Genomic DNA, 112,807 nt, shown 5'->3' with positions numbered 1-112,807 from the left:
CCGCGCCCGAGCTCGAGTTCGAGGTCGACCGGGTGGCGGGTTCATGGCGCTGGTGGAACGACGGTCTGCACCTCGCCCGCCGGCTCCAGGGCGAGCTGGGCTCCGAGGTCGAGGTCATCTATTTCCACGAGGAGCCCCCGCGCCGCTGACGCGCGTTGTGCTCTAACGCGGCGTCGAGCCAGAACCGCAGGCCGTCGTCGGTGGCCACCGCCTCGTCGTCGACGGCGATCCATCCCTCGCCCATCGACCGCCCGGCGCCCATCTCGGCCCGGCGGGCTCCGTCCACCTGCACGAGGTCGGCGTCCCGGTCACCGGAGACGCGCACGAGGAGCGCCCCTCCCCCGCTCGAGACGCAGACCACCATCTTGTCGGCGACCATGAACGCGAGGCCGCCGAACATCTTCACCTCGCGGACGTCCGTCTCGCCCGCCAGGGCACCGCGGACGCGGTCCGCGAGCTGCGCGTCGTACGCCATGTCGTCCTCCTCCGTCGTCAGCCGAGGACTCAGGCGATCCGGTCCCGCAGCGCCGCGACGCCGTCGCCGCCGAGGTGGTCGAGCGCCGCCGTACGACCGGTGATCGCCAGCAGCAGCGCCTCCGCGCTTCCCCGCACGACGGGGCCGTCACCGTGCGCCCAGTCGAGATCGTCCGCCTCGAACCGCAGCCCGTCGGCAGCACCCTTGGGCACGAAGCTGCCGTGCTGGGTGACGGTCAGGAACTCTAGCGTCGCGGTCAGCCGCTCCCCCGGTACGTCGCGCGCCAGCCCGAGCGGCCAGCGGATGTCGAGGCCGTGCACGATCAGGTCGGTGAGTGGTGCCTCCGGTCCCAGCCCGGGCGGAGTGAAGCGGGACTCGGCCCGGTCGCGCAGCACCCCCGCGAGCTCGGCCAGCGGCCGGCGGGCCTGCTCGCGGGCCAACCGCACGTTCGCCCGGTCGAAGCTCCCGCGGGCGGCCACCATGGCGACCGCGAACTTCGGGATGCTGACCTCGAGCGGGACGACCAGGTGGGCGGCCACCTCGTGCACGCTCCACTGCTCGCACAGGCTCGGGGTGCGCTGCTGCTCGTCCGTCAGGCCCGTCAGCAGGGCGGCGAGGGCCCGCCGCTCGTCGGCGATCGCCGCGAAGGTGTCCACGCGGACATCGTGGCGGCTGGGCCCGGCGCCGTCCACGTGTCGCGGTCCGGCGCGCCGTACCTCTCCGCTTGACGATCGACCCCGGCGGGCGGAAGCGTTGCCCCCGGTCGGTTGAGCGGCAGCCGGGGGTGACGGGGGTACGTGATGGTGCGCAGGACGTGGACGGCAGCGGCTCTGGTGGCGGCGGTCGCGGGACTCGGCTGGGCCCCCTCCGCCAGCGGCGCGGCCGCGGCCCCCACGATCGCGTTCGCGGACGCCCGCGGCGACGTGACCCTCGACCCGTACGCCAGCTCCGGCCCGTCGTTCACTCCGCGCATCGACCCGGCCGCCGTGGACCTGCACCGGGTCACGGTGACCTCGACGTCGCAGACCATCTTCGTGCGCATCGACCTGAAGAAGTTCTACGGCGCGGCGAAGGTCGCGAACCGCCAGCAGGGCGCCCAGTCCGTCGTCGTGGACCTGTACGACGGCACGTCCGCGTTCCTCACCGGCACCGCCATCTGGGAGGTCGGCGCCCGCCCGCAGGTCACCGCCACCATCTCCGAGCGCGACGGCGTCTGCCGGACCCCGGCCACCGCCACCACGTCGACCACCGACGGCTGGATCCTGCTGCGCCTGCCCGCCGCCTGCGTGCGCCCGGGCGCCACGCTGCGCGGCGTCGAGGTGCAGGCCTCGCAGGTGCTGGAGCAGCGCAACGGCGCCGGCACGGTCACCTCGCGGCGCGTGTACGGCGACGCGGCCACCTCGCCGGGACTCTGAGGGCGGGCGCGGGTCGGGGCCGATGCTCCGCCGCGACAGCCCGCCTGGATTGTCGACATGTACCTAGACCCGTGGGCATCCGATCGGGCGCAACCCGAAGACGAGGCTGGACGGGGCGCTCGGTAGTCCCTGACGTTTCCCGCGCGACACGCCGGGCGGGACGTCGAAAACGTCAGGGACTACCGCAGACCCCCAGCCCCACGCCGGCGCGGAACGGCCGACTGACCGCTCCCCCTCAGTCGATCGCGCTCGCCGCGAACTGCGACCGGTAGAGCGCGGCGTACGCGCCGTCGGCCTCGAGCAGCTCGCGGTGCGTCCCCTGCTCGACGATGCTCCCGGCTTCCATCACGAGGATGACGTCGGCGTCGCGGATGGTGGAGAGCCGGTGGGCGATGACGAACGACGTGCGGTCCTGGCGCAGCGCGCCCATCGCCTTCTGCAGCAGCAGCTCGGTGCGGGTGTCGACCGAGCTGGTGGCCTCGTCGAGGATCAGCAGCGCCGGGTCGGCGAGGAACGCGCGGGCGATGGTGAGCAGCTGCCGCTCACCGGCGGACAGGTTCTCCCCGTTCTCGGTGACGACCGTGTCGTAGCCGTCGGGCAGCGAGCCGACGAACCGGTCGACGTACGTCGCGCGCGCGGCCTCGAGGATGTCGTCCTCGCTGGCGCCCGGGCGGCCGTAGGCGATGTTGTCGCGGATGGTGCCCTCGAAGAGCCAGGTGTCCTGCAGCACCATGCCGGTCTGGGCGCGCAGGTCGTGGCGCGACAGCTCCGTGACGTCGACCCCGTCGAGGGTGATGCGCCCGGCGTCGAGCTCGTAGAAGCGCAGCACGAGGTTGACCAGCGTCGTCTTGCCGGCGCCGGTGGGGCCGACGATGGCGACGGTCTGGCCGGGGCGCGCGACGAGGGAGAGGTCCTCGATGAGCGGGCGGTCGGCGCTGTAGGAGAACGAGACGTGCTCGAACGCGACCTCCCCGTGCCCGCGGGGCGCCTTGGCCGCGGCGGCGGCCTGGGCGGCGACGACGGTGGCGTCCATCTCCTCGTCGGCGTCGAGCAGCTCGAAGACCCGCTCGGCCGACGCGACGCCCGACTGCAGCAGGTTCGTCATCGACGCGACGGTGGTCAGCGGCTGGTTGAACTGCCGCGAGTACTGGATGAACGCCTGCACGTCCCCGATCGTGATCGCGCCGGCGGTCACGCGGAACGCGCCGACGACGGCCACCACGACGTACGAGATGTTGCCGATCAGCATCATCACCGGCATGAGCAGCCCGGAGACGAACTGGGCGCGGTACGACGCGTCGTAGAGCGCGTCGTTCTGCTCGGCGAAGGTCTCCTCGGCCGCGGTCCGGCGGCCCATGACGGTGACGAGCGCGTGCCCCGAGATGGACTCCTCGACGTGGGCGTTGAGCGAGCCGGTGCGGCGCCACTGGGTGACGAACTGCGGCTGGCTGCGCTTCATCACCGCGCCGGTCAGCAGCAGCGAGACGGGCACCGCGACCAGCGCCACGACCGCGAGCAGCGGCGAGATCCACAGCATCATCACGAGGATCCCGACGACGGTGAGCAGCGAGGTGAGCAGCTGGCTCATCGTCTGCTGCAGGGTCTGGCCGACGTTGTCGATGTCGTTGGTGACGCGGCTCAGCAGCTCGCCGCGCGGCGCCTTGTCGAAGGTCGCGAGCGGCATGGCGTGGATCTTGCGCTCGACGTCGGCGCGCAGCTCGCGGATGGTCGACTGCACGACGTCGTTGAGCAGCCACCCCTGCAGCCACGCGAGCGCGGCAGCTGCGACGTACACGGCGAGCACGACGAGCAGCGCCCGCCCGACGGCCCCGAAGTCGACGCCCTGGCCGGGCACGAGGCCGCTCATCCCGGAGACGAGGTCGGCGAGGTCGCCCTGTCCGCTGGCGCGCAGCACCGTCTCGGCCTGCTCCGCGGTCTGGCCGCCGGGCAGCTGCCGGCCGATGTAGCCGGCGAACACGAGGTCGGTGGCGCGCCCGAGCAGCCACGGCCCGAGCGACATGAGGGTGACGCTGCCGATGGCCAGCAGGATCACGAGGGTGGCCTTGGCGCGCTGGGGGCGCATGCGGCGCAGCAGCCGGCGGGCCGACGGCACGAACGCCATGGCCTTCTCGCCCGCGCCCATGGCGCCGGCGGGCCCGGGCCCGCGCTGGGGTACGGCGATGCGCTCGGTCGCGCGCAGCCCGCCGTCCTGCTTCTCGTCGGTCGCACTCATGCCGCCTCCTCCGCGCTCAGCTGGGACGCGACGATCTCGGCGTACGTCGGGCAGTCGTCGACGAGCGTCTCGTGGGTGCCGGCGCCGACGAGGTGCCCGTCCTCGAGCACGAGGATGAGGTCGGCGTCGCGGATGGTGGAGATGCGCTGGGCGACCACGAGCACGCACGCGTCGGTGGTCCACGGCTGCAGCGCGGCGCGCAGCCGGGCGTCGGTGGCGAGGTCGAGCGCGGAGAACGAGTCGTCGAAGAGGTAGATCTCGGGGCGGCGCACGAGGGCCCGTGCGATGGCGAGGCGCTGGCGCTGACCGCCGGAGAAGTTGGTGCCGCCCTGGGCGACGACCGAGTCGAGCCCGTCGGGGAGCGCGGCGACGAAGTCGCGGGCCTGGGCGACCTCGAGGGCCTCCCACAGCTCGTCGTCGCTGGCGTCGGCCTTGCCGTGGCGCAGGTTGCTGGCGATGGTGCCGCTGAAGAGGAACGCGCGCTGGGGCACGAGGCCGATGCGCGACCACAGCAGCTCGGGGTCGACCTGGCGCACGTCGACGCCGCCGACGAGCACGCGACCCTCGGTGGCGTCCATGAGGCGGGGCACGAGGTCGACGAGGGTCGACTTGCCGGAGCCGGTGGAGCCGATGACGGCGACGGTCTGGCCGGGGCCGGCGGAGAACGAGACGTCGGTGAGGACGGGCTTCTCGGCGCCGGGGTGGGTGAAGCCGGCGTGCTCGAAGCGCAGCGTCGCGGATTCGGGCAGGCGTGTGACGGGCTGCTCGGGCGGGTGGACGCTGGAGGAGGTGTCGAGCACCTCGCTGATGCGGTCGGCGCAGACCGCGGCGCGCGGGATCTGCATGAGCATGAAGGTGCCCATCATCACCGACATGACGATCTGCATGAGGTAGGCGATGAATGCGGTCAGCTGGCCCACGCCCAGCTCGCCGGAGTCGACGCGGTGGCCGCCGAACCAGATGACGGCGACGCTCGCGACGTTGACGACGAGCATGACGAGCGGGAACAGGGTGGCCAGCCAGCGGCCGGCGCGGATCGAGACCTCGGTCAGCTGGGCGTTGGCGTCGTCGAACCGGTCGGTCTCCTCGCGCTCGCGCACGAAGGCGCGCACGACGCGGATGCCGGTGATCTGCTCGCGCAGCACGCGGTTGACGGTGTCGATGCGGCCCTGCTGGGCGCGGAAGCTCGGCACCATGCCGCGCACGACGATCGCGACGACCACGAAGAGGGTGGGCACGACGACCGCGAAGATCCACGACAACCCGACGTCGGTGTAGAGCGCCATGGCGATGCCGCCGAACATCATGATGGGCACCGACACCGCGATGCTGCAGGTCATCAGGGTGAGCATCTGCACCTGCTGCACGTCGTTCGTCACCCGCGTGATGAGCGACGGCGCCCCGAACTGCCCGACCTCGCGCCCGGAGAAGCCGGTGATGCGCCCGAACAGCTCCGCCCGCATGTCCCGCCCGACCGCCATCGCGGTGCGCGCCGAGAACCAGACCGCCGTCACCTGGCAGGCGATCTGACCGAGACAGATGAGCAGCATGAGCGCGCCGATGCGCAGCACGTGGCCCGTGTCGCCTCGGGTGACGCCCTCGTCGATGATCGAGGCGTTGAGGTTGGGCAGGAAGAGCATCGCCCCCGTCGACCCCAGCTGCAGCAGCCCGATGGCGAGCAGCTGACGGCGGTAGGGACGCAGGTGGTCACGCAGCAGGCGGAACAGCAAGTGGGCCTCGGTTCGAGCGGTGGGGTACGGCGGCAGTCGCGGTGGCGGCGCGTCTGCGGCGGGGCGCGAGGCCCGTCAGGCGGCGCGTCGCGCGCCGGTCGCCCACGATATCGGGGGTGGCCTCGCCGGGGCTTCCGACTTTCGGCGGGGTTCGGGCGTGCCTCGGGTACGGCGTGTGGGTGCGGCGCGCGACCCGCGTTCGCGGGACGCGGGCGGGCGCGGGGCCTACGGTGGCGCGCGTGGCGTACACGAGGTGGCGGACGAGCCGCGTCATCGCCTGGCCGGGGATGTTCCTGGTGCTGGCGCTGTTCCTGACCCCGGCGCTGGACCACCTGTCGTATCCGCTGCGGACCGCCATCGGTCTCGCCGCGCTCGGCGTGAGCGCGGCCGTGCTCGAGCGGGTGATCTACCGGGTGTGGACCGCGGTCGACGAGGCCGCCGAGCGGCGCGCGGGTGCCGCGTCGTCGTGACCGCTGTGGAAGACGAGCGACCCACGGTCGACATGCGCCACCTGGTCGCGGGCCTCTTCTCCGCCGTGCCCGCCCTGGTGACCGCCACCTTGTAGCTCGCCCCGAAGGTCGACCACCTGCACTGGACCCGGGAGCAGCCGCTGGTGTTCGGCTACATCATCGTGGTCGCGCTGACTCTCTACGTCCTCGTCTCGGCCGTCTGGAACGGAGTGGCCAGGGTCGTCACCCGGACCCGTCCTGCGAGTAACCGCGGCCGCGACCTGCGCTGACGCCGCTCTCCGTCACCGGCGCCGCGTGCGGGGTCAGTCGATGGCGAGGTCGCGCGACTCGCACTCGTCGGCGACGTCGTCGAGCGCGGTCGGCAGCTCCTCGATGTTCCGCGTCTGCAGGTGGCGCCACGCCAGGTCGGCCGCCTCGGCCAGCGAGCGGTAGCGCCGCCCGTCGGTCGCCGCCGCGTTGGCCAGGGAGGCGATCGCGGAGATCTCCCACGTCGTGGGGTCCTCCATCGGCGCGTCGTCGTCGAACGGGTCTTCCCGGTCGATGTCCGCCAGCAGGCTGCACGCCATGGCCGCGTTGCGCTCGTCGCGGTCGCCGCCGTACCCGTCCCCTGCCACCAGCAGCCCGATCGCGATGCCCGCACCGACGCCCACCAGGGCGGCGACGAGCGCGAGCACGGGCCAGGCGAGGCGGTGACGGGCAGGGCTGTGGGGAGGCTGCTGGCTCACGGGGCCCACGCTCCCCCGGTACGACGGCACGAAACGCCCTGCCCGCCCGCCGGCGGCCAGCGGTTCCTACTGTTCACGACGCGCTTTATAGTTCAGCGGTGGATGTAACGACGTCGATCGACGTGCTCGCCCGGTTCGGCCACGCGCTCAGCGACCCGACGCGGGTGCAGGTGCTGCTCGCGCTGGCGGAGGGGCCGGGCTACCCGAGCGAGCTGGCCGGCTCCATCGGCGTATCGCGGCAGGCGATGTCGAACCACCTCGCGTGCCTGCGCGGCTGCGGCCTCGTGGTCGTGGCCCCCGAGGGCCGGCGCAGCCGCTACGAGCTGGCCGACGCCCGCATCGCCCACGCGCTCGCCGACCTGCTCGGCGTCGTGCTCGTCACCGACCCGGCGTGCTGCGGCCCGGACGGCACGGCGACCCCCACCCCCGCCGCACCCGCTGCCGACGCGTCCGGCGCCACCGCGGGAGCGGCTCGATGAGCGTGGAGGCGGTGGCCCTCGGCCCGAGCCCCGCGCGCCGGGACGTGCTGGTGCGGCGCATCCGGCTCTTCGTCGCGCTGACGATCGGCTACAACCTCGTCGAGGCGGCCGTCGCGCTGTCGGCCGGGGCGGCGGCGTCGTCGTCGGCGCTCATCGGGTTCGGGCTCGACTCGCTCGTCGAGGTTGCCTCGGCGGCGACCGTGGCGTGGCAGTTCGCGGGCCGCGACCACGAGGCGCGGGAGCGGGTGGCGCTGCGGGTGATCGGTACGTCGTTCCTGCTGCTCGCCGCGTTCGTCTCGCTCGACGCCGTGCGCGCGCTGCTCGGCGGCCACGAGGCGGAGCACTCGAGCGTCGGCATCGCCATCGCGGCCCTGAGCCTGGGGATCATGCCGCTGCTGTCGTGGGCCCAGCGGCGGGCAGGGCGCGAGCTCGGGTCCCGCTCGGCGGTGGCGGACTCCCACCAGACGCTGCTGTGCACCTACCTCTCGGCGGTGCTGCTTGCCGGACTGCTGCTCAACAGCCTGTGGGGCATCAGCTGGGCCGACCCCGTCGCCGCGCTCGTCATCGCCGCCGTCGCGGTGAAGGAGGGCGTCGGGGCGCTGCGCGGGGACGCGTGCTGCGCGCCGTCGGTGCCGCGGGACCTCGGCGTCGACGGGTCGGACGAGGCGGAGGCGTGCGGCTGCTGCGCCTCCTGTTGAGGTACGGCGGTCAGCCGAGCGCGGCGGCGATCTCGTCGTAGGCGCGGCGGCCGTAGGCCACGAGCCGGGCCTCACGCACCTGCGTCGGGGTGGTGCGCAGCGTCTCGATCGCGCAGGCGATGGCGTCCTCGCGCGGCCACCCGTAGATGCCGGCACTGACGAGCGGGAAGGCGACCGTGCCCGCCCCGAGCTCGTCGGCCACCTCGAGCGCGCGGCGGTAGCAGGACTCCAGCAGCCCGCGGTCGCGCTCCCCTGCGGAGTAGTTCGGACCCACGACGTGGATCACCCACTGCGCTGGCATAGCGCCGGCGGTCGTCCAGCCGGCGTCACCCGTGGCGAGGCCGTCGGGGAACCGGCGCACGCAGTCGGCCGGCACCTCCGGTCCGCCCGCGGCATGGATCGCGCCGTCGACGCCGCCCCCGCCCCGCATCCGCCGGTTCGCGGCGTTGACGACCGCGTCGACTCGCTGCTGCGTGATGTCACCCTCGACGACCGTCACGTCGGCGTACCCGTCCACGGGACCTCCCTCAGTACGACGGTTCCTTGCCGCGACACTACGTCCGAGCGCCGTACCTCGGGACACCGGACACCACGGCGGACGGTGCGCCATACCGCCCAGATGAACCCTGTGCTGGTGTTCTCAGAGGGTCGAATCGCCCGCAGGTCGAGCTACAACCTGAGCCAATGGCCTTTGGTTCGGGACGCATCTCGCACCGCAGCGCATCTTGTCCTGCTCAACGACCGGCAACAACGCTGCACGCATCGGTCAGCTTCGGGTTGCCAGCGCCCTGGCGCGTCCGCCCTCTGCAAGCCGCCTAGATCTGATTATCTTGACCGGGACTGTCGGTACCTCGGTTCCGATTGACTGGGGGAGCAACCGGAAGGACACATGGAGTACAAGCGCCTGCGCCCGTCGCAGACCCTGCTGGACCCGCAGAACCCGCGCCTACCTGACGGTACTTCGAACGACAGAGAGGCCATCAATCGCCTGTTGACGGAGGGCTACACCCAGCTGCTCGCCCTCGCACGCGACCTATGCCACCGCGGCGAGGCGAACCCTACCGAGCTGCCTATCGCCTGGAAAGACGGCAGTAAGTACGTCGTGTTCGAAGGGAATCGACGGTTTGCGGCCCTGAAACTTCTCGCTGATCCGATGCTGGCTGACAACCCAGAGCACCAAGCGACATTCAAGCGACTCAAGGACTCTGGCAAGAAGCCGCCGACCACCATCTACTGCGCGATAACCACGAGTCGAGAGGAAGCCGATCCGTGGCTAACGTTGCGTCACACCGGAGCCAACGACGGCGTGGGCGTGCGTACGTGGAGTGCTCAGCAGACAGCCCTCCACCGCAAGCGGATGAAAGCACCCGTCGACAGCGGCACCGTGCGATCCATCGCAATTGCTGACGAACTGACCGAGGCGTACCAGGGGGACACCGAACTGATAGCCCTGATTAACACGGTACGCGCCAATAAACTGACGAATATCGGCCGCATGTTCACTGGCGTGACCCTCAGCCGGATGCAGTTTCTGATGAAGCAGGCTACGGACGGCGATCCGCAGACGCTCACTGCTCGGCACACCGCGAACCAGTTACACGACTACTTCGTCTGGGCTTTCAAATACCTTGTCGACAACTCGGTTGACGCGTTCAAGAACGACACGCTGCGTGGCGACCTGCTGAACAACGAGGCCGCGACTTTCCTGCCGAGCGCAGCCGACTCGCTTCCAAACCACGTCAGGCTGGCGGATCACCCATACTCACCTCAGATCCACGCGCCGGATGACGACGACTCGACGGACGAAGACTCGGCCGACGGCGCCAATTCGTCTGGCGACGACGCCGGCGCCACCGGCGACAACGGGGATGCTGTCGGCGGCGACAACGGGAAGGATTCGGACGATCACGACACGTCTGGCCCGGGCAGCGGCAGCAAGCGCGACAAGAAGCCCGAACGCTGCCTGTACTCCAAGGTCAATCTGCCGAGCTTGTCGCCCAACATACAGCGGCTGCTGCGAGAGGTGAAGACACTCCCAATCGATGAAAACTACGCGACCGCGTGTGTTCAGGCGCGAGTGATCCTGGAACTGGCGGTCTCTGACCCCAAGGTTCTTGCGTGGTCGGGCAAGAGGGAGAACGACAAACTCGCCCAGAAAATTCGCGGGTGCATCGTCAAATTGGACCCCACCATTGATACCCCTCAGAGAGTCCGTCAGGACCTTGTTCAAGCATTGATGGAGGTCAACGGCATCGGCGTTACCTATATGCACCAATTCATGCACAATCCATCGGCGCGAGCCGATCCTCATCTAGCGCGACGGTTCAGCGAGGCGTTTACACCGCTGCTCAACAGTATCAACGAGGCCTTGAGGTGAGCGGCCCCTCGTATCTTTCACCGCTTCGTTATCCCGGAGGGAAGGCCCGTCTTGCTCCCTATCTGGCGCGCGTGCTCGCGACCCAGTCTGCGGTCATCGACACGTACTGCGAGCCGTACGCGGGCGGTGCCGGCGCGGGCTTGCAACTGCTGTCAGACGGACACGTCTCTAAGGTCATCATCAACGACCTCAACCCCGGAATCGCCGCGTTCTGGCGCTCGGTGTTCTTTGACACTGAGAGACTGGCCGGGCTCGTGTCCGAGTGCGCCGTCAACATCGCTAATTGGCACGAGCAGCGGACTGTCTACCTCACGCCGGATGCTCGGGACGATCTCACGCTCGGCTTCGCTACGTTCTTCCTTAACCGCACGAACCGCTCCGGGATTCTCAGCGCTCGACCTATTGGCGGTCTCGACCAGACTGGGAATTGGTTGATCGATGCGCGTTTCAACAAGGCCGACCTCGTGCGCAGGATTTGCAATCTCAAACAATATGCATCTCAGGTCGACGTGCGAGAACAGCGCGCGGTCGAACTGGTCCGCACACTCAATAGGCGCACTAGGCCAGTGCTTCTCTACGTGGACCCGCCCTACGTGGTGCCGGGCGAGGAGCTGTACATGACCGACCACTCGTGGGGCGAGCATGAGCAATTGAAACAGGTGCTGACCAAGTCTCCTCACCCGTGGATCCTGACCTACGACGCAGACGAAAGAACGCGTGCGCTCTACGGGAACTTCCGCTGCTTGCGGTTCGGCATCTCTCACACAGCCCAAGTTCAGAAGGTAGGTCGCGAGTACATGTTCTTCAGTCGCCGCCTCCGAGTGCCGGATCTGCACGTCATGCGCGACGAGGGCGTATGGGTGAACAAGCCCGCTAACTAGACACTGCCAAGAGATCCCACCATGGGATACAGGTCGCGACACCAGTAACGATGGTGTGAACTGGCGTGGAGGCGGCGGGCCAACCATCTGCGCCGGGGGAGGGGCGCTTCAGCTTTCCAACGCCAGTCTAGGGACCGAGTCGACTCGCCACCGTGTGAGAGTCTTGGGCTATGGAGTACTGGCCCAACCCGGCCCACAAGCGGGAAACGACAGAAGCCGGACCGCCTCAGTGGCGGCCGACGAAGGCCCTTTGTCCTCAAGACATGACTGTGCAGGAGCGTGACGAACTTCTGGAAACTGCAGTGCCGCTACACGACGGTCCGTCCTCCCGCCGCTTCAACGTTCGCCGGTTGCCCGATGGAAGCCTTCAGATGTTCGATGCGAAGTGCCACGACCCTTCGGGTCCCGCCTTCCATGCTCATCCCGCGAGTTTCGTTCCCGCCAGAGTGCTTCGAGTCTTTCGCGACAGCGGACTCATCACTGATCCCGAGTACAAGCGACTGGTCAAGGAGTTCGGGCAACCGTGATCGGCAACTCGCAGACTTTTGGGATCCGCCTCCTGCCGGTTCAGCCTTCGTGGGATACGAGGTATGCACCAGAACGAGCCGGCTGGGCAGGGATGGAGATCTGGGTCAACGGAAACAACCTGTGTCGCCATGTCGTTAGCGGCGAGTCTGTGATCCGTGACCAGGTCTTCGTTCCACTCGCTCCGGTAGTGGATTGGCTGGTCAATTCTGCGACCCGGATCGCGTTCGAGGAACGCACGGGTCCCTACCCAGGGTCCGGAAAGTGGCACCTTGACAAAGTCCGCTGGGCGGACACCTCGCCGGAGCTGGGGCTGTCGGAGGACCAGTGGCTCGACGAGCGTGATGCTTGGTGGCAGGCGCATTTCTTGAGAGCCGGATCCGACGGTTCGCTGCTCCCCGACTTGGCAGTCGGGCGTGACGACGAGATGATGGTCCTGCAATGGGATGACGGGTCGCATTCAGTCGCTCGCTTCCCACTGCGCTTCATTACTCCTTCCGGCGCGGCGCGATTGCCGTGGAACACCGGTTTTGAGGTGCTGTCGGAGTTCGCCCGGCAAGTTGCTGCGTCCGTCTCGCACGTTGACGAATTGGGCTACGACTGGGTGTCGTCAAAAGACCCGATTACCGCTGGACCGAGAGATGACGCGTGGGCTCTCGAGATGTTCGTCGGCCAGTCACTCAGCAGACTCCGGAATTTGATGGACACCGATGGAGACGCCGCGGTGTACAACGCTCTGGGACTCGATCCCGGCTGGCACGACCCAGCCGAGAGCGTGTTATGCCAGGTCTTGCGAGACCTCACGCCGACTATCTCCGCCGATCTGCTTTCCTCCGTCTTGGATTTGGGGAAGGACCCGCGCGCTGGCGATACAAGCGTCTGGCGCGACCTGCGTGCTCGGGTCCACGAGGCTGTAAGGCCGGCCAAGAGCGGCATCGAAGCCGGCTACCTAGCCGCCACCGAGGTACGACGGCACTTCAGTAGCGATGCCCTCCCGGTTGGAGATTTACAGACCGCCCTCCTTGATCCCCTGAACATTTCGGTGCAGGACGCCGGGGTGCCCGGGCGTGGAAACGACATGGCGGTCGCTGCAAGCGAGACCAGTCCGCCCGTCATCCAACTCTTCAAAACGCCAAAGAACCAATCGTCTTGGGGACGCCGGTTTGAGCAGGCTCGCGCACTCGGACACGTGCTGTGCGACCCGGTTCGCCACGATCGAATTGGTGCGGGGTCAGGAGACTTCGCGCAGGGCATCCGTCGACGGCGGTCGGGCGCGTTCGCTGCGGAACTCCTTCTGCCGACTTCAGGTATCCGAGCGGTGCTGGGTGACGCGCCCGTCGAGCATGCGTTTCCAGAAATCTTGACCACGTACGGTGTTGGAGCGCGTACGGCGGCCTACCAGATGTGGAACCACGGCTTCCTCGCAAGTGAGGAACGTCGAGATGACCTCATCGACGCGTACGCGCGGTCCGACGCCTTTCGTTGACCTATCCAACGTTAGACACTGCGTTTAGCGACTCGTCCATTCTAAGAACTAAACACACCGCGCCCATCCGGACGCTGAAAGACCGACCTGATTTTCGCGGGCCAGGCCCGCTTGTCACTCTTGTTTCCGCAGTCATCACCAGCACGTCGAGCAACGTAGGCACCTTTCCGAATGCCCTAGTTCCCGTCCACGCCGCTAGGAGCGCGTTGCGACTCCCTGCCGGTAGTCGAAGCTTGGACTACTACCGCAAGCAGGAGCGCGCCCCAACGCCCGTCGACAGGGCCGGGTCGACTTCGGCTGTATATCGCCGTTAGCCATGACCATACTGGTGTCTCGGGCCGAGCCAGCACCGCAGCGGACCGCCGGGTGGAAGGGTCAACTGACTTCCAGCCGGCCGGAGTTCCATACGGTGCTGGCCCAGCGCACGCCGTTGTTGGGCACTCTATTGTCGAGACCCGCTCCACCGCTCGGGTGACAATCGCAGGCGTGACAGATTGAACCGTCTTCAGCCATCATCACTGCCTCGCGTCACGGAGATCATTTGGCGCCGTTGCAGTCGGGGTAGGCCGACCGCTAGGGCACCCACCACTGACGTGGCAGTCCCGCCGGCCGACAAGATGTTCGCAACAGTAGCTACAACGCCGTGCGCGGCCACCCAAAGCTTGACAACTACGGTGAAGCCTGCGAACGCGGCAATGAGAAGCCCGATGTGTTCTCTGAGCATTGCAAACACGTGCGAAGAGTAATCCGCGCGCAACGCTCCGGGACCGCTTCTTCTATCTTCCTACCTTCTGGCTCCGGCTCGTACCATTCAGTCCTGCGCCGAAGATCTCTGGCGGGCCTCGATAGTGTTAGGGCCGACAGCACGCCTGCCGGACTCACATCGCCCGGGGTGAGTTGCGGTGGCTGCAGTCCAGTCGTAGCGCTCACTAAGGGGTCTCGTCGTAGTCATCCACACCGCGGCGAGGCGGCAGCGGATGCCCTCAAGGCGGTGACGTCGTCAAAGGCGGCAGCGTGCAGCAGCGGGGTAGACGCGGTGGTCAACGCCCGAGCGGGGGATGCCGGACGGGGCGACGCCGAGAGCGATCATCACCGCGGGAGGCCGGGGCCGCTGGCCGACCAATTGCACCAGTTTCTGGACGCCCGCGCAACGCGTGGCGCGGGTGTCCGATCAGAACGCGACTTACATTTTGACAGAGAATCTAGTCAAAATTCGAACGCTCACACTTGGGCTCGACCAGAACGAACCCGCTAATGAAGAGGGGCGTCGTACTGGTGTGAAACCCCCTCACACCACCGACAGCGGCAACAGCTTTCGACCCGTCGGCCCCACCTGGATCTCGGTGCCCATCTCGGGGCAGACGCCGCAGTCGTAGCAGGGCGTCCAGCGGCAGTCCTCGACCTCGACGTCGCTGGAGCCGTCGGCCACGGCGAGCGCGTCCTCCCAGTCGGCCCACAGCCAGTCCTTGTCGAGGCCGGAGTCGAGGTGGTCCCAGGGCAGGACCTCGTCGTACTCACGCTCGCGGGTGGTGAACCAGTCGAGGTCGACGCCCGTGCCGGCCAGCGCCTTCTCGGCGGAGGTGATCCAGCGGTCGTAGGAGAAGTGCTCGCTCCAGCCGTCGAAGCGGCCGCCGTCGCGCCAGACCTCCTCGATGATCGCGCCGACGCGGCGGTCGCCGCGCGACAGCAGTCCCTCGATCGTGCCGGGCTTGCCGTCGTGGTAGCGGAAGCCGATGGCGCGACCGAACTTCTTGTCCTCGCGCACGACCTCGCGCAGCTTGCGCAGCCGCTCGTCGGTGGTCTCGTGGTCGAGCTGCGCGGCCCACTGGAACGGGGTGTGCGGCTTCGGCACGAACCCGCCGATGGAGACGGTGCAGCGCACGTCGTTGCGCCCCGAGACCTCGCGGCCCTTGGCGATCACCCGCTTGGCGAGCTCGGCGATCTGCAGCACGTCCTCGTCGGTCTCCGTGGGGAGGCCGCACATGAAGTAGAGCTTCACCTGGCGCCAGCCGTGGGAATAGGCGGCGGCGACCGTGCGGATGAGGTCCTCCTCGGTCACCATCTTGTTGATGACCTTCCGCATCCGCTCGCTGCCGCCCTCCGGCGCGAACGTCAGGCCGGAGCGCCGGCCGTTGCGGGAGAACTCGTTGGCCAGGCTGATGTTGAACGCGTCCACCCGCGTGCTCGGCAGCGACAGTGAGACGTTCGAGCCCTCGTAGCGGTCCGCGAGGCCCTTCGCGACCTCACCGATCTCCGTGTGGTCGGCGCTGGAGAGCGACAGCAGGCCGACCTCCTCGAAGCCCGACTTGCGGATGCCGTTCTCCACCATGTTGCCGATCGTCTCGATCGAGCGCTCCCGCACGGGCCGCGTGATCATGCCGGCCTGGCAGAAGCGGCAGCCGCGCGTGCAGCCGCGGAAGATCTCGACGCTGAACCGCTCGTGCACCGTCTCCGCGAGCGGCACCAGCGGCTTCGCCGGGTACGGCCAAGCGTCGAGGTCCATCAGCGTGTGCTTGCGCACGCGGTGGGGCACGCCGGGCAGGTTCGGCTCGTACGCCGTGATGGTGCCGTCCGCGCCGTACGAGACGTCGTAGAACCGCGGCACGTAGACGCCGCCGGAGACCGCCAGGCGGCGCAGCACCTCGTCGCGCGGGCCGAGGCCCAGCTGCGGGTTGCCCGGGCAGCCCTGGGTCTTCCACTCCTGCACGACCTCGGAGATCGCGAGCACGACCTCCTCGCCGTCGCCCAGCACCGCGGCGTCGATGAAGTCCGCGATCGGCTCCGGGTTGAAGGCCGCGTGGCCGCCGGCGAGCACGATCGGGTCGCCCATGTCGCGGTCGCGGGTGTGCAGCGGGATGCCGGCCAGGTCGAGCGCGGTCAGCATGTTCGTGTAGCCCAGCTCGGTCGAGAAGCTGAGACCGAACAGGTCGAAGGCCCGCACCGGGCGGTGGGCGTCGACGGTGAACTGCGGGATCGGGCCCTGCTCGTCACCGGCCCGCAGCACGGCCTCCATGTCGGGCCACACAGCGTACGTGCGCTCCGCGACGATCCAGTCCCGCTCGTTCAGCACTTCGTAGAGGATCTGGACGCCCTGGTTGGGCAGGCCCACCTCGTAGGCGTCGGGGTACATCAGCGCCCAGCGCACCGTCGGGCCGGTGCCGGCCTGCTCGCCGCAGTCCCAGTCCTTGACGGTCGAGTTCAGCTCGCCGCCGACGTACTGGATCGGCTTCGAGACGCCCGGCAGCTTCGGCTCCAGGCGGGGGAACACGGACTCGGGCCCGGTGGTGGTGGGCGCGAAGGACGGCACGAGGACACCTCGGTGGTCGGGGACGGTGGTGCAGCCTGGTTCCAGGCCAACGGCAAGGGTACGGCGCGAGCCCCGCGCCTGCCGAGTCTGCGGCCGCCGTGCCCGTTAGGTTCGGGGCCCCGCCACCGAGGAGGCCGCAGTGACGACCGCGCTCGTGCTCGACGACGTGCCGCTCACGGACGTCGCCGACGACCTGGTGCACCACCTCGTCGCCGCCGGCGAGGACGTCTCCCTCGTGCCGACCGCCGCGATCGTCGACCCCGGCCGGCCGTGGGGCGGGCCGTGGGCGGAGATGGTGCGCTCCCCCGACCTGCCGCCCGACCGCGCCGACGCCGCCGACGCCTTCGTCATCAGCACCGTCGTCGCGCTCGTGGCCGCCGGCACGCTGCGGGCGGTCGACGAGCCGGCCGCGCCCGACGCCGTACCCGACCTTGCATCCGACCCCGTCCTCGACGTGCTGCGCTCGGCACGCGAGCGCGGCGCCGACGTGCTCCTCCTCGTCGAGCCCGCGCCCGACGAGACCGACGCGTCGTGGGCCGCGCTCGCCGCCCGCTTCCCCACCGCCCACTGGCTCGACGCCAACACCGGCGAGGTCACCGCCCGCGGGGCGACCCCGCCGCGGCCCGCGCCCACCGCCGACGAGGCCGTCGGCGCCTTCGACGCCTCCCGCGTCGAGCCGTGGGCGTGGCTGGACTGAGCGGCCGCCTCAGGCCGCCCGGTCCGGCCGCATCGCCGCCGCGGTCGCGACGGCGACCTCGAGCGGGTCGGTGAGCGGGCGGCCGAGCAGCGTGGCGAGGTCGGGCCCGGTCGCGGCGAGGAACCCGTGCCGCACGCTGGACGCGATCGAGGCCAGCATCGGCGGCTGGAACGGCAGCAGGGCCGGGTCGGCGAGCAGCCCGGCGCGGTACTCCCCCAGCCCGATCCCCTCGAGCGGTACGCCGAGGCGCGCGGCCACGTCGCCCGCCGTGACCGGCTCGCCGACGAGGTCGTAGGTGCGCCCGGCGTGCTCGGCGGGCGCGGCCGCCACGACGGCCGCCGCCGCGGCGAGGTCGGCCCGGGCGACCGCCGCCACCGCCCCGTCGCCGAACGCGGAGCGCAGCCCGGCGGGCGTCCAGGTCAGCAGGGCGCCGACCAGCTCGGCGTACAACCCGTTGCGCAGCACCGTCCACGCCAGGCCGCTGGCCTCGAGGAGCCGCTCGGTGGCGCGGTGGGCCAGCGCGAAGCCGAGGTGGTCCCCCGCGCCCGTCAGGCTCGTGTAGACCACGTGCTCCACGCCGTCGCGGGCCGCGGCCTCGAGCAGGGCGCGGTGGCGCGCGACCACCTGGTCGTCCTCGGCGTACCCGGCCGACACGAGCACCACCGTGCTCACCCCCGCCAGGTCGATCGTCGCGGGGTCGTCGAGGTCGAGCCGCCGCTGGTGCGCCGCGGGGGTGCGCGTCGCCCCCAGGGCCGGCACCTCCCGGCGCGCGAGCTCGTCGAGCACGAGCGAGGCCAGCTGTCCGGTCGCGCCGGTCACCATGATCATCGGGATGGTTCTCTCCTCGGGTGGGGTTCTCTGCGGGACTACCGCTGCGATGCTCAGCCCGCCCGCACCACCCCCACAAGGAGGCACTTCCGTGTCACCCACGCACACCGCTGTGACCACCGGCGCCGCCGACCTCGACCCCTGCGGCCTCCCCGAGCACCCCGACTGCGGCATCCGCGACGTGCTCGACCGCGTCGGGGACAAGTGGTCGGTGCTCGTCGTCGTCGAGCTGGCCGGCGGGCCTCGGCGCTTCCGCGAGCTGCAGCGCGCCGTGCACGGCATCTCCCAGCGCATGCTCACCCTCACCGTGCGCCGCCTCGAGCGCGACGGGCTGGTGCTCCGCACCGTTTACCCCGCCGTGCCCGCGCAGGTCGACTACCGCCTCACCCCCACCGGCGAGAGCCTCACCCACCTCGTGAAGGCGCTGGCCGACTGGTCGCTCACCCACCGCGACGCCATCGCCCGCTCCCGCGAGGACTATGACCGGGAGCACCCCGACGACGCCGTCCGCTGAGGCACTCCGGGGGCCGAACTTGTCAGCCGGATGACAACTCTCGTCCCGGGACGGGTCCCCTGCCGTGTCGCTTGGCCGAACCCCGGTACGGCGGGTGCGCGCCGCCGTACGCTCCCTCCGCGGGCGTTCGCCCGGGGGACGAACGACGGGGGAGCACACCGAGTGACCGAGACGACCGTGGAGCGGCCGACGCCCACGACCACGCCCACCGCGAGCCGGGAGGACTGGCTCGCCTGGAGCTCGCTGACCGCGACGCTGACCGCCGTCGTTGCGTCGTTCCTCGACCAGCCCTGGGTGCCGGTGCTGCTGATGGTGGCCGGCTTCGTGCTCGCCCTGGAGGCCAAGGGCGCCACGGGCCGCGCGCGGCTCGGGCGGATCGTGTCACTGACGCTGCTCGCGCTGCTGCTCGTCCTGTTCGCGGCGTTCACCGCGCTGTGGGTGTCGTTCGACGGCGGCGCCTGAACGTACTCCGCGCAGGATGCGACGACTCGGCGTGCTCGCGGGTGCCGTTACCGACGACTCGGGTCAGCGGCGCCCGGCGGGAGCGAGCCGGGGAGCGGTGGCGTAGCGCGCGACGGCGCCGTCCTCGCCCCGCAGGCCGTTGCGCAGGTGGATGCTCTGCAGCACGCCGACGGCGAGCATGACCGCGAAGACCGAGCTGCCGCCGTACGACACGAAGGGCAGCGGCACGCCGGTGACGGGCATGATGCCGAGGCACATGCCGACGTTCTGGAACGCCTGGAAGCCCAGCCAGCAGGCGATGCCGCCGGCGGCGACGCGGCCGAAGGCGTCCTGCGAGCCGGCCGCGATGCGCAGCGCGCGCCACACCACGAGGCAGAGCAGCAGCACGACGACACCGGCGCCGACGAGGCCGAGCTCCTCCCCCGCGACCGTGAAGATGAAGTCCGTCTGCTGCTCCGGCACGAAGCCCGAGCGGGTCTGCGAGCCGTCGAACAGGCCCTGGCCGAAGAGGCCGCCGTTGCCGATCGCGATGCGCGCCTGCTCGACGTTGTAGCCGGCGCCGCGCGGGTCGAGGTCGGGGTTCGTGAAGGCCATGAACCGGTCGACCTGGTAGGCCTTCAGCACCCCGGCCGTCACCGCGACGGTGGCCGCCGCGACGCCCGCGACGAGCAGCCCCACGATCCACGCCCGCGGCGCCCCGGCGATGGCGAGCACGCCGAGCACCGTGGCGGTCAGCACGAGCATCGTGCCGAGGTCGGGCTGGCCGAGGATGAGCACGGCCGGCACCGCGGCGATCGCGAGCAGGCCCACGACCTCCTTGGTGCCGATGGAGCGGCGCCACGTGCCCTGCGTGCGCTCCGCGACCAGCAGAGCCATGCCGATCACCACCGAGAGCTTCGCGAACTCCGCGGGTTGGATCGACATGCCGCCCAGCTGGATCCACGAGCGCGAGCCGTTGATCGTCGATCCCATGACCAGCACGAGCACCAGCCCGATCACCGACACCAGGTAGACCAGCGGCGTCAAGATCCGCAGCCAGCGGTGGTCGGTGGCCACGACGACGACCATCATCACGACGCCGATGGCGACGTTGACGAGCTGGCGGCGCAGGTACGCCGTGGAGTCGTCGCCCACGAGCGCCTCGCGGGTCGCGGTGGCCGACCAGACGAGCAGCGTGCCGAGCACGAGCAGCAGCGCGACCGCGGCCATCAGCACCCAGTCGAGACCGGGCACGCGGGTGCGCTCGCGCAGCGCGCCGGAGGCCGCGCGCGGAGCGCTGGCGCGGGGCCGCAGCGGGGTGACGGTCACGACGTCTCCTGCGGGTCGCGGGCGGGCGGGAGGATCGAGCCGTCCTCGGTGAAGGTCGGCAGCGCGCCGGTGGCCACGACGCCCGGGATGGCGGCGGTCGCGGCGTCCACGGCCTCGCCCTGCACGCCGTACAGCGACTCCCAGATCGCGCGCACGGCCGGGCCGGACGTGCCGGAGCCGGTGCCGCCCTGGCTGACCATCATGATCACGACGTAGTCGTCGGTGTAGGACGCGACCCACGACGTCGACTGCTTGCCGTAGACCTCGGCGGAGCCCGTCTTGGAGCGCACCGCGACCTGCTCGAGCGGGAAGCCCGTCATCCGCCACGACATCGTGCCGGTGGTCGTGACGTCCAGCAGGGCCTCGTCGATGTAGTCGACGACCTCGCCCGGCACGTCGACGGTGCCGCCGACGACCGGGGCGATCTCGCGCACCAGCTGCCCCTCGGGGTCGACGACCGCCTTCGCGACGCGCGGCTCGTAGAGCGTGCCGCCGTTGGCGAGGGCGCCGTACGCGCGGGCCAGCTGCAGCGGCGTGACGATCGTGTCGCCCTGGCCGATGGAGAAGTTCACGGCGTCACCGGCGCGGTAGGCGAAGCCCTCGACGCAGAACTCGCGGGCGAAGCGGTGCTGGAAGTCGTTGCCCTCCTCCTCGCCGAGCGCGCAGTAGTAGTCCTTCTGCGCCGCGTAGTACTCCTGCTTCCACGCGCGGTCGGCGATACGGCCCGACGCCTCGCCCGGCAGGTCGACGCCCGTGGCGGTGCCGAAGCCGAACTCCTTGGCCTCGGTGACCAGCGGGTCCGGCGCGTCGACGTCGCTGACGTCGGAGCCGAAGCGCTGCCAGTAGTCGTAGCCGATGCGGTAGAAGAACGTGTTGCAGGAGACCTCGAGGGCCTTGTCGAAGCCGATGTTGCCGAACGCCCCCGACTCGTAGTTCTTGAAGTCGCGGTTCCCGACCCGGAAGCTCGACGAGCAGTTGAGCCGCGTGTCGGTGTCGTAGCCGTTGGTCAGCGCCCCGGCGGTCATGAAGGGCTTCCACGTCGAGCCGGGCGCGAACTGGCCCTGCGTCGCGCGGCTCAGCAGCGGGGTGCCGGCTTCCTCGGAGTAGAGGTGGTCGAGGTCGTTCTGCGAGATGCCGCCGACCCACACCCCGGGGTCGTACGTCGGCTGGCTCGCCATCGCGACCACGCGCCCGGTCCGCGCCTCGAGCACGACGGCCGCGCCGGCGTCCGCCACGTAGGGCTTGCCCGTCACGGTGTCGACGGTCGCGCGGGCGGTCTCGATGGTCGAGGCGAGCTGCTGCTCCACCACCGCCTGCACCTGCGCGTCGATGGAGGTCACGAGGGTGTCGCCGGGCGTCGCCTGGATCTCGGAGTCGTCGCCGAGCACGCGGCCCATCGAGTCGACCGCGACGCGGCGGTAGCCCGGCATGCCGCGCAGCCACGCGTCGTACTCCTGCTCGATGCCGGCGCGCCCGACCACCGAGGCGCCGTTGACGGAGCGGTCGCCCGCGGTCTCCGCCGCGTCGAGCTCGCTCTCCGTGACGGGGCTGAGGTAGCCGAGCAGGTGGGCGGCGTTGACGCCGTACGGCGAGGGGTAGTCGCGCAGCGTCTCCCGGTCCACGACGACGGCCGGGTAGTCCTCCGGCTGCTCGTCGATCGCGAGCGCGATCTCGCTGGCGACGTCGACGGCGACGGGCACCGGCTGGTACGGCGAGCCGTTCCAGCACTCCCCCTCGACCGAGCCGGGGTCCCCGCAGTCGAGCAGCGCCGCGTCGATGGCGGCGCGGTCGACGCCGAGCGTGGTCGAGAGCCGGCCGAGGAGGTCGTCGGCCAGCGTGTCGTCCATGCCGTCGAGCACGGTGCGGTCGACGCCGACGGTCCACGCGGTGCGGTTCGCGACGAGCGGGCGGCCCTGGGCGTCGACGATGAGGCCGCGCGCGGGCTGCACCACTATGTCGCGCACCGACTGCGACGCCGCCTTCGCCTGGTAGGCCTCGCCGTCCGCGACCTGCAGGAACCACAGGCGCACCAGCAGGGTGCCGAAGAGGGAGAGCACGAGCGCCTGCACCACGATGAGGCGCAGGCGGCTGCGCCGGGCGCCGGGCGCCTCGGTGGTGGAGCCGCTCACGCGAGCCTCCGCTGCGGCTCGAGCCGCGTCAGCAGCACCATGAGCGGCAGCAGCACCAGCGGCGCGACGGCCAGGTCGCCGGCCACGCCCGCCACGACGGAGAGCAGCACGTCGGTGACCGCCACCCCCGGGTCGCCGGTGACGACGCCGAGCAGCCCGAAGACCGAGGCGCCGACGAACGAGGCGACCGCGGCCGTCACGAGCACGACGGGGATGGTGGGGCGCTCGTCGCGGCGCACGAGGCCCGCGACGAGACCGACCGCCATCAGGGCGAGCGCCCAGCGACCGGCCAGGTGGTCGGCCGGCGGCGCGAGGTCGAGCGCGAGGCCCGCGCAGAAGCCGAGCACGACGCCGAAGTGGGCGCCGCGGGTGAGCGCGCCGGCGACGACGACGAGCAGGCAGAGGTTGGGCACGACGCCCCGCCAGCCCACGTGGGGCAGCAGCGCGGCCTGGAGCACGATGGCGAGCAGCACCGCGAGCGCGGTGACGCCGGTGCGGAGCGCGGTCATCGGACCTCCCCGTCCGGGCCGATGACGGCGCGGTCGCTGGCCGTGCCGTCCGGCACGTACACGCCGACGACGTCAAGGCGGCTGAGGTCGACGAACGGGTCGATGATCGCCCGCTGCGTGGTGTCGCGCGGGGTGGAGAACAGCTGCGTCACGGTGCCGATCGGCACGCCCGCCCGGTAGGGGCCCTGGCCCTCGGCGCTGCCCCAGGTGAGCACGACGTCACCCTCGGCCGGCACGGCGGAGGCGTCGACGAGCTCGAGGTCGAGGCGCGTGGGGTCGGTCAGGCTGCCGTTGCCCGAGAGGAACCCGACCTCCGAGGAGCGCCCGACCCGGGCGCCGACGGTGGAGTCGGAGTCGACGATGAGCAGCACCGTCGCGGTCGTCGAGGTCGCGGCGATGACGCGGCCGACGAGACCCTCCGCCGCCACGACCGTCATGTCGGGGCGCACGCCGGAGGTCAGGCCGGCGTCGATGGTGACGGTGCGGGTGAAGGTCTGGGCGGCGCCGTGGGCCACGACGCGGGCGGGCACGATGCTGCCCTGCTGGTCGCGCGCGGCGGTGACCAGCCCGTCGTACTGCTCGAGGCGGGAGCGGTCGAGGTCGGAGGCGGCGAGGTCGCTGCGCAGCGCGGCGTTCTCGGCCTCGAGGGCGGCGACGTCCTCGCGCAGCGAGCCGCGGCTGGTGAACCAGTCGGGGATCGAGGTCAGCGGGCGCACCACGGTGCTGGCGCCGACCTCGAGCGGGCCGACGACCTCGCCGACGACGCTGCGCACCGGGTCGACCGGCGAGTCGTCGCCACCGACGTGGTCGAGCGTCATCAGGGACAGGCCGGCCACGACGAGCGCCACCACCAGCAGGCGCGGCGGGCGGCGCTCGGCCGCATCACCGGGGCCCCACGAGACGGCCAGCGGCCAGCGGCGGCGGTCCCAGTGCGGGCGGGTACGACGGCTCGACGGGCGGTTGCCGAGGTCGCCGAGGGAGGGCGGGAGCGGGGTGCGCAGCGCCATCAGTACCTCCGCCGGTCGGAGACCAGCACCGCCTGCAGCGCCTCGAACTCCTCCACGCAGCGCCCGGCGCCGAGGGCGACGGAGGTGAGCGGGTCGTCGGCGAGGTGCACCGGCATGCCCGTCTCGTGGCGGATGCGGTCGTCGAGGCCGCGCAGCAGGGCGCCGCCGCCGGTGAGGACGATGCCGCGGTCCATGATGTCGCCGGCCAGCTCGGGCGGCGTCTGGTCCAGCGTGGTGCGGACGGCGTCGACGATGGCCTGGACGGGCTCCTCGAGCGCCTTGCGGATCTCGCTCGCGCCGACCGTGACGGTGCGCGGCAAGCCCGAGACGAGGTCGCGGCCGCGGACCTCGACCTCCGGCTCGCCCGTCGACGACGGGAACGCCGAGCCGACGGTCTGCTTGATCTCCTCGGCGGTGCGCTCGCCCATGAGGAGCGAGTGCTCCTTCTTCATCCACGCGATGACGGCCTGGTCGAGGTCGTCGCCGGCCGTGCGGATGCTCAGGGAGGTGACGATGCCGCCCAGGGAGATGACGGCGACCTCCGTCGTACCGCCGCCGACGTCGACGACCATGTTGCCCGTCGCCTCGTGCACGGGCAGCCCGGCGCCGATCGCGGCGGCCATCGGCTCCTCGACGATGTAGACCCGGCGGGCGCCCGCCTGGTAGCCGGCCTCCTTCACCGCGCGCTGCTCCACCGCGGTGATGCCGCTGGGCACGCAGACGACGAGGCGGGGCTTCGCCAGGTAGCGGCGCTTGTGCACGCGCTGGATGAAGTAGCGCAGCATCTGCTCGCACGCCTCGAAGTCGGCGATGACGCCGTCCTTCAGCGGGCGGACGGGGGTGATCGTGTCGGGGGCGCGGCCGATCATGCGCTTGGCCTCGTGCCCGACCGCCAGGATCTCCTGCGTCTGGGTGTTGAGCGCGACCACGGACGGCTCGTCCAGCAGCACGCCCTTGCCGCGCACGTAGACCAGCGTGTTGGCCGTGCCGAGGTCGACCGCCATGTCGCGGCCGATGACGCCTCTCATCATCGCGGGTGCCTTCGCTCTGGGGTGGACCCGGCGAGCGCCGGGATCCTCGGGGAAGTGGGGGTACGACGAGCAGCCGCACCCGAGCGACGAGAGTAGGAGCGCCGGGGTGGCGTCGTGGGGAGGCACGCCGTGGGGCGCGGTGGCGGTGGTCGAGGTGGCCGCGCCAGCGCCGACCCCGGTGGTCGAGGTGGCCGCGCCAGCGCCGACCCCGGTGGTTGAGGTGGCCGCGCCAGCGCCGACCCCGGTGGTGGAGGTGGCCGCGCCAGCGGCCCTCGAAACCACACCCGCTCGCGCGGCGCTCGCCGCACCGGCCCGCGTGTTCGGTGGGTCGCCGTCGGCGCGTGCGACCGCATTCACCCCGATGTCGCCGCCGACCGATCGGGTCGTCCTCGTCGGCGATCGCCGACGAGGTCTATCTCGGCACCTCTACTCCCACAGGAGAACCCCATGCCCTTCATCAAGCGCGCCCTCACGGGCCTCGCGGCCGTCGCGGCCGTCACCGCCGGCGCCACCGCGGTCACGCCCACCGAGTCGGCGGAGGCCGTCCCGCCCTTCGGCGGCCAGATCCACAACGTGGGCTCGCAGCCCATGTTCATCACCTACAACCTCGCCAACCCGTGGGGCGCCGAGGCGATCCTGTCGCCGTGGGCCATCAGCGACGGGTTCCGCGACGCGGACGGCTTCTACGTCGAGACGGGTTGCCGCGCGACGTACACGTTCCCGCCCGCGACCATCGCCTACTCCCGCACCACGCCGGGCTGGGTGAAGGTCAACAACACGCAGTACGCGGTCGTCAACTACAGCTGCTGACCCGTGCGGACCGGGGCGGGCGTCGCTGCCGCCCCGGTCCGTCGTGCGGCGGTCGCCGTGAGCACTCGACGCAGCCCGGGACCTCGCGCCAGGCGAAGGGTCCGGTAGCGGTGACGGCGGGCCGAGCGCTCGGGCGATCGGGATCGTCGTCGAGCATCGCGTCGTTCGTCCAGGCCACGAGCTGCCAACGGTCGCCCGTCCAGACGCTGGCGGACCCGAAGCTCACCCACGTCTCGAACGGCTCGCCGGCGAGGACGATGCCGACCCGCGCCACGTAGTTCGTCACGACCGTGCCGTCCTCGTCGACCGTCGACGCCACCCAGGACCCCGCATCGAGGTCGAGGTGGCGCATGCTCGGGGTGCCGGCGGCACCGATCACCTGCGCGGCCGCCTCGCTCTTCGCGTAGGCGGCCGCCGGCCCGTCGGGCTCGGCGAAGAGCGACTCCACGCCTGCGGCGTCGATCGGGGTGTCGGTCATCTGGTAGTTCAGGTAGTGCGACGCGAGGATCGCGAACCGCTCCCCCGCGAGCGGCGACGACTCCGCAGCGGCCCGAGCGGTGTCCTCCACCTGCACGGGCAGCGAACCGGGTCCCCGGGGGTCCCCGGTCACCTGCTCGGCCGCCGGGTCCAGCAGCGGTGGGCGCACCGGCGACGCCGCGTCGTCCCACGCGAGCCCGCGCTCGGCGGCGGTGCGCCAGGCGGGCGTCGGTTCCTCGAGGTCCTCTCCTGCGTCGCGGCCGGCGACGACACCCACGACCGCGGCGACCACGACGAGGAGCGCCGCCGCGAGGAGAGCGGCGCGCGGCACCGCTGGTCGAGCCCGTTCCCCCACGACGCACCGTCCCCCCGGTCGGCGGGGCGCCGATGCGCCCCGTGCGCATCCTGCCCCAGGGACGTCGCGCCGGCTGGCCTTCCGGCCGTACCGGCCCGGGGCCCCGTGTCTTCCGCGGTGCTGACGTCTCCTGCGGTGCTGGGGCGTCTGGGTCAGCGGTGCACCCCGTGTCCAGCAGCCCGGGCGCCGCGTTACACGGGAGGTACGCCGGGCGGCCGCCACTCACTCGTCCTGGAGCGACCCCCGGGTCCTCAGCACGGAGAACGCCAGCTCCCGCTCGTGCGCTCCGATGAACGCCATCTCCAGGACCGTCCCGGGATCGGGGGTCGACAGCACGGCGACCTCGGTGATCTGCCGGTTCAGCCGCTCGAGAGCCGTCGGCGGGCGGGAGCCGGCGGGGCGCAGGCCGACCAACTCGATCGGGGCTCGCCGGGACCACCGCCGCGTGACGAGCCGCGGCGGGCCACCCCCCGGCTCAGCGACGAGCCACCCGTGGATCCATCTCGGACGTCGTGCCGGCACGGGAACGGCGGGGACGAATCGCCCGCTCGCCGCGATCTTTAGGACGCGACCGCGAGTGGGCGGCCGTCGCCCCCGCCACACGAGCCCACCGCCGAGGACGACACCACCGACGAGCACACCGACGAGCCCCGCCACCACGTCTGCTCCCATCGCTGCTACCTCCACCGCGCCGTCGGGGTAGAACCCGCACGTCGGCTCCGGACCGGCCTCGCGGCACTCACCTCAGCTCGTCAGGAACGTCTGCGCTGAACGCGGCCCAGACCTGCTCGCGCTCGGCGCCCTCCAGCCAGGTGACGGTCATCTCGGTCTCGCCATCGATGCTGATGACACCTCGCAGTGCCTCACGGACCGTCCACCAGCCGGGGCCGTAGTCCTCGATCTCCACGAGCTCTCCACCATCGAGGTTGAACCGGAACCACACCCGCACCTGTCGTCGGAAGGGATGCCCGATGCTCCAATAGGGCCGTACGTACGTGGTCACGTAACCCTGGGGCTCGCCGTCGAGGACGAGCCGTCCGGCCGCGTTCCGGAACCGCTCGATGACAGCTGCTTCGTCGACCTCGTTCACCGTGCCCGCACCACACGCCCCTCGTCCCACACGGGCTCGGGGGTCTCGCGCACGTGGCCGTCGGCGCCGTACGACAGGAAGCGGTCGAACCCGCGCGCGAACCAGCGGTCGTGGGTGACGGCGAGCACCGTGCCCTCGAAGGCTGCCAGGCCCTCCTCCAGCGCCTCGGCGGAGGCGACGTCGAGGTTGTCGGTCGGCTCGTCGAGCAGCAGGAGCGTGGCGCCCGACAGCTCGAGCAGCAGCACCTGGAAACGCGCCTGCTGCCCGCCCGACAGCTGCTCGAACACCTGGTCGGCGCTGGCGGCCAGCTCGTAGCGGTCCAGCACCCGCGCCGCCTGTTCCCGGCCCATGCCCGCGCGGCCGTGGGCCGACCCGTCGCCGCGGTGGAGGATCTCGGTCAGCGTGCGTCCGACGAGCTCGGGGTGCTCGTGGGTCTGCACGAACCACCCCGGCCGCACCCGCGCCCCGAGCCGCGCGCGCCCGGTGTGCGGGACGGGTTCGGGTACGACGTCGCCCACCGGCCGCTGGTCGGGCTCCGGGTCGGTGCCGCCCGCCGCGAGGAGGCGCAGGAAGTGGGACTTGCCCGAGCCGTTCGCCCCGAGGACGGCGACGCGCTCGCCGTACCAGACCTCCAGGTCGAAGGGGTGCATCAGCCCGGTCAGCCCGAGCTGCTCGCAGACCACGGCGCGCTTGCCGGTGCGGCCGCCGCGCAGCCGCATCGTCACCTGCTGCTCGCGGGGCTGGGCCGCGGGCGGGCCGGCCTCCTCGAACTTGCGCAGCCGCGTCTGCGCCGCCTTGTAGGCGCCCGCCATGCCGTCGTTGAACTCCGCCTTCGTGCGCAACCGGTGCACGAGCGCCTTCAGCTTCGCGTGCTCCTCGTCCCAGCGGCGGCGCAGCTCCTCGAAGCGGGCGAAGCGGTCGCTGCGCGCGGCGTGGTACGACGCGAAGTCGCCCGGGTGCGTCCACACCGAGTTGCCGGCGCCGGCGCTGCCCAGCTCGACCGTCACGACCCGCGTGGCCGCGTTGGCCAGCAGCTCGCGGTCGTGGCTGACGAAGAGGATCGTCTTGGGAGACTCCGCGATCCTGCGCTCGAGCCAGATCTTGCCGGGCACGTCGAGGTAGTTGTCGGGCTCGTCGAGCAGCAGCACCTCGTCGGGCCCGCGCAGCAGGTACTCCAGCACCAGCCGCTTCTGCTCCCCGCCCGACAGGGTGCGCAGCACGCGGTGGCGCGCTCGCTCCCACGGCACGCCGAGCGCGGCGACGGTGCAGGAGTCCCAGACGACCTCGATGTCGTAGCCGCCCGCGTCCGCGAGCTCCGCCAGCGCCTCGGCGTACCTCATCTGCGTCGGCTCGTCGTCCGTCTCCATGAGCGCCAGCTCGAGGGTGTCGACGCGCGCCAGCGCCTGCTGCACCCGCAGCGGCGCGACCGAGGCGAGCAGGTCGGCGACCGTCGGGTCCTCGACCTCGACACCGTCGGTGGGCCGCACGACGCCCTGCCCGACGAACTGCCGCATCACCCCGAGCCCGCCGGAGCGGTTGACCGCGCCCTCGTGCGGCGCCAGGTCGCCCGTGACGATCTTCAGCAGCGTCGTCTTGCCCGCACCGTTCGCACCGACCAGCGCCACCTTGTGCCCGTCGCCGACGCGGAACGACACGTCCGCGAGCAGCACCCTCCCGTCGGGCAGCTCGTAGCGGACTCCCTGGACATCGACGTGACCCACGAGCAGCCATCCTCCGGTACGGCGGTGCTCGCCGTCATCCGAGTTGTCGGGGGCGGTGGGGGCGGTACGCCGGTGGTTGGGGTGGCCGCGGGGGCGGTACGCCGGTGGTTGAGGTGGCCGCGCGCTGGCCGTCGGTGGTTGAGGTGGCCGCGCGCTGGCCGCCGGTGGTTGAGGTGGCCGCGCCGGTGGTTGAGGTGGCCGCGCCGGTGGTTGAGGTGGCCGCGCCGCGCGCCGGTGGTTGAGGTGGCCGCGCCTCCTCGGTGGTTGAGGTGGCCGCGCCAGCGGCCCTCGAAACCACGATCGAGTTCCCCCGGCGGACCCGATCCGGGCGCCTCGAAAACTCCCAGAACTTTCTTCCCCAGGCCCCGTTCCTGAGCCCAAGAATGTCGGTGCCCACCCCTAGCGTTGTCCGTATGAACCACCCGAGCACCGCAGTCGTCGAGGCCCCCGCGCCCCTCGACACGACCGCGCTGCTCGCGACCGCCCGACAGGCGGCAGCAGCACAGATGGCCGCCGAAGTCGCCACGCTCGTCGCGGTCGCGGACTGGGCGGACGCCCACACCGAAGGCACCGTCGGCGACCCCGTCGGCCCGCTCGGCCTGTGGCACGAGAACCCCCAAGCTGTCCCCGGTGGCGACCGGTTCCTGGAGCTCGGCGGACCCGGCGCGCCACTCGTGTCGGAGTTCTGCCTGTACGAGATCTCCGCAGCGCTGGGGCGCTCCGTGGCGTCTGGTCGCCCGCTCGTGGGTGATGCGATCGAGCTGCGCCACCGACTCCCCCGCCTCTACTCCCGCGTGCTGGCGGGCGCCGACCCCGCGACGCAGAAGCGGGCACTGCCCGTGTGGCGGGCCCGCAAGATCGCCGCCCTCACCCGCAGCCTCCCAGCCGAGGGTGCGGACTTCGTGGACCGCAACCTCGCCCCCGTCGCGCACCGGGCCACGATGCCGACCGTGGAGCGGCTGGTCGCCGAGGCGATCGCGCGCTTCGACCCGGAGAACGCTGAGCTCGACCGGGCCGACGCCGACGCGGGCCGGTACTTCACCGTCGAGACCACCCCGGTCGACGCAGCGTCACCGTGGGCCGGCGTCGTCCCCGTCCACGGCACCCTCGACCTGGCCGACGCCCTCGATCTGCAGAACGCCGTGCAGCGGGTGGCCGCCGACCTCGCCGCCGCCGGCTGCGACGCCGACCACGACGTCAGACGCTCCATGGCCGTCGGTGAGCTCGCACGGCGTCAGACCGCCCTCGACCTCGGCGGCGTGGACCCGGCCAGTGGCGCGCCCAGCAATGTCGCACCGGCCGACTCGACCCGAACCCCCGCTCGGGCGGTCGTGCTCTACGTCCACCTGTCCGACACCGCCATCACCGCCCACCGATCCGGCCCCGGCATCGACCCGGCCACCGGCGCCACCGGCATCGACCTCGCCCGCCTCGAGAACACCCGCAGCCTGATCACCGCCGACCAGGTCCGCGACTGGTGCCGCGCACCCGGCACCAAGATCGTCGTCAAGCCCGTCATCGACCTCGCCGAGCACGTCGCCGTCGACGCCTACGAGATCCCCGACCGGATCGCCGAGCGGGTCCGCCTCGATTGGCCCGCCTGCGCCTTCCCCTACTGCGGACGACCAGCCAGAGGCCTCGACCTCGACCACATCGAGCCCTACCGGTCGAACGCAGCACCGGGCGCAGGCCAGACCTCAACCGACAACCTCGCACCGCTCTGCCGCGGCCACCACCGGGTCAAGACACACCCATCACCGACCGGCACCAGCCCGCCGGGCAGTGGTCCGCCCGACCGGCGATGGCGCTACCAGCACGACCGACTCGGCACGTACACGTGGACCAGCCCCCACGGGCTCCGGTACGCCGTCGACCCCACCGGCACCACACCAATCGACTAGCAGCACCCATCACCGCCGACCCCGCCACAGCACCACCGCGTCGGGGCCACCGGCATGCCCGGGCGTGGTTTCGAGGGCCGCTGGCGCGGCCACCTCAACCACCGACGTACCAGCGCGGCCACGACGTCGGTGGTTGAGGTGGGTGCGCTAGCACCCCTCGAAAACCAGCCACGAACCCGAGCACCACGGGTCGCGGTGCCAGCGGTAGTCATCCACTACCGCTCCTACCGCGACCGGCCCGAGCCCGCCGCCCGGCACCCCCCGCGAATCCACGCCTCGCCGCCGCGGACCAACTAGCCTGCGGCGGTGGCGCTGACCCTCACCTCGATCCACCGCTTCCCCGCCAAGTCGATGCGCGGCGAGGCGCTCGACTCCTGCGCGGTCGAGCCGTGGGGGCTGGCGGGCGACCGGCGCTGGATGCTCGTCGAGGGCGAGGGCCCGACGGCCGGCACGTTCCTGTCCGCGCGCCGCGACGCGCGCCTGGTGCTCCTCGAGCCGACGCTGCTCGACGGCGCCCTGCGCCTCGCGGCGCCGGGGGTGGAGGGCGCGCCGGAACCACTCGTCGTACCCGAGCCGGACGGCACCGAGCAGGTACAGCTGACGCTGTGGTCGTCGTCGCTCACCGGTGCCGCGGCGGGGGCGGCGGCGGATGCGTGGGCGAGCGAGTACGTCGGGCGGCCGGTGCGGCTGCTCCACCTCGACGACCCGACACGGCGCGCGACCAACCCCGGGTTCAGCCGGCCGGGCGACCGCGTGTCGTTCGCGGACGGCTACCCGCTGCTCGTGACGACCGAGGCGTCGCTGGCCGCGCTGCACGCCGCGATGGCGGAGGCGGGCTCCGACGAGCCGCCCGTGCCGATGGATCGCTTCCGCCCCAACCTCGTCGTCGACGGCGACGAGCCGTGGGCGGAGGACGACTGGCGGCGGATCCAGGTCGGCGACGTCGTCTTCCGCGCCGTCAAGGGCTGCGCGCGCTGCGCGATCACCACCGTCGACGCCACCACCGGCTCCCGGGGCAAGGAGCCGCTGCGGACGCTCGCGCGGGTACGGCGCTTCGACACCGGCGTGTGGTTCGGGGTGAACCTCGTGCCGGACGTCGAGCCGGCGGCGGACCGCGCGGCGGCGTACCCGGTCGTGCGGGTCGGCGACCCTGTCAAGGTGCTGGACGCCGTGACTTCGGGCCGCGGACCGTTGCGGGCCGCCCCTGCCCGGGTGTCCTGACCTCTGGTAGAACCGGCGTGAGCGGCGTCACGACGACGCCCGGCTCCCCGACCGCCGCACCCCTGGAGGACCTTCCATGCCCGCATCCCCCGGCCTCTCCGGCAAGACCGCGATCGTCACCGGCGCCAGCCGCGGCATCGGTCTCGCCATCGCCCAGCGCCTCGTCGACGAGGGCGCGCGCGTCGTCATCACCGCGCGCAAGGACGACGCGCTGCAGGCCGCGGTCGCGGAGCTCGGCGGGCCCGAGAAGGCCATCGGCGTCGCCGGTCGCGCGGACGACGCCGACCACCAGGCCGACGCCGTCGCGAAGGCGATCGACACCTTCGGCAGCCTCGACCTGCTGGTGAACAACACGGGCATCAACCCGGCGTACGGCCCGCTGATGGACCTCGACCTCGACGCCGCGCGCAAGATCCTCGAGGTCAACGCGATCGGCACCCTCGCCTGGACCCAGCGCGCCGTCGGCGCCTGGATGAAGGAGCACGGCGGCGCCATCGTCAACGTCGCCTCGGTCGCCGGGCTGCGGCCCGCGCCGGGCATCGCGTTCTACGGCGCCTCGAAGGCGCTGCTCATCCACCTCACCGAGGAGCTGGCCGTCGAGCTCGGCCCGACGGTGCGCGTCAACGCCGTCGCCCCCGCCGTCGTGAAGACCCGCTTCGCGGAGGCGCTCTACACCGACCGCGAGGAGGAGGTCGCCGCGGCGTACCCCCTCAAGCGGCTCGGCGAGCCCGCCGACATCGCGGGCGCGGTGGCGTACCTGCTCTCCGACGACGCCGCCTGGACCACGGGCCAGACGCTCGTGCTCGACGGCGGCCTGACGCTCAACGGCGGCGTCTGAGCGGGAGTGCTTGCCGGGCGTGGTTTCGAGGGGGGCTGGCGCACCCACCTCAACCACCGGCGGCTAGCGCACCCACCTCGACCACCGGCACGGATCGGTGGTTGAGGTGGCCGCCCCGGCGGCCCTCGAAACCACCGAGGGCGCTCAGGCCAGCGGGTACGACTGCACGAACTCGGTCAGCTTCTTCAGCTGGTCGGGGTCGGTGGACGGGATGACGCCGTGGCCGAGGTTGAACACGTGGCCCTTGGCGGCGCGGCCGGCCTCGATGATCTCGGCGGCGCGGGCGGTCATCACCTCGGTGGGGGCGAAGACGAGCGTGGGGTCGAGGTTGCCCTGCACGCCGCGGTCGCCCACGCGCCCGATGGCCTCGGACAGCGGGGTGCGCCAGTCGACGCCGACGATGTCGGCGCCCGCGTCGCCCATGTGGCCGAGCAGGTTGGTGGTGCCGACGCCGAAGTGGATGCGCGGCACGCCGAGCTCGCCGACCTGGGCGAGGACGCGGGCGGAGTGGGGCTGCACGTGCTCGACGTAGTCGGCCGGCGTCAGCGCGCCCGCCCACGAGTCGAAGAGCTGCACGGCGGAGGCGCCGGCCCGCACCTGCACCTCGAGGAACGCCGCGGCGATGCCCCCGATCTTGCGCATGAGCGCGTCCCACACGTCGGGGGCGCCGAACATCATGGCCTTGGTGCGGGCGTGCTCCTTCGAGGGCCCGCCCTCGACGAGGTACGACGCGACCGTGAACGGCGCGCCCGCGAAGCCGAGCAGCGGGGTGCCGCCGAGCTCGCGCACGAGCGCCTGCACGGCCTCGGTGATGAAGGGGACGTGCTCCGGGGTCAGGTCGGGGATGGCCTCGACGTCCGCGAGCGTCCGCACGGGCGAGGCGACGACGGGCCCGATGCCGGGCTTGATGTCGAGGTCGACCCCGACCGCCTTGAGCGGCAGCACGATGTCGGAGAAGAAGACGGCCGCGTCGACGCCGTACCGGCGCACGGGCTGCAGCGTGATCTCCGTGGTCAGCGCCGCGTCCATGCAGGACTCGAGCATGCCGACGCCCTCGCGGACCTTCAGGTACTCGGGCAGCGAGCGCCCCGCCTGCCGCATGTACCAGACCGGCGTGTGCGGCACCGGCTCCCCACGGGCCGCCTTGAGGAAGGCGGAGTCGGCGAGGCGGGGGTCGGGAACGGGGGTGCTGGACACCCCACGATCCTCGCAGGTCAGGCGGCGTGGCGCACGGGCGACCTCGGGCGGGAGGCTTACCGTGAGCCCCATGGTGGCAGGACACGACGCGCGTCCCGGCTCCGCATCGGGTCCGGCGCCGCGCGCCTTCACCGACGCGGTGGCGGCACTGCGCAGCGCACGGGTGCGCCCGGAGGTGCACCTCGAGGAGATGGGCGCGCCGCAACGGATCGCGCCGTACGCGGTCGCGCTGACCGGTGACGTCGAGGTCGACGAGGACGAGGTCGCGACCGGCCGCATCATCCTGCTGCACGACCCGGCCGGCAATGACGCGTGGGACGGCACGTTCCGCTGCGTCACCTACGTGCGCGCCGACATCGACGGCGAGCTCGCCACCGACCCGCTGCTCGCCGAGGTCGGCTGGTCGTGGCTCGAGGAGGCGCTCACGGCGCACGGCGCGGGGTACGCCGCCGCGGCCGGCACCGTCACCTGCGTCACCACCCAGAGCTTCGGCCAGATGGCCGGCGAGGAGACGACCGCGCAGATCGAGGTGCGCGCCTCCTGGACCCCGTCCGGCCTCGACCTCGACCGCCACGTCGAGGCGTGGGCCGAGCTGATGTGCACCGCCGGCGGGCTGCCGCCCGTCCCCGAGGGCGTCGCGGTCATGCCGAGCCGGCGCGGCCAGCGGGGCAGGTCGTGAGCGACCGGCCCGCTGCCGAGACCGACGTGACCCCCGGTACGACGGACGCCGCCCCCGAGCAGGCAGCCACCGAGCAGACCGCCACCGAGCAGACCGAGGAGGCCGCGCCCCAGGCGCCGCTCCTCGAACTGCGCGAGCAGCTGACCGACGTCATCGACACGCCGGCGGCGCTCGCGGCGTACTGCGAGGCGCTGGCCGCCGCGACCGGCCCGGTCGCGATCGACGCGGAGCGCGCTTCGGGCTACCGCTACTCCTCACGCGCCTACCTCATCCAGCTGCGCCGCGAGGGCGCCGGCAGCGCGCTTGTCGACCCCATCGCGTTCGACTCGCTCGCCCCCGTGCAGGAGGCGATCGGCGACGCGGAGTGGATCCTCCACGCCGCGACGCAGGACCTGCCGTGCCTCGCGGAGGTCGGCCTGCGTCCCGCCGCGCTGTTCGACACCGAGCTCGCCGGGCGCCTCCTCGGCCACCCGAAGGTCGGGCTCGCGAGCCTGGTGGAGACCCTGCTGGGACGGCGCATGCGCAAGGAGCACTCGGCCGTCGACTGGTCGAAGCGGCCGCTGCCGCGCCCGTGGCTGGAGTACGCCGCCCTCGACGTCGAGGTGCTCGTCGAGCTGCGCGCCCTCCTCGTCGCCGAGCTGGCCGAGACCGGCAAGACCGAGTGGGCGCGCCAGGAGTTCGAGCACCTCCTCGACTTCACCCCGACCGTGCGCGCCGAGCCGTGGCGGCGCGTGTCGGGCAGCCACCGGCTGCGCGGGCGCCGCGCCCTCGGCGCCGTGCGCGAGCTGTGGACCACCCGCGACGAGATCGCCCGCACCCGCGACGTCACCCCCGGCCGCGTGCTGCCCGACGCCGCGATCATCGCCGCCGCGGAGGCCCTGCCCACGACCCGCGCGGCGCTGCTCGCCACCCCGGGCTTCAAGGGCCGCGGCGCCGACCGGTACGCCGCCCGCTGGGTCGCCGCCATCGAGGCCGTGCTGGCCATGCCGGAGTCCGACCTGCCGACGCGGGTGCCCCGCGGCGACGGCCCCCCGCCCCCGCGGGCGTGGGCCGACAAGGACCCGGTCGCGGCCCGCCGCCTCGTGCTGGCCCGCGAGCGCACCGTCGCGCTCGCCGAGGAGCTGCACCTGCCGGTGGAGAACCTGCTGACCCCCGACTACCTGCGCCGGCTCGTCTGGACGCCGCCGGCCACCCGGGTGCGTGCGGACCTGCTGGTCGCGGTCGGCGAGCAGCTCGCGTCGTACGGCGCGCGCCCCTGGCAGGTCGAGCTCGCCGCCCCCGTGCTGACCGACGCCGTGCTCGACGGCGACGTCGAGCCCCCGGTCACCTCGCCCGACGAGGCGGCCGCGGCCGCCGACGGCTGACCCGGTCGCGGGAACGGGCGGGGAGCGTCACTCCTCCTCGGGGGTGCCGCCCAGCACGAGCTGCGACTCCTCGTCGATCTGGCCCGTGATGGCCTCGATCGTGTCGGGGTTGAGGATCGCGAGGTTGAGCAGGTCCTCGAGGTAGGGCTCCACCGCGGCGTCGAGCGCGGCGCGGTCGGGCACCGGCGGCAGGAACGTCGTGTAGCGCAGCGCGTCGAAGAAGACCGACGCGTTGAGCGGCATCGCCTCGGGCTGCAGGTAGGCGTCGGACTCGGCGACCTCGACGTTCGACGGCACGAAGTAGCCCGTCTCGGCGACCGGGGTCATCGCGTCGGCGGAGACCAGGTCGACGATGGTGTCGGCCGCGGCCTCCACGTTCTCCGACCCGGCCGAGACGCAGATGCCGTCGGCCGTGCCGACCGTGGCGCGCTCGCCGACCTCCGGCGTCATCATCACCTCGAACTGCAGGCCCTCGACGGCGCGCAGCTGCGGCACGAGCGAGCGGGGGCCGACCATCATCCCGAGGCGACCGCTGGTGAACCACTCGAGCGGGGTGGCCTGCGCCAGCTCCTCCGGCGTCAGGGTGGTGGCGGCCTGGCGCAGCACGGAGAGGATCGGCACGAGCGCTTCGACGGTGCCCTCCTGCGAGAGCGCGAGCGACGTGGCGTCCTCCGCGAAGACCTGACCGCCGCCCGACAGCACGAACGGGGACAGCTGGTCGAGGGTGGGCGCGACGTACACGCCCTTCGTGCCGGCGACCGGGTCGCTGGCGAACGCGGCGGCCGCCTCGAACTCCTCCAGCGTCCAGCGGACGCCGTTGGGGGTGCCGAGGCCCTGCTCGGCCATCGCGTCGAAGTCGACGAGCGCGGGGTTGTAGTAGACGACCAGCGGGTCGATCGCGTACGGCATGCACAGCAGCCGGTCGTTGACCGTGAAGGCGCGCACGCCGTCGAAGGAGAAGCCGTCGCCGAAGTCGATCTCGCGGGCCTGGAGGTAGGAGTCGACCGGCTCGAGCAGGTCCGCGCCGTCGAGCCACGCCAGGTCATCGCTCGAGGCGAAGAAGAGGTCGGGGAGCGTCTCGCCCGCGGTGACGGCCTCGCGCAGGCTGGCCGACCCGTCGCCGGTGACGGTGACCTGGCGGGTCTCGGTGTCGGCGTTGATGGTCTCGACGGCGCTCGTCAGCCCGGCGGCAACCGGGGCGGGCAGGTCGTAGAGGCCGAGCCCGAGTGCGGCCGGCGTCTCGTCCACCGGCGGCTGCGGCTCCGTGCCCCCGTCGTCGTTGCAGGCGGTCAGCGCGGTCGCGACCAACGCCAGCGAGACGGCGCTGGTCCATCGAGCCATCCGGCGACGCTGCACGGGCAGAGCTCCTCTCCTGCCCCGTGTCCGAGGCCCCCGGGCTCACGATACCGGCCGGTCGCCTGCGGGTACGGCGGGGAGGTGGCGGTGCACCGGACCGGGAGCGCCTCACGGCGCGTGGCCGCTCGAAGCGGCTTCCATTGGGACCCGGGGCTGCCACGGCCCGGTGCACCGTCGTCGATCGTACGACGCGCACGGCGCCCGCACGAGGGCTCAGCCGGTCATCCGGTGGAACCGCTCGAAGTCACGCTGGTCCCCCGCCTTCCACAGCGGGACGCTGGCCTTGAGCACCAGCGTCAGCGCGACGACGAACTCGGGGTCGTGCAGCGCCTCGCCGAACAGCTCGTTGATGCGCTTCCAGCGGTAGCGCACCGTCTGGGCGTGCACCCCGAGCCGGGCGGCGATGGCCGGGGCGCTGTCGCGCGACTCCAGCCAGGCCAGCAACGTCTCCGACAGGATCTCCCGCGAGTTCGGCGTCTCGGCCAGCAGCGGCGAGAGCAGGTCCTGCACCATCCCCTGGCGCAGCAGCGGCTCGGCGTGCAGCCACAGCTGGGTGCGGTGCTCGGCGCAGCGCAGCAGCGGCCCGTCGGGCACCACGCCTGCGGCGGCGAGGGCCAGCGTGGTGCGCACCCACCGCAGCGCGTCCCGCAGCTCCCCGGGACCCACCGCCCAGCCGACGCCGAGGCGGTTGCCGGCGCCCGTGACGACGGGGTCGAGCACCTCGAGCACCTCGTCCACCTCCGCGGCCGGCACGAGCAGCAGGAGGCCCGACGCGTCGGGACGCACGAGCACCCGGTCGAGGAGGCGCGAGCCCGCGAGCAGGCCCCGCACCTCCTGGCGCAGGTGGGTCGCCGCCTCCTCCCCCGCCTCCCGGTCGCCGTGCTGCAGCCCGGCCACGACGACGCGCTCGGGCACCCGCCACTGCGCGGCGGTCGAGAGCGTCCGCAGGCCTTCGCCCTCGGTGCCCCGCAGCAGCGCGTCGAAGAGCCGGCGCCGGGCGCGGCCGCGGTCGGCCTCGAGGCGGCGGCGGGCGACGTCGTACCCGATGCGGGTCTGCTCGACGAGGTGGTCGAGGTAGGCGAACATGCGGTCCCCCAGCACGCCGAGGGCGTGTGCGGAGAGCCCGTGGGTGCGGGCCAGCGAGCGCAGGTGGCGCCACGCGTCCTGGGTGGCGATGCGGAACGCGGCCTGGGTCGCGTCCAGGTCGCCCTCCTCCAGCGCCTCCCCCTGGCCCATCTGGCGGAACATGTCGTCGACCCGCGCGTTCGGGAACGGCCGGCCCTCGGTCACGGCCAGCAGGTGCTCGATCGCCGCCACGACGGCGTCCTCGATGAGCCGGTGCCGGCGCCCGTCGGGCGGGCCAGCGTAGCTGGCCACCTTGTCCTGGATCTCGTCGGCGATCTCCGCCGCGAGGTCCGCCGCGACGGCCCGCGCAGCCGTGGCCAGCCGCGCCAGCGCCGCGGCGTCGTCCCCCTTGATCGGCAACGTCACGCTTCCCATGCCTGCTCCCCCATGTGCCTCTCTCCTCCCGTGTCCTGCTCGCCGACCCGTCGCACCGACCTCCCGCCCGGTGCGGCCGGGCCGTTCACACCAGCACGCCGGCTCCCGCCAGCAGCAGCCCGACCACCGCGAGCGCGAGGCCCGCGACCCGCAGCGCCCGCACCCGCGCGGGCAGCGCCCGCAGCGCGGCCAGGAAGCGCTCGACGCGCTGCACGGCCAGGTCGGGCAGACGTACGACGGGCCCGCCCGCGGTGGGCGGGCGCGCCCCCTCACCCGTGCTGAGCCACAGCGCGGCCTCGCCGGGCGCCGCGCCCCAGGTGCCCGGCCCGGCGACGCAGGCGACGGTGCGCCCGGTGGCCCGCAGGTCCGTCACGACCGCGCGCCAGCCGTCGGCGTCGTCGGCCGCGGTCACCTCGCCCGACGTCTCGGAGGCGATCCGCTTCGCCTCGAGCTCGCCCGCCGCGCTGACGAGGCGGGTCGTCAGGCCCGCGTCGGCCAGGCGCACCAGGGCGCCCGCCGCCTCGGGGCGCACGCGCTCGGCGACGGTGATGCAGCCGAGGGTGCGGCCGTCGACCTCGACGGCCACCGTGTGCCCGCCCGTCGCGACCGGCGGCGCGGTCACCCCGATCCACCGGGGGTCGCCGACGCGCACGGGGTGGCGGTCGACCGCGCCCTCGATGCCAGCGCCCGGCACGCGGCGTACGTCGGTCACCCGGCCGCTGCTCGACAGGCGGGCGATGGCCCGGGCGACGGGGCCCTCCCCCTGGTGCTGCAGCGCCCCGGCGAACCACCGCAGGTTGCGGTCGTGGTCGGGCTCCACGGGCTCGACCGCCACCACCTGCAGCTCGCCGTCCGTCACGAAGCCGCTGACGTCCGCGACCAGGGCGTCGACGCGGCGGGCGACGGCCAGCAGCGCGCCGCCCCGGGGCAGCACCGCGCCGTCCGCGCGCAGCGGCGCCAGCGCGATCGTCTCGGCGAGCAGCACGAGGAGGACCGCGGCGAGCAGCAGCACGACGGCAGCGGCGACCAGTGCCGCGGTCATGTCGACCCGCCGGTCACGGCGGGAGGCCGGCGCAGGAGCCGACGACCGTGTGCATCCACGCACTCACTTCCCGATAAGCCAGTGTGGTTCGGGTCACAGTAGACCGGGGCACCGACAGCGTCGTCAACGACGCGGGCACCGGCCGCACGGTCGACGTGAACCGAGCGCCGCCGGGTCACTGCTCCGGGTCGCCCGGCGCCCGGTCGGGGAAGTCGCGGGGCAGCGGGACGGCCCACCACCTACCGCCCGGCGCCATCTCGTACTGCGTGCAGCCGGCCTCCTCTGGGAGGTCGGCGCCGGGGCGTGTGGGCTTCGCGGTGCCCTCATCGGTGAACTCGCCGAAGCAGAACATCGCCCCGTACTGCACGCTCACCGGGTTGCCGGGTCCGGAGATCACCGACGTCAGGACCGCACTGACGTCGTCCCCCGCCGCCGTCTCGCAGCCCTCGAACGCCGGGATGTCGACGACCCCGTTGAAGCCACCGCCCGAGAAGCCGTAGGTGCTGCGCTGGGGATCGATCCACTCGTACTCCTGCCCGACCGGTCCGCTCGCGGCCTCGCTCCGGACGGCGAGGTCGATCGTCGGGGTCCGACAGTCACCGAGGTCCAGGTCGACGCCGTCGACGGCGAGCCCGACGACCCGCAGCACCACGGGGCCGGTGAGCGTGGCGGGGTCCATGTTGTTCGTCAGCCCCTCCACCCCGGGCTCCACCGTCGTCCGCTCGACGATCCGGGCCTGCAGCGGGACGGGAAGGCCGTCCGCGTCACGCGCCTGGCTCATCTGGATCCCGACCTCGACGGGGATCGCGCCGAACGCGACGGTCCGGACCGGGATGACCGGGCCGTCGCCGTAGGCCTGCTCGGAGCCGTCGGGCGAGACGAGGAACGCCGCCGTGTGCAGCGCGTTGTAGTTGAGGGTGCGGGGGTCCATCTCGATGGTGCACGGGTTGTCCCCGCCCGGCGGGGAGGCAGGGCCCTCGCAGGTGTAGAACATCGAGTTCGACGCCAAGGCGCGCACGGGCAGCCGGAGCCACTGCTCGCTGCGCACCGAGCTCGCCAGGCCCCCGTAGGGCGCGTTCAGCCAGGCGAAGACGTTGCGGTCGCTCGGGGTGCCCACGGTCTCCGGGAAGGGCGGCCCTGGATCCTCGACCTGCGGCAGGCCGGGGTACGGGCCCGGTTCGGCGCTACCCGCCGACGGCAGGAGCAGCAGGGCGAGCACGGCGGCGACGGGTGCCGCGCACCGGCGCAGCAGTGAGGTGTTCGACACCTGGCGCACTGTCGCAGTGCCGCTCGCCGCCCACCAGGGTTCCGATCACGACCGCGAAGGCACGCCCAGAAGTTGTCATCCGCGTGACAAGTCGTGCGAGGCGGTTGTCACGCGCGTGACAACGCAGACCGACAAAGCGCACCTCCACGGGGGCGACCCCTGGACGGACCCGGGGCCCGCCGGGCTCGATGGCCCTCGTGACGCCCGTCACGTCTCGGAAACCCAGGAGGAATCATGAAGATCAGGCACCTCGCAGCCGGCGTCGCCGCCGCCGCCGTCATCACGGTCTCCAGCCCCGCGTTCGCCGCCGGCCCGCCGTACACCGTGTCGGTCGGTGGCAGCAGCGCCGCCGGCACCCACGCCATCACCGCGTCGAGCGCGAGCGCCGTGCAGTTCAACGCTCGCAACAACGCGGGGACCATCATCAACATGAACTGCACGTCGGTGCGCGGGGCGGGCGCCGTCACGTCGGGCACGGGCGTCAACCCCGTCGCCACCATCACGTCGACCACCTGGACGGGCTGCACCATCCCGGGCGGCGCGGCCACGGTCACGCAGACGGGCACCTGGAACGTCACCGGCACCGGCACGAACGCCACCGCCGGCAACGAGTCGGTGGCGGGCTACATCGGCAACGTCACCGCCGGGGTGCAGACGACGGCCAACCCGAACGTCTGTCGCTTCACGGTCACGGGCCAGCCGCGGGGCGCCTTCAACGAGGCGACGCAGCAGCTGAGCATCAACGAGACCGGCTACAGCGGCAACCTCACGCTGTCCAACGTCGTGGGCTGCCTCGGCCAGCTCCAGAACGGCAACCGGGCCAACTTCGTGGCGAACCTCAACGTCGCCTCGCCGGACGGCGCGATCAACCTGTCCTGACCGACCCGGGCGGGCCGGGGTTCCCTCACCCCGGCCCGCCCCTCCCCGCCCGCTCGGAACCGCTCCACCCCCTGCTCCACGACACCTCTCCAGGAGACACCGCCATGACCACGACCCGCCGGGTACGCCGTACCCTCGCCGGGGTCGGCGCCGCCGCCGCCCTCGCCCTCGTGCCGACCGTCGCGCACGCGGCCACGATCGTCCCCATCGAGTACGACGCCGTCGGCACCAGCACGATCGCCAAGACCGACTCGACCGTCGCCCTCGGCCCGACGACGCTGCGCACCGACCTCGACGTCGACACCGGCGACTTCACGGGCTCGCTCCCGCTGCCCGGCACGCGCACGAACTTCAAGGCCGCCGGGTTCCTGCCGGTGCAGGCCGACGTGGCGTTCGTCGAGGCCGCGCCGCTCACGGGTCACATCAACCTCTCGGGCGACATCGCCTCGGTCAGCTCGACCGCCACCTACAACGTGCGGCTGTCCAACATCAAGATCGCCGGCTTCCCGACGTTCACCGGCACCCGGTGCCAGACCAAGGTGCCCGTCACCATCCCGGTCGGCACCGAGCCCGGGGTCGGCTTCGACCTCGCCGAGGGCGGCCGGCTCGTCGGCGAGTACACGATCGGCGACTTCGCCAACTGCGGCCTCAACACCGGGCTCATCAACCTGCTCGTGCCCGGACCCGGCAACACCGTGGACATCCAGGTGAGCAACGGGGTCTTCCTCTGACCCCCTGACGCACGACCGCAGGCGCCTGCCTGCGTGATCCCTCCCTCCCGCCGCGGCCGTCGGCCCGGGACCTCACTGCCGGGGACCCGGGTACGACGGCCGCGGTGCGTCCGCGTGCCGTCGGCCGTGCGGTGCGGGGGCCTCAGGGGGCGGGGCAGGTCCGCACCGTCTCGAGCGCCTGCAGCAGGGCGGAGGCCCGGCCGGGGTCGTCGAGGTCGGCGCCGAAGAGGTCGCGGGCGCGCCGCAACCGGTTGCGCACCGTCTGGTGGTGCACCCCCAGCCGCTCGGCCAGCACCGGGGCGCTCGCCCGGGTCTGCAGCCACAGCAGGAGGGTCTCGCCCAGCGCCTCGCGCTGCTGCGGCTTGAGCGCGGACAGCGGGGCGAGCACCTCGGCCGTCACGTGCTGGCGCAGTACCTGGTCGGCGTGCAGCCAGAGCGCCGCCTGGTGGTCGCGGCAGCGGACCAGCCGGTCCGGCGGGACTCCGATGACGCCCTGCCGCGCCAGGCGCAGCGCCCGGAACGTCCAGCGCACGGCGTGGGCGACGTGCCGCGGCTCGACGCCCCAGCCCACCGCCACCGGCCCCGGCTGGACCCGGGCCACGCCCCGGGCGACCCCGTCGGCCGCCGCGACGTCGGCGAGCACGACGAGGTGGTGGCGGTGCACCCCGCTCAGGGTCCCCGCCTGCGCGCCGGCCCGCGCGTCGGTGAGGGCGGCGACCCGGCCGGCGGACGGCCCGGCCTCGGCCGCCACCACGACGACCGGCCCCGCCGGTGGCCACGTGACGCCGGCGGCGCGCGCGAGGTCCGCCAACCGGGTCGCGGAGGCGCCCGTGACGAGGGCGAGCAGGAGCCGCGCCCGGGCGTCCGGTGCAGCCGCCGGCGGACCCGGCGCACCGACCCGCCGCTCGTCGAGGAAGCCGTGCACCGCCTGGTCGTGCAGCCACTGCTGGTAGGCGAGGAGCACGTCGGTGACGCGGTCGACGACCTCGGCCGGCACGTCGAGCGGGGCGGCGGCCGCCCGCAGCTCCTGCCAGCTCAGCTGGGTGACCACCTGGTGCGCGGCCCGCATGGCGTCCAGGTCGTGGCCCGCCGCCGCCTCGAGGCGCCCCAGCCGGTCGAAGTGGGCGGCCAGCACGGAGCCGCGCACCGGCGCCCCCGCGAGGGCGTCGACGAAGGCGTGCACCGCGAGACCGACCGCCTCCTCCACCACCGGGCGCAGCGCGGGGTGCGCGAACCCCGCGACGACGCCGCACACCTCGTCCGCGAGGCGACGGCTCAGCGCGGCGACCCGCGGTCGGTACGCCGCCGCGAGGCCGGGCGCGACCGCGTGGGCGCGCGCCAGCGGGGACGCGCCGCGCGCCGGGACCGACATGGGGTGTGCCCTCCGAGATCAGCGACCGCGCGACCGGGACAGGGCCGGCGGGCCGGTCGGCTCCCTCCGCGGACCCACCGGCGATCGAAGTGAACGAGCCGCACCCGGCTCCGGTCCACCGGAGCGGGGCAACTGGCCGGGCCGCACCGGCGTACCCGGCGAGAAGTTGTCAGCCCGGTGACAACTTCGTCGGCAGTCGTCGTCGGGGAACCCCGGGTTTCGCCTGCACCGCTTCCGCGTGATGCGGCCCACACCTACGGTCGCACCGGCCGCACGCCCCAGGGCAGCCGGTCGAGCAGAGATCGATCCGACGCAGCACCGACGCAGCACCGGGAGGACCGCAGTGGGCGGCACCGTCGAGGTCAACGGCCTCACCAAGAGCTACGGCAGCCAGAACATCTGGCACGACGTGACCGTCAGCCTCCCCCCGGGGGAGATCACCGCCCTCCTGGGGCCCTCCGGCACCGGCAAGTCCGTCTTCCTCAAGTCGGTCATGGGCCTCGTGCGGCCCGAGGCCGGCTCCATCCACGTCGACGGCATCGAGATGGTGGGCGCGCGGGAGTCGCAGCGCCTCGCCCTGCGCAAGAAGTTCGGCGTGCTGTTCCAGGACGGCGCGCTCTTCGGCTCGATGAACGTCTTCGACAACGTCGCGTTCCCGCTGCGCGAGCACACGAAGCTGCGCGAGCGCGACGTGCGCCAGCTCGTGCTGGAGAAGCTCGACATGGTCGGGCTCATCGGCCAGGAGCACAAGCTGCCCGGCGAGATCTCCGGCGGCATGAAGAAGCGCGCCGGCCTGGCGCGCGCCCTCGTCACCGACCCCTCGATCATCCTCATCGACGAGCCCGACTCCGGCCTCGACCCGGTGCGCACCTCCAACCTGGCGCAGCTGCTCATGGAGGTGAACACCGCCACCGACGCCACGATGCTCGTGGTCACCCACAACATCGAGCTGGCGCGCACGCTGCCCGACAACCTCGGCATGCTGTACCGCCGCGAGCTCGTCATGTTCGGCCCGCGCGAGGAGTTCCTCCTCACCGACCACCCGGTCGTCTCCCAGTTCATGAGCGGCGACCCCGAGGGCCCGATCGGCATGAGCGAGGAGACCGACCACCGGCGCACCGACCCGCTGGCCGACCCCGGCTACGGCCCCGGCGGGCCCGGCGGACCGGCGGGCACGGCGCTGCTCTCGCGCCACGCGGGCGCCCGCTCCATCGAGGTGCTCCCCCGCCAGCTCGTGTCCCACACGGGTGCCCCGCGCTCCGGCGCGACGCGGCACCGCGAGCGCATCGCGACCGGGGCCGCGCGGTTGTACGTCGCGCCCGACGACGAGGTCGACCGAGCGCGACCGCCGCGCCGCTCCCCCGCCGTCGTGCGGGCGGCCACGTCGGTCGGCGACGTCTTCGCGCTCGGCCTCGACGCCACCCGCGCCTCCTTCCGCCGCCCGTTCGCGGCGAAGGAGCTGCTCGAGCAGTTCTGGTTCGTCGTCAGCGTCTCGTGGATCCCGGCGATGCTCGTCGCCATCCCGTTCGGCGCGGTCATCGCGCTCCAGCTCGGCACGCTCACCAAGCAGATCGGTGCCCAGTCGTTCACGGGCGCCGCCAGCGTGCTCGCCGTCGTGCAGCAGGCGGCCCCGATCGTGACCACGCTCGTCATCGCCGGGGCCGGCGGGGCCGCGATCTGCGCCGAGCTGGGCTCGCGCAAGATCCGCGACGAGATCGACGCGATGCGCGTCATGGGCGTCGACCCGGTGCAGCGGCTCGTCGCGCCCCGCGTGATCGCCTGCATCGTCGCCGCCGTGCTGCTCAACGGGCTGGTCTCGGTGGTCGGCGTGCTCGGCGGCTACTTCTTCAACGTCGTGGTGCAGGACGGCACCCCGGGCGCCTACCTCGCCAGCTTCACCGCGCTCGCCCAGCTCTCCGACCTGTGGGTCGGCGCCATCAAGGCGGCGATCTTCGGGTTCGTGGCCGGCGTCATCGCCTGCTACCGCGGGCTCAACGCCGCCGCCGGCCCGAAGGGCGTGGGCGACGCGGTCAACCAATCGGTCGTCATCACGTTCCTGCTGCTCTTCTTCGTCAACTTCGTCATCACCACGCTGTACCTGCAGCTGGTGCCCGGCAAGGGGGCCTGATGACCGTCCCGCTCCTGACCGCACCCCTCGACCGCCTGGCCAGCCTGGGCGCGGGCCTGCGGTTCCACCTGCGCGTGCTGGCCAGCGTGCCGCACACCCTGCGGCGCTACCCGCGCGAGATCGTGCGCCTGCTGTCGGAGGTCAGCTTCGGCTCCGGCGCGCTCGCCGTCATCGGCGGCACGATCGGCGTGATGGTCGGCATGACGCTGTTCGTCGGCACCGTCGTCGGCATGCAGGGCTACTCGGCGCTCGACCAGATCGGCACCGCGGCCCTCAACGGCTTCATCTCGGCGTACTTCAACACCCGCGAGATCGCCCCGCTCGTCGCCGCCCTCGCGCTGTCGGCGACCGTCGGCTCCGGCTTCACCGCGCAGCTCGGCGCCATGCGGATCAACGAGGAGGTCGACGCCCTCGACGTCATGGCGGTCTCGAGCCTGGCGTTCCTCGTCACCACGCGGGTCATCGCGGGCCTCGTCGCCATCGTCCCGCTCTACGTGGTCGGCCTGCTCGTCTCGTGGGCCGGGTCGCGGGCCGTGACCGTCTACTTCTACGGGCAGTCGGCCGGCACCTACGACCACTACTTCACGCAGTTCCTGCCACCCGTCGACATCCTGGGCTCGTTCGTCAAGGTCGTCATCTTCTCGGTCCTCATCATCCTCATCCACTGCCGCCTCGGGTTCACCGCGTCCGGCGGCCCCGCGGGCGTGGGCCTGGCGGTCGGCACGGCCGTGCGGCGCAGCATCGTGACCGTCGCGATCCTCGACCTCGTGCTCTCCATGGTCCTGTGGGGCACCACCACGACGGTGCGGGTGGCCGGATGAGCCGCCGCGTGGACCTCGCCCTCGGGGTCGTCTTCCTGCTGCTCGTCGCCGCCGGCCTCGGCACCGCGGCGCTGCTCTACGACAAGGCGTTCACCGACCGCACCGAGGTCGTGCTCGCCACGGGCACCGTCGGCAACGCGCTGCAGCAGGGCTCGGACGTCAAGCTCAACGGCGTCCCCGTCGGCGAGGTGACCGACATCGAGGCCACCTCCGACGGTGCGCGCCTGACGCTGGCCCTCGAGCCCGACGTCGCGAGCGGCCTGCCCGACGACACCGTGGCGCGCCTGCTGCCCAAGACCCTCTTCGGCGAGCGCTACGTGCAGCTGCTCGCCGACGGCGCCACCTCGGGCGGCGGCATCAGCGAGGGCGGCACCATCCGTCAGGACGGCTCCGACGAGGCGGTCGAGCTGGAGGAGGTGCTCGACGAGCTGCTCCCGGTGCTCCGCTCGATCCAGCCCGCCAAGCTGGCCGCCACCCTCGGCGAGCTCACCCTCCTGCTGCGCGGCCAGGGCGCCGAGATCGGCGAGTCGATGCGCGCCTGGGCCGGCTACCTCGACGACCTCGACCCCTACGTGCCGACGCTCACCGCCGACCTGCAGCGGCTCGCCGAGGTGGCCGACGTGTACGACGTCGCCGCCCCCGACCTGCTCGGCGCCCTCGACGACCTGACCGTCACGGCGGCCACGCTGGTCGAGCGGCGCACCACGCTGGAGGACCTGTACGCCGGCGTCATCACCGCCGCCGGCGAGAGCGAGAGCTGGCTGGAGGCGAACCGCGACACCATCGTCGTGCTCGCCGACGACAGCCGCGCCGCCCTCGCCGCCGTCGAGCCCTACGCGGCCCAGTTCCCCTGCCTCTTCCGCTCCGTCGCCGACTTCGAGCCGGTGATGGAGGAGGTCCTCGGGGTCGGTACGGCGGAGCCCGGCCTCCACGTCACGCTCGACATCTCCTCGAGCCGGGGCGCCTACCGCCCGGGGCGGGACCAGCCGTCGTACCTCGTCGACGGCAGCCCGCGCTGCCCCTACACGGTCGGCTCCCGCAGCTCCGCGGCCCCCGCTCCCTCCGGCGCGGACCCGGCGGCGATCGCGCCCCCGGCCGGGGACGTCGTCGCGTCGTACCTGACCGCGGGCAACGCGCCGCAGCTGGCGCTGGCCGCCGGCCTGGGCGAGGCCAACTCGCCCGCGGAGAACCAGCTCATCGCCGAGCTGCTGGCCCCGGGCGCGGGACTCGCGCCCGCCGACTACCCCGCCTGGGGCAGCCTGCTCGTCGGGCCCGTCCTGCGCGGCACCGAGGTGACGCTGCGATGACCACCACCGCCGAGCGCCGGCGCCTCGCGACCCTGGGCGTCAAGAGCGTCGTCTTCACCCTCGTCACCGTGCTCGCCACGCTGGCGCTGGCCGCCACGATCCGCAACAGCAGCGGGAGCGGCGCGGAGTTCCGGGGCGTCTTCACCGACGTCACCAGCCTCAACCGCGGCGACGACATCCGCATGGCCGGCGTCAAGGTCGGCTCCGTGCGCGACATCGAGGTGACCGACGAGCGGTTCGCCACCGTCACCTTCACCGTCGACGAGGCCGTGCGGGTGCCCGAGGGCACCCAGCTGGAGCTGCGGTTCCGCAACCTGGTGGGCCAGCGCTACATCGCGCTCGAGCCGCCCACCGACGGGGGCGGCGGGGCCGTCGCCGCCGGCCACACGTTCGGCGTCGACGACACCGCCCCGGCCCTCGACCTGACGCTGCTGTTCAACGGGTTCCAGCCGCTGTTCCGGCTGCTCGACCCCGAGGACGTGAACGCCCTCAGCGGCCAGATCGTCGCCGTCTTCCAGGGCGACGGCGCCTCCGTCGACAGCCTGCTCGCCAGCGCCGGGTCGCTCACCGCGGAGCTGGCCGAGCGCGACGCCGTCATCGGGGACCTCATCACCAGCCTCGGCTCCGTGCTCGAGACCGTGAACGCCCGCTCCGCACAGCTCGACGCCACCATCGTCACGCTGCAGCAGCTCGTGAGCGGGCTGGCGCAGGACCGCGACACCATCGGGCGCACCCTCGACGGCCTCGGCGCGCTGTCGGTCAGCGTGGCCGACCTCCTCGAGGAGGGCCGCGAGCCGCTGGCCGCGTCCATCACCGGGCTCGGCGACCTCGCCGGCAACCTCTCCGACTCCGAGGAGGTGCTCGACGCGGTGCTCTCCGCCCTCCCGCCCAAGCTCGACGCGCTCGGTCGCACCGGCAGCTACGGCTCCTGGGTGAACTTCTACGTGTGCTCGATCCAGGGCAGCATCCCGCTGCCCGAGGGCTACCGCGGCGACCTGGGCGCCGAACCCGACGCAGCGAGGTGCTACGCCTGATGGCCAGGACACGCAGGTTCCCGACCACCTTCGGCGAGCGCAACCGGGTGGTCATCGCCGTGGTCGGCTCGCTGACCCTGGTGCTGCTCTTCCTCCTCACCTTCAACGCCTCCGCCCTGCCGGTCATCGGCAACGGGCGGGAGTACACGGCCGAGCTCGCCGAGGCGGGCGGCCTGAAGGTGGGCAACGAGGTGCGCGTCGCCGGCGTCCGCGTCGGCGAGGTGACCGAGGTGGCGCTCGACGAGGACGTCGTCGTCGTCACCTTCCGCGCCAAGGGCGTCGAGCTGGGCGACCAGAGCCGCGCCGCGGTGCGGATCAAGACGCTGCTCGGGCAGAAGTACCTCGCCGTCGAGTCGGCCGGCCGCGGCGAGCTCGACGAGGCCATCCCCCTGGAGCGCACCACCACGCCGTTCGACGTCACCCAGGCCTTCTCGGAGCTGTCCACCACCGTCGAGGAGATCGACACCCAGCAGCTCGAGGCCAGCTTCACCGCCCTGGCCGACGCGTTCCGCGACACCCCGGACTCGCTGCGCGCGACCGTCGGCGGGCTCGCCTCCCTCTCGCGCACCATCTCCAGCCGCGACGAGGAGCTGGCCGCCCTGCTGGAGGCCAGCAGCGACGTGACCGGCACGCTGGCCAGCCGCAACGCCGAGTTCACCCGGATCCTCGACGACGGCGAGCTGCTGCTCACCGAGCTCTCCGCCCGCCGCGAGACCGTCGGCGCGATGCTCGAGGCGACCCAGCTGCTCGGCGAGCAGCTCGAGGGCCTCGTCGCCGACAACGAGGCGACGCTGGCCCCGGCCCTCGCCGAGCTCGACGAGGTCGCGGCGATCCTCAACCGCAACCAGGCGAACCTCGACGCGGCCCTCTCGCGCCTCGGCCCCTACTACCGCGTGCTCGCCTCCGCGACCGGCAACGGCCGCTGGGTCGACGCCTACGTCTGCGGCCTCTACACCGCCGACGGCCGCCCCCACCTCGACAACGACGTCGAGCGCACCTGCACCCCCGCCGCCGGAGGTGGCTCATGAGCACCCGCACCCGTCCCGGCCTCACCCGCGGCGTCGTCCGCAGCGTCGTGCTGGCCCTCGCGCTCGCCGTCGTGCTCGTCGGCACCGCCGCGCGGTCGGCCCACGTGCGCGACGCCAGCACCGACGTGACCGCCGAGTTCTCCTCCGCCGTGGGCCTGTACGTCGGGTCCGACGTGCAGGTGCTCGGCGTGAAGGTCGGCGAGGTCACCGCCGTCGAGCCCGCCGGCGACGTCGTGCGCGTCGACATGCGCCTCGAGCCGGGCCAGCGGGTCGCCGCCGACACGGCCGCGGTCATCGTGGCGCCGACGGTGGTCAGCGACCGCTACGTGCAGCTCACCGAGCCCTGGACCGAGGGCGCCGAGACGCTCGCCGACGGCGCCCGCATCGGGGCGGAGGACACCGCCGTACCGGTCGAGGTGGACGAGCTCTACACCAGCCTGGAGGACATCAGCACCCAGCTGGGGCCCGACGGCGCGAACCGCGAGGGCGCCCTGTCGGACTTCCTCGACGTCGCGGCCGCCAACCTCGAGGGCACGGGCGGCGACCTCAACACGATGATCACGGAGTTCAGCCGGCTCTCCGCCACGATGGCCGGCGTCGACGAGGACCTCTTCGCCACCGTCGGCAACCTCGCCGACTTCACCGAGGTGCTCGCCGCGAACGACGACACGGTCGCCGCGCTCAACCTGCTCTTCGCCGACGTCACCGGCTACCTGGCCGAGGACCGCGACGACCTGGCCGGCGCGATCGACCAGCTCGGCTCGGCGCTCGCCGTGCTCGACGACTTCATCGACGAGAACCGCGACGACCTCCGCACCAGCGTCGACAACCTCGTCGGCCCCACCCAGACGCTGGTCAACCAGCGCGCGTCCCTCGAGGAGCTGCTCCGGATGGCCCCGCTGACGCTGCAGAACTTCCTGCAGGCCTACAACCCCGAGACCGGTCGCATCGAGGGCCGGGGCAACCTCAACGAGGCGAACCTCTGGGCCGGCGGCGGCCTGGGGGCACAGAGCTCGCCCGACGCGCCGCCGGTGCTCCTGCCCGGGCTGGTGCCCGGCCTGGACGGCACCGGCGCCACGGACGGAGCGGGGAGGTGACGGCTCGCGGGGGTGGCCGTCGCCGGGCCGCGCACGGGGTGGCTGCCCTGGTGCTCGGCCTCGGTCTCGCCGGCACGGCGACCGGCTGCGGGCTGCTGGAGGGGGGCGTGTACGACGCGCCCCTCCCCGGCGGCGCCGACGTCGGCGACGACCCGATGACCCTGACCGTGGAGTTCGACGACGTGCTCGACCTCGTGCCGCAGTCGGCGGTGAAGGTGGACGACGTGCCCGTGGGGCGGGTCTCCTCGATCCGGCTGGCCGACGACGGCCTGGGCGCCGAGGTCGAGCTGCTCGTCAACAGCGACGTCGAGCTGCCGGCCGGCACCAGCGCCCGCCTGCAGCAGACCTCGCTGCTGGGCGAGAAGTACGTCTCCCTCGACCGCCCGGCCCAGCCGGTCGCCGGCGCCCCGCTCGACTCCGGGGCGCGCATCGCCCGGGCCGACACCGACCAGGCGGCGCAGGTCGAGCAGGTGCTCGGCGCGCTGTCGCTCGTGCTCAACGGCGGCGGGATCGCCCAGTTCCAGGAGATCTCCCGCGAGCTGCAGGCCATCTCGGGCGACGACCCCGGCCAGGTGCGCGCGTTCCTGCAGCAGCTCGACGGCCTCGTCACCCAGCTCGACGAGCGGAAGGGCTCCATCACCGCCGTCATCGACTCGCTCGCGGCACTGTCGGGGACGCTGGAGGAGCACGAGGCGGAGATCGTCTCCGCCCTCGACGGCCTGCACCCCGGCCTCGAGGCGCTCGAGGCGCAGCGGCCGCAGCTGGTGGCGATGCTCGAGTCGCTGGAGAGCCTGTCGACCATCGCGGTCGACACGCTCGACACGGCGCAGGACGACATCGTGGCCGACCTGCAGCTGCTCGCGCCGGTGCTCGAGCAGCTCGCGGCCGCCGGCACGGCGCTGCCCGACGCGCTCGGCATCCTCCTGACCTACCCGTTCCCCGACGCGGTCGTCGGCGCGATCCGGGGCGACTACCTCAACGTGTTCGTGACGACCGCCTTCGCCAGCCTGCCCGGCGACTGCACCGGCATGGGCTGCTGGTGGCCCCAGCCGCCCGACCCGGGTGCGCCGGTGGACGGGGGCGCCCCGGCCGGCCGGCCGCTGGACCGTCCCCTGGGCCTGCTCCCGCCGACCAGCTCCGCGACGCCCGGGCTGCCGTCGCCGTCGGTGACGGTGCCCACCCCCACGGGTACGCCGCCGCACGCCACGGGTGGCCCCACCACCGGTCCCACCACCGGCCCGACGGGCACGCCGTCGGCGCCGCCGAGCAGCGCGCCGCCCTCCTCGCCGGCGACCGGGTCACCGACCACGTCGCCGACGGGCACCCCGTCGGCGCCGACGACCGGGGCGTCGGGCCCCTCGACCTCGCAGGGGGACCGATGATCACCCGCCGCGTCGCGGCCAAGATCGCCGCCTTCGTCGTCATCGCCGTGCTGGCGACGGCGTACCTGTTCTCGACGTACGTCGGGGTGAACCCGTTCCGCGAGGACACGCGCGTCACCGTGGCCCTCGCCGACGCCTCGGGGCTCTTCGAAGGCAGCGAGGTCACCTACCGCGGCGTGCAGGTCGGCAAGGTCGAGGAGCTGCGGGTCACCGACGACGGCACGGAGGCCGTCGTCGTGCTCGACCACGACGGCCCCGAGCTGCCCGCCGACCTCGACGTCACGGTGGCCAACCGCTCGGCCATCGGCGAGCAGTACCTCGACCTGCGCGGCGCGGAGGGCGCCGGGGACGAGGTGCTCGCCGCCGGCGACCGGGTCGACGCCACCGACGCGACCGTGCCGCCGTCGTTCGACGGGGTGCTGCGCTCGGGCCGCGACTTCGTCGCCTCGGTGCCCGAGGACTCGCTGCGCACCGTGATCGACGAGGGCTACCTCGCCTCGCGCGGCGTCAGCGACGACGTCGCCCAGCTCGTCGACACCTCGCTGGAGTGGGCGCGCACGGCGGACGCCAACTTCCTCGTCACGACCCGCCTCATCGAGAACTCGGCCACGGTGCTCGACACCCAGCTGGCCTCCGCGGACAGCATCCGCGGGTTCAGCGCCGACCTCGAGCTGCTGTCCGAGACGTTGCGGACCTCCGACACCGACCTGCGGGCGCTGATCTCCGCCGTACCGCCCGCGGCGACGCAGGTGCAGCAGCTGGTGAGCGAGGTCGGCCCGTCCCTCGGGGTGCTGCTCGGCAACCTCGTGACGCCCGCGTCGGTGTTCGGCGTCAACTCCGCCGGGGTCGAGGACGTGATGATCCGGCTGCCCGAGGCCGTCAGCGCCGGCTGGGTCGTCGCCGGGTCCGGCAGCCTGCAGCTCTCGCTGCTGACGACCTTCGCCGACCCCCTGCCGTGCACCACCGGCTACGAGGCCACCACCCGCCGGCCCGGGCTCGACACGACCGGCGGCACCCCCTTCAACACCGAGGCGGGGTGCGCGGTGACCGGCGGCGGCAGCAACGTGCGCGGCCCCCGTGCGGTGCCGCCGAACCTGGACGAGATCGCGGACCCGGCCCGCGCGGGCGAGGCCGCCCGTGGCGTCGTGGTGCGCGACGCCACCACGCTGCAGGACCTGCTGGGAGGAAGCGAGTGACCGTGGACACCGACCTCGGGACGGACCGGGAGATCGACGAGGGAACCGGCCAGGACACCGGCCGGGGCACCGACCGGGAGGCGGCGGAGCCCGCCGCGGGCTCCGCGGGAGGCACCACTGCCGCCGCGCCGCGCGGCCGGCGGGAGCGGCTGCTCGCCGCGCTGCCGTGGGTGGTCGTCGTCGCCGCGCTCGCGCTGGCGGTGGTGGGTGGGCGCGCCTGGTGGCACGCCGAGCACGACCCCGACCTGGACCGCGCGGCGCAGCGCGACGCCGCGCTCATCGCGGCCCGCACGCACGTCGCCACGCTCACGACCCTCGACGGCGCCGACGTCGACGCGGGGCTCGAGGCGTGGGGCGAGGCGACCACGGGCCTGCTGCACGACCAGGTGACGGGGGTGGACGACACGAACCGCGAGATGCTCACCGACATCGGCAGCACCTCGGTGGGCCGCGTCGTCGACGCCGCCGTGCTGGAGCTCGACGGGCCGACCGCCACCGTGCTGGTGTCGGTCGAGGTGAGCGTCGCCGAGCTCGACGCCCCGGGCGCCGAGCCGACGGTGAAGCGCAACCGCTTCGCCGCGGACCTCCGGCTCGTCGACGACGAGTGGCTGCTGGAGGACCTGCAGCAGGTGGCGGTGACGCTGTGAGCGCCGTCCCCTCCCTCGTGCGCCGCGGCGCCCCCTGGGTCGTCGCCGCCGCGCTCGCCGCGTTCGGCGTCGTCGGCCTCGTGCAGGCCGACGAGGTGCGCTCGACCCCGTCGGCGGAGAACACCGCGCTCGTCGACGCCCCCACGACCGCCGAGGTGCAGGCCGCGCTGACGCAGGGGCTGGGCAAGGTGCTCAGCTACGACCACGCCACGCCCGAGGCGACCACCGCGGCCGCCGACGCGCTGCTCACGGGCGCGGCCCGCGAGGAGTTCGACACGCTGTACGCCGGCCTCGCCGAGCGCGCCCCCGACCAAGAGCTGGTGCTCTCGGCGCGGGTGCAGTCGGTCGCCGTGCGCGAGCTGACGGGCGACACCGCGCGGGCGCTGGTGTTCCTCGACCAGACGAGCACGCGGGCCACGGACGAGGAGAGTACCGTCTCCGCCGCCCAGCTGGCCGTCGTCGCCGAGCGGGACGGGTCGACCTGGACCATCACCGAGCTGACGCCGCTCTGAGCCCTCCCCCACCTGCCTGGCGGGAGGGGCGGTGCTCAGGCTGTGGTCACGCGAGGGTGCCGGCGAGCTCGAGGTGCCCGGCGTGCTCGAGCTGCTCCGAGAGGGCGAGCACGCGCTCGGTCTCGTCCTCGGCCCCGTCGAGCGCGGCGCGACCGACGGCCACGACGCGGGCGAAGGCGGCGGCGCGCAGCAGCACGTCGGCGAACTCGCGCTCCGCGATGCCGCGCAGCACCTCGTCGATCATCCGGCGCAGCTCGTCGGGGCCCGGGGGCTCCGAGACGCCGGCGACGACGCGGGCCAGGGGGGCGCGCAGGCGCCCGGCGTCGAACTGCCGCGCGGCGCCGACGGGGTCGGCGTACACCCACGAGCGCAGCGCGTAGAGGCGCCACAGGCACCCCGACAAGGTGTCCGCGCCGGCGCCGGACCACAGCTCGGCGAGGGTCTCGAGGCCCTCGGTGTCGGCGAGCCGCACGACGCGGTCGGCGAGCGTGCTGTCGTCGGTGGCGGCGGCGCCGCGCACCAGGAGGTTCGCCGCACGGTCGGCGGCGGCGGTCAGCTCGGCGGGGTCCGGGCCCCCGTTCCGCGCCTCGAAGAACGCGGAGCCGGGCCGGGTCGGGCGGTGGTGCGGGCGCGGCTGCTCGGTCATCGCTCCAGCCTAGGACGGGCGCGGGGAGGAACGTCGGCGGCGGAGATTCTTGCCGACGAGGCAACTATCAGATAGTTTCCTCTCAGGACAGAAACGGACGACGAGCTCGGAGGAGTCGCCATGGACCACCAGGAGGCAGCCGCCCGGCTGCAGGAGCACCGACAGCTGGAGCGCACGTCCGCTCGCGCGGCGAGCTGGTCGATCGCCGGGAGCCTGGCCGGCCTCGCGGTCGGGACGGGCATCGTGGTCGACGCCGACATGGTCTGGCTGATCGCCGTGTTCGTCTTCTTCTGGTCGGCGTCGTTCGGCCGGTCCGCCGTGAAGGCGCGCACGTCCGGTGCCGACCAGCGTCGGGTCGGCCTCTTCGCGGGCAGCCTCGTGGTCGCCCTCGCGGCGTACGTGCTCGTGCAGTTCCCGGCACGTGCCGCTGAACTGCCGGTGCCGAACACGATCGGCGGGCTCGCGGCCGCCGTCGTCCTGCTGGCGGTCGCGCGGCCCTGCTACTCCCGCATGATCGCGCGGTCCTGACCGTGGGCGACGGCATCGACGAGCGGGCAGCCGACGAGCAGGCAGACGAGCAGGCAGACGAGCAGGCGCTGCTCGAGGCGTCGGCCGATCCGCCCCCGGTCGTGAGGCTCGACGAGTTCCTGCACACGCCGGCACGGCTCGCGATCCTGTCGCTGCTCTCGCCCGCCGACAACGTGCGTTTCGCGTTCCTGCGCGAGTCCCTCGGCACCACCGACTCGGCGCTCTCCAAGCACCTCACCCAGCTCGCCCGGGCCGGCGTGGTGCGCGTGGTGAAGAGCGAGAAGGACCGACGCGGGCGGGTCGTCGAGCTGACCGACGAGGGGCGGGTGGCGTTCGGCGCCTACCTCGCCGAGCTGGAGAAGATCGTGGCCCGGGCACGCGGTCGTGCGGGGACATGACCGGCAGGCGGGCGCTCAGCCCGCGAGGGCCTTGCGGATGCGGGCGTCGCTGACGGGCACCGCCGTGCCGAGCTGCTGCGCCCACAGCGAGACGCGGTACTCCTCCAGCAGCCACCGCACCGTGCGCAGCGCCGCGCCCGGCGGGCGGCCCGCGGGCAGCGCCGCCACCTGGTGCGCCCACGCGGCCTGCAGGTCGCCGATCTGCGCCATCAGCTGCCGGTCGCGCGAGAGCGCCGTGGCGCCGCCGGTGACGAGGCGCTCGTGGCGCTCCTCCATCGCCCGCAGGTACGTCGGGTAGCGGCGCAGCTGCGCCGGCCCCGCCTCGCCCACGAAGCCGGGCCCGACGAGCCGCGCGAGCTGGGCCTTCAGGTCGGTCAGGGAGGTCAGCAGGTGCATGTCGGCGCGGCCGGTGAGGCGCCTGTCGACGGCGCGGTGGGCGGCGAGCGCCCGCCCCACGTCGGCGACGACGCCGCGCACCCGCGGCTCCAGGTCGGTGCGCACGGCGGCGAGCAGCGCGTCGTACGCCGCCTCGTCCCGCACCGCGGGCCGCGCGTCGACGGCCTCGCCGACCACGGCGGCGCGGCAGTCCTCCAGCAGCTCCGCGGTCGAGGAGTACGGCGAGCCCACGAGCCCCAGCTTGTCGGTCGTCGACAGCCCGTCGGCGACCCGCTTGAGCAGCCCCGGCTCGGTCTCGTCCAGCGCGAGGAGCAGGATGCGTCGCACGCCGAGGCGGTGGCGGGCCTCCTGCTCGTCCTTCGAGCCGACGACCCGCAGCGCGACCGAGGCGCCCTCGTCGTCGAGCGTCGGGAAGCCGCGCACCTCGTGGCCCGCGCGCTGCTGGGTGAAGGACGACTCGATCGCGCCGAAGACCCAGGTGGTGGCGCCGGTGACGGTCTGGCCGGCGTCGGCGGCGACGTCGGCGATGGCCTGCTCGAGCGAGGGGCGCAGGGGCTCGGCGAGGCCCGCGAGGTCCTTGCCGCGCGACACCTCCCCGCCGGTCTCGTCGACGACGCGGAAGGTGGGCCGCAGGTGCGGGGCGACCTTCGACCAGTTCCACGCGTCGCGCGGGATGATCGCGCCCGTCGTCGAGCGGGCGTAGCGCTCCAGGGCGTCGAGCAGCGGCTCCTCCCCCGGCGGCGTCTCGGCGAGGAAGCGGCGCGCGTGGTCGGGCGCGGGCACCAGCGAGGTGCGCAGGTTCTTCGGCAGCGAGCGGATGAGCGCGGTCACCAGCTCCTCGCGCAGCCCCGGCACGTTCCACGAGAAGTCGCCGGGCTCCAGCTGGTTGAGCGAGGCCAGCGGCACGTCGATCGTCAGGCCGTCGTCGGCCGCGCCCGGCTCGAAGTGGTAGCTGATGGGGAACGTCAGGTGCCCGCCGCCGGCACCCGTGGCGCTCCACTGCTCGGGGTAGTCGTGCGCCCGGATCTCCTCGGCCGAGGAGTGCGTGAGCATCGACGGGTCGAAGACGAGCAGGTCGGGACGCTTCTGCCGCTCGCGCTTCCACCACTGGTCGAAGTGGGCGGCGCTGACGACGCTCGCGGGCACGCGGGCGTCGTAGAACTCCAGCAGCGTCTCCTCGTCGACCACGATGTCGCGGCGCCGCGCCCGGTGCTCCAGCTCCTCGGCCTCGGCGAGCAGCCGCTGGTTCTCCACGAGGAACGTGTGGCGCCCGGTCTCCGCGGCGCCCCACTCGCCGAGCACGAGGGCGTGGCGCAGGAACAGCTCGCGCGCCAGCGGCGCGTCGACGCGGCCCAGCTGGATCGTGCGGTCGGCGACGAGCGGCACGCCGTACAGCGTCACGCGCTCGTTCGCGACGGCGCTGCCCCGCTTCTTCGACCAGCGGGGCTCGGAGTAGGTGCGCTTCACCAGGTGCGCGCCCGCCCGCTCGGCCCACGCGGGGTCGATGGCGGCGGCCTGGCGCGCCCACAGCCGGCCGGTCTCGACGAGCTCGGCGGCCATGACGAACGGGGGGTTGCGGCCCTTGAGGACGCTGCCGGGGAAGATCGCGAAGCGGGTGCCGCGCGCGCCGAGGTACTCCCGCGGGCCCGGGCGCCGGCCCTTCTGCCGCTCCTTGGCGCGGGTGCCGTCCTCGCGCTCCTCGAGCAGCCCGATCTGCGACAGCAGGCCCGACAGCAGCGCCTGGTGGATGCCGTCGGCGTCGGGCTCGTCGGCGGGCGTGCCGATCTCGACGCCCATCTCCTTGCAGACCTGGCGCAGCTGGGACTCGAAGTCCTGCCACTCCCGCACGCGCAGGTAGTTGAGGAACTCCGCCTTGCACATCCGGCGGAACGCGCTGCCCGACAGGTCGCGCTGCTGGCGCTTGAGGTGGCGCCACAGGTTGAGCCACGTGAGGAAGTCGCCCGACTCGTGCTTGAAGCGGGCGTGGGCCTGGTCGGCCTGCGCCTGCTGCTCGGCGGGGCGCTCGCGGGGGTCCTGCAGGCTGAGCGCGGCGGCGATGACGACGACCTCGCGCACACAGCCCAGGCGCTCGGCCTCGATGATCATGCGGGCCAGGCGCGGGTCGATCGGCAGGCGGGCCAGGCGGCGGCCGACGTCGGTGAGCTGGTGCTTCGGCGCCTCGCCGCGGGGGCGCTCCGCGCCCTCGTCGGGTACGACGCCAGCCAGCGCCCCGAGCTCCTCGAGCAGCTGCGTGCCGGCCGTGACGTTGCGGCGGTCCGGCGGCTCGACGAACGGGAAGCGCGCGATGTCGCCGAGGCCGAGGCTGGTCATCTGGAGGATGACGCTCGCCAGGTTGGTGCGGAGGATCTCCGGGTCGGTGAACTCGGGGCGGGACTCGAAGTCCTCCTCCGAGTAGAGGCGGATCGCGATGCCCTCGGCCACGCGCCCGCAGCGACCGGAGCGCTGGGCGGCGCTCGCCTGGCTGATCGGCTCGATCGGGAGGCGCTGCACCTTCGTGCGTGCCGAGTACCGCGAGATGCGCGCGACGCCGGAGTCCACGACGTACCGGATCCCCGGCACCGTCAGCGACGTCTCGGCGACGTTGGTGGCGAGCACGACGCGGCGCCGCGACCCGCTCGGGGAGAACACGCGGTGCTGCTCCGCCGACGACAACCGGGAGTAGAGGGGCAGCACGTCGACGCCGCGCGGGCCCTGCACCTTCGCGAGGTCGCCCAGCGCCTCGGCGGTGTCGCGGATCTCCCGCTCGCCCGGCAGGAAGACCAGCACGTCGCCGGGGCCCTCCGCGGACAGCTCCTTCACCGCGTCGACGATCGCCTCGGTCTGGTCGCGGACGATGACCTCGCCGTCCTCGTCGTCCTCCGGCGTCTCCATGAGGGGGCGGTAGCGGACCTCGACGGGGAAGGTGCGGCCCGACACCTCGATGATCGGCGCCGGCTTGCCGGAGCGGTCGGCGAAGTGGGCCGCGAAGCGCTCGGGGTCGATGGTCGCCGACGTGATGATGAGCTTGAGGTCGGGGCGCCGCGGCAGCAGGCGGCGCAGGTAGCCGAGCAGGAAGTCGATGTTGAGGCTCCGCTCGTGGGCCTCGTCGATGATGATCGTGTCGTAGCGGCGCAGGTCGCGGTCGCGCTGCAGCTCCGCCAGCAGGATGCCGTCCGTCATCAGCTTCACGCGGCTGCTGCGGGAGGTCTTGTCGGTGAAGCGCACCTGGTAGCCGACGAGGTCGCCGAGCTCGGTGCCCGTCTCCTCCGCGATGCGCTCCGCCACGGCGCGCGCCGCGATCCGGCGCGGCTGGGTGTGGCCGATCAGGCCGCCGCGGCGGCGGGTGCGGCCGTCGCGACCGACGTGCTCGCTCGCCTGCCCGCGCCCCAGCTCGAGGCAGATCTTCGGCAGCTGGGTCGTCTTCCCGGAGCCCGTCTCGCCGGCGACGATGACGACCTGGTGGTCGCGGATCGCGGCCGCGATGTCCTCGCGTCGCGCCGAGACCGGCAGCTGGGGTGGGTAGTCGATGCGCACAGCCCGCCCATTCTCCCCGACGGACCCCAGCGGCGCGAACGGGTTCCCTGTCGTCGCTCGCTCCTGGCCCGTTCGTGGTAGCAGCGCCAGGCTTTCCGTGGCGCTGCCACCACGAACGGGATCAGCTGCCCGGGGTGTGTCCGGGCTGCGCGTGGGCTCAGCGCCCGCGCCGCAGCACGCCGTACCCCACGAGCAGGTAGCCCAGCGCGAGCACGCCCACCAGCATCCCGGCGAGCGTGGGCACGAAGGCCGACGACGACGGGTCGAGGAAGCCGTAGATGTCGAGCCCGGCCGCGTAGTAGAAGACCAGGTAGGCCAGCGGCGGCAGCAGCCACGTCAGCGGGTGCCACCAGCGCGCCTCCCGCTGCCCGCGCCCCACGACGAGGTAGTCGACGAGCACGAGCAGCGGCGTCACGAGGTGCTCCAGCAGCGACCACGTCGTGTCCACCGCGCCGCCGAGCAGCGCGAACCACGAGCCGCCCACGAGCAGCAGCACGACGAGCAGCGCCCCGCGCACCCACGACGAGCGCGGCTCGTCGCGGCGGAACCCGACGGTCGCCGGGTAGGCGGCGAGCGTCAGGTAGACCACCGCCGCGACCAGGCTCGCCAGCTGGCTCAGGCCCTGCCAGGCGTCGCCGCCGAACTCGGCGGTGGCGGTGAGGAAGCCGGTGAGCGCGACCCCGGCGACGACGAGCCGCCAGACGGTGAGCGCGACGAGGGCGGGGACCGAGGCGGGTGGGGTCACGGGCCGCTCGGTACCCCACGGGCGCTCCCCCGACACCCAGGCGGACACCCGGCCCCGACACCCGGCCGACACCCCTGGCGGACACCCAGCGCGCCCACAGGAAACGCACAGGTGGCTGCGGCACAGTCGGGGGCATGGACCTGACCCGCCCCGACGGCTCGCCGCTGCGCGTGCTGGTCGTCGACGACGAGGTGAACCTCGCCGAGCTCGTGTCGATGGCGCTGCGCTACGAGGGCTTCGAGACCCGCATGGCCCACACGGGCAGCACCGCCGTGGCCGCGGCGCGCGCGATGGACCCCGACGTCGTGGTGCTCGACATGATGCTGCCCGACTTCGACGGCCTCGAGGTGCTGCGCCGGATGCGCGCCACCGACGCCGCGGTCCCCGTCCTCTTCCTCACCGCGCGCGACGCCGTCGAGGACCGCGTGGCGGGCCTGACGGCCGGCGGCGACGACTACGTGACGAAGCCGTTCTCGCTCGAGGAGGTCGTCGCGCGGCTGCGCGCCCTGCTGCGCCGGGCCGGCGCCCGGGCGGCGGAGCGCGAGAACGTGCTCGTCGTCGGCGACCTCAGCCTCGACGAGGACAGCCACGAGGTGCGCCGCGGCGGCGACGAGGTCACGCTGACGGCGACCGAGTTCGAGCTGCTCCGCTTCCTCATGCGCAACCCCCGCCGGGTGCTGAGCAAGGCGCAGATCCTCGACCGGGTGTGGAACTACGACTTCGGCGGCCAGGCCAACGTGGTGGAGCTCTACATCTCCTACCTGCGCAAGAAGATCGACGCCGGGCGCGCCCCGATGATCCACACCATGCGCGGCGCGGGCTACGTGCTGAAGCCGGCGGACTGACCGTGCCCGACGCACCGGACCGGCCCGCCGCACCGGGCGGGGCCGCTCCCCGGCGCCGCCGGCTGGCCACGCTGACCGCGCGGCTCGTCGCCACGACGGTGCTGCTGACCACGCTCCTGGCCCTCGCCATCGGCGCCGCGACCACGCTGGCGATGCGGGGCGACCTCACGGGCCAGCTCGACGGCGAGGTGCGCTCGCTCGCCCAGCGGGCGGGCGGCCCCGTGCCCCAGGGTCCGGACGGCGACCCCGCCGACGGCCCGTGCGGCGACCGGTTCGTGCCCGGCAGCCGCGGCCCCGGCACGCTCTTCGCGCAGCTCTACGACGCCGCCGCAGCGAGCGAGGGCGTCGTGCTCACCGAGGAGGTCTGCGGGGAGCGCGTGCTGTCCACCACCGCCCTCGACCGGCTCGCCGACGTGCCCGCCGACGGCGACGTGCACGCCGTCGACCTCCCCGCCCTCGGCTCCTACCGCGTCGTCGCCACCTCCCGCGCCGACGGGTCCGTGGTCGTGTCCGGCCTGCCGACCGAGCGGGTCGACGACGCCGTCGCCTCCCTCGTGCTCTACGAGCTGCTCATCGGGCTCGCCGCGGTCCTCCTCGCCGGCGCGGCCGCGTCGGTGGTGGTACGCCGGCAGCTGCGGCCCCTGCGCGCCGTCGCCGCGACGGCCCACGAGGTCGCGACCCTGCCCCTCGCCGAGGGCGAGGTCGACCTGCGCGGGCGCGTGCCGGCGTACCTGACGGACGAGGCGACCGAGGTCGGCCAGGTGGGCGCCGCTCTCGCCACCCTGCTCGCGCACGTCGACGACGCCATCGCGGCGCGGCACCGCAGCGAGCAGCAGGTGCGCCAGTTCGTCGCCGACGCCTCCCACGAGCTGCGCACGCCGCTGGCCACGATCGTGGGGTACGCCGAGCTGGCCCGCCGCCGCCCCGACGACGCCGACGCGGCCCGCACCGCGCTCGCGAAGGTCGAGGGCGAGTCGGGCCGCATGCGGCGCCTGGTCGAGGACCTGCTGCTGCTCGCCCGCCTCGACGCGGGCCGCCCGATGGCCCACGAGCCCGTCGACCTGACGCGGCTGCTGCTCGAGGCGGTGGCCGACGCCCAGGTGCTGGCCCCCGAGCACCACTGGCGCCTCGACCTGCCCGACGAGGTCGTCGAGGTCACCGGCGACGCCCACGGCCTGCACCAGGTCGTGAGCAACCTGCTGACGAACGCGCGCCGCTACACCCCCGCCGGCACCACCGTCACGGTGGCGGCGGCGACCGAGGAGCACGACGGGGACGCGGTGGTGCTGCTGCGCGTGGCCGACGACGGCCCCGGGTTCCCGCCCGCCATCGCCGACCACGCCTTCGACCGGTTCGTGCGCGGCGACGGGGCGCGCACGCGCGGGGACTCCTCCGGCCTGGGCCTGGCGCTCGTGCGGGCCATCGCCGAGGCGCACGGTGGCCGCGTCGGTTTGAGAAGTGCGCCGGGAGCCACCACGGTGGAGGTGGCGCTCCCGCAGAGGGGGGCTACCCTGTCCGACGGGCCGATTGTCTGACAATCCATCTCGGAGCCGCCGAGCGGGACAGGACCGCACGCCCGACGACCACGAGGAGGCGAGCATGACCGGCACCCTGACCGAGCCGACCACCCCCGGGACCACCCGGCCCGCAGCACAGGACGGCGACGCGCCGCGCAGCCAGGCCTACTTCCAGCAGGCGCAGGAGCGCACCGCGCACAACTACCACCCGCTGCCGGTGGTGGTCGCCCACGCCGAGGGCGCCTGGATGACCGACGTCGACGGCAACCGCTTCCTCGACATGCTGGCCGGCTACTCCGCGCTCAACTTCGGCCACGGCCACCCCGACCTCGTCGCCGTCGCGCACGCCCAGCTCGACAAGCTGACGCTGACGAGCCGCGCGTTCGTGCACGACCAGTTCGGTGCCTTCTGCGCCGCGCTCGGCGACCTCACGGGCAAGGAGCTCGTGCTGCCGATGAACACCGGCGCCGAGGCCGTCGAGACCGCCATCAAGGTCTGCCGCAAGTGGGGCTACGACATCAAGGGCGTCGCCGTCGACTCCGCCGAGATCATCGTCGCCGGCGGCAACTTCCACGGCCGCACCACGACGATCGTCGGCTTCTCCGACGACCCCGACGCCCGCGACGGCTTCGGGCCGTTCGCCCCCGGCTTCACCCAGGTGCCGTACGGCGACGCCGCGGCCCTCGAGGCCGCCATCACGCCGAACACGGTCGCCGTCCTGCTCGAGCCCATCCAGGGCGAGGGCGGCGTCGTGCTGCCCCCCACCGGCTACCTGCGCGAGGTCCGCGAGATCACGCGGCGCCACAACGTGCTCTTCGCCGCCGACGAGATCCAGTCCGGCCTGGGCCGCACGGGCCGCACCTTCGCCTGCGACCACGAGGAGGTCGTGCCCGACCTCTACGTGCTCGGCAAGGCGCTGGGCGGCGGCATCGTCCCGGTCTCGGCCGTCGTGGCCGACCGCGACGTGCTCGGCGTGCTCCACCCGGGCCAGCACGGCTCCACCTTCGGCGGCAACGCGCTCGCCTGCGCCGTCGCGACGAAGGTCGTCGAGATGCTCGCCACGGGTGAGTACCAGGAGCGCTCGGAGAAGCTCGGCGTGCTGCTGCGCACCCGGCTCGAGGGCCTGGTCGGGCGCGGCGTGCTCGCCGTGCGCACCCGCGGGCTGTGGGCCGGCGTCGACGTCGACCCCGCCGTCGGCACCGGCCGCGCGGTCTGCGAGGCGCTGATGGCCCGCGGCGTCCTGGCCAAGGACACCCACGGCTCCACGATCCGGCTCGCGCCGCCGCTCGTCGTCTCCGAGGAGGACCTCGCCTGGGGCCTCGACCAGCTCGAGGCGGTCGTCACCGGCGCCTGAGGCGCCGCCAGGTCCGGCACCCGCGGTCCGGCACCCGCGGTCCGGCACCCGCCCGCCTAGGGTGGGGCGGGTGCCGACCGACCACACCCGCCACCCCGACGCCTCGTGGGACGACCGCGTCGCGGCGTTCTGGGCGGGCGCGGACGACGCGCACCCCGAGGCCGCCTGGGCCGCCCTCGAACCGCTGCTGGTCGAACGGCCGGAGGGCGACGCGGCCGCCGCGTTCGAGCGCGCCTCGCTGCACGACATGCTGGGCGAGGAGCACGCGGCCATCCCGCACTACCGGGCCGCCCTCGCGACCGGGCTGGACCCGGAGCGGCAGGGCTACGCCACCGTGCAGCTCGCCAGCACCCTGCGCAACGTCGGCCGGTTCGACGAGGCGGTCGCGCTGCTCGAGCCGCTCACGGACGACGAGCGGCTCGGCCCCGCCGCCCGCGCGTTCCTCGCCCTGACGCTCCACGACCTGGGCCGCCGCAGCGACGCGCTGCGCCTCGTGCTCACCGACCACGCCCCGGCCGTGCCGCTCTACGGCCGCGCCCTCGTCGAGTACGCCGCCCTGCTGCCCCGCGACGAACCGGTCTGACCCGACCTCACATGGAGCTGCGCGGCACCGGCACGGCGAGCGCCTCGAAGGGCTCGCCGATCGCGCGGAACACCTCGGCGGGGCGACCCCGCCCGCCGGCGGGCTTGACCGACTCCCCCGTCGAGGCGAGGAAGTCGGTGGCGGCGCGCAGCTTGCGCTGGAAGTTGCCCGGGTCGATCGCCAGGCCCCACACCGCCTCGTAGACGCCGCGCAGCTGCGCGATCGTGAAGGTGGGCGGCAGGAAGGAGGCGGCGAGGCGGGTGTACTCCAGCTTCGACGCCACCCGGGCGCGCGCCTCGGCGAGGATCTCGTCGTGGTCGAAGGCGAGGTGGCCCGTCACGTCGTCGACGGGCCGCCACTCCGCCTCGCGGGCGTCGCTGCCGGCGGTCGGCAGCTCGGCGTTCGGCGTCACCGCGAGGTAGGCGACGCTGACGACGCGGTGCGGGCGGCGGTCGCGGTCGGGGGCGCCGAACGTCTTCAGCTGCTCCAGGGCCAGGCCCTCGCCGGCGATGCCGGTCTCCTCGACCAGCTCGCGGCGGGCGGCGTCCAGCAGCTCCTCGTCGTCACCGACGAACCCGCCGGGCAGCGCCCAGCGACCCTCGTGCGGCGCCTCGCCCCGGCGTACCACCAGCACCTCGAGCCGGCCCTCGCGCACCGCGAAGAGCACCACGTCGACGGTGACGTAGAAGATCGGGAAGTCGCTGGTGAACACCCCCGCGACAGTAGTTGTCAGATCGACAACAAGCAACGCGGTCGCGGCCGGGTTCAGCCCAGGACGGACCGCAGGTGCGCGTGGATCTCGCGGAGCGCGGCGCGCCCCTCGGGCACAGGCAGCAGCGGGAAGACGTGGATCGCGCCCTCCACCTCGTGGTGGCGCACCACGCCCCCGGCGTCCTGGATCCGCCGCGCCAGCAGGCGGCAGTCGGGCTGGGTGATGTCGCGCGTGCCGACCCACAGGTCGACGGGCGGGAGACCTGCGACGTCGCCGAAGAGCGGGCTGACGAGCGCGTCGTCGAGCGGCGTCCCGTCCGCCCAGACCCGGGCGACCTCGCGCAGGGCGGCGCGGGCCAGCCACGGGTCGACCGCCTCGACGGCGTCGATGCCCGGGTTGACCATCGAGAGGTCGAGCCAGGGCGCGAGCACGGTGAGGCCGACGACGGGCGAGCCCTCCCCGTGCCGGGCCGCCTCCTGCTGGGACGCGACGAGCGCGAGGCCACCGCCGGCCGAGTCCCCGACCAGGTACGCCGGACGCCCCTCGGCCCGCAGCCGGTCCAGGACCGTCGCGACGAGGGAGCGCGCCTCGGCGGCGGTGTGCTGCGGCGCCAGGCCGTAGATCGGCACCTGGACCTCGACGTCGAGCGCGTCGACCAGACCGGCGACGACGTCCCAGTGCTGGCGGACGATCTCGCTGACGTAGGCCCCGCCGTGCAGGTAGACGACCACGGGCCGCGGGCGGCGGGGCGCGCCGTACCGGCGCAGGGTGTGCACGCAGAAGCCGTCGACGGTCTCGCTGGTCGCGAGCAGGCGGCGGGTGATCCGTGCCGGGGGCGTCGGGTCGCCCTTGGGGCGCTCGAGCAGGGCGGCGCCGCCCTCGGGGTCGGCGAAGCGGCGCTTGCGGGTGGCGCGCATGAGGGCGCCGACGGCGCGCATCTGCCAGGACACGGGCTCAGGCCTCGGGGTTCGTCGAGGTCGGCGGGGTCGTCGAGGTCGGCGGGGTCGCCGCCGGGGCGACGGGCGGCGCGCTGATCGCCACGTGCGCGAGCATCGCGGCGAGCGAGGCGAGCAGGTCGTCGCGGGAGATGCCGACCGGGTCCTCGACCCAGTGGATGACGACGTCCTCGACGAGCACCGCCCATCCGCGCACCATCATGCGGACCGCGGGCGAGTCGACGACGCCGAACTCGGCGAGGCCGTCGGCGCCGGCGGTGTCGAAGATGCGGTCGGTCAGCGCCGCGCGCGCCTCCTCGTAGATCTCGCGCATGACGGAGTTGCTGCCGTTGGCGGCGCGCTTGAGCGAGACGTAGCCGCGGTGGTTCTCCTCGACGAAGCCGAGGTAGCGGTCGAGGGAGACGAGCAGGCGGGTGCCCATGTCGCCCTCCGCGACGGGGGCGGTGACGGCGATGAGGGCGTCCGCGGCGCGGCGCACGACGGCCTCGTGGAACTCCTGCTTGTTGCCGAAGTAGTGGTAGAGCAGCCCGCGCGAGATGCCGGCCTTCTCGGCCAGCAGGTCGATCGAGAGCTCGTCGAGGTCGCGCGTCGAGAGGAGCTCGACCCCGAGGTCGAGCAGCTGCTCGCGACGCTCCGCCGGGTCCAGGCGCACGCGTCCCCCGCCGGCCGAACCGCTCGTGACAGTCATGGCAGCACCCTACTGAACGTCGTTCCAATTGGCTATTGACTTGGATTCAACAGCGTGTCACGGTTGCCCCCATGAGCAACTCGACGACGACCGGCAGCCACGCCGGCTCCCCCGGGCACACCGGGCCCCTGCCCGCCCACGTCGACGTCCTCGTCGTCGGCGCCGGGTTCGCGGGTCTCGCCACGGCCATCGGCCTGGACGAGGACGGCCGCGACTTCCTCGTGGTCGACAAGGGCGACTCGGTCGGCGGCACGTGGCGCGACAACACCTACCCGGGTGCCGCCTGCGACGTGCCGAGCCAGCTCTACAGCTTCTCCTTCGCGCCGAACAACTGGTCGCGCTCGTTCTCGGCGCAGCCCGAGATCAAGGCCTACCTCGACGGCGTCGCGGAGCGTTCCGGCGTCCTCGACCGCTTCCGCTTCGCCACGACCGTCGACCACGCCGAGTGGGACGCCTCGGTCGCCCGCTGGAAGGTCCGCACCTCCGCGGGCGAGCTGACGGCCGACGTGCTCGTGTCCGGCGCCGGCGGCCTGTCGGAGCCGAAGCTGCCGGACATCGAGGGCATCGACGCGTTCGGCGGCGAGATCTTCCACTCGGCCCGCTGGAACCACGACGTCGACCTCGCCGGCAAGCGCATCGCGGTGATCGGCACGGGGGCCTCGGCCATCCAGATCGTGCCCGAGCTGCAGAAGGTCGCGGGCCACCTCGACGTCTACCAGCGCACCGCGCCCTGGGTGATGCCGCGCCACGACCGCACCTACCCGGCGTTCGAGCGGCTCGCGCTGCGCACCGTCCCGGGCCTGCAGAAGCTCTACCGCACGGCGATCTACTGGGGCCGCGAGACCTACGTGCCCGCCTTCACGGTGGCGCCCGACATCGCGAAGCCCGCCGAGCTGCTGGCGAAGGCCAACATCCGCAAGGCGATCGACGACCCCGAGCTGCGCCGCAAGGTCACGCCCGACTTCAAGTTCGGGTGCAAGCGGGTGCTGATCTCGAACGCGTACTACCCGGCGCTCGCCGCCGACAACACCGAGCTCGTGACCGACCGCATCGCCCGGATCACCCCGACCGGCGTCGTCACCGCCGACGGCACCGAGCGCGAGATCGACGTGCTCGTCGTGGCCACCGGCTTCCACACCACCGACCAGCCCATCGCCCACCACATCGTGGGCCGCGAGGGCCGCACGCTGGCGGACACGTGGGCCGAGTCGGGCATGCAGGCCTACCGCGGCACCACCATCGCCGGCTTCCCCAACCTGTTCCAGGTCGTCGGACCCAACACGGGGCTGGGCCACTCGTCGATGGTGTTCATCATCGAGTCGCAGGTCGCCTACATCCGTGACGCCCTGCGCGTGATGGCCCACAACTCGTACGCCGCCATCGAGCCCCGGCCCGACGCCCAGGCCGAGTGGAACCACAGCCTGCACAAGCGCATGGGCCGCACCGTGTGGAGCACCGGCGGCTGCGCGAGCTGGTACCTCGACGAGCACGGCCGCAACACCACCCTGTGGCCGCGCTCCACCTTCAACTTCCGGCTGGGCCTCTCGCGGTTCGACACCCGTGCCTACCGTGTGACCGGCCCCGTCCCGGAGCCCACCACCCCGTCGGGCCCCACCCCCGGCACCCCCACCGAGCGAGAGGTCGTGCCCGCATGAAGACCCTGGACGACAAGGTCGTGGTGATCACCGGTGCCGGTTCCGGCATCGGACGCGCCACCGCCGTCAACGTGGCCGGTCGAGGCGCGCACCTCGCCATCTCCGACGTCAACGAGGCCGGTCTCGCCGAGACCGTCGAGCTGGTCAAGGCCGCCGGGGCGCGGGCCGTGCGCTCCGACCGCCTCGACGTGTCCGACCGCGACGCCGTGGCGACGTACGCCGGAGCCGTGGCCGAGCAGTTCGGCCGCGTCAACGTCGTGATGAACAACGCCGGCGTCTCGATGTCGGGCGACTTCGAGAAGATGACCTACGAGGAGATGGAGTGGATCGTCGGCATCAACTTCTGGGGCGTCGTCAACGGCACCAAGGAGTTCCTGCCGCACCTCATCGCCTCCGGTGACGGGCACGTCGTCAACATCTCGTCCCTGTTCGGCCTGATCTCGATGCCGAGCCAGACGCTCTACAACGCGACGAAGTACGCCGTGCGCGGCTTCACCGAGGCCCTGCGCGAGGAGATGCTGATCTCCAAGCACAAGGTCGGCGTCACCGCCGTCCACCCCGGCGGCATCAAGACCGGCATCGTGCGCAACGGCCGCGTCACCGCCGACGGCGACCACGAGACGCTCACCAAGTTCTTCGACAAGAAGCTGGCGCGCACCACCTCCGAGGAGGCCGGTCGCGTGATCGTCCGCGCCATCCTGCGCAACCAGCCCCGCCTGCTCATCGGCGCCGACGCCCACGCGCTCCACACCGTCGGCAAGCTGCTCGGCGCGCGCTACCAGGACGTCTTCGCCGCCGGCGCGAAGCGCATCATGCCCTGACCCGTCCCCCCATGCCGGCCGTCCCCCGCGGCCGAGAACGGGCGTCCCGGACCAACCCCCAAACGGTCCGGGGCGCCCGTTCGTCCTTGTGGTCGAGGGGGCCGCGGGAGTCCGGTGGTCGAGGTGGCCGGACTTCCCGGTGGTTGAGGTGGCCGCGTCAGCGGCCCTCGAAACCACGGTGGCCGAGGTGGCCGCAGTACGCCGGTGGTTGAGGTGGCCGCATCAGCGGCCCTCGAAACCACGATCGAGGTCCCGGGCGAACACGATCGGAGCGCCCTCGAAACTCTCAGAACTTCTTTCCCCAGGCCCCGTTCCTGGACCGAGAACTGTCGGTGGTCGCCCCTAGCGTTGTCCCTATGAACCACCCGAGCACCGCAGTCGTCGAGGCCCCTCCGGCCCTCGACACGACCGCGCTGCTCGCCTCCGCCCGCGCGGCCGCAGCCGCCCAACAGGCTGCCGAGGTCGCCACTCTCGTCGCGGTCGCGGACTGGGCCGACGCCCACACCGACGGCACCGTCGGTGACCCCATCGGGCCTCTCGGGCTGTGGCACGAGGACCCCGATGCCGTTCCCGGCGGGGACCGGTTTCTCGAGCTCGGCGGACCCGGCGCACCACTGGTGTCGGAGTTCTGCCTGTACGAGATCTCCGCCGCCCTCGGCCGCTCCGTCGCCTCCGGTCGCCCACTCGTGGGTGACGCCATCGAGCTGCGCCACCGACTTCCCCGCCTCTGGGCCCGCGTGCTGGCGGGCGCCGACCCGTCGACGCAGAAGCGGGCACTGCCGGTGTGGCGAGCCCGGAAGATCGCCGTCCTGACCCGCAGCCTCCCGGTCGAGGGCGCGGACTTCGTGGACCGCAATCTCGCCCCCGTCGCCCACCGGGCCACCATGCCAACCGTCGAGCGGCTCGTTGCCGAGGCCATCGCGCGCTTCGACCCGGAGAACGCCGAGCTCGACCGGGCCGACGCCGACGCGGGCCGGTACTTCACCATCGAGACCACCCCGGTCGACGCAGCATCACCGTGGACCGGCGTCGTCCCCGTCCACGGCACCCTCGACCTGGCCGACGCCCTCGACCTGCAAGACGCCGTCCAGAGGGTCGCGGCCGATCTCGCCGCAGCCGGTTGCGACGCCGACCTCGACGTCCGCCGGTCCATGGCCGTGGGTGAGCTCGCCCGGAGACAGACCGCCCTCGACCTCGGCGGCGTGGACCCGGCCTGTGGCGCGCCCAGCAATGCCGCGCCGGCCGACTCGACCCGAACCCCCGCTCGGGCGGTCGTGCTCTACGTCCACCTCAGCGAGGCCGCCATCATCGCCCACCGCAGCGGCGACGGGCCCGGGATTGATCCGGCTACCGGCGGCACCGGGATCGACCTCGCCCGCCTCGAGAACACCCGCAGTCTGATCACCGTCGACCAGGTCCGCGACTGGTGCAGGACACCCGGCACCAACGTCGTGGTCAAGCCCGTCATCGACCTCGCCGAGCACGTCGCCGTCGATGCCTACGAGGTCCCCGAACGCATCGCTGAGCGGGTCCGCCTCGACCGACCCACCTGCGTCTTCCCCTACTGCGGAAGGCCAGCCAGAGGCCTCGACCTCGACCACGTCGAGCCGTATCGGTGGAACGCGTCACCGGGCGCGGGTCAGACCTCGACCGACAACCTCGCCCCGCTCTGCCGCGGCCACCACCGCGTCAAGACCCACCCATCACCGACCGGCACCAGCCCGCCGGGCAGTGGGCCGCCCGACCGGCGATGGTGCTACCAGCGCGACCCACTCGGCACGTACATGTGGACGAGTCCCCACGGGCTCAGGTACGCCGTCGACTCCACCGGCACCACACCACTCGACTAGCAACACCCATCACCGCCGACCCCGCCACAGCACCACCGTGTCGGGGCCACCGGCATGCCCAGGCGTGGTTTCGAGGGCCGCTGACGCGGCCACCTCAACCACCGGCACCCCGCGCGGCCAGCTCGACCACCCGCCGTACCCGCGCGGCCGCCTCAACCACCGGAGCACAGCGCGGCCGCCTCAACCACCGGAGCACAGCGCGGCCACGACATCGTTGGTTGAGGTGGGTGCGCTAGCACCCCTCGAAACCAATTACGAGCTCGAGCGACACGAGGTCGCGGTGCCAGCGGTAGTCATCCACTACCGCACCTACCGCGACCCGACCCACATCAACGTCTCAGCGCGGTTTCGAGGGCCGCTGGCGCGGCCACCTCAACCACCGGAACGCAGCGCGGCCACCTCAACCACCGGAACGCAGCGCGGCCACCCAACCACCGGAACGCACGCGGCCACCTCGACCACCGGACCAGGCCCGGCGGACCAGGCCCCGCGCGGACGGGACCGACCCGGGCGGACCGAGTCCTAGCCCCGGCCCCGTCCCGCGTCGCGCGGCTCGAGCCGGGCGACCGCGTCGGGGTCGCCATCGCTGCGGCGCGGCACCACCTCGTGTGCGACGGCGATCGCGACGACGGCCCAGAGCGGGATGGCGACGGACTGCCGGAAGGAGGGGTTGTCGAAGAGGCTGATGACGGCGAACCCGGCGAGGCCGCAGCCGGCGGCGACGACGAGCGCGTCGCCGCGCCGCGCCCCCCGCACGACGACGATGACCACGGCGAGGGTGAGCCAGAGGGTGGCGGCGAGGCCCGCCGTACCGGCCTCGACGAGCCACGTCAGCCACAGGTTGTGGGAGTGGTAGAACCGCTGGTCGCCGGGCACGCGGGCGTCGATGAAGGGTCCGGAGCGCCCGAGCCCGACGCCCCAGACGTGCTCGCGCACGAGGCCGAGCGACTCGCGGTAGACGTCGGCGCGCGGGCCGATCGAGAAGCGGGCGAGCAGCGCACCGAAGGCCACGACGATGCCGGCGCCCACGGCGAGACCGGCCCCGACGAGGGTGCGCCGCGACGGGTAGCGCAGCGCGAGCGCGGCGACGCCGAGCGCCCCGAGGCTGACGAGCCCGCCGCGCGAGAGCGTGGTGGCGACCGCGGCCGCGCCGAGCACGCCGAGCGTGGCGGCCACGACCCGACCGCGCCGGCGCCCGAGCACGGCCCGCAGCGCCACGCAGCCGACCGGCACCAGCAGCACGAGCACGGGCGCGAGGAGGTTGGGGTTCGACAGCGTGCCGATCGCGCGGACGGCGGTGTCGCTGCGCTGGCAGCCGTCGGCGCCGCCGACGATCTCCGCGCGGCAGTAGCCGGTGTCCGCCCCCGTCACCCACTGCACGACGGCGGTCGCGGCGGCGATCCCCACCGCAAGCGCCCCGGTGAGGGCGAGCGCGGTGCGGCCGTGCGCCCAGGCGCGCTGCACCCCGACGAAGAGGTAGAACGCCGCGGCCATGACCACGCACTCCACGAGCCGGCGCCCGCCGTGCAGGCCGTTGACGACGAAGGCGACCCCACCGGCCGCGAGCCCCGCCCCGACCGCGAGGTCGAGCGGCGTCCGCAGGGCCGCGGGCCGCACGCCCGCCCGGTGCAGGGCGACGAGACCGACGACCACCAGGGTCGGCACCACGGTGACGAAGCTGCGGGTGCTCACCCGCACGACCGCGTCGAGCAGCGCCAGGCAGGTCGCGACCACCGCCACCGCCAGCCACGGCTCGCGCCGCAACGACGACCACGCATGCCGCGCTCCCGCGAGAGCGCGCCGACCGACCACCACCTCCCCGAGAACCACGGCAGCCATTGTGTCGGCCCGCCGAAGCGCTCCGTCGCGGGGTACCTTGCCGCCACCATGTCCCCCGTGCACGACCTCGCCCCCGGCACCCGCGTCCGCGTCGCGATGACGAAGTGGGGCGGGGCGCCGCACTGGGAGTACGACGCGTTCCACCTCGGCCACGACCGGTACGGCGAGTGGCTCGGCGCCCCCGCCGGCACCCGGCACGCGCGCCCCGGCCTGGAGTTCGACGCCGCCGTCGACAAGGTGGTCGTCGTCTCGCCCGAGCACCACCGCGTCGTCGCGCTCCACGCGCCCGGCATCTGGTGCGCCCTCTACGCCGACATGGCGACCCCGCCGACCTGGGACCTCACCGGCCCCGTGCCGGTCCTGCGCTCCGTGGACCTCGACCTCGACGTGGTGCGCCGCGACGACGGCACCGTCTACGTCGACGACGAGGACGAGTTCGCCGAGCACCTGGTCACCCTCGGCTACCCCGCGGAGGTCGCGGCCGCGGCGGAGCGCTCCTGCGCCGAGGTGCTCGCCGGCGTGCGGGCCGGGGACCCGCCGTACGACGCGGGCAGCGCCGCGCCCTGGTTCGCGGTGCTGCGCCGGGTGCTCGCCGCCGGAGGCGGTGCCCGGTGAGCTCCGGCCCCGTGAGCTCCGGCCCCGCGAGCACCGGCCCGGTCCACCTGCGCCCGCCGCGACGCCCCGGTCTCGTCCGCGCGCTCGAGGCGGCGGCGGTGCTCGGCGCCGTGCTCGTGCTCGTCGGCGCGCCCGTGTGGTGGCTCATGCACTCCGCCGCGCAGGGCTGGACGGACGCCCGCGTCGTCGAGGCCACCGTCGCCGAGGACGCCCGCTGCACCACCGGTCCCCCGCCCGGCAGCCCCCGCACCTGCGAGGCCACCTGGACGCCGGCAGCCGGCGCCGGCGGGCAGACCGACGGGCCCGTCGAGGGGAAGGTCAGCGAGCGGTACGGCGGGGACCTCCCCGCCGCGGGCGGCACGGTCGAGGCCCGGGTCGTCTCCGACGGCGACGAGCCGCTGGCCCTGACCGGCTTCGGCCCGGTGCTGCTGCGCTGGGCGCTCGCCGCGCCGTACCTGACGGGGGCCGGGGTGCTGCTGCTCGCGCTCGCCGTCACCGGCCTCGTGCGCACCGACCCCCGCTGGGCCTCGCCCCGCACCGACCTGCCGCAGCCGGGGGCCTGAGCGCCTCTCGCTCCGCCGTCAGCGGCGGCGGATCGCCCGCGCCCGCAGCGGGCCGACGAGGCGCGGGCCGGACAGCCGGCTCTCGAGCCGACCGACCTCGCGCTTGAGGGGCTGGGCCAGGTACTCCCCGAGGATCACGCCGGAGGCCAGCGCCACCGCGACGGAGGCGGCCTGCATCAGCGCGAGCAGACCGACCGACGTGGACGTGCCGCCCTCCGCCAGCAGCGACAGGCCGCGGTAGATGGTCAGGCCCGGCAGCATCGGCACGATCGCCGGCACCACGATGACGAGCGGGGGCACGCGGACGCGGCCCGCGACGCCGTACGCCACGGTGCCGATCGCGAACGCGGCGATCGCGGCGGCCCACACGCGGCTGTCGGAGGCACGCAGCACGGCGCTGTAGAGCAGGATCGCGAGCGACGCCACGACCGCGACGGGCACCAGCGAGCGTCGCGGGGCGTAGCTGGCGGCCGCGAACGCGGCGGCGCAGACCGCCGAGCCGAGCGCGAGCGTGCCGACGCCCTCCCAGCCCGCGCGTCCCGGGTCGACGCGGGCGATCTCGACGCCCAGGAGACCCGCGAGCGTGAGGCCGCCGCTGACGCCCGCGATGATCCCCGCGGTCGCGAGCAGCGCCTCCAGCACCCGGGCGCCGGCGGTGACGTAGAACCCGGTCAGGGCGTCCTGGATGGCGCCCATGAACCCGATGCCCGCCAGCAGCATGATGATGTTGGCGGTCACCATGAGGGAGACGTCGGTCCCGGGCACCGCGGCCGCCAGGGCGGTCGCCAGGAGCGCGGCGACGAGGCCGCCCGCCACCTGCTGGTAGAAGCCCGGCAGCCGCCGGCGCGACATGGCGAGCTGCACCCGGTCGATGAACGAGGCCGCGACGAGGGCCAGCCCCACGACGAGCAGGGTGCCGCCGAGCTGGAGCGTGACGCCGCCGCACATCAGGCCCCACGCCACGGTGATCAGCCAGCGCGGCGACCCGTGGCCCGACGACACGATCCCCGCGAGGCGCGAGCGCGCCCCCGCGAGGTCCACCTCGTCGCTGAGGACCGCCCGGACGAGGCGGTCCACCTTCGTCAGGTCGTCGTAGTCGATGTCCCGCTGCTTGACCTGGCGGATCTGCATGACCGGAGGCTCCTCCGGGTCGTGCTGGTACGACATCGCCAGCGACGTGAACGTCACGTCGATCTCCGGGTGCCGGATCCCGAGGTGGAGGGCGAGCGACTGCATCGTCGCCGTCACGTCGGCGGCCCCGGCGCCGGAGGAGAGCAGCAGCTCCCCCACCCGGAGGCAGAGGTCGAGGGTCAGGTTGAGCGTGCGGGTGTCGCGGGTATCGGCAGCCACGGTCGGGAATGCTCGCACGCGCAGCGCCCGTTCCCCGCCTCGACCGGGACGTGATCTGCGCACCCCTGTGGTTGGCTCTGCAACGTGCGCATCGACTTCCACGCGTCCCCGCGTCCCACCCTCGGGGTGGAGTGGGAGCTCGCCCTCGTCGACCGGGGCAGCCGGGACCTCGTCAACCGCGCGCACGACGTGCTCGAGACGGCCCGCGGACGCCTCGAGGACCCGAAGGTGCTGCACGCCGAGCTGCTGCGCAACACCGTCGAGCTGGTCTCCGGCGTCGCCACCGACGTGGCGGGCGCGATGGCCGACCTGCGGTCGACGTACGACGTGGTGGCGGCCGCCGCGGCCGAGCACGACACCGACCTCTTCGGCGCCGGCACCCACCCGTTCGCGTCGTGGTCGACCCAGCTGCTCTCCCCGGGCCACCGCTACCAGGAGCTCATCGACCGCACCCAGTGGTGGGGCCGGCAGATGCTCATCTGGGGCGTCCACGTGCACGTCGGGCTGCCCGAGCAGTCGCGGGTCATGCCGGTGCTCTCGGCGCTGCTCACCTACTACCCCCACCTCCAGGCGCTCTCCGCGTCCTCGCCGGTGTGGGCCGGCACCGACACGGGCTACGCGTCGAACCGCGCGCTCATGTTCCAGCAGCTGCCCACCGCCGGGCTGCCCTTCCAGTTCCAGCGCTGGGAGGAGTTCGAGGCGTTCGCCCAGGACCAGCTGACGACCGGCGTCATCGACGACCTCTCCGAGATCCGCTGGGACCTGCGCCCCGCCTGCCACCTCGGCACCATCGAGAACCGGATCTGCGACGGCGTCTCCAACTTCACCGAGCTCGCCGCCCTCACCGCGCTCGTGCACTGCCTCGTCGTCGACGTCGACACCCGGCTCGCCGCGGGCGAGACCATCGACGTGCTGCCGCCCTGGCACGTGCAGGAGAACAAGTGGCGCACGGCGCGCTACGGGCTCGACTCGATCATCATCCTCGACGCCGCCTCCCGCGAGCGGCTCGTCACCGATGACCTCGACGACCTGCTGGAGCGCCTCGAGCCCGTCGCGCGGCGCCTCGACTGCGTCGACGAGCTGCGCTCGGTGGCCGACATCCCGCGGCGGGGCGCGTCGTACCAGCGCCAGCGGCAGGTCGCGGCCGCGACCAGCGGCGACCTCGTCGCCGTCGTGGACTCCGTCGTGCGCGAGCTGCGCGACGGCCTCCCGGACTGAGCCCCGCCCCGACCCGGGCCGACCCGCTCCTCCGCCCGTTCAGCCCCGCACGGGCGGCAGCGCGTCCGTGGCCTCGAGGGCCCCCATGCCGGTCACCTCGAGCAGGTCGGCGATGACCGAGCGCATCTGCGCCAGCAGCACCTCGACGCTCAGCTCGTTCGTGCGCTCCAGCCGGCCGGAGCCGGCGGCCGCTGCGAGGAGCAGCGGCCGCGCCGCCTCCGCCATCCGGTTGCGCGCCAGCTCGTCGGCCACGGCCTCGGCGGCCTCCGCGATGTCGTGGCACAGGGCCGCGTACGACGGGGGGACCGGTCGCCGCCGGTACGCCGCGATCGCCGTACGGCGGGTCAGCACCCGCGTGCTGCGCAGCGCCTTGTCCAGGGGCTCGACGAGCTCGGACATCCGTCGCACCGAGTGCCGGTGCCGCGTGCGGAACGGCGAGGACGCCACCACCGACATGCCCTCGTCGGCGGCCGCCTGCAGCTCGCGCACCAGGTAGTCGCTCGCCCGCGCGTCGGCCAGCACGTCGAAGGCCCGCTCGGTGTCGCCGTCCACCATCACCTCGGCGGAGGCGCGCAGCAGCGCCGCGACCTTGCGGACCACCACGGCCGCCTGCTCCCGGGGCCGCCGCAGCGGCGCCGAGGGCACGAGCGTGGCCGCCACGAGCGCGACGAACCCGCCGACGAGCGCGTCGGTCCACCGCACGAACGCCCCGCCCGGGCTGGGCGCGAGCGTCGCGACGACGATGGACTGCACGGCGGCCTGGGTCACGAGCAGCTGGCCGCCGTCGAGCAGCAGGGCCGCCGACATCGACAGCACGACGATGAGCACGAGCTGCCAGCCCCCGGTGCCGATCTGCAGCACCAGGAGGTCGGCGATGAGCACGCCCACCGCCACGCCGACCGCGACCTCGGCCACCCGGCGCAGCCGCTGGCCGTAGGACGTGCCGAGCCCCAGCACCGCAGCGATGGGCGCGAAGAACGGCGTGGGGTGGCCGAGCACGTCGGCGGCGATGAACCAGGCGAGGCCCGCCGCGACCGCGCACTGCGCGACGACGAACGACTTCGAGCGCCACCGGGCGACCCGGGCGCGGACGGACAGCCGTCCCTTCTCCCAGATCCGGTCGACGGGCACGGCCTCCACCCCCGCGATCATGCCAGAGGTGGGGAGCCGCGCCCGTCCGCTCAGCGACCGGCGTCGTGCAGCACCCCGCCCCGCGGGTGGCGGGCGGCGTCGTACCGCGCCCAGCGGATCGCGACCTGCAGGTCGGCGAGGTCGCGGAACCAGGTCTCGACCTCCGCCTGGCACACGGCCACCTGCACCTCGGTGTCGTACTCCCCGCACTCGGCGGTCGACTCCGACAGCGTCGGCGGGTGCAGCGCCGACCCGTCGTGGTGGTGGACGGTGAAGCCGTTCTCCGCGTCGCCCTCGACCGCGACCACGGTGTCGCCCGGCGGCACCCAGGCGGCCCGGGCCGCCCCGACCCCGCCCGGCTCCGCCGTCGTGGCCGGCTTGGCGGTGGTCGCCGCCGCGGCGGTCGGCGAGGCGCCGAGCACGCCCAGCCCGACGCCCAGCCCGACGCCCAGCCCCACGCCCACGCTTGCGAGCGCGACGCCGCACGCGGCCAGGCCCCGCCGACGCGGACGGGTGGTGCTGCTGCTGTTCTCCATCTGTCTCCCCCTCTCGTGCGCCGACGGGCTCGGCGCGACGGGGGCGACGTTAGGAGCGGGCGGCGGCCGGCGCGGCCCGTCGATCCCGGCCTGGGGACGACGGGCCGCCCGGACGCCGCTGGGGACGCTTTCGGGCCCGGACCTCGGCCGGGCCCTCAGTAGAGGGTCACCGACACGGTCTGGCTGCACCCCGACGCGAGGGAGGTCAGCGCCCTGCGCTCGGCGGCGTCGACCGACAGGCGCCACCGGTGCTTCACCGAGACCCACTCGGTGACGTAGCGGCACCGGTAACCGGCCGGCGGCATCCACTCCGCCGGGTCCTGGTCGCCCTTGGCGCGGTTCGTGGCGGCGCTCACGGCGACGAGCGACCCGCCGTACCCGAGGTCGTTCGCGAACGCCCGGCGGCGGGCCGACGTCCAGCCCGACGCCCCGGAGTCCCACGCCTCCGCGAGCGGCACCATGTGGTCGATGTCGAGGCTGGAGGCGGCGGTGTAGCTCGTCGCGTCGTAGTAGGAGAACCAGCGCCCGCCCGAGATCGCGCAGCCCGCCCCCACGCGTGGCGCCGCGTCGGCCTCGGCCAGCAGCACCTCCTCGCGGGTGTCGCAGCCGTCGCCGTCGGCGTCGACCCAGTGCACGAACAGGGAGCGGTCGTAGCCGGTGCGTCGCTCCGTGGCCCCGGGCAGGTCGGCGACGGCCCGGGACAGGGACGCGGTGTAGGTGGCGGCGTGGGCCGGGCCCGGCACGGCCACGAGACCGGCGAGGGCGAGCAGCACGGCGCTCAGCAGGGTGACCAGGGTGGAGGTCGGGCGGGGCGCGTGCGGACGCGCGGACAGGTTGGACACAGGTGCTCCCGAGAGGTGGTGGAACGCGGCGCCCCCACCCTGCACCGGCGACGCCGGCCACCAGAAGGTCCGGACGATCAACGCTCTGCAACACTTCGGGGACGCGCCGGTGTGACCCAGACCACGTACGGCGCGCCCGGACCACCCGACGTACGGACGGAGAACCCGTGGGAGCACCGCTCGACCCCACCGCGACCGCCTTCCTGCTCGCGGAGAACCGCAGCATGCCGATGCACGTGGGCGCCCTCCAGCTCTTCGAGCGCCCCGCCGACGCCGGCCCGTCGTGGACGGCCGACCTCGTCGAGCGGCTCCGGTCCACCGAGCGGGTCGCGCCGCTCTTCCTCAAGCACCCGCGCCGCTCGCTGGCGACGGCCGGGCAGTGGACCTGGGCCACCGACTCCCAGTTCGACGTCGAGCACCACGTGCGCCACAGCGCCCTGCCGCAGCCGGGACGCATCCGCGAGCTCCTCGAGCTCTGCGGACGGCTGCACGGCACCCGGCTCGCCTACGAGCGACCGCTGTGGGAGTGGCACCTCATCGAGGGCCTCAGCGACGGCCGCTTCGCGATGTATTCCAAGATGCACCACGCCCTGCTCGACGGCGTCGCGGCGATGCGCCTGCTGCAGGCCGTGCTCAGCGAGGACCCCGAGGAGCGCGACATGGCCGCGCCCTGGGCGCTGCGCACCGACAGCGGGCGCGGCGGCCGCTCCGGCCACCACGGGCTCGCCGAGGCGGGCCACGCGCTGCGCTCGGCCGTCGGGATCGCCGGGGAGGCGGCGGGCCTGCCGGGCTCGCTGGTGCGCACCCTCAACCGCGGCCTGCGCAACCAGACGTCCGCCGTCAGCTTCTACTCCCCCCGCACCCTGCTCAACCGGCCGATCACGGGCGCGCGCCGGTTCGCGGCGCAGGACTGGCCGCTCGACCGGCTCCGGGCGATCGGCCGGGCGTCGGGCACGACGCTCAACGACGTGGTGCTCGCGATGTGCAGCGGCGCCCTGCGCTCCTACCTGCTCGACCTCCACGCCCTGCCCGACGTGACCCTGACCGCGATGGTCCCCGTCTCCTTCAAGCGCCGCGAGGCGGGCACGGCCTCCGACGCCGGGGGCAACGCGGTGGGCGCCGTCATGGTGCGCCTCGGCACCGACCGGGCCGACGCTGCGGGCCGGCTCGCGGCCGTCCACGCCTCGATGCTGGAGGGCAAGGAGGCGCTGGACTCGATGTCGAACGCCCAGGCGCTCGCCATGTCGGCGCTCGGGCTCGCCCCGGCCGTCGCCCTGCCGCTCCTGCGGCTGCAGGGCGTCACCCGCCCGCCGTTCAACCTCATCATCAGCAACGTGCCCGGCCCCGAGGAGACCCGCTGGTTCGACGGGGCCCGGATGGTGGGGATGTACCCGCTGTCGATCCCGCTCCACGGCATCGCCCTCAACATCACCTGCACCTCGTACGACGGGCGGCTCGGCTTCGGGCTCACCGGCTGCCGCCGCACCGTCCCGCGCCTGCAGCGGCTGCTGACCTACCTCGACGAGGAGGTCGCGGCGCTCGAGTCCGCCGTCGGCATCGCCTGAGCCGCGTCCGCCGCGTCCGCCGCGTCCGCCGCGTCCGCCGCGTCCGGGCCCCCGGGGTCCCCGGGGCCCGCCACCGGGCCGGGCAGCTCGACGTACCCGCCCCCGACCGTGGCGGCGACGGCCCGCAGGCGGGCGCGGGTGACGTCGGCGACCGACCGGAAGCCCGCGTCCCACGCCGGTGAGCCGGGCCGCACGGCCTCGCCGTGGTTGATGCTGAGGCACGTGCGCGTGCCGCCGTCGGCCGCGTTGAGCAGCGCCGTGGCGTGCCCGGTGGTGCCGCTGCCGGCGAAGGGGTCGAGCACGCGGGCGTCGGCGGGGTACGTCGCGAGCACCCGCCGCAGCAGGCCGGTCGGCTTCGGCGAGTCGAAGGCCTTGCCCACGAGCGCCCCGACCTCGGCGACCGCGGTGTCGGTCGACCCGACCTCGGCGGCGGTCCAGATGGTCGTCAGCTTCTTGCGCCGCCCGTCGCCCAGCCAGTCGCGCTGGAACACGTCGACGCGCTCCCCCAGCCGCCCCCGCACGACGCGGCACACGAGGTCCTCGGGCCGCTGGTCGACGAGCGGGCGGGACCAGCGCCACACGGCGGGGCTGCCGTCCCCGAAGACCGGCACGACGGGCGAGGAACCCTCGAACGGCTCGGTGGCGACCCGCCCCGTCGCCGCGTCGCCGTGCAGCGCGTAGTGGAGCGTGGGCGCGGTGGCGGGGCGGAACTTCTTGTTCGTGTTGCGCAGCGGCAGCAGGCGGAAGCGGCGGCCCTCGGGGGTGGTGTGGGGGAAGTCGGCCGGGTCGACCCCGTCGGGGCTCGTCGGGTCGAGCACGCAGGCCCCGGGGTCGCGGGCGACGACGAGGAGGTACTCGTGGTTGGTCGCGAACCCGCCGCCGAGCTGGCGGCCCTTCGCGTTGAGGTTCACCACCACCTGCGCGAGGAAGCACTCCTCGCCGAACACGTCGTCGAGCAGGAGGCGCAGGCGGGCCGCCTCCCGGTCGTCGATGCTGACGAAGAGCGCCCCGCCGGGAGCGAGCACCCGGCGTACCTGCTCGAGGCGGGGCCGCATCATCGCCGCCCACGCCGCGTGGCGGGTGGCGCGGGAGCCCGCCCGGAAGTCGTCGCGGTAGGCCAGCGTCGTCGCCCGGTTGTACGGCGGGTCCAGGTAGGCGACGTCGAACGAGGCGTCCGGCAGCCCGGCGAGCACGGCGAGGTTGTCGCCCTCGACGAACACGTTGTCCGTCCGCCCGGGGCCCGCGGGCGCGTCGACCCCGGCGCTGACCCCGGCGCTGACCCCGGCGCTGACCCCGGCGCTGACCCCGGCGTCGACCCTGGCGCTGACCATGACGCTCATCATGCCGTCAGGCGAGCCGCTCCTCGGTGAGGAAGCCGACCACGGCGTCGGCCACGTCGGCCCCGTGCGTCGAGACCACCATGTGCGCGCCGCGCGGCAGCGTGACGGGCCGTCCCAGGCCGGCCGCCCAGTCGGCCGGGCAGATCCGGTCGTGCGGGCCCCGCACGACCAGCACCGGGCACGTCACCTGCGTCAGGGTGGCCGGCAGGTCGTCGCGGCGCGCGGCGTCCATGGTGCGGGTCATGGACCCCAGGCCGGTACGGCGGTACTGCCGCGCCAGCCCCGGCACCTGGCGCGGGTCCTCGCGCGCGGCGGTCGCGAGCCACCGCCGCACCAGGGCGGGCCAGCCCCGCGCCCGGGGGTCGGTCGTCGGTCCGACCAGCACGAGGGCCGCCACCCGGTCGGGCGCGAGCCGCGCGGCGTGCGCCGCGACCTGGCAGCCCGACGAGTGGGCGGCCAGCACGACGGGCGGGCCGTTCCCCGGGCCTCCGAGCGCCTCGACCACCCCCGCGGCGAGGGCGGCGGGCGCGAGGTCGGTGCCCCGCGGCACGGGGAGCCCGTACCCCGGCAGGGTGCGCACGGCCAGCGGCCACCCCAGCCGCTCCCCCACCGGCGCCCACGACCGGGCGTCGAGGCCCAGGCCCGGCACCACGACCACGCGCGGCAGCGGCTCGCTCGTCTCGTCCACCGCCGCCGGTACCCCGCCGGTCGTACCGTGGGCGCCGTGCCGCCCCTCCTCGCCGTCGCGACCGCCAACGCGGCGAGCGGACGGGACCGGCGGGGCGTGGTCGACGCGGCGAGCTGGGGCCGGTGGGCCACCGCGGCCGCGGCGCTCGGCGTCGACGTGCTCGCCGTGCAGGAGGTCGACCACCTGCTCCCCCGCAGCGGCGCGGTCGACCAGACGGCGGCGCTGGCCGAGACGCTGCGCGGCGACGGACCGCCCTGGCACGCGCGGTTCGCGGCGGCGGTGCACGGCACGCCGGGCTCGGCGTCGACCTTCCGCCCGGCCGGGGACGACGCGCACGACCGGCCCGGCGAGCCGTCGTACGGCGTCGCACTGCTCTCGCGGCACCCCGTCACCCACTGGCGCGAGCTGCGGCTGGGGCCCTCGCGGGTGCGGCTGCCGGTGCCGCTGCCACCCGGAGCGGGTCGGCGCGTGCTGTGGGTGCCCGACGAGCCGCGGGTGGCGGTCGCGGCGGTGGTCGCGACGCCGACGCGGGAGGTGAGCGTGGTGACGACGCACCTGTCCTTCAGCCCGCTGCGCGCCCGGGACCAGCTGCGCGAGGTGGTGCGCTGGTGCAGCGACCTGCCCCGGCCGCTGCTGCTGCTCGGCGACCTCAACCTGCCCGGACGGCTCGTGGTGGGCCCTGCGGGCATGGCACCGGCCCTGCGGGAGCCGACCCACCCCGCGCCGCGGCCGCGGGTGCAGCTCGACCACGTGCTCGTCGACGACCCGGCGGGCGCGGTCGCCGTCACCGCGGCCGCGACCCGGCGGGTGGCCGACAGCGACCACCTCGCGGTGCGGGTCGTGCTCGCGGGGGCCTGACCCCCCGGCGGGACCGGCCGCGCCGCCCCGGGGGCCGCTAGCCTCCCGGCGTGCCCGAGCCCACGACCCCGCCCCCCAGCCGGCCCCACGCCCCGCCCGTCATCGCAGCCGAGCCCGACGTCGCCGCGCCCGACGTCGTCGCCCTGCTGCGCGGCCACCTCGAGGAGATGCACGCGGTGTCGCCGCCGGAGTCGGTGCACGCCCTCGACCTCGACGCGCTGCGCCGCCCCGAGGTCACCTTCCTCACCGCCCGCGACGCCGGCGGCGCGCTGCTCGGGGTCGTGGCCCTGAAGCGCCTCGACGCCACCCACGGCGAGCTGAAGTCGATGCGGACCGACCCCACCCGCGTCCGCTCCGGCACGGGTACGGCGCTGCTGCTGCACGTGCTCGACCTCGCCCGCGACCTCGGCCTCACCCGGGTGAGCCTGGAGACGGGCACCGAGCCGTTCTTCGCCCCGGCGCGGGCGCTCTACGCCCGCCACGGGTTCGTCGAGTGCCCGCCGTTCGGCGACTACGCGCCCGACCCGCTCAGCGTCTTCCTCACCCGGGCGCTCTGAGGCCGTTCCCGCCCGTCGCCACCGGGCAGCAGGGATGATGACGCGGTGGGTGGGACGGGACGCGAGGGGCGCCGCGAACGGCGCGAGCGGGCGCGGTGGGAGAAGGAGATGCTCCGCCGCCTCGAGGCGCTGGACCGCCTGGACGAGCACTACGGGCTCGGGGCGTCGCCGTACTCCCCGCCACCCCCGCGGCGCGGGCGCGGCGGCGGGCTGACCCTGCGCGGCGCGGTGCCGGCCGGCATCGTCGTCGCGCTCCTCGTCGTGGCCACCCTCGCCGTGGCCCCGGCCGCCGCGCCGCTGCGGGCCGCGCTGGGTCTGGAGCGGTACGGCGAGGGCGCCGACTACGAGCCCGGGCAGGGCACCTACGCCTTCGCCGCGACGCAGGACGGCAGCGACGAGCCGGTCGGCTACGACCCGTGCTCGACGGTCCGCATCGTCGTGAACCCCGAGGGCGCGCCCGACGACCACCGCGCGCTCGTCGACCGGGCGGTCGCCACCATCGAGGGCGCGACCGGGCTCGACCTCGAGGTGGTGGGCGAGACCGACGACCGCGAGATCGACGACCGCGGCCTGGACCCCGCGGGCAACCCCGAGCCGTCCCTGGTGATGTGGGCCGAGGAGGACGAGGTCGACGACCTCGAGGGCGACGTGGCCGGGATCGGGGGCAGCTCGCGGGTGCAGGTGGCCGGACGGTGGGGCTACGCGAGCGGGATCGTCGTGCTCGACCGGGAGGACTTCGCGGCGATCGAGGACCAGCCGGGCGGCGCCGAGCAGCGCCAGGCCATCGTCGACCACGAGTTCGCCCACCTCGTCGGGCTGGGTCACGTCGACGACCCCAGCGAGCTCATGCACGCCGAGAACACGGGCCAGACCGAGTTCGGGCCCGGCGACCTCGAGGGGCTCGCGCGCCTCGGCTCGATCGCCTGCGGGTGAGCGCGCGGGTGGGCACGCCGGGGGGCACGCGGGCGGGCCGCGACTCGGACGCGCGGGCCCCACGCGCTACTCTGCGGGATGCTCGCAGCGCGAGCAGACGACCCCCCGCAGTCCCCCGCACCGTCCCGAGGAGCACCCGCATGACCCGCCGCCGTGAGGGCCGCGCGTGAGCGCCGAGCCGGTCGCCGACCAGCAGGGCCGCCTCCCCGAGGAGGTCGGGCTCTCGCTGAAGGAGATCGCGGAGCGGCACGGCCTGCGCCAGGTCGGCGGCCGTCCCGGGCTCGGGACGTACCTGAAGAGCCTGCTCGAGCGGCGCCACTTCGCGTTCGTGCTGGCGCGCTCGCAGGCCTACAGCCAGAACCAGGGCAGCTACCTCGGCCAGGCGTGGAACATCCTCAACCCGCTCATCAACGCGGCGGTCTACCTGACGATCTTCGGCTACGTGCTGAAGACCGACCGGGGCATCGAGAACTACATCGCCTACCTGCTCGTCGGCGTCTTCTTCTTCCAGTTCGTCACGCGCGCCATCACCCTCGGCTCGAAGGCCGTGGTCGGCAACACCGGGCTGGTGAACTCGCTGCAGTTCCCCCGGGCGCTGCTGCCGATCTCGACGGTGCTGACCGAGCTCATCGCGTTCCTGCCCGCCATCGTGGTGCTGCTGGTGCTGATGCCGCTCTCCGGTGAACCGTTCCGGTGGTGGTGGCTCGCGCTGCCGGGGGCGGTGGCCCTCATGCACCTGTGGGGCACGGGCATGGCGTTCCTGCTGGCGCGGCTCGTGGTGGAGGTCCGCGACGTCGCGAACCTCATCCCCTTCGCGATGCGCGCGCTCATGTACTTCTCCGGGGTGTTCTTCTCCATCACCTCGTACGCGGGCTCCGGGCTGCTCGGCACGGTGCTGGAGTACCAGCCCGTCGCCGTCTACCTGCAGCTCGCCCGCACCTGCCTCATGGTCGAGGCCGAGCCGTCGGCGTCGCTGTGGATCGCCGCCGCGGCCTGGGCGTTCGGCACGCTGCTGGTCGGCTTCCTGTTCTTCTGGCGGGCGGAGGCGAAGTACGGCCGTGGCTGACGCGACCCCCACCCCCGCTCCCGTGCCCGAGACGACCGGCGCCTCCAGCGCCCCCGGCACCCCCGACCGGGGCCGGCCGGTGCTCGTCGTCGACGACGTGCACCTGAAGTACAAGACGTACGGCGGCAAGCGCCGCACCCGCAGCTCCCGCCTGCCCGGCTGGGCCCAGGGCTTCACCCAGGGCGTCGGTGCCGTCGACATGGTGCACGCCGTGAAGGGCGTCTCGTTCGTCGCCCACCACGGTGAGTCGATCGGCCTCATCGGTCACAACGGCTCCGGCAAGTCGACGCTGCTGCGCGCCGTCGCCGGCGCCATGCCGGTGAGCAGCGGCGCGATCTACACCGACGGTGTCGCCTCCCTGCTCGGCGTCTCCGGGGCGCTCATCAAGAACCTCTCGGGCGAGCGCAACATCATCCTCGGCTGCCTGGCCCTCGGCCTGAAGCCCGACGAGGTGGCGCAGCACTACGACGAGGTCGTCGAGTTCGCCGACATCGGCGAGTTCGTGCGCCTGCCGATGGAGGCCTACTCCTCCGGCATGGGCGCGCGCCTGCGGTTCGCGATCTCGACCGCCGCCTCCCCCGACATCCTCATGATCGACGAGGCGCTCGCCACCGGCGACGCCTCGTTCAAGGCCCGCTCGCAGCGCCGCATCGACGAGATCCGCGAGCGCGCCGGCACGGTGCTGCTCGTCAGCCACTCGATGGGCACGATCAAGGAGACGTGCGACCGCGTGCTGTGGCTCGACTCCGGAGTCCTGCGCGCCGACGGCGACCCCGACGAGGTCATCGAGGCCTACATGGAGACCCAGCGCAAGAAGGTCGAGGCGGCCAAGAAGTAGGCCGCCCCGGCGAGCCCGGACCTCAGGCCCGGACCTCAGGCCCGGTGCTCGCGCTCGACGTCGCGCAGGAAGCCGGCGCCCCAGGACAGGTGCATGGTGGCGATGACGACCGGCAGCCAGGCGCGGGCGCGGGGCGGCAGGTCGCGGCCCTCGGGCACCGAGGCGACGGCGACCGCGCCGGCGTACCCCAGCGGGGCGAGCCAGCCCGCCCGCAGCAGCCGCGAGCCGGTGACCTCCCCCAGCACGCCGGCGACCGCGCCGACGGCGACGGCGGCCGTCACCACCGGTGGCGCGAGGTAGCGCACCGACGCCGTCTCCGGGTAGTGCCCCACGACGCGGCGCCGCCAGCGCCCCGAGCCGTGGAACTGCTTCGCGAGCGCCCGCACCGTGCGGCGGGGGCGGTAGGTCACGGCGATCGACGGGTCGAACCACACGGTCTCGCCGGCGGCGCGGATGCGGTGGTTGAGCTCCCAGTCCTGGGCGCGGCGGTAGCGCTCGTCGTACCCCCCGAGCCGCTCCAGCACGTCGCGCCGGAACGCCCCCAGGTAGACGGTCTCCGCCGGCCCGGGCTCCCCGCCGACGTGGAAGCGGGAGCCACCGATGCCGAGCCGCGAGCTCATCGCGACGGCGACGGCGCGGCCGAAGTCGTCCTCGCCCTCGACGTGCATCCGCCCGCCCACGTTCGCGGCGCCCGTCGACTCCAGCAGCGCGACGACGCGGCGCACGTAGTCGGGCGGCAGGAAGCCGTGGGCGTCGACGCGCACGACGTAGGGGTGGCTCGACGCGGCGAGGGCGGCGTTGAGCGCCTGCGGGGTGTAGCCGCTCGGGTTGGGCACGACGCGCACCCGCGGGTCGGCCGCCGCGATCTCGGCCGCGATCTCCTCGGTGCGGTCCTGCGAGGGACCGACGGCGAGCACGACCTCGAGCTCCCCGGCGTACTCCTGCTCCAGCACCCGCGCCACCGAGTCGGCGAGGTAGGGCTCCTCCTCGAGCACCGGCATCACCACCGACACGGGCGGGAGGACGCCCCAGGCGGGGTCGACGTCGAGCTCGGCGGGGTCGGTCGCGGGAGGAGGGGTCGGGCGCATCGCGGCGATCTTACGCACCGTTCACCCGACGGGCCGCGCGCCACGGGCCCGCGCCCCTACCGTGGGCCCATGCCCTCCCGCCGCACCGCGGTGGCCGGCGCGAGCCTCCTCCTGCTCGCCGTCGGCGCCGCGCCTGCTCCCGTGTCCGCCGCCCCCTCCCCGCTCTCCTCCACCGCCTCCTCCACCGCCTCCTCCACCGCTCCCTCCGAGGTACGCCGCGCCGCGGCCGCCGCCGAGCCGCTCCGGCTCGTGAACGGGCAGATGCTGGCCCGGGGCGTGTCGCTGCACGCCCTCGGCTACGCCGACGACCGCGGCCGGCTCACCGGCCAGGTCATCACCGTCAACCTCTCCGCGACGAGCGTCGGCGTGGAGAACACCTCGACCCACCGCGTCGCCCAGCGCGCCACCCTCGACCGGCTCTCGGGCGGCGCCGTCGCCGCCGTCAACGGCGACTTCTTCGACGTCGCGGGCACCGGCGCGCCCCGCGGCTTCGGGATCTCGCGGTCCCGCGGGGTCCTGCACGGCCCCGACGCGGGCTGGAACCACGCGTTCTTCATGACCCGCACGGGCCGCGTCGGCATCGGCCCGCTCGACCTGCAGGCGCGCCTCGCCGAGTTCCCGACCGTCCGGGTGTCCGGGGTCAACTCCCCCACCGTCGCCGACCACTCCGTCGGCGTCTACAACACCCGCTGGGGCCCGGTCGTCGACGCGGCCGCGCTCACCGGCGGCGACCGCGACGTGCGCACCGCCGTGATCTCCCGGGGCCGGGTCGTGCTCAACGCGCCGACGAACCGGCGCAGCATGCCGCCGGACGGCTTCGTGCTCGTCGCGCGCGGCGACGCGGCGAGCCAGCTGCTGGCGATGCCGTACGGGCGGGTGGTCACCCCGCGCGCCGCGGTCGCGGGCAACCCGGCGGTCGCGGTCGGCGGCAGCGGGCTGCTCGCGAAGGACGGCGTCGTGGTCAACCGCTCGAACACCACGCTCGCGCCCCGCACGAGCATCGCCTACGACCGGCACGCCAACCGCCTGTTCCTCATCGTCGTCGACGGGCGCTCCAGCCGCAGCCGGGGCGCCACCCACTACGAGATGGCCACCATCGCGACGCGCATCGGCGCCGAGGACGCGCTCAACCTCGACGGCGGTGGGTCCACGACGATGCTCGCCCACGTGGCCGGGCGGCTGCGGCTGGCCAACCGGCCCTCGGACGGGGGCATGCGGGCGATCCCGAACGGGATCGCGCTGGTGCCGCGGGGCTGAGGCCCGGCCCCGGTCAGATCCAGCCCATCCGGCGCGCGGTCGCGCAGGCGTCGTGGCGGTTGGCCGCGCCCAGCTTGGTGACGGCGCTGGAGAGGTAGTTGCGCACCGTGCCGGGCGACAGCGCCGCGCGCCGGGCGATCTCCTCCACCGGCGCCCCGTCGGCCGCGAGCTCGAGCACGTCGGACTCGCGCGGGGTGAGCGGGCTGTCGCCGGCGCTGATCGCCTCGGCGGCCAGCTCGGGGTCGACGTGGCGGCCGCCGCGGTGCGCCGTGCGCACCACCTCGGCCAGGGTGGCGGCCGAGCTGGTCTTGGGCAGGAACCCCCGTACGCCGGCGGCCAGAGCCCGCTTGAGGTGCCCGGGCCGGCCGTGGCTGGTGACGATGATGCAGGCGCAGCCCGGGAGGCGGGAACCCAGCTCCTCGGCGACCTCGATGCCGTCGAGCCCGCCGCCGTCACGGCCCGGCATCTGCAGGTCGAGCACGGCGACGTCGGGCTGCACCTTGAGGGCGACCGCGAGGGCCTCGCCCCCGCTCGCGGCCTGGGCGACGACCTCGAGGTCGTCCTCCAGCCCGAGCATCTGCGCGAGCGCCTCGCGGATGAGGTTCTCGTCGTCGGCCAGCAGCACGCGGATCGTCACGCCTCCACCCTCTCCGGCGCCGGGGCGCCCGTCCGTCGGGCCGGGAAGCGCACGCGCACCCGGAAGCAGTCGTCGTCGCGCCGGGCGTCGAGCTCGGCGCCCAGGGGCTGCAGGCGCTCGGCCAGCCCGATCAGGCCCGAGCCGACGGCGCCCTCGTTCCCGGGCGCCGTCCCGGTGGCGGTCGTGGTCGCTCCCGCCCCGTCGTTCTCCACCAGCAGCTCGCCCGACGTCCACCGCACCAGCACGCGGCTCGCCGACGAGTGGCGCAGCACGTTCGTGACTGCCTCGCGGATCACCCACCCGGCCGCCTCGTGCCACTCCTCGGGCACCTCGTCGACGGCGACCTCGCAGCGGATCCCCGCCGCAGTGAGGAGGGAGCGGGCGCCGCGCAGCTCGGCCGCGAGGTCGGTCGGGCGGTAGCCGCGCGCCAGGGCCCGCGCCTCCCGCAGCGCGTCGTGGGCCGCGGCCCGTACGTCGAGCATCGTCGCCGCCGCGCGCTCGTCGCCGCGCTGCGCCAAGGTGGCGGCGAGCTCGGCCTGGACCGCGATCGTCGACAGGTGGCGGCCCAGCACGTCGTGCACGTCACGGGAGAACCGCAGCCGCTCCTCGGCCACGGCCAGCTCGCTCTGGGCGACCCGGCCGACGTCGAGCTCGCGCACGACGCCGAGCAGCCACAGCGACACCCGCACCGTGAAGACGAACAAGGCGTAGACGAGGAAGAACACCAGCACCGAGACGTGGCGCTCCGGCAGGACCAGGAGGCCCCCGAGGGCCAGGACGGCGGGGACGACGGTCATGACGACCCGGTTGCGGACACCACCGACGACCCACGCCGTGGAGGAGAAGGCGACGCCGGTCGCGGCCGCGCGCCCCTCGAGCGGCAGCCAGGCCGAGACCGCCAGCACGAGCACGGCCAGCACCGGGACCACCACGACGGCGACCCGCGCCCGCGGGTCGTGGAGCGGCTCGTCCGGGTGGACGTCGAGCACGGCGCCGATGCCGGCCGTGGCCGCGATCGACAGCAGGAGGGTCACCACCAGCTGGGGCAGCGCGAGCAGGGTGTAGTCCGACGCCCCGACCGCCGTCGCGACGAGGCTGAGGTTCATCCACCACACGATGAGGTAGAACGACCAGCGGGTGTAGAGCTCGACCCGCTCGACGTCCGTCCGCCGGGTCCAGAACCCGTTCCACCGCCCCATGGCGCTCATCCTCTCCCCACCCGGTCCGGCGGACGCAGGCGGTGCCGGGCCCCTCCCCCGAGGAGGCCCGGCACCACGTCGTACGCGCGTCGCCTCAGGCGCGCGGCTCCCAGCGCATCGTGCGCAGGGTCAGCCAGACCGCGAGGGCGGTCCAGGCGGCCAGCACGAGCAGCGGCTGGGCGGCGGCCGAGAACGTCTCCGCGAAGGAGAGGTCGGCGCCCTCGACGTCGAGGCCGAACCAGCCGGCGCGGGCGAGCGCGTCGAGCGCGGCGCCCGGTGTCAGGTCGACGAACGGCTGCAGCCGCTCCGGGAAGACGGCGCGGAGGTTGCCGACCACGGCGATGAGGATGACGGGCATCGAGGTGAGCTGCGCGGCCTCGGCGTTGCGGGTCCAGGCGGCGGTCCAGAAGGCGAGCCCGGCGAAGGCGGCGGCGCCCAGCACGACCGCGGCGATCGCGACCACGGGGTTGGCGGGGGCCGGCTGGCCGAGGGCGACGAGCGCGACCGTGGCCACGGCGGAGATGAGCACGAACGCCACGACGCCCGGCAGCGCCATCGACAGCAGGATCTCGCCGTCGCGCGCCTCACCGGTGCGCAGCCGCTTGAGCACGAGCTCGTCGCGACGGGTCACGACGAGGGACAGCAGGTTGTAGAAGACCGGGAAGAGCGCGCCGAGCATCAGCACGCTGCTCATCGCGGTCGTCCCGGCAGTGGTGTCGCCGCGGTCGCCCGCCAGCAGGAAGGAGAGCGGCAGCAGCGGCAGGAGGAGGGCGTAGGACAGCGTCATCCGGTTGCGCGTCAGCAGCAGCGCGTTGGCGCGGGCCAGGCCGACCAGGCGGCGCGTCGGGCCGACCTTCGGGGCGTCGGCCGGGGCCGGCGTCAGGTCGAGGGACGCGAGCGGGGTGGTCGAGGACATGGTCAGGCTCCCTTCGGGAGGTCGGTCGGGGCGCCGGCGGGCGTCGCGCCGTCCGCGATGGCGAGGAAGACGGACTCCAGGCTGGCGGTGCGGGCGTCGAGCGCGTCGAGGCGCACGCCCTCGGCGCGCGCCCAGTCGAGGAGCGCCGTGAGGGTGACCTGGAGGTCGACGGTGTGCAGGACGGTGCGGGGCTCGCCGTACGACGAGGGGTCGGGCTGGCCGCCCGGCAGGTCCGGCAGCGCCCGCTCGAGGCGGTCGAAGGTGATGGTGGAGGGGTGGCCGGCGGCGATCTCGCCGGCGGTGCCGCTGCGCACGATGCGCCCGGCGTGCATGATCTCGAGCCGGTCGGCCAGCGCCTCCGCCTCGTCGAGGTAGTGGGTCGTGATGACGACGGTGGCGCCGGCGGCCCGCAGCCCGCGCACCAGGCGCCAGACCTCGCGGCGGCTCTCCGGGTCGAGGCCGGTGGTCGGCTCGTCGAGGAGCACGAGCTCGGGGCGGCCCATGAGGGTGCAGGCCAGGTCGAGGCGGCGGCGCTCGCCGCCGGACAGCGAGCGGACCTTGACGTCGGCGCGGCCGGCGAGGTCGAGCATGCCCAGCGCCTCGTCGACCGGGCGCGGCGCGCTGAGGGTGGAGTGCCACATGCGGGCCGTCTCGAGGACGGTGAGGTCGCCGGAGAAGCCGCTGCTCTGCAGCAGCACGCCGGTGCGGCGGCGCACCTCCGCGCGGTCGCGGACGGGGTCGAGGCCGAGCACCCGCACCTCGCCCTCGGTGGCGCGGGCCAGGCCCTCGACGACCTCGAGCGTCGAGGTCTTGCCGGCGCCGTTCGTGCCCAGCAGGGCCGTCACCGACCCGCGGCGCACGTCCAGGTCGAGACCGCGGACCGCCTCGAAGGCGTCGGCGCCGCGGCCGTAGCGGCGCACGAGGCCGCGCACCGTGATCGCGTTGTCGGACGGGTCGTCGGACGCGGGGGTGCTGCGCACGGCTGCCTCCCCGGGGGTGTTCGCAGACGTCGGTGTCGTGGTCATGGCTCCACCCTCCGCCCGCCGGCGCCCCGGCGGCAGTGCACGGCGTCACCGGTCCGCCCGCGGAGCTCACGGGTCGGGGATGACATCTGTCATGGCCCGGCCCGGCTCGGCGCCCGGGTCCGCCGTACCGGGGGTGTGGCAGGCTCGCGGGGTGCCGCAGCCCCGCCGTACCCGCTTCACCCGCGCCGAGCTCGAGTCGTTCAACGGAGCCACGGTGCCCGACCTCCTGCCGGGGCCGGACGACCCGCCGCTGCGGCTGCTGTTCGTCGGCATCAACCCCGGGCTGTGGACGGCCGCGACGCAGACGCACTTCGCGCACCCGGTCAACCGGTTCTACCCGGCGCTGCTGCGCGCCGGGATCATCACGCGCCCCATCAACCCCGCCGACGGCATGACCGACGACGACCGGGCCCACCTGCGCGAGCGGGGCATCGGCATCACCAACGTCGTGCGCCGCGCCAGCGCCCGGGCCGACGAGCTGACGCGCGCCGAGCTGCGCGAGGGCGGGGAGCGCCTGCGCGCGCTCGTCGAGGAGCGGCGCCCGCGGGTGGTCGCGGTCGCGGGGATCACGGCGTACCGGGGCGCGTTCGGCCTGCCGAAGGCCACCGCCGGTCGCCAGCCGGAGCCGTGGGGGGCCAGCGAGGTCTGGGTCGTGCCGAACCCCAGCGGGCTGAACGCGCACGAGACGGTCGCGAGCCTCGCGGTGGCGTACGGCGAGGCCGCCCGGGCCGCGGGGGTCGTCGCCGACGAGCCCCCGCAGCCCGGCGCCTAGATCACCAGGTCGAGCCCGAGCACCAGCACGAGGCCGGTGACCGACAGGACGGTCTCCATCGCCGACCACGTCTTGATGGTCTGGGGCACGTCGAGGCGGAAGTACTCCTTCACCAGCCAGAACCCGGCGTCGTTGAGGTGCGAGAAGAACACCGAGCCCGAGCCGATCGCCAGCACCATGAGGGAGACCTCGCCGGAGCTCAGCCCGTCGACGAGCCCCGCCATCAGCGAGGACGCGGTGACGGTCGCGATGGTCGCCGAGCCGGTCGCCAGGCGGATGAGCACCGCGAGCACCCAGGCCAGCAGCATCACGGAGACGTTCGCGTCCTGCGCCCACTCGGCCAGTAGCGTGCCGATGCCGGTCGAGACCAGCACCTCCTTGAAGCCACCGCCCGCGGCGACGATGAGCAGGATGCCGGCCACGCCGGGCAGCGAGCTCTCGACGCTCTTGCCGACCTCGCCCGCGCTCCAGCCGAGCCCGAAGCCGAAGGTCCACATCGCCACCAGCACCGCGATGAGCAGCGCGACGAACGGGGTGCCCAGCAGGTCGAGCACGGTGCGCACGCCGTTGCCCTCCTCGAGCAGCACGTCGGCCAGCGCCTTGCCCATCATCAGCAGCACGGGCAGCAGCACGGTGGCGACCGTCGTCGCGAACCCGGGACGCCGCACGCCGCCGTCGGCCTCCTTCGCGTCGCCGCCGCCGGTGACGCCGCCGGAACGGCCGCCGACCGACACGGGCGAGTCGACGTCGCTCGGCGCGGCCACCGGCACCCAGCGGGCGGCGAGGATGCCGAACAGCGGGCCGGCGACGATGACGACCGGGATCGCCAGCAGCACGCCGAGGCCGAGGGTGATGCCGAGGTCGGCACCGAGGTTGTCGATCGCCAGCAGCGGGCCCGGGTGCGGCGGCACGAGGGCGTGCATCGCCGACAGGCCGGCGAGCGTCGGGATGCCGATCGCGACGAGGGAGATCTGGGCGCGCCGCGCGACGAGGTAGATCACGGGCATCAGCAGGACGAGCCCGATCTCGAAGAACATCGGCAGGCCGATGAGGGCGCCCACGCCCGCCATCGCCCACGGCAGCGCCCGGGGCGAGGCGCGCCCCACGATCGTGTCGACGACCTGGTCGGCGCCGCCCGAGTCGGCCAGCAGCTTCGCGAACATGGCGCCGAGCGCGATGAGCAGGCCGACGCTGGCGGTCGTGTTGCCGAAGCCGGTGCTGAAGACGGTCACGACGTGCTGGAAGTCGTACCTCCCGCCGTCGACCTCCGCGTCGGAGCCGACCACCGCGATCGCGCCGACGGTGAACCCGCCGAGGACCAGCGCGAGGAACGGGTGGAGCTTGGCGACCGCGACGAGCACCACGACGACCGCGATGCCGGCGAGACCGCCGATGACGAGCTGGGCGCCGCCGTTCACCGGTTGCACGAGGTCGCCGGTCGCCATCGGGCGCACGGCCGCCAGCAGCCCCTCGACCGAGGGAAGGGGAAGTGCGTTCATCGGTCCTGCTCCTCCTCGTGGGACGGGTCGGGGGTGGGTACGGCGAGCCGCGCCGCCGCGGCGTCGACGAGGTCGTCGACGGACAGCCGCACATCGACGACGAAGCCGGCCTCGTCGGGCTCGAGGTCCTCGAGCGTCGCGAACTGCGAGTCGAGCAGCGAGGCGGGCATGAAGTGGCCGGGCCGGCTCGCCTGGCGCGCCGCGATGACCTCGCGGGTGCCGGCCAGGTGGACGAACACGGCGGTGGGGGCGCTCTCGCGGATGCGGTCACGGTAGGCCCGCTTGAGCGCGGAGCAGGTGACGACGCCGCCGCGGGCCCCGGCGCGCTCGGCGAGCCAGGCCCCGATGGCCTCGAGCCACGGCTCGCGGTCCGTGTCGTCGAGCGCGTGGCCGGCCGACATCTTCGCGATGTTGGCGGGCGGGTGGAAGTCGTCCGCGTCGCCGAAGGGCACGCGGAGCCGCTGGCCGAGGGCCGCGCCGACGGTGGACTTGCCGGAGCCGGACACCCCCATCACGACGACGAGGGGCGGCGCCCCCGGGTGGGTCGGATCGGTCATCAGCGGCTCCCTCGTCCACGCGCTCCCGGGCGTCCCGCACGGGTTGTGCGCGGCATCACATCGGTGCCGAGCCAGTGTGGAATGATTCGTCTGCTGTTTACAACCCCGTCACGCCGATAAATCTGATCTTTAGGAGGAGGCGCCGGTGCCGAATCTCCCGGGCACCCCGTCGACCACCCCGTCGACCACCCCGTCGACCGCTGCCGGGCGCCGGCGCGAGGACGTGCTCGACGCGCTGGGCCACCGCATCGTGGCCGGCGACCTGCCGCCGGGCACGGTGCTGACGCTCGAGGGCGTGGACGCGACGTACGGCGTGTCCCGCTCGGTCTCGCGCGAGGCGGTGCAGGTGCTGGGCGCCATGGGCCTGGTGACGTCGCGGCGTCGCGTCGGCATCACCGTGAGCGAGCGGACCGCCTGGAACGTGTTCGACCCGCGGCTGATCCGCTGGCGCCTCGACGGCGCGGAGCGGGACGCGCAGCTGCGCTCGCTCAGCGAGCTCCGGGCGGGGTTCGAGCCGGCGGCGGCGGCGCTGGCCGCCCGGCGCGCCACCGCCGAGCAGGCGGCGCGCATGGCGTCGGCGGTCTCCGACATGACGGTGCACGCGCGGGCGCGGGACCTCGACGCCTACCTCGCGGCCGACCAGGTCTTCCACACGACGATGCTGGCGGCGTCGGGCAACGAGATGTACGCCGCGCTCGCCGACGTCGTCGGCGAGGTCCTCGCCGGGCGCACCCACCACCACCTCATGCCGGCGGACCCCAACCCCGAGGCCATCGAGTGGCACGCCGAGGTGGCCCGGGCGGTGCGGCGGGGCGAGCCGGCGGTGGCCGAGGACGCGATGCGCCGCATCATCACCGAGGCCCAGCAGGCGCAGGAGGCCCTCGCCGAGGCCCCCGAGGACCCGTCGGATCGTCGCTGACGGCGAGCGCCGCGGGTGGTCGGCGGGTGGTCGGCGGGGCGGTCAGCCGCCGGTGGCGGGTGCGCTCGGCACGGCCGGACGGGTGGGCGGAGCGGTGGCCGACGGGGCGCCCGTCGCGCTGCCGGTCGCGGTGGGCTCGCTCGTCGGCTCGTCGCTCGTGGAGGTGCTCGTCGGGTCCTCCGACGGCTGGTCCGAGGAGTCGGAGGTGGGCTCCGACGTCGACGTGCCGGACGGCTCCCGCGTCCCGGGGGCGCCGGGCGCCGGGTCGTCCTGGTCCTCGTCCTGCGACGACGAGCCGCCACCGAGCTGGGACAGCGAGGTGCCCGACGACCCGTCGGAGCCCCCGGTGATCTGCGAGGCCGAGCGGCCCACGACCAGCTCGATGACGGTCAGCACGAGGAGGGCGGCGAGGAACAGGCCCGCGGCCCAGAGACCGACCCGCCTCCACGGCAGCGAGGACAGCAGCGAGCGCCGGGCTCCCCCGGCCGGGTCGCCGGCGCCGTCGCTCGCCCCGTCGGTCGCGTCGGCGCCGTCGGGCCCGCCGTCCCCGACCCGCTGCACGCGGGCGGTCTCGTCGGCGGGCGGTCCCGGCGGGTCGCCCGCGGCGACGTCCTGGGCGGGGACGTCGAGCACGAGGGTCGAGTCCGGGTCACCCGGCTCGCGCCGCCGCAGGGGCACCTGCACCGCGAGCACCTTCTGGCGGCTGCGCTCCAGCGACGCGGAGTAGAGGCTCGCGCTCACCGAGGCGATGACGCTGCCCAGGGCAGCGCCGAGCAGCGTCCCGACCGCACCGAGGGTCGAGAGCAGGAAGGCCGAGGAGACGGCGGCGAGGGCCCCGGCGACCAGCTTGACCCAGTCGAGATCGAGCCGTGGGGTGGTCTGTGTGTTCTCGTCCGGCATCGAGGTCGAGTATGCCCGCCGGACCAACCGCGGCCCGGGCGCCCGGGCGCCCGGGGCACCCTCCGCCCGCGGTCGGCGTGGCCCGGCGGGGTTGAATGAGCCCGTGCACGACGACTGGCCCGTGGCCGCCGCCTTCGCCTTCCTGTGGGCGGTCGCGACGCTGCGGGGCGGCGCGACGTACGCCCTCGGACGCGGTGTGCGGGGCGCCTCGGCCCGCCACGACCGGGCGGCGCGGTTCCTCGCCCGGCCCGAGGTGGCGCGTGCCGAGCGGGTGGTGGAGCGCTTCGGCGCGCCCGCGGTGACGCTGTGCTTCCTCACCGTCGGCGTGCAGACCGCGGTCAACGCCGCGGCGGGCGTGCTGCGCATGCCGCTCGCGCGCTACCTGCCCGCACTGGCCGTGGGCGCCGCCCTGTGGGCCACGATCTACGTGACGGTCGGCCTCGCGGTGCTCTCCGCGGTGTGGGGCGGGCACCCCTGGCTGCTGCTCGTCGCCCTGGCCGTCGTGGCGCTCGCGGTGGTCGTCGCCCGCGTCGTGCGCCGCCGCTGGCGGCGGGACCTGGCAGGCTGAGCCCCGTGCACCTCGTCGGCGTCGACCTCGCGTGGGGGGAGCGGCGTCCCACGGGCGTCGCCGTCCTCGACGACCGCGGACGGCTCCTGCGCGCCGCGACGGTCACCACGGACGCCGAGATCACGGCGGAGGTCACGCCGTACCTCGACGGGGACTGCGTCGTCGCCTTCGACGCGCCGCTCGTCGTCGCGAACGCCACCGGCACCCGTCCCGCGGAGCAGGCGCTCAACGCCGACTTCCGGGCCTTCGAGGCGGGCACGCACCCCACGAACCGCCAGAAGCCCGAGTTCGCCGACGGCCCGCGCGCCGCGCGCCTGGCCGAGCGGTGGGGCCTCGACCTCGACCCGGGGGCGCGCCGGCGGGCGGTGGAGGTCTACCCGCACGCCGCGACCGTCGCGCTGTTCCGCCTGGGCCGCACGCTGAAGTACAAGCAGCGCCGCGACCGCACCTTCGCCCAGATGCGCTCGGAGATGCTGCGGCTGACCGAGGAGCTGGAGAAGCTCGCCCGGGCCCGCACCCCCCTGCTGCTGAGCCGGCGCCCCGTGTGGGAGTCGCTCGTCACCCTCGTCGAGCAGGCCACCCGCAAGTCGGAGCTGCGGGTCGCGGAGGACCAGCTGGACGCCGTCGTGTGCGCGTACGTCGCGCTCCTCGCCGTCCGCGAGCCGGAGCGCCTCACGACGTACGGCGAGCCCCGCTCCGGCGCGATCGTCACGCCCACGCTGCCCGAGGGCCTCGTTCCCGCGCCGCGCCCCAGCCGCACCGAGCGCGCCCGCGAGCGGGCCGTCGAGGCGTACGCCGCGCTCCTGCCGACGACCCAGCGGGCCACCGACCAGGCCCTGTCACTGGTGCGCGCCGCGCTCGACGACGCCGGCATCAACTACCTGTCGGTGACCGCGCGGGCGAAGTCGGTGGCCTCCTTCGCCGCGAAGGCGGCCTCCGCCGAGGAGGGCCGGCAGCGCTACGAGGACCCGCTGAGCGAGATGGCCGACCAGATCGGCGTGCGCGTCGTGACCTACCTGGCCAGCGACGTCGAGGCCGTCGCGGAGGTGCTCTCCGACGAGCTGCAGGTGCTGGGCGACCGCGACAAGGGCCTCGAGACCGCGCGGGCCGGGCGGTGGGGCTACTCGAGCCGCCACCTCGACCTCACGCTGCCGTCGGCGGACACCTCCGAGGAGCCCGACCCGTCGGTGGACTCCCTCGGCGGGCGCATCATCGAGGTGCAGATCCGCACCGCGCTGCAGCACGCGTGGGCGGAGTTCGAGCACGACATCCGCTACAAGGGCGAGGTGCCGCCCGAGCACGCCTCCGAGCTCGACCGGCGCTTCACCCTGGCGGCGGGCCTCCTCGAGCTGGCCGACCGCGAGTTCTCGACCATCCGCGACCAGCTGCGCGGCGACCAGGTCGCGGGCGGCGCGGCGAGCGGCGTGTGGCCCGGCACCGCGGAGGGCCCGGACCGCCACCGGCTCACGGCGGGCGACCTCGCGGCGTATCTGGCCGGGCGCTACCCCGGCGCCGGCTGGTCCCGCACCGACCACTACGAGTGGATCGCGGGCCTGCTCGCCGAGCTGGGGATCACCTCCGCCGTCGACCTGGCCGAGACGATGGCCGCCGTCGACTCCGAGGCCGTCACACGGCGCATGGGCTACCGCTACCCCGCGGGCGCGGTGCGGCGCCTCGACGACGACCTGCTGGCGGCGTACGGCGAGCGGTACGTCGCGCTCGCCGGCAACGCGCACCGCGTCGACCTGCTGACCTCGCGGCTGGCGAAGCTCGGCGGGCTCGGCGAGCGGGCCGAGCCCGGGGCCTGAACCCCGGGCCCGGGTGGGCTACGCCGTCCGGTGGGTCGGGGTCCGGGGCCGGCGGGCGCCGAGCACGATCAGCAGGAGGCCGGTGAGCAGCGCGGCCCCTGCGGCGACGACCAGCGGGCCGTCGAGCGGGAACCCCGTGTTCGGCAGGGGCGTGTCCGACCCCGGGGGGCCACCCCCGTCAGCGGGCGGGAAGCCACCACCGGCGGGCGGGGTGGAGTCACCCGGACCGGTCGGGCCGTCGGGGCCCGGGGAGGTCGACGGACCCGAGGGGCCGGTGCTCGAACCGTCGCCGGGACCCGTCGTGGGACCCGTGGTGGGACCGTCCGTCGGACCGGTGGTCGGACCGCCCGTCGGGCCGGCGGTGGGGCCCGTGGTGGGACCGTCCGTCGGGCCGGTGGTGGGGCCGGTCGTCGGGCCGGTGGTGGGTCCGGTGGTGGGTCCGGCGGCGCACGTGCCGGCCACGAGCGTGTTGGTGTCGAGGGTGACCGAGCCGTTGCGGGCCAGGGCGCGCCCGTCGATCGTCGCCCGGGTCGCCAGCGTCACGGAGGTCAGGGCCATCACGGTGCCCACGAAGGTGGTGTCCGTGTCGAGGGTCGCGCTGCTGCCGATCTGCCAGAACACGTTGCAGCCGCGCGCGCCGTTCACCAGCGAGACCGTGCTGCTCGGTGCGGTCGTCAACGCCGATCCGACCTGGAAGATGAACACCGCGTCGGGGTCACCCTGGGCGTCCAGCGTCAGCGTGCCCGTGATGGCGGTGGCGCTGGGGGCCCGGTAGACCCCGGGCGCGAGCACCAGGCCGCCGATGTCGGCGCCGATGGTGGCGTCCGACGGCTGCCCGGCGGCGTCGTCGTACGCCGTCACGAGGTCGCGCTGGGCCTGGAGGGCCGCGGCGTCGCCCCGGTGGGTCGCGCCGCCGACCTGGCCGGGCGGGAACCCGGTCACGGCGTCACCGGGGCTGACGCCCAGGTCGCCGGCGAGGACGCTGGGGCCGGTGTTGGAGACCGACTGTCCCCCCAGCACGGAGTACGACGTGGCCGTCCCGAGGTCGATCGAGGTGCCCACGGCGTGGGCCGGCTGCGTCGGGAAGGTGAGGGCGAGGGCGCCGACGGCGACGACCACCCCGCTCCCGACGACGGCGAGGATGGAGGACCGGCTGATCGGTCCGTGGCGGCGAGCGGTCTGGCTCCTCATGGAAGCCCCCCAAAATTCTCCGTATCGCGGAGACGACATCACACACTGTGACTCCACCCACCGTACGGGTCGGCAGGCCGGGTCGCTATTCCCCGCCGACGGGCACGTGCTATTCGCGGGCGGGTGCGTGCTCCCCGCAGGTGCGCGCGACCCCGCCCGACCTCAGGCGCGCCCGGCGGCGCGGCACGCGGCGAGGCGACGCCCCACCAGCACGCCCCCGCGCAGCAGGCCGTGCGCGGAAAGCGCCTGCAGGCCGTAGCGCGAGCACGACGGCGACAGGTTGCACACCGGCGCGGCCCGGCGGGCCGAGACGTGGATCTGGTAGGACCGCACCCCCCGGGCGGCGGCACGGGCGCCCCACGAGCGCGGGCGCGGGGTGTGCGGGTCGACGGCGCCCGGGGCGAGCGCGCCGAGCACCACCCGGAGCAGCACGGTCACCGTCATCAGGCTCAGGCAGTCGAGCGAGGCGCAGCCGCAGTCGCCGCAGTCCAGGCAGTCGTCGCGCCGCTTCTTCCGGCGCTCCCGACGCTGGCGACGCACCGGGTCGTGCCGCCGCCGGTGGCGCCGCGCCCGCAGGTTCTCCCGCACACCCATGTCTCCCCCTCAGGCCCCGGGGGACGTCACAGGTCCGCCTCGGGGAACGCGATGACCGACAAGAACCGGATCGGCAGCTCCACCAGCTCCACCGGCCCGTGGGCACCCTCGCCGTCCATCTGCAACGAGTCACCCGGGTGCAGACGGTAGACCGTGCGCGAGTGGGAGTAGTCCATGACGCCCTCGAGCACGTAGATGAACTCGGTGCCCGGGTGCTGGAAGAGCGGGTAGGTCTCGCTCTCCTCCGTCAGGGTCACGTGGAGGCACTCCAGCCGCTTGTGCTCCCCCCGCAGCGAGCCGAGCAGCTCGTACTCGTGGCCCTCCTTCGTGCCGGCCCGCACGATCCGCGCACCGGTGCCGCGGGCCACGAAGGCGGCCGGCCGCTCCGCGTCGGCGCCGCGGAACAGCGACGTGACGGGCACGTCGAGGCCCACGGCGAGCCGCGCGAGCGTCGAGAGGCTGCAGGAGGTCTGGGCGTTCTCGATCTTGCTCAGCATCGCCTTCGAGATGCCCACCCGCTCCGCCATGTCGCCCACCGACAGCCCGTGCTGGCTGCGCAGGCTCCGCACGTTCCGCGCGATCGCCTCCTCCAGCTCGAGCTGCTCGAGCGGCTCGGAGGGGTGGCGCTCGCGGGCCGTGCCGGCGAGGTTGCGCAGCAGCGGCGCGTCGCCGCCGCCCTCGGGGGTGGACATGGGTGAACCCTAGGAGACGGCGCCGCCGCTCACGCGCCCAGCAGGTCGGTGAGCACGTCCGCGAGCGCGACGGCGCCCGCCTCGGCGTCGGCGTCCTCGACGTGCTCGTGCGGCGAGTGGGAGACGCCGGTCGGGTTGCGGGTGAAGAGCATGGCGGTCGGTACGGCGGAGGCCAGCACCCCGGCGTCGTGGCCGGCGCCCGTCGCGAGCACCGGCGCCCCCGGGAGCACCCCGAGCAGCCGGTCGCGCAGCGCCGCGTCGAAGTGGACGGTGCCGCCGTACGACTCCTCCACCAGCGACACGGTGCATCCCTCCGCCGCGGCCAGCTCCTGCGCGCGCCGGCGCACGTCCGCGACGAGCGCGGCGGTGACCGCGTCGTCGGGGTGCCGGGCGTCGAGCCAGAGGTCGACCCGCGAGGCGATGACGTTGGTGCCGCCGGGCACGGGCTGCAGGCGGCCCACGGTGGCGCGGGCGTCGTCGTACCGGCGGGCGACCTCGCGCACGGCGAGCACCACGGCCGCCGCGGCGACGAGCGGGTCGCGGCGGTCCGCCATGAGCGTCGTGCCGGCGTGGTTGCCCTCCCCCTCGACGACGAGGCGCCAGCGCCCGTGGCCCAGCACCGACGAGGCCACCGCCACCGGCCGGTCGAGGTCGGCGAGGCCGCGGCCCTGCTCGACGTGCAGCTCGACGAACGCGCCGATGCCGGCGAGCCGCGCGGGGTCCGGTCCGACGTGGGCGACGTCGAGCCCGGCCGCCGCGGCGACCTCGGCGAAGGTGCGACCCTCCGCGTCGCGCAGGCCCCGCGCACGGTCGGGGTCGATGGCGCCCGCGAGCAGCCGCGAGCCCAGGCAGGCGACGCCGAACCGGGCGCCCTCCTCCTCCGGGAACGCGACGACGGCGAGGGGACGCGCGGGGCGGACGCCGCGCGCGTCGAGCAGGTCCACCGCCGCGAGCGCGGAGGCGACGCCGAGCGGGCCGTCGTACGCCCCACCGCCCGGCACCGAGTCGAGGTGGCTGCCCGTGACCACGGCGCCCGGTGCGACCGACCCCCCGCTGCCGTGGCGCCACGCCCACAGCGCCCCGTTGCGGTCGGTCTCCACCTCCATCGAGCGGCGCTCGGCCTGCTCGGTGAACCACTCGCGCAGCGTCAGCTCGGCGTGGTCGTAGACGAAGCGGGAGTAGCCCCCGCGGGTGGCGTCGCGACCGACGTCGGCGACCTCGGCGAGCAGCCCGGTGACGCTCACGCGGCCACCGCCGCGAGCCGGAAGGGGGCCGGGGGCACCGCGGCGCCCGTGGCGGCGTCCGCCGCGATCCGGCCGACGAGCGGGGCGAACTTGGCGCCGTGGCCCGAGCAGGGCGAGACCACCGTGATCCCGTCCGCGCCGTCGACGACGAAGTGCTCGTCGGGCGTGCTCGTGAAGAGGCAGGTGGTCTCGGCGTACGGCTCGGGCACGAGGCCCGGCAGGTGCTGCTCCACGTAGGCGACGACCCGCGTGCGGTTCGCAGGGTCGACGACCCCGTCGGCGACCGCGGCCGACGGCACCACCCGCCCGCCGTTGTACTCCGCGACCTTCTGGCCGCGGAAGTCCGCGTCACGGCCACCGGGGAGCCCGTAGACCTGGATCCGCGCGGTCTTGTGGATGAACGTCGGCCAGTGCGGAGCAGGGGCCGCGTCGCGGTAGGGGAAGTGGAACGCCTGCTCCTGGCGCACCTGCAGCGGGGGCACCCGGCGCGCGAGCGACCCGGGCAGGGCGTGGAGCAGGTCGGGAAGCCAACCGCCGGCGCTGACGACCACGTGGTCGGCCCGCAGCTCCGCGCCGTCCTCGGCCAGCACCTGGAAGCCGGCGCCGTCGCGCACCACGCGGGCGACCGGCCAGCCCGTCAGCACCGTCGCCCCCGACTCCTCCGCGAGCCTGGCCATGGCCAGCACCGAGGCCTCGGCGTCGATGACGCCCGCCCCCGGGTGCCACAGCACGGGCGAGTCGAAGAGCAGGCCCGGCCAGCGCTCCGCGGCCGCGGCGGGGTCCAGCAGCTCGTGCTCGACCCCCGCCCCCGCCAGCACCGCCGCCAGCCCGGCCGGGTCGCGCTCGGCGCCGTGGTCGAGCGAACCGGTCGGCGCGACGAGCCGCTGCCCGGCGAGCGCCTCCAGCTCGTCCCACGCCTCCCGGGCCCGCACGACCAGGCCCGTGTAGAACGGGTCCGGGTAGCCGTAGCGGAAGATCCGCGCCGAGCCGTGCGAGCTGCCGTGCTCGTTGGCGGGCACGGAGCGCTCCACGAGCACCACGTCCTCGCCCCGCCGCGCCAGCTCCCACGCCGTCGCCGAGCCCGCGAGCCCCGCCCCCACCACCACGTACGACGTCACCGTCGCCCTCCCGTCCTCACGTCAGGTTGCTCCTCGACCGGCCCCGGTGCCCGCACCGCGACCTCCACCACCACGCACGACCCGCCTCCCACCGTCGCGACGACGCCCTCCCCCTCCGGCAGCAGCACCCGGCCGGGCCCCACCGCGGCACCGTCGACGCACAGGTCCCCCGCCAGCACCCACAGCGCGACCGCGCCCCCGTCCCAGGCCAACCGGGTGCCCGCGGTCCGGACCCGCATCCTCCCGGTCCCCCCACCCCGCCGGAGCACCAGGTTGAGGTTCGCGACCGGGCCGGCCCGCGGCCGGCCGTGGACCGCCACGTCGCCGGGGTGGGACACCACCGTGGCGGGCGGCGCCGCGACGGCACGCCCGTCGACGACGAGGTCCAGCCCCTCCCCCGCCACCACGCAGGACCAGCGGTGCGTCCCCGGCATCGGCGACCACGGGGCGGGGCCCGGTACGGCGGCCACGCTCACCCGCCAGCCCGCCGCGGGGTCGTGGCGCAGCGCACGGGTCGTCCCCGCCCCGTTGCGCCACGGGACCGCCGGGAGGTCCGCCGGGTCCACGACCCGGACGGCCCCGGTGGGCGCCGCCTCCCCGGGGCCGGTCAGCGGCCCTGGCCCGGCACCCAGTCGGTGCCGGCGAGCGGCACCCGCGCCATCGCTGCGGCCTCGAGCGTGAGGGCCACGAGGTCCTCCGGCTCGAGGTGCGTCACGTGGGCCTTGCCGCACGCCCGGGCGATGGTCTGCGCCTCCATCGTCAGCACCCGCAGGTAGTTCGCCAGGCGCCGGCCGCCCTCGACGGGGTCGAAGCGCGCCGCCAGCTCCTCGTCCTGGGTCGAGATGCCGGCCGGGTCGCGCCCGTCCTGGTAGTCGTCGTAGTAGCCCGCCGCCGAGCCGATGGCCCGGTAGTCGGCGTCCCAGCGCGGGTCGTTGTCGCCGAGGGCGACCAGCGCCGCCGTACCGATCGCCACGGCGTCCGCGCCCAGCGCGAGCGCCTTCGCCACGTCGGCGCCGCTGCGGATGCCGCCCGAGACCACCAGCTGCACCCCGTCGGGGCGGCGGTGGACGCCCAGCTCCTGCAGGGCCCGGACGGCCTGCGGGATCGCGGCGAGCGTGGGGATGCCCACGTTCTCGATGAACACGTCCTGCGTGGCCGCGGTGCCGCCCTGCATGCCGTCGACCACCACCACGTCGGCGCCGGCGTGCACGGCCAGCTTGACGTCGTAGTAGGGCCGCGAGGCGCCGACCTTGACGTAGATCGGCTTCTCCCAGCCGGTGATCTCCCGCAGCTCGGCGATCTTGATGGTCAGGTCGTCCGGCCCCGTCCAGTCGGGGTGGCGGCACGCGCTGCGCTGGTCGATCCCCTGCGGCAGCGTGCGCATGCCCGCGACGCGCTCGGAGATCTTCTGGCCCAGGAGCATGCCGCCGCCGCCCGGCTTGGCGCCCTGGCCGAGCACGACCTCGATGGCGTCGGCCTTGCGCAGGTCGTCGGGGTTCATGCCGTAGCGGCTCGGCAGGTACTGGTAGACGAGGTGCTTCGACTGCCCCCGCTCCTCCGGCGTCATCCCGCCGTCGCCGGAGGTCGTCGACGTGCCGGCCTCGCTCGCGCCGCGGCCCAGCGCCTCCTTCGCGCGTCCCGACAGGGCGCCGAAGCTCATGCCCGCGATGGTGACGGGGATGGCGAGGTGGAGCGGGTACGCCGCGTTGCGGCCACCCAGCACCACGTCCGTCCCGCACCGCTCGCGGTAGCCCTCGAGGGGGTAGCGGCTCATCGACGCCCCGAGGAACAGCAGGTCGTCGAAGTGGGGCAGCGCTCGCTTCGCGCCGCCGCCGCGGATGTCGTAGATGCCGGTCGCCGCCGCCCGCTGGATGTCGTGGATCGTGGCGGGGTCGAAGGTCGCCGAGCGGCGCAGGCCGCGGCGCGCCAGGGCGAGGCTGTCGTCGTTCATCGCTGGGGTCCTCCGGGGCCGTCAGTAGGCCGACGCGTTGTCGACGTGGAAGTGGTAGAGCGTGCGGGCCGAGCCGTAGCGCGTGTACGCCGCGGGGTCGTCGTCCTCGAACCCCGCCGCCTTCAGCAGCGCGGCGAGCTCCTCGAGGTGCTCGTCGCGCATCTCCTTGGCGACGCAGTCGGCGCCGAGCGAGGCAACCTCGCCGCGCACGTAGATGCGGGCCTCGTAGATCGAGTCGCCGAGCGCCTCGCCCGCGTCGCCGCGGACCACCAGGCGACCCGCCTGGGCCATGAAGGCGCTCATGTGGCCGATCGAGCCGCCCACGACGATGTCGACGCCCTTCATCGAGATGCCGCAGCGGGCCGCGGCGTCGCCCTCGACGACGAGGAGGCCGCCGTGGGCGGTGGCGCCGGCCGACTGCGAGGCGTTGCCCCGCACGACGACGGAGCCGCTCATCATGTTCTCGGCGACGCCGACGCCGGCGTTGCCCTCGATGACGACGTCGGCGCGCTGGTTCATGCCGGCCGCGTAGTAGCCGACGTGCCCGGCGACCCGCACCTGGCGCGGGGCGTCGAGGCCGACCGCCACGGCGTGGGCGCCGCGCGGGTTGACGACGGTCACCCCCTCGTCGGGGCCGAGCGGCGCCACGCCGTCGACGGGGCGGCCCTGCAGCAGCGCGTTGAGGGTGCGCAGCGGGGTCGTGGCGAGGTCGACCTCGCGGGTCGGGACGGTCAGCGCGTCCATGCGTAGATCCTCTCGGGCTCGGGCTCGAAGATGCGGGCCTGCGCGATGCCGGGCAGGCCGACGAGGGCGCGGTACTCCGAGGCGACCGCGACCCAGCGGTCGTGCTCGGCGACGACCGCCGGCTTGCACGCGATGGCGTCGCGCACGACGGCGAAGGAGTCGCGGTCGGCGACCAGCAGCGTGTAGAAGCCGTCGAACGTCGTCGTCAGCTCCTTCAGCGCGGTGGCCACGTCGTAGCCGGCGGCCAGCCGGTCGGCGACGAACCGCGCACCGACCTCCGTGTCGTTCTCGGAGTCGAACTCCACCCCCGCGGCCCGCAGCTCCCGGCGTACCGAGGCGTGGTTGGCGAAGGAGCCGTTGTGCACCAGGCACTGGTCGGGGCCCACCGCGTAGGGGTGGCACCCGCCGGGCGTGACGGCCGACTCGGTGGCCATCCGGGTGTGGCCGACGCCCTGCCAACCCTGCGCCGCGGGCAGGCCGTAGGCCGCCGCGAGGTCGCGGGGGTGGCCGACGCCCTTGAGCACGGCGAGGTCGGCGCCGAAGCCGGCGACGAGCCCCTCGGGGTACGTCGTGCGCACCGCCGCGACGAGGGCGTCCGTGCCGACCGCCTCGGGCACGTGGGCCACCAGCGTGGGCCCGGCGTCGACCACCTCGACGGGCGAGCCGAGGGCGGCGGTGAGGGCGGCCACGGCCTCGGCCGCCGTCGTGCCGCTCGTGAGGTCGGTGCTGTCGGCGCGCGGCACGAACGAGACGGTGACGTGGCCCGCGGGCGACCAGCGGGGGTCGCCGTGGACGGCCACGCCGGCCGAGTCGGCGCCGCGGTCCTGCATCTCGCAGAGCATGCCGGTGAGCAGCTCGCCGAGGCGCGGGTGGAGGGCTGGGTCGCGCAGGTGCAACCCGACGATGCCGCACATGGGGGGTGTCCTCTCCGGAGGTGGGGGTGGGGCGGGGGTGGGGGCGGGCGGCCTCAGTAGGCCGTCAGGTAGCGGTCGACCTCCCAGGTCGTGACCTGGGAGTGCCAGGCGAAGAACTCCTCGCGCTTGGCCTCGGCGAAGTAGGCCGCCACCCGGTGCTCGCCGTCGGAGGCGGCGTCGAGCGCGCCCGCGACGACGGGGTCGGCCTCGAGCGCCTCGACCGCGTGCAGCAGGGTGCGGGGCAGCGCGGGCCGGCTCGTGCCGTTGTCGCCGCCGACGGTCCCCGGGTCGAGGTCGCGCTCGATGCCGTCCAGCCCGGCCCCGAGCGCCGCCGCGACGGCCAGGTAGGGGTTCGCGGAGCCGTCGCCGCCGCGCAGCTCGATGCGGTGGTGGTCGGGCACGCGGAGGAAGTGGGTGCGGTCGTTGCCGCCGTACGTCGGGAAGCGCGGCGCCCAGGAGGCGCCGGAGGTCGTCGAGACGGCGCCGGTGCGCTTGTAGGAGTTCACGCTGGGGCCGAGCACGGCCTGCAGCGCCGAGGCGTGCTCGAGGATGCCGCCCGCGAACGCGTAGGCCACGGGGCTGAGGCCGAGCCCGCGGGCGTCGTCGGCGTCCGGGAAGGCGGACTCCCCGTCGCGCCACAGCGAGAGGTGGAGGTGCAGGCCCGAGCCCGTGCGGTCGGCGAACGGCTTCGGCATGAAGGTCGCGACCATGTCGCGCTCCTCCGCGATCATCGAGATGAGGTAGCGCAGGGTCACGACCCGGTCGGCGGTGGTCAGCGCGTCGGCGTAGGCGAAGTTCTGCTCGAACTGGCCGTTGCCGTCCTCGTGGTCGTTGGCGTAGTTGCCCCAGCCCAGCTCGTTCATCGCCTGCGAGACGGCGGCGAGGTGCTCGTACATGCGGGTGACGCCGCGGGCGTCGTAGCACGGGCGGGCCGCGCGGTCGGCGGGATCGGCCGTCACCAGGGTTCCGTCGGCCTCGCGGCGCAGCAGGAAGTACTCGACCTCGGCCCCGACGTAGGCCTCCAGGCCCTGCGAGTCCCGCAGCCGGGCCAGCGCCGCCCGCAGGATCACCCGGGGCGCGAAGGGCCACGGGCGCCCCTCGACCTGGGGGTCGCAGTGGACGATCGCCAGGCCCTCCTTGACGAAGGGGACCGGCGTGAAGCTGGCCGGGTCCGGGATCGCGACCAGGTCGGGGTCCTTCGGCTCCTGCCCCATCGAGCCCACCGCGTAGCCGGCGAACCCCACGCCCTCGGTCTGCAGCGCCTGCACCGCCTCGACGGGCACGAGCTTGGCGCACGGCTTGCCGTCGAGGTCGACGAAGAGCGCGAGGATGAACGTCGTGCCGGCCTTCTCGGCCAGTGTCGCGAGGTCTGCCGCCTCGGTGCTCTCGGTCATGTCCCGTCCCTCCGGTCGTCCACTGTAGTGAATCGGTGTTCACGAGCAGTAGACAGGGCGGGTGTTGCAGCCGTGTTGCGCGACGGTCACGTCCGTCGACGCGACGAGCCGCCACGGACCGGGAGGTCCGTGGCGGCTCGTCGTGCGGGGCGCCGGGGCGCCGGGGGGCCGGGGCGCCGGCCCCGGGTCAGGGGCGACCGGTCGGCGTCGCCCAGACCCAGAAGGAGCGGACGCTGGTCCGGTACGCCGGGTCGTCCGGCACGAACGTCACGACGACCTGGTAGCTGGCCTTGACCCGCGGGACGACCGGGGTCGCGACCGTGGTGCGCCCCCCGCCGTACGCGTGGGCCGTGGCGATCAGTCGGCCGGTGCCCGCCTGGCGCAGCGTCGTGTAGACGGTGCCCGTCAGCCGCGC

At 74.0% G+C, this 112,807-nt stretch carries 110 protein-coding genes and 1 pseudogene (2 of these 111 running past the window's edge); 56 read left to right on the top strand and 55 right to left on the bottom strand.

From position 1 onward, the window contains the following. A protein-coding gene (locus ACOACO_RS16890; protein ID WP_420297455.1) for a hypothetical protein crosses the window boundary here: on the top strand, positions 1-149 show its end. Its footprint begins 160 nt before the window's first position; 149 of the gene's 309 nt are visible here — the last part of the coding sequence; its start codon lies off the left edge, out of view; it ends in the stop codon at positions 147-149. On the opposite strand, the gene ACOACO_RS16885 is transcribed toward ACOACO_RS16890, so the two are convergent. Next, entirely contained in the window at positions 119-475 is a 357-nt protein-coding gene (locus ACOACO_RS16885; RefSeq protein WP_420297454.1) for a TfoX/Sxy family protein, read from the bottom strand. The two genes, ACOACO_RS16890 and ACOACO_RS16885, sit on opposite strands and share 31 nt — an antisense overlap. 29 nt (positions 476-504) lie before the next feature. Beyond that, a complete protein-coding gene (locus ACOACO_RS16880; protein ID WP_420297453.1) occupies positions 505-1,131 on the bottom strand; it encodes a maleylpyruvate isomerase family mycothiol-dependent enzyme in 627 nt (208 codons plus the stop codon). Positions 1,132-1,275: 144 nt separating this feature from the next. On the opposite strand from ACOACO_RS16880, the gene ACOACO_RS16875 reads away from it, so the two are divergent. Next, positions 1,276-1,890, top strand: coding sequence for a hypothetical protein (locus tag ACOACO_RS16875; RefSeq protein ID WP_420297452.1), 615 nt, complete (start codon positions 1,276-1,278; stop codon positions 1,888-1,890). Between the two features lie 235 nt (positions 1,891-2,125). On the opposite strand, the gene ACOACO_RS16870 is transcribed toward ACOACO_RS16875, so the two are convergent. Both ACOACO_RS16870 and ACOACO_RS16865 read right to left on the bottom strand, forming a co-directional pair. Next, on the bottom strand, positions 2,126-4,123 hold the full coding sequence (locus tag ACOACO_RS16870) for an ABC transporter ATP-binding protein (protein WP_420297451.1): 1,998 nt from the start codon (positions 4,121-4,123) through the stop codon (positions 2,126-2,128). Continuing rightward, positions 4,120-5,853: an ABC transporter ATP-binding protein gene (locus ACOACO_RS16865; RefSeq protein ID WP_420297450.1), complete on the bottom strand. Its 1,734-nt coding sequence runs from the start codon at positions 5,851-5,853 to the stop codon at positions 4,120-4,122. The genes ACOACO_RS16870 and ACOACO_RS16865 overlap by 4 nt, the downstream gene beginning before the upstream one ends. Positions 5,854-6,092: 239 nt before the next feature. Here ACOACO_RS16865 and ACOACO_RS16860 point away from each other — a divergent pair, with 239 nt between their 5' ends. Both ACOACO_RS16860 and ACOACO_RS16855 read left to right on the top strand, forming a co-directional pair. Next, entirely contained in the window at positions 6,093-6,323 is a 231-nt protein-coding gene (locus ACOACO_RS16860) for a hypothetical protein (protein ID WP_420297449.1), read from the top strand. 143 nt (positions 6,324-6,466) lie between these two features. Further along, a complete protein-coding gene (locus tag ACOACO_RS16855; protein ID WP_420297448.1) occupies positions 6,467-6,592 on the top strand; it encodes a hypothetical protein in 126 nt (41 codons plus the stop codon). Between the two features lie 33 nt (positions 6,593-6,625). Here the strand turns inward: ACOACO_RS16855 and ACOACO_RS16850 are convergent, their stop codons facing one another. Further along, entirely contained in the window at positions 6,626-7,048 is a 423-nt protein-coding gene (locus ACOACO_RS16850) for a hypothetical protein (RefSeq protein WP_420297447.1), read from the bottom strand. 98 nt (positions 7,049-7,146) lie between these two features. Here ACOACO_RS16850 and ACOACO_RS16845 point away from each other — a divergent pair, with 98 nt between their 5' ends. Beyond that, complete coding sequence (locus tag ACOACO_RS16845) at positions 7,147-7,527, top strand: ArsR/SmtB family transcription factor (protein WP_420297446.1); 381 nt, start codon at positions 7,147-7,149, stop codon at positions 7,525-7,527. After that, positions 7,524-8,225, top strand: coding sequence for a cation transporter (locus ACOACO_RS16840; protein WP_420297445.1), 702 nt, complete (start codon positions 7,524-7,526; stop codon positions 8,223-8,225). Before ACOACO_RS16845 ends, ACOACO_RS16840 begins: the two co-directional genes overlap by 4 nt. 10 nt (positions 8,226-8,235) lie before the next feature. On the opposite strand, the gene ACOACO_RS16835 is transcribed toward ACOACO_RS16840, so the two are convergent. Then, the gene (locus tag ACOACO_RS16835) at positions 8,236-8,742 is read right to left on the bottom strand and encodes an O-acetyl-ADP-ribose deacetylase (RefSeq protein WP_420297444.1); all 507 of its coding nucleotides are present in this window, start codon (positions 8,740-8,742) and stop codon (positions 8,236-8,238) included. Positions 8,743-9,114: 372 nt separating this feature from the next. On the opposite strand from ACOACO_RS16835, the gene ACOACO_RS16830 reads away from it, so the two are divergent. The 4 genes from ACOACO_RS16830 (at position 9,115) to ACOACO_RS16815 (ending at position 13,494) form a co-directional block, all read left to right on the top strand. After that, positions 9,115-10,602, top strand: coding sequence for a hypothetical protein (locus tag ACOACO_RS16830; RefSeq protein WP_420297443.1), 1,488 nt, complete (start codon positions 9,115-9,117; stop codon positions 10,600-10,602). Continuing rightward, the gene (locus ACOACO_RS16825) at positions 10,599-11,483 is read left to right on the top strand and encodes a DNA adenine methylase (protein ID WP_420297442.1); all 885 of its coding nucleotides are present in this window, start codon (positions 10,599-10,601) and stop codon (positions 11,481-11,483) included. The genes ACOACO_RS16830 and ACOACO_RS16825 overlap by 4 nt, the downstream gene beginning before the upstream one ends. A gap of 263 nt (positions 11,484-11,746) precedes the next feature. Further along, positions 11,747-12,010 carry a hypothetical protein gene (locus ACOACO_RS16820; RefSeq protein ID WP_420297441.1) on the top strand — a complete coding sequence of 88 codons (264 nt, stop codon included), beginning with the start codon at positions 11,747-11,749 and terminating at the stop codon, positions 12,008-12,010. Then, positions 12,007-13,494 carry a hypothetical protein gene (locus tag ACOACO_RS16815; RefSeq protein ID WP_420297440.1) on the top strand — a complete coding sequence of 496 codons (1,488 nt, stop codon included), beginning with the start codon at positions 12,007-12,009 and terminating at the stop codon, positions 13,492-13,494. The genes ACOACO_RS16820 and ACOACO_RS16815 overlap by 4 nt, the downstream gene beginning before the upstream one ends. A 1,288-nt stretch (positions 13,495-14,782) precedes the next feature. Here ACOACO_RS16815 and ACOACO_RS16810 read toward each other — a convergent pair. Next, a complete protein-coding gene (locus ACOACO_RS16810) occupies positions 14,783-16,801 on the bottom strand; it encodes a TIGR03960 family B12-binding radical SAM protein (protein ID WP_420297439.1) in 2,019 nt (672 codons plus the stop codon). Between the two features lie 139 nt (positions 16,802-16,940). Between ACOACO_RS16810 and ACOACO_RS16805 the strand changes: the two genes are divergently transcribed. Next, positions 16,941-17,498 carry a hypothetical protein gene (locus ACOACO_RS16805; protein ID WP_420297438.1) on the top strand — a complete coding sequence of 186 codons (558 nt, stop codon included), beginning with the start codon at positions 16,941-16,943 and terminating at the stop codon, positions 17,496-17,498. A 9-nt stretch (positions 17,499-17,507) separates the two neighbouring features. On the opposite strand, the gene ACOACO_RS16800 is transcribed toward ACOACO_RS16805, so the two are convergent. Then, positions 17,508-18,326 (bottom strand): NAD(P)H-binding protein, encoded by an 819-nt coding sequence (locus ACOACO_RS16800; RefSeq protein ID WP_420297437.1) that lies wholly within the window; start codon positions 18,324-18,326, stop codon positions 17,508-17,510. Between the two features lie 91 nt (positions 18,327-18,417). Here ACOACO_RS16800 and ACOACO_RS16795 point away from each other — a divergent pair, with 91 nt between their 5' ends. Together ACOACO_RS16795 and ACOACO_RS16790 are read left to right on the top strand one after the other, a co-directional pair. Continuing rightward, positions 18,418-18,840 carry a winged helix-turn-helix transcriptional regulator gene (locus ACOACO_RS16795; RefSeq protein ID WP_420297436.1) on the top strand — a complete coding sequence of 141 codons (423 nt, stop codon included), beginning with the start codon at positions 18,418-18,420 and terminating at the stop codon, positions 18,838-18,840. A 162-nt stretch (positions 18,841-19,002) separates the two neighbouring features. Beyond that, positions 19,003-19,302 carry a hypothetical protein gene (locus tag ACOACO_RS16790; protein ID WP_420297435.1) on the top strand — a complete coding sequence of 100 codons (300 nt, stop codon included), beginning with the start codon at positions 19,003-19,005 and terminating at the stop codon, positions 19,300-19,302. Between the two features lie 63 nt (positions 19,303-19,365). On the opposite strand, the gene rodA is transcribed toward ACOACO_RS16790, so the two are convergent. Genes rodA through ACOACO_RS16765 form a run of 5 tightly spaced genes read right to left on the bottom strand, consistent with a single transcriptional unit; the run spans position 19,366 to position 25,286 of the window. Next, on the bottom strand, positions 19,366-20,610 hold the full coding sequence (gene rodA, locus ACOACO_RS16785; RefSeq protein ID WP_420297434.1) for a rod shape-determining protein RodA: 1,245 nt from the start codon (positions 20,608-20,610) through the stop codon (positions 19,366-19,368). Then, positions 20,607-22,739, bottom strand: coding sequence for a penicillin-binding protein 2 (gene mrdA, locus ACOACO_RS16780; RefSeq protein WP_420297433.1), 2,133 nt, complete (start codon positions 22,737-22,739; stop codon positions 20,607-20,609). The genes rodA and mrdA overlap by 4 nt, the downstream gene beginning before the upstream one ends. Then, complete coding sequence (gene mreD, locus ACOACO_RS16775; protein WP_420297432.1) at positions 22,736-23,248, bottom strand: rod shape-determining protein MreD; 513 nt, start codon at positions 23,246-23,248, stop codon at positions 22,736-22,738. The genes mrdA and mreD overlap by 4 nt, the downstream gene beginning before the upstream one ends. Beyond that, entirely contained in the window at positions 23,245-24,255 is a 1,011-nt protein-coding gene (mreC, locus tag ACOACO_RS16770; protein ID WP_420297431.1) for a rod shape-determining protein MreC, read from the bottom strand. Before mreC ends, mreD begins: the two co-directional genes overlap by 4 nt. After that, positions 24,255-25,286 (bottom strand): rod shape-determining protein, encoded by a 1,032-nt coding sequence (locus ACOACO_RS16765; RefSeq protein WP_277499597.1) that lies wholly within the window; start codon positions 25,284-25,286, stop codon positions 24,255-24,257. The genes mreC and ACOACO_RS16765 overlap by 1 nt, the downstream gene beginning before the upstream one ends. A 447-nt stretch (positions 25,287-25,733) precedes the next feature. Between ACOACO_RS16765 and ACOACO_RS16760 the strand changes: the two genes are divergently transcribed. Next, positions 25,734-26,096 (top strand): hypothetical protein, encoded by a 363-nt coding sequence (locus ACOACO_RS16760; protein ID WP_420297430.1) that lies wholly within the window; start codon positions 25,734-25,736, stop codon positions 26,094-26,096. On the opposite strand, the gene ACOACO_RS16755 is transcribed toward ACOACO_RS16760, so the two are convergent. The 4 genes from ACOACO_RS16755 to ACOACO_RS16740 all read right to left on the bottom strand — a co-directional run bounded on the left by ACOACO_RS16755 (position 26,080) and on the right by ACOACO_RS16740 (position 29,739). Further along, positions 26,080-26,904 (bottom strand): hypothetical protein, encoded by an 825-nt coding sequence (locus ACOACO_RS16755; protein ID WP_420297429.1) that lies wholly within the window; start codon positions 26,902-26,904, stop codon positions 26,080-26,082. The two genes, ACOACO_RS16760 and ACOACO_RS16755, sit on opposite strands and share 17 nt — an antisense overlap. A gap of 246 nt (positions 26,905-27,150) precedes the next feature. Further along, a complete protein-coding gene (locus tag ACOACO_RS16750; RefSeq protein ID WP_420297428.1) occupies positions 27,151-27,342 on the bottom strand; it encodes a hypothetical protein in 192 nt (63 codons plus the stop codon). 325 nt (positions 27,343-27,667) lie between these two features. Next, a complete protein-coding gene (locus tag ACOACO_RS16745; RefSeq protein WP_420297427.1) occupies positions 27,668-28,018 on the bottom strand; it encodes a hypothetical protein in 351 nt (116 codons plus the stop codon). Further along, the gene (locus ACOACO_RS16740; protein ID WP_420297426.1) at positions 28,015-29,739 is read right to left on the bottom strand and encodes an ABC-F family ATP-binding cassette domain-containing protein; all 1,725 of its coding nucleotides are present in this window, start codon (positions 29,737-29,739) and stop codon (positions 28,015-28,017) included. Before ACOACO_RS16740 ends, ACOACO_RS16745 begins: the two co-directional genes overlap by 4 nt. A 104-nt stretch (positions 29,740-29,843) precedes the next feature. Here ACOACO_RS16740 and ACOACO_RS16735 point away from each other — a divergent pair, with 104 nt between their 5' ends. The 4 genes from ACOACO_RS16735 (at position 29,844) to ACOACO_RS16720 (ending at position 33,699) form a co-directional block, all read left to right on the top strand. Then, positions 29,844-29,981, top strand: a complete 138-nt coding sequence (locus ACOACO_RS16735; RefSeq protein WP_420297425.1) for a hypothetical protein — start codon at positions 29,844-29,846, stop codon at positions 29,979-29,981. A gap of 171 nt (positions 29,982-30,152) precedes the next feature. Further along, a complete protein-coding gene (locus ACOACO_RS16730; RefSeq protein ID WP_420297424.1) occupies positions 30,153-31,640 on the top strand; it encodes a hypothetical protein in 1,488 nt (495 codons plus the stop codon). Positions 31,641-31,946: 306 nt separating this feature from the next. Next, positions 31,947-32,861 carry an MOSC domain-containing protein gene (locus tag ACOACO_RS16725; RefSeq protein WP_420297423.1) on the top strand — a complete coding sequence of 305 codons (915 nt, stop codon included), beginning with the start codon at positions 31,947-31,949 and terminating at the stop codon, positions 32,859-32,861. A 76-nt stretch (positions 32,862-32,937) separates the two neighbouring features. Further along, entirely contained in the window at positions 32,938-33,699 is a 762-nt protein-coding gene (locus ACOACO_RS16720) for an SDR family oxidoreductase (protein ID WP_420297422.1), read from the top strand. 144 nt (positions 33,700-33,843) lie between these two features. On the opposite strand, the gene hemE is transcribed toward ACOACO_RS16720, so the two are convergent. Further along, positions 33,844-34,896, bottom strand: coding sequence for a uroporphyrinogen decarboxylase (gene hemE / locus ACOACO_RS16715; RefSeq protein ID WP_420297421.1), 1,053 nt, complete (start codon positions 34,894-34,896; stop codon positions 33,844-33,846). A 70-nt stretch (positions 34,897-34,966) separates the two neighbouring features. Here hemE and ACOACO_RS16710 point away from each other — a divergent pair, with 70 nt between their 5' ends. Both ACOACO_RS16710 and ACOACO_RS16705 read left to right on the top strand, forming a co-directional pair. After that, positions 34,967-35,575: a DUF3000 domain-containing protein gene (locus ACOACO_RS16710; protein WP_420297420.1), complete on the top strand. Its 609-nt coding sequence runs from the start codon at positions 34,967-34,969 to the stop codon at positions 35,573-35,575. Next, entirely contained in the window at positions 35,572-36,939 is a 1,368-nt protein-coding gene (locus tag ACOACO_RS16705; RefSeq protein WP_420297419.1) for an HRDC domain-containing protein, read from the top strand. The genes ACOACO_RS16710 and ACOACO_RS16705 overlap by 4 nt, the downstream gene beginning before the upstream one ends. A gap of 27 nt (positions 36,940-36,966) precedes the next feature. On the opposite strand, the gene ACOACO_RS16700 is transcribed toward ACOACO_RS16705, so the two are convergent. From ACOACO_RS16700 to ACOACO_RS16685, 4 genes are all read right to left on the bottom strand, one after another. Next, complete coding sequence (locus ACOACO_RS16700; RefSeq protein ID WP_420297418.1) at positions 36,967-38,280, bottom strand: extracellular solute-binding protein; 1,314 nt, start codon at positions 38,278-38,280, stop codon at positions 36,967-36,969. A gap of 228 nt (positions 38,281-38,508) precedes the next feature. Next, positions 38,509-39,795, bottom strand: a complete 1,287-nt coding sequence (locus ACOACO_RS16695) for a PucR family transcriptional regulator (protein WP_420297417.1) — start codon at positions 39,793-39,795, stop codon at positions 38,509-38,511. An 85-nt stretch (positions 39,796-39,880) separates the two neighbouring features. Beyond that, entirely contained in the window at positions 39,881-40,837 is a 957-nt protein-coding gene (locus tag ACOACO_RS16690; RefSeq protein WP_420297416.1) for a hypothetical protein, read from the bottom strand. A gap of 175 nt (positions 40,838-41,012) precedes the next feature. After that, positions 41,013-42,104 carry a hypothetical protein gene (locus ACOACO_RS16685; protein WP_420297415.1) on the bottom strand — a complete coding sequence of 364 codons (1,092 nt, stop codon included), beginning with the start codon at positions 42,102-42,104 and terminating at the stop codon, positions 41,013-41,015. A gap of 234 nt (positions 42,105-42,338) precedes the next feature. On the opposite strand from ACOACO_RS16685, the gene ACOACO_RS16680 reads away from it, so the two are divergent. Both ACOACO_RS16680 and ACOACO_RS16675 read left to right on the top strand, forming a co-directional pair. Then, positions 42,339-42,983, top strand: a complete 645-nt coding sequence (locus tag ACOACO_RS16680; protein ID WP_420297414.1) for a hypothetical protein — start codon at positions 42,339-42,341, stop codon at positions 42,981-42,983. Between the two features lie 104 nt (positions 42,984-43,087). Beyond that, the gene (locus ACOACO_RS16675; protein WP_420297413.1) at positions 43,088-43,714 is read left to right on the top strand and encodes a hypothetical protein; all 627 of its coding nucleotides are present in this window, start codon (positions 43,088-43,090) and stop codon (positions 43,712-43,714) included. Between the two features lie 142 nt (positions 43,715-43,856). Here ACOACO_RS16675 and ACOACO_RS16670 read toward each other — a convergent pair whose 3' ends face one another. Continuing rightward, positions 43,857-45,086, bottom strand: a complete 1,230-nt coding sequence (locus ACOACO_RS16670; RefSeq protein ID WP_420297412.1) for a helix-turn-helix domain-containing protein — start codon at positions 45,084-45,086, stop codon at positions 43,857-43,859. A gap of 241 nt (positions 45,087-45,327) precedes the next feature. Here ACOACO_RS16670 and ACOACO_RS16665 point away from each other — a divergent pair. From ACOACO_RS16665 to ACOACO_RS16615, 11 genes and pseudogenes are all read left to right on the top strand, one after another. Further along, positions 45,328-46,026, top strand: a pseudogene (locus ACOACO_RS16665) (ABC transporter ATP-binding protein); the annotation flags it as partial. A gap of 429 nt (positions 46,027-46,455) precedes the next feature. Beyond that, positions 46,456-47,214: an MlaE family ABC transporter permease gene (locus tag ACOACO_RS16660; protein WP_420297781.1), complete on the top strand. Its 759-nt coding sequence runs from the start codon at positions 46,456-46,458 to the stop codon at positions 47,212-47,214. A gap of 14 nt (positions 47,215-47,228) precedes the next feature. Beyond that, positions 47,229-48,035, top strand: coding sequence for an MlaE family ABC transporter permease (locus ACOACO_RS16655; protein ID WP_420297780.1), 807 nt, complete (start codon positions 47,229-47,231; stop codon positions 48,033-48,035). Further along, positions 48,032-49,342: an MCE family protein gene (locus ACOACO_RS16650; RefSeq protein WP_420297411.1), complete on the top strand. Its 1,311-nt coding sequence runs from the start codon at positions 48,032-48,034 to the stop codon at positions 49,340-49,342. Before ACOACO_RS16655 ends, ACOACO_RS16650 begins: the two co-directional genes overlap by 4 nt. Next, positions 49,339-50,376 (top strand): MCE family protein, encoded by a 1,038-nt coding sequence (locus ACOACO_RS16645; RefSeq protein WP_420297410.1) that lies wholly within the window; start codon positions 49,339-49,341, stop codon positions 50,374-50,376. Before ACOACO_RS16650 ends, ACOACO_RS16645 begins: the two co-directional genes overlap by 4 nt. Next, a complete protein-coding gene (locus ACOACO_RS16640) occupies positions 50,376-51,404 on the top strand; it encodes an MCE family protein (protein ID WP_420297409.1) in 1,029 nt (342 codons plus the stop codon). Before ACOACO_RS16645 ends, ACOACO_RS16640 begins: the two co-directional genes overlap by 1 nt. Next, entirely contained in the window at positions 51,401-52,501 is a 1,101-nt protein-coding gene (locus ACOACO_RS16635) for an MCE family protein (RefSeq protein WP_420297408.1), read from the top strand. Before ACOACO_RS16640 ends, ACOACO_RS16635 begins: the two co-directional genes overlap by 4 nt. Beyond that, complete coding sequence (locus ACOACO_RS16630) at positions 52,498-53,883, top strand: MCE family protein (RefSeq protein ID WP_420297407.1); 1,386 nt, start codon at positions 52,498-52,500, stop codon at positions 53,881-53,883. The genes ACOACO_RS16635 and ACOACO_RS16630 overlap by 4 nt, the downstream gene beginning before the upstream one ends. Beyond that, complete coding sequence (locus tag ACOACO_RS16625) at positions 53,880-55,079, top strand: MlaD family protein (protein WP_420297406.1); 1,200 nt, start codon at positions 53,880-53,882, stop codon at positions 55,077-55,079. The genes ACOACO_RS16630 and ACOACO_RS16625 overlap by 4 nt, the downstream gene beginning before the upstream one ends. Positions 55,080-55,081: 2 nt before the next feature. After that, positions 55,082-55,726: a hypothetical protein gene (locus ACOACO_RS16620; protein WP_420297405.1), complete on the top strand. Its 645-nt coding sequence runs from the start codon at positions 55,082-55,084 to the stop codon at positions 55,724-55,726. Further along, positions 55,723-56,238, top strand: a complete 516-nt coding sequence (locus tag ACOACO_RS16615) for a hypothetical protein (protein ID WP_420297404.1) — start codon at positions 55,723-55,725, stop codon at positions 56,236-56,238. Before ACOACO_RS16620 ends, ACOACO_RS16615 begins: the two co-directional genes overlap by 4 nt. A gap of 46 nt (positions 56,239-56,284) precedes the next feature. Here the strand turns inward: ACOACO_RS16615 and ACOACO_RS16610 are convergent, their stop codons facing one another. Beyond that, positions 56,285-56,884, bottom strand: a complete 600-nt coding sequence (locus tag ACOACO_RS16610; protein ID WP_420297403.1) for a hypothetical protein — start codon at positions 56,882-56,884, stop codon at positions 56,285-56,287. A gap of 120 nt (positions 56,885-57,004) precedes the next feature. Between ACOACO_RS16610 and ACOACO_RS16605 the strand changes: the two genes are divergently transcribed. Together ACOACO_RS16605 and ACOACO_RS16600 are read left to right on the top strand one after the other, a co-directional pair. Continuing rightward, on the top strand, positions 57,005-57,412 hold the full coding sequence (locus ACOACO_RS16605; protein WP_420297402.1) for a hypothetical protein: 408 nt from the start codon (positions 57,005-57,007) through the stop codon (positions 57,410-57,412). A gap of 2 nt (positions 57,413-57,414) precedes the next feature. Continuing rightward, complete coding sequence (locus tag ACOACO_RS16600; RefSeq protein WP_420297401.1) at positions 57,415-57,810, top strand: transcriptional regulator; 396 nt, start codon at positions 57,415-57,417, stop codon at positions 57,808-57,810. A gap of 15 nt (positions 57,811-57,825) precedes the next feature. Here the strand turns inward: ACOACO_RS16600 and hrpA are convergent, their stop codons facing one another. Then, positions 57,826-61,740 (bottom strand): ATP-dependent RNA helicase HrpA, encoded by a 3,915-nt coding sequence (hrpA, locus tag ACOACO_RS16595; RefSeq protein ID WP_420297400.1) that lies wholly within the window; start codon positions 61,738-61,740, stop codon positions 57,826-57,828. 157 nt (positions 61,741-61,897) lie between these two features. Beyond that, the gene (locus tag ACOACO_RS16590) at positions 61,898-62,485 is read right to left on the bottom strand and encodes a hypothetical protein (RefSeq protein WP_420297399.1); all 588 of its coding nucleotides are present in this window, start codon (positions 62,483-62,485) and stop codon (positions 61,898-61,900) included. Between the two features lie 134 nt (positions 62,486-62,619). On the opposite strand from ACOACO_RS16590, the gene ACOACO_RS16585 reads away from it, so the two are divergent. The 4 genes from ACOACO_RS16585 (at position 62,620) to ACOACO_RS16570 (ending at position 66,784) form a co-directional block, all read left to right on the top strand. Next, entirely contained in the window at positions 62,620-63,330 is a 711-nt protein-coding gene (locus ACOACO_RS16585; protein WP_420297398.1) for a response regulator transcription factor, read from the top strand. A gap of 2 nt (positions 63,331-63,332) precedes the next feature. Beyond that, the gene (locus tag ACOACO_RS16580; RefSeq protein WP_420297397.1) at positions 63,333-64,865 is read left to right on the top strand and encodes a sensor histidine kinase; all 1,533 of its coding nucleotides are present in this window, start codon (positions 63,333-63,335) and stop codon (positions 64,863-64,865) included. Positions 64,866-64,929: 64 nt separating this feature from the next. Beyond that, entirely contained in the window at positions 64,930-66,201 is a 1,272-nt protein-coding gene (gene rocD, locus ACOACO_RS16575; protein WP_420297396.1) for an ornithine--oxo-acid transaminase, read from the top strand. A gap of 70 nt (positions 66,202-66,271) precedes the next feature. After that, a complete protein-coding gene (locus tag ACOACO_RS16570) occupies positions 66,272-66,784 on the top strand; it encodes a tetratricopeptide repeat protein (RefSeq protein ID WP_420297395.1) in 513 nt (170 codons plus the stop codon). A gap of 7 nt (positions 66,785-66,791) precedes the next feature. On the opposite strand, the gene ACOACO_RS16565 is transcribed toward ACOACO_RS16570, so the two are convergent. Genes ACOACO_RS16565 through ACOACO_RS16555 form a run of 3 tightly spaced genes read right to left on the bottom strand, consistent with a single transcriptional unit; the run spans position 66,792 to position 69,140 of the window. Continuing rightward, a complete protein-coding gene (locus ACOACO_RS16565; protein ID WP_420297394.1) occupies positions 66,792-67,496 on the bottom strand; it encodes an NUDIX hydrolase in 705 nt (234 codons plus the stop codon). Positions 67,497-67,549: 53 nt separating this feature from the next. Beyond that, the gene (locus ACOACO_RS16560) at positions 67,550-68,446 is read right to left on the bottom strand and encodes an alpha/beta hydrolase (protein WP_420297393.1); all 897 of its coding nucleotides are present in this window, start codon (positions 68,444-68,446) and stop codon (positions 67,550-67,552) included. Between the two features lie 4 nt (positions 68,447-68,450). Further along, positions 68,451-69,140, bottom strand: coding sequence for a TetR/AcrR family transcriptional regulator (locus ACOACO_RS16555; protein WP_420297392.1), 690 nt, complete (start codon positions 69,138-69,140; stop codon positions 68,451-68,453). Positions 69,141-69,211: 71 nt separating this feature from the next. Between ACOACO_RS16555 and ACOACO_RS16550 the strand changes: the two genes are divergently transcribed. The 3 genes from ACOACO_RS16550 to ACOACO_RS16540 all read left to right on the top strand — a co-directional run bounded on the left by ACOACO_RS16550 (position 69,212) and on the right by ACOACO_RS16540 (position 73,466). Next, positions 69,212-70,795: a flavin-containing monooxygenase gene (locus ACOACO_RS16550; RefSeq protein WP_420297391.1), complete on the top strand. Its 1,584-nt coding sequence runs from the start codon at positions 69,212-69,214 to the stop codon at positions 70,793-70,795. Further along, positions 70,792-71,616, top strand: a complete 825-nt coding sequence (locus ACOACO_RS16545) for an SDR family NAD(P)-dependent oxidoreductase (RefSeq protein WP_420297390.1) — start codon at positions 70,792-70,794, stop codon at positions 71,614-71,616. Before ACOACO_RS16550 ends, ACOACO_RS16545 begins: the two co-directional genes overlap by 4 nt. A 356-nt stretch (positions 71,617-71,972) precedes the next feature. Continuing rightward, positions 71,973-73,466, top strand: a complete 1,494-nt coding sequence (locus tag ACOACO_RS16540; RefSeq protein ID WP_420297389.1) for a hypothetical protein — start codon at positions 71,973-71,975, stop codon at positions 73,464-73,466. A gap of 522 nt (positions 73,467-73,988) precedes the next feature. Here the strand turns inward: ACOACO_RS16540 and ACOACO_RS16535 are convergent. After that, entirely contained in the window at positions 73,989-75,296 is a 1,308-nt protein-coding gene (locus tag ACOACO_RS16535) for an O-antigen ligase family protein (protein ID WP_420297388.1), read from the bottom strand. A 57-nt stretch (positions 75,297-75,353) separates the two neighbouring features. On the opposite strand from ACOACO_RS16535, the gene ACOACO_RS16530 reads away from it, so the two are divergent. Further along, complete coding sequence (locus tag ACOACO_RS16530; protein ID WP_420297387.1) at positions 75,354-75,920, top strand: DUF402 domain-containing protein; 567 nt, start codon at positions 75,354-75,356, stop codon at positions 75,918-75,920. Beyond that, entirely contained in the window at positions 75,917-76,483 is a 567-nt protein-coding gene (locus tag ACOACO_RS16525; RefSeq protein ID WP_420297386.1) for a hypothetical protein, read from the top strand. Before ACOACO_RS16530 ends, ACOACO_RS16525 begins: the two co-directional genes overlap by 4 nt. Before the next feature lie 18 nt (positions 76,484-76,501). Here the strand turns inward: ACOACO_RS16525 and ACOACO_RS16520 are convergent, their stop codons facing one another. Then, positions 76,502-77,833, bottom strand: a complete 1,332-nt coding sequence (locus tag ACOACO_RS16520; protein ID WP_420297385.1) for a threonine/serine ThrE exporter family protein — start codon at positions 77,831-77,833, stop codon at positions 76,502-76,504. 84 nt (positions 77,834-77,917) lie between these two features. On the opposite strand from ACOACO_RS16520, the gene ACOACO_RS16515 reads away from it, so the two are divergent. After that, positions 77,918-79,051: a glutamate--cysteine ligase gene (locus ACOACO_RS16515; RefSeq protein ID WP_420297384.1), complete on the top strand. Its 1,134-nt coding sequence runs from the start codon at positions 77,918-77,920 to the stop codon at positions 79,049-79,051. 39 nt (positions 79,052-79,090) lie between these two features. Here ACOACO_RS16515 and ACOACO_RS16510 read toward each other — a convergent pair whose 3' ends face one another. The 3 genes from ACOACO_RS16510 to ACOACO_RS16500 form a co-directional block, all read right to left on the bottom strand. Next, positions 79,091-80,191 (bottom strand): FUSC family protein, encoded by a 1,101-nt coding sequence (locus tag ACOACO_RS16510; RefSeq protein WP_420297383.1) that lies wholly within the window; start codon positions 80,189-80,191, stop codon positions 79,091-79,093. Positions 80,192-80,232: 41 nt separating this feature from the next. Further along, positions 80,233-80,718, bottom strand: a complete 486-nt coding sequence (locus tag ACOACO_RS16505) for a hypothetical protein (protein WP_420297382.1) — start codon at positions 80,716-80,718, stop codon at positions 80,233-80,235. A 155-nt stretch (positions 80,719-80,873) separates the two neighbouring features. Further along, positions 80,874-81,560 (bottom strand): HNH endonuclease family protein, encoded by a 687-nt coding sequence (locus ACOACO_RS16500; RefSeq protein ID WP_420297381.1) that lies wholly within the window; start codon positions 81,558-81,560, stop codon positions 80,874-80,876. A 167-nt stretch (positions 81,561-81,727) separates the two neighbouring features. Between ACOACO_RS16500 and ACOACO_RS16495 the strand changes: the two genes are divergently transcribed. Further along, positions 81,728-83,125, top strand: a complete 1,398-nt coding sequence (locus tag ACOACO_RS16495; RefSeq protein WP_420297380.1) for a WS/DGAT/MGAT family O-acyltransferase — start codon at positions 81,728-81,730, stop codon at positions 83,123-83,125. Here the strand turns inward: ACOACO_RS16495 and ACOACO_RS16490 are convergent. Both ACOACO_RS16490 and ACOACO_RS16485 read right to left on the bottom strand, forming a co-directional pair. Next, the gene (locus tag ACOACO_RS16490) at positions 83,074-84,456 is read right to left on the bottom strand and encodes a site-specific DNA-methyltransferase (RefSeq protein WP_420297379.1); all 1,383 of its coding nucleotides are present in this window, start codon (positions 84,454-84,456) and stop codon (positions 83,074-83,076) included. The genes ACOACO_RS16495 and ACOACO_RS16490 overlap by 52 nt on opposite strands. A gap of 16 nt (positions 84,457-84,472) precedes the next feature. Continuing rightward, a complete protein-coding gene (locus tag ACOACO_RS16485) occupies positions 84,473-85,153 on the bottom strand; it encodes an alpha/beta fold hydrolase (protein ID WP_420297378.1) in 681 nt (226 codons plus the stop codon). 36 nt (positions 85,154-85,189) lie between these two features. On the opposite strand from ACOACO_RS16485, the gene ACOACO_RS16480 reads away from it, so the two are divergent. From ACOACO_RS16480 to ACOACO_RS16460, 5 genes are all read left to right on the top strand, one after another. After that, entirely contained in the window at positions 85,190-86,011 is an 822-nt protein-coding gene (locus ACOACO_RS16480; RefSeq protein ID WP_420297377.1) for an endonuclease/exonuclease/phosphatase family protein, read from the top strand. A gap of 50 nt (positions 86,012-86,061) precedes the next feature. Next, positions 86,062-86,568: a GNAT family N-acetyltransferase gene (locus ACOACO_RS16475; RefSeq protein WP_420297376.1), complete on the top strand. Its 507-nt coding sequence runs from the start codon at positions 86,062-86,064 to the stop codon at positions 86,566-86,568. Positions 86,569-86,613: 45 nt separating this feature from the next. Next, positions 86,614-87,501: a hypothetical protein gene (locus ACOACO_RS16470; RefSeq protein WP_420297375.1), complete on the top strand. Its 888-nt coding sequence runs from the start codon at positions 86,614-86,616 to the stop codon at positions 87,499-87,501. Between the two features lie 166 nt (positions 87,502-87,667). Beyond that, positions 87,668-88,567 carry an ABC transporter permease gene (locus tag ACOACO_RS16465; protein WP_420297374.1) on the top strand — a complete coding sequence of 300 codons (900 nt, stop codon included), beginning with the start codon at positions 87,668-87,670 and terminating at the stop codon, positions 88,565-88,567. Next, positions 88,560-89,405, top strand: a complete 846-nt coding sequence (locus tag ACOACO_RS16460; RefSeq protein WP_420297373.1) for an ABC transporter ATP-binding protein — start codon at positions 88,560-88,562, stop codon at positions 89,403-89,405. Before ACOACO_RS16465 ends, ACOACO_RS16460 begins: the two co-directional genes overlap by 8 nt. 35 nt (positions 89,406-89,440) lie before the next feature. Here the strand turns inward: ACOACO_RS16460 and ACOACO_RS16455 are convergent, their stop codons facing one another. Then, positions 89,441-90,493: a glycosyltransferase family 2 protein gene (locus tag ACOACO_RS16455; protein ID WP_420297372.1), complete on the bottom strand. Its 1,053-nt coding sequence runs from the start codon at positions 90,491-90,493 to the stop codon at positions 89,441-89,443. A gap of 69 nt (positions 90,494-90,562) precedes the next feature. Between ACOACO_RS16455 and ACOACO_RS16450 the strand changes: the two genes are divergently transcribed. Then, positions 90,563-91,750: a phosphodiester glycosidase family protein gene (locus ACOACO_RS16450; RefSeq protein ID WP_420297371.1), complete on the top strand. Its 1,188-nt coding sequence runs from the start codon at positions 90,563-90,565 to the stop codon at positions 91,748-91,750. A 13-nt stretch (positions 91,751-91,763) separates the two neighbouring features. On the opposite strand, the gene ACOACO_RS16445 is transcribed toward ACOACO_RS16450, so the two are convergent. The 4 genes from ACOACO_RS16445 to ACOACO_RS16430 all read right to left on the bottom strand — a co-directional run bounded on the left by ACOACO_RS16445 (position 91,764) and on the right by ACOACO_RS16430 (position 95,527). After that, positions 91,764-92,387: a response regulator gene (locus ACOACO_RS16445; protein ID WP_420297370.1), complete on the bottom strand. Its 624-nt coding sequence runs from the start codon at positions 92,385-92,387 to the stop codon at positions 91,764-91,766. Further along, positions 92,384-93,586, bottom strand: coding sequence for a sensor histidine kinase (locus ACOACO_RS16440; protein ID WP_420297369.1), 1,203 nt, complete (start codon positions 93,584-93,586; stop codon positions 92,384-92,386). The genes ACOACO_RS16445 and ACOACO_RS16440 overlap by 4 nt, the downstream gene beginning before the upstream one ends. Before the next feature lie 94 nt (positions 93,587-93,680). Continuing rightward, positions 93,681-94,502 carry an ABC transporter permease gene (locus ACOACO_RS16435; protein WP_420297368.1) on the bottom strand — a complete coding sequence of 274 codons (822 nt, stop codon included), beginning with the start codon at positions 94,500-94,502 and terminating at the stop codon, positions 93,681-93,683. Positions 94,503-94,504: 2 nt separating this feature from the next. Next, entirely contained in the window at positions 94,505-95,527 is a 1,023-nt protein-coding gene (locus tag ACOACO_RS16430) for an ABC transporter ATP-binding protein (RefSeq protein WP_420297367.1), read from the bottom strand. Between the two features lie 151 nt (positions 95,528-95,678). Between ACOACO_RS16430 and ACOACO_RS16425 the strand changes: the two genes are divergently transcribed. Continuing rightward, complete coding sequence (locus ACOACO_RS16425; RefSeq protein ID WP_420297366.1) at positions 95,679-96,299, top strand: mismatch-specific DNA-glycosylase; 621 nt, start codon at positions 95,679-95,681, stop codon at positions 96,297-96,299. On the opposite strand, the gene ACOACO_RS16420 is transcribed toward ACOACO_RS16425, so the two are convergent. Together ACOACO_RS16420 and ACOACO_RS16415 are read right to left on the bottom strand one after the other, a co-directional pair. After that, positions 96,296-97,744, bottom strand: a complete 1,449-nt coding sequence (locus ACOACO_RS16420; RefSeq protein ID WP_420297779.1) for a GntP family permease — start codon at positions 97,742-97,744, stop codon at positions 96,296-96,298. The genes ACOACO_RS16425 and ACOACO_RS16420 overlap by 4 nt on opposite strands. Before the next feature lie 50 nt (positions 97,745-97,794). Next, a complete protein-coding gene (locus ACOACO_RS16415; protein ID WP_420297365.1) occupies positions 97,795-98,355 on the bottom strand; it encodes a gluconokinase in 561 nt (186 codons plus the stop codon). A gap of 145 nt (positions 98,356-98,500) precedes the next feature. Between ACOACO_RS16415 and ACOACO_RS16410 the strand changes: the two genes are divergently transcribed. Then, positions 98,501-99,274 (top strand): FadR/GntR family transcriptional regulator, encoded by a 774-nt coding sequence (locus ACOACO_RS16410; RefSeq protein WP_420297364.1) that lies wholly within the window; start codon positions 98,501-98,503, stop codon positions 99,272-99,274. A gap of 42 nt (positions 99,275-99,316) precedes the next feature. Here the strand turns inward: ACOACO_RS16410 and ACOACO_RS16405 are convergent, their stop codons facing one another. Continuing rightward, positions 99,317-100,174 carry a hypothetical protein gene (locus ACOACO_RS16405; protein WP_420297363.1) on the bottom strand — a complete coding sequence of 286 codons (858 nt, stop codon included), beginning with the start codon at positions 100,172-100,174 and terminating at the stop codon, positions 99,317-99,319. A 103-nt stretch (positions 100,175-100,277) separates the two neighbouring features. Here ACOACO_RS16405 and ACOACO_RS16400 point away from each other — a divergent pair, with 103 nt between their 5' ends. Next, positions 100,278-100,742 carry a DedA family protein gene (locus ACOACO_RS16400; protein WP_420297362.1) on the top strand — a complete coding sequence of 155 codons (465 nt, stop codon included), beginning with the start codon at positions 100,278-100,280 and terminating at the stop codon, positions 100,740-100,742. Between the two features lie 5 nt (positions 100,743-100,747). Then, the gene (locus ACOACO_RS16395) at positions 100,748-102,550 is read left to right on the top strand and encodes a DUF429 domain-containing protein (protein ID WP_420297361.1); all 1,803 of its coding nucleotides are present in this window, start codon (positions 100,748-100,750) and stop codon (positions 102,548-102,550) included. Positions 102,551-102,568: 18 nt separating this feature from the next. Here the strand turns inward: ACOACO_RS16395 and ACOACO_RS16390 are convergent, their stop codons facing one another. The 11 genes from ACOACO_RS16390 to ACOACO_RS16340 all read right to left on the bottom strand — a co-directional run. Further along, positions 102,569-103,741, bottom strand: a complete 1,173-nt coding sequence (locus tag ACOACO_RS16390) for an ice-binding family protein (RefSeq protein ID WP_420297360.1) — start codon at positions 103,739-103,741, stop codon at positions 102,569-102,571. 162 nt (positions 103,742-103,903) lie between these two features. Next, positions 103,904-104,335 carry a membrane protein insertion efficiency factor YidD gene (gene yidD, locus ACOACO_RS16385; RefSeq protein ID WP_420297359.1) on the bottom strand — a complete coding sequence of 144 codons (432 nt, stop codon included), beginning with the start codon at positions 104,333-104,335 and terminating at the stop codon, positions 103,904-103,906. A gap of 26 nt (positions 104,336-104,361) precedes the next feature. Next, the gene (locus ACOACO_RS16380) at positions 104,362-105,027 is read right to left on the bottom strand and encodes a helix-turn-helix domain-containing protein (protein WP_420297358.1); all 666 of its coding nucleotides are present in this window, start codon (positions 105,025-105,027) and stop codon (positions 104,362-104,364) included. A 29-nt stretch (positions 105,028-105,056) separates the two neighbouring features. Beyond that, on the bottom strand, positions 105,057-106,271 hold the full coding sequence (locus ACOACO_RS16375) for an allantoate amidohydrolase (protein ID WP_420297357.1): 1,215 nt from the start codon (positions 106,269-106,271) through the stop codon (positions 105,057-105,059). Continuing rightward, positions 106,268-107,389 carry an FAD-dependent oxidoreductase gene (locus ACOACO_RS16370; protein ID WP_420297356.1) on the bottom strand — a complete coding sequence of 374 codons (1,122 nt, stop codon included), beginning with the start codon at positions 107,387-107,389 and terminating at the stop codon, positions 106,268-106,270. Before ACOACO_RS16370 ends, ACOACO_RS16375 begins: the two co-directional genes overlap by 4 nt. After that, complete coding sequence (locus ACOACO_RS16365; RefSeq protein WP_420297355.1) at positions 107,386-107,955, bottom strand: HutD family protein; 570 nt, start codon at positions 107,953-107,955, stop codon at positions 107,386-107,388. The genes ACOACO_RS16370 and ACOACO_RS16365 overlap by 4 nt, the downstream gene beginning before the upstream one ends. A 41-nt stretch (positions 107,956-107,996) precedes the next feature. Next, positions 107,997-109,340: an FMN-binding glutamate synthase family protein gene (locus tag ACOACO_RS16360; protein ID WP_420297354.1), complete on the bottom strand. Its 1,344-nt coding sequence runs from the start codon at positions 109,338-109,340 to the stop codon at positions 107,997-107,999. A 21-nt stretch (positions 109,341-109,361) separates the two neighbouring features. Further along, positions 109,362-110,084, bottom strand: a complete 723-nt coding sequence (locus ACOACO_RS16355; protein ID WP_420297353.1) for a hypothetical protein — start codon at positions 110,082-110,084, stop codon at positions 109,362-109,364. Then, positions 110,072-110,998 (bottom strand): hypothetical protein, encoded by a 927-nt coding sequence (locus ACOACO_RS16350; protein WP_420297352.1) that lies wholly within the window; start codon positions 110,996-110,998, stop codon positions 110,072-110,074. Before ACOACO_RS16350 ends, ACOACO_RS16355 begins: the two co-directional genes overlap by 13 nt. A gap of 53 nt (positions 110,999-111,051) precedes the next feature. Next, a complete protein-coding gene (glnT, locus tag ACOACO_RS16345; RefSeq protein ID WP_420297351.1) occupies positions 111,052-112,392 on the bottom strand; it encodes a type III glutamate--ammonia ligase in 1,341 nt (446 codons plus the stop codon). Positions 112,393-112,579: 187 nt separating this feature from the next. Next, a protein-coding gene (locus ACOACO_RS16340; protein ID WP_420297350.1) for a lamin tail domain-containing protein crosses the window boundary here: on the bottom strand, positions 112,580-112,807 show its 3' portion. 2,703 nt of this gene lie beyond the right edge of the window; the window shows 228 of its 2,931 coding nt (coding positions 2,704-2,931); its start codon lies beyond the right edge, outside the window — the gene reads right to left on this strand; the stop codon is at positions 112,580-112,582.

The organism is Nocardioides sp. CPCC 205120, assembly GCF_048654585.1.
GTDB lineage: Bacteria > Actinomycetota > Actinomycetes > Propionibacteriales > Nocardioidaceae > Nocardioides.
Note: the sequence above shows the minus strand (reverse complement) of the source record. Positions and strands in the feature narration are given on the sequence as shown.

Coding starts and splice junctions, on each gene's coding strand:
- mreC (WP_420297431.1), bottom strand. CDS start 24,255: ATGGCGCTGCGCACCCCGCTCCCGCCCTCCCTCGGCGACCTCGGCAAC.
- ACOACO_RS16875 (WP_420297452.1), top strand. CDS start 1,276: ATGGTGCGCAGGACGTGGACGGCAGCGGCTCTGGTGGCGGCGGTCGCG.
- mreD (WP_420297432.1), bottom strand. CDS start 23,248: ATGACCGCGCTCCGCACCGGCGTCACCGCGCTCGCGGTGCTGCTCGCC.
- ACOACO_RS16840 (WP_420297445.1), top strand. CDS start 7,524: ATGAGCGTGGAGGCGGTGGCCCTCGGCCCGAGCCCCGCGCGCCGGGAC.
- ACOACO_RS16530 (WP_420297387.1), top strand. CDS start 75,354: ATGTCCCCCGTGCACGACCTCGCCCCCGGCACCCGCGTCCGCGTCGCG.
- ACOACO_RS16555 (WP_420297392.1), bottom strand. CDS start 69,140: ATGACTGTCACGAGCGGTTCGGCCGGCGGGGGACGCGTGCGCCTGGAC.
- ACOACO_RS16405 (WP_420297363.1), bottom strand. CDS start 100,174: ATGCCGGACGAGAACACACAGACCACCCCACGGCTCGATCTCGACTGG.
- ACOACO_RS16700 (WP_420297418.1), bottom strand. CDS start 38,280: ATGGCTCGATGGACCAGCGCCGTCTCGCTGGCGTTGGTCGCGACCGCG.
- ACOACO_RS16550 (WP_420297391.1), top strand. CDS start 69,212: ATGAGCAACTCGACGACGACCGGCAGCCACGCCGGCTCCCCCGGGCAC.
- ACOACO_RS16645 (WP_420297410.1), top strand. CDS start 49,339: ATGACCACCACCGCCGAGCGCCGGCGCCTCGCGACCCTGGGCGTCAAG.
- ACOACO_RS16670 (WP_420297412.1), bottom strand. CDS start 45,086: ATGTCGGTCCCGGCGCGCGGCGCGTCCCCGCTGGCGCGCGCCCACGCG.
- ACOACO_RS16625 (WP_420297406.1), top strand. CDS start 53,880: ATGATCACCCGCCGCGTCGCGGCCAAGATCGCCGCCTTCGTCGTCATC.
- ACOACO_RS16610 (WP_420297403.1), bottom strand. CDS start 56,884: ATGACCGAGCAGCCGCGCCCGCACCACCGCCCGACCCGGCCCGGCTCC.
- ACOACO_RS16680 (WP_420297414.1), top strand. CDS start 42,339: ATGAAGATCAGGCACCTCGCAGCCGGCGTCGCCGCCGCCGCCGTCATC.
- ACOACO_RS16640 (WP_420297409.1), top strand. CDS start 50,376: ATGGCCAGGACACGCAGGTTCCCGACCACCTTCGGCGAGCGCAACCGG.
- ACOACO_RS16635 (WP_420297408.1), top strand. CDS start 51,401: ATGAGCACCCGCACCCGTCCCGGCCTCACCCGCGGCGTCGTCCGCAGC.
- ACOACO_RS16545 (WP_420297390.1), top strand. CDS start 70,792: ATGAAGACCCTGGACGACAAGGTCGTGGTGATCACCGGTGCCGGTTCC.
- ACOACO_RS16490 (WP_420297379.1), bottom strand. CDS start 84,456: ATGGTCAGCGCCAGGGTCGACGCCGGGGTCAGCGCCGGGGTCAGCGCC.
- rocD (WP_420297396.1), top strand. CDS start 64,930: ATGACCGGCACCCTGACCGAGCCGACCACCCCCGGGACCACCCGGCCC.
- ACOACO_RS16760 (WP_420297430.1), top strand. CDS start 25,734: ATGCCCTTCATCAAGCGCGCCCTCACGGGCCTCGCGGCCGTCGCGGCC.
- ACOACO_RS16540 (WP_420297389.1), top strand. CDS start 71,973: ATGAACCACCCGAGCACCGCAGTCGTCGAGGCCCCTCCGGCCCTCGAC.
- ACOACO_RS16885 (WP_420297454.1), bottom strand. CDS start 475: ATGGCGTACGACGCGCAGCTCGCGGACCGCGTCCGCGGTGCCCTGGCG.
- ACOACO_RS16380 (WP_420297358.1), bottom strand. CDS start 105,027: ATGTCCACCCCCGAGGGCGGCGGCGACGCGCCGCTGCTGCGCAACCTC.
- ACOACO_RS16450 (WP_420297371.1), top strand. CDS start 90,563: ATGCCCTCCCGCCGCACCGCGGTGGCCGGCGCGAGCCTCCTCCTGCTC.
- ACOACO_RS16720 (WP_420297422.1), top strand. CDS start 32,938: ATGCCCGCATCCCCCGGCCTCTCCGGCAAGACCGCGATCGTCACCGGC.
- ACOACO_RS16765 (WP_277499597.1), bottom strand. CDS start 25,286: ATGATGAGAGGCGTCATCGGCCGCGACATGGCGGTCGACCTCGGCACG.
- ACOACO_RS16710 (WP_420297420.1), top strand. CDS start 34,967: ATGGTGGCAGGACACGACGCGCGTCCCGGCTCCGCATCGGGTCCGGCG.
- ACOACO_RS16690 (WP_420297416.1), bottom strand. CDS start 40,837: ATGACCGCGGCACTGGTCGCCGCTGCCGTCGTGCTGCTGCTCGCCGCG.
- ACOACO_RS16820 (WP_420297441.1), top strand. CDS start 11,747: ATGACTGTGCAGGAGCGTGACGAACTTCTGGAAACTGCAGTGCCGCTA.
- ACOACO_RS16650 (WP_420297411.1), top strand. CDS start 48,032: ATGAGCCGCCGCGTGGACCTCGCCCTCGGGGTCGTCTTCCTGCTGCTC.
- yidD (WP_420297359.1), bottom strand. CDS start 104,335: ATGGGTGTGCGGGAGAACCTGCGGGCGCGGCGCCACCGGCGGCGGCAC.
- ACOACO_RS16730 (WP_420297424.1), top strand. CDS start 30,153: ATGAACCACCCGAGCACCGCAGTCGTCGAGGCCCCCGCGCCCCTCGAC.
- ACOACO_RS16675 (WP_420297413.1), top strand. CDS start 43,088: ATGACCACGACCCGCCGGGTACGCCGTACCCTCGCCGGGGTCGGCGCC.
- ACOACO_RS16420 (WP_420297779.1), bottom strand. CDS start 97,744: ATGGCGACCGGCGACCTCGTGCAACCGGTGAACGGCGGCGCCCAGCTC.
- ACOACO_RS16350 (WP_420297352.1), bottom strand. CDS start 110,998: ATGTGCGGCATCGTCGGGTTGCACCTGCGCGACCCAGCCCTCCACCCG.
- ACOACO_RS16435 (WP_420297368.1), bottom strand. CDS start 94,502: ATGTCCTCGACCACCCCGCTCGCGTCCCTCGACCTGACGCCGGCCCCG.
- ACOACO_RS16415 (WP_420297365.1), bottom strand. CDS start 98,355: ATGACCGATCCGACCCACCCGGGGGCGCCGCCCCTCGTCGTCGTGATG.
- ACOACO_RS16870 (WP_420297451.1), bottom strand. CDS start 4,123: ATGAGTGCGACCGACGAGAAGCAGGACGGCGGGCTGCGCGCGACCGAG.
- ACOACO_RS16830 (WP_420297443.1), top strand. CDS start 9,115: ATGGAGTACAAGCGCCTGCGCCCGTCGCAGACCCTGCTGGACCCGCAG.
- ACOACO_RS16455 (WP_420297372.1), bottom strand. CDS start 90,493: ATGCGCCCGACCCCTCCTCCCGCGACCGACCCCGCCGAGCTCGACGTC.
- ACOACO_RS16430 (WP_420297367.1), bottom strand. CDS start 95,527: ATGACCACGACACCGACGTCTGCGAACACCCCCGGGGAGGCAGCCGTG.
- ACOACO_RS16800 (WP_420297437.1), bottom strand. CDS start 18,326: ATGATCATGGTGACCGGCGCGACCGGACAGCTGGCCTCGCTCGTGCTC.
- ACOACO_RS16605 (WP_420297402.1), top strand. CDS start 57,005: ATGGACCACCAGGAGGCAGCCGCCCGGCTGCAGGAGCACCGACAGCTG.
- ACOACO_RS16505 (WP_420297382.1), bottom strand. CDS start 80,718: ATGGAGAACAGCAGCAGCACCACCCGTCCGCGTCGGCGGGGCCTGGCC.
- ACOACO_RS16360 (WP_420297354.1), bottom strand. CDS start 109,340: ATGAACGACGACAGCCTCGCCCTGGCGCGCCGCGGCCTGCGCCGCTCG.
- ACOACO_RS16355 (WP_420297353.1), bottom strand. CDS start 110,084: ATGGACGCGCTGACCGTCCCGACCCGCGAGGTCGACCTCGCCACGACC.
- ACOACO_RS16585 (WP_420297398.1), top strand. CDS start 62,620: ATGGACCTGACCCGCCCCGACGGCTCGCCGCTGCGCGTGCTGGTCGTC.
- ACOACO_RS16695 (WP_420297417.1), bottom strand. CDS start 39,795: ATGGGAAGCGTGACGTTGCCGATCAAGGGGGACGACGCCGCGGCGCTG.
- ACOACO_RS16390 (WP_420297360.1), bottom strand. CDS start 103,741: ATGAGGAGCCAGACCGCTCGCCGCCACGGACCGATCAGCCGGTCCTCC.
- glnT (WP_420297351.1), bottom strand. CDS start 112,392: ATGACCGAGAGCACCGAGGCGGCAGACCTCGCGACACTGGCCGAGAAG.
- ACOACO_RS16440 (WP_420297369.1), bottom strand. CDS start 93,586: ATGGGGCGGTGGAACGGGTTCTGGACCCGGCGGACGGACGTCGAGCGG.